Origin of the sequence: Pseudomonas sp. D47 (genome assembly GCF_045447305.1) — a bacterium.
GTDB lineage: Bacteria > Pseudomonadota > Gammaproteobacteria > Pseudomonadales > Pseudomonadaceae > Aquipseudomonas.
In genome coordinates this window covers 114,381-210,289 of sequence record NZ_JBJGXU010000003.1, presented here as the reverse complement: position 1 = coordinate 210,289, position 95,909 = coordinate 114,381, and the positions used below count along the sequence as shown (strand labels likewise).

The 95,909-nt window shown below is 58.6% G+C and carries 89 protein-coding genes, 1 pseudogene and 1 riboswitch (1 of these 91 only partly in view); of the genes and pseudogenes, 29 read left to right on the top strand and 61 right to left on the bottom strand.

The annotated features are described in order from the left end of the window. Positions 1 to 237 precede the first annotated feature (237 nt). The gene (locus ACI77I_RS04830) at positions 238 to 3,708 is read left to right on the top strand and encodes a PAS domain-containing hybrid sensor histidine kinase/response regulator (protein ID WP_094950300.1); all 3,471 of its coding nucleotides are present in this window, start codon (positions 238 to 240) and stop codon (positions 3,706 to 3,708) included. A gap of 61 nt (positions 3,709 to 3,769) precedes the next feature. On the opposite strand, the gene rmuC is transcribed toward ACI77I_RS04830, so the two are convergent. Continuing rightward, positions 3,770 to 5,134, bottom strand: a complete 1,365-nt coding sequence (gene rmuC / locus ACI77I_RS04825; protein WP_406997057.1) for a DNA recombination protein RmuC — start codon at positions 5,132 to 5,134, stop codon at positions 3,770 to 3,772. Between the two features lie 175 nt (positions 5,135 to 5,309). Next, positions 5,310 to 5,633, bottom strand: a complete 324-nt coding sequence (locus tag ACI77I_RS04820) for a sel1 repeat family protein (RefSeq protein WP_094950298.1) — start codon at positions 5,631 to 5,633, stop codon at positions 5,310 to 5,312. A gap of 457 nt (positions 5,634 to 6,090) precedes the next feature. Here ACI77I_RS04820 and ACI77I_RS04815 point away from each other — a divergent pair, with 457 nt between their 5' ends. From ACI77I_RS04815 to ACI77I_RS04800, 4 genes are all read left to right on the top strand, one after another. After that, a complete protein-coding gene (locus ACI77I_RS04815; protein ID WP_094950297.1) occupies positions 6,091 to 6,396 on the top strand; it encodes a hypothetical protein in 306 nt (101 codons plus the stop codon). Between the two features lie 443 nt (positions 6,397 to 6,839). Further along, entirely contained in the window at positions 6,840 to 7,064 is a 225-nt protein-coding gene (locus ACI77I_RS04810) for a hypothetical protein (RefSeq protein ID WP_071482924.1), read from the top strand. Positions 7,065 to 7,344: 280 nt separating this feature from the next. Then, positions 7,345 to 7,827 carry a hypothetical protein gene (locus ACI77I_RS04805; protein ID WP_242151651.1) on the top strand — a complete coding sequence of 161 codons (483 nt, stop codon included), beginning with the start codon at positions 7,345 to 7,347 and terminating at the stop codon, positions 7,825 to 7,827. A gap of 146 nt (positions 7,828 to 7,973) precedes the next feature. Continuing rightward, entirely contained in the window at positions 7,974 to 9,278 is a 1,305-nt protein-coding gene (locus ACI77I_RS04800; RefSeq protein ID WP_242151654.1) for an OmpP1/FadL family transporter, read from the top strand. 64 nt (positions 9,279 to 9,342) lie between these two features. On the opposite strand, the gene ACI77I_RS04795 is transcribed toward ACI77I_RS04800, so the two are convergent. From ACI77I_RS04795 to cobO, 13 genes are all read right to left on the bottom strand, one after another. Continuing rightward, on the bottom strand, positions 9,343 to 9,891 hold the full coding sequence (locus ACI77I_RS04795) for a glutathione peroxidase (protein WP_406997054.1): 549 nt from the start codon (positions 9,889 to 9,891) through the stop codon (positions 9,343 to 9,345). Between the two features lie 150 nt (positions 9,892 to 10,041). Then, on the bottom strand, positions 10,042 to 11,247 hold the full coding sequence (locus tag ACI77I_RS04790; protein ID WP_406997053.1) for an MFS transporter: 1,206 nt from the start codon (positions 11,245 to 11,247) through the stop codon (positions 10,042 to 10,044). 52 nt (positions 11,248 to 11,299) lie between these two features. Then, a complete protein-coding gene (locus tag ACI77I_RS04785; RefSeq protein ID WP_083357456.1) occupies positions 11,300 to 11,704 on the bottom strand; it encodes a MarR family winged helix-turn-helix transcriptional regulator in 405 nt (134 codons plus the stop codon). Between the two features lie 42 nt (positions 11,705 to 11,746). Beyond that, positions 11,747 to 12,475 carry an adenosylcobinamide-GDP ribazoletransferase gene (locus ACI77I_RS04780; protein WP_094950292.1) on the bottom strand — a complete coding sequence of 243 codons (729 nt, stop codon included), beginning with the start codon at positions 12,473 to 12,475 and terminating at the stop codon, positions 11,747 to 11,749. 2 nt (positions 12,476 to 12,477) lie between these two features. After that, positions 12,478 to 13,053: an alpha-ribazole phosphatase family protein gene (cobC, locus tag ACI77I_RS04775; RefSeq protein WP_263273724.1), complete on the bottom strand. Its 576-nt coding sequence runs from the start codon at positions 13,051 to 13,053 to the stop codon at positions 12,478 to 12,480. After that, a complete protein-coding gene (gene cobT, locus ACI77I_RS04770; RefSeq protein WP_406997052.1) occupies positions 13,050 to 14,105 on the bottom strand; it encodes a nicotinate-nucleotide--dimethylbenzimidazole phosphoribosyltransferase in 1,056 nt (351 codons plus the stop codon). The genes cobC and cobT overlap by 4 nt, the downstream gene beginning before the upstream one ends. Further along, entirely contained in the window at positions 14,102 to 14,623 is a 522-nt protein-coding gene (gene cobU / locus ACI77I_RS04765) for a bifunctional adenosylcobinamide kinase/adenosylcobinamide-phosphate guanylyltransferase (protein WP_406997051.1), read from the bottom strand. The genes cobT and cobU overlap by 4 nt, the downstream gene beginning before the upstream one ends. 574 nt (positions 14,624 to 15,197) lie before the next feature. Further along, on the bottom strand, positions 15,198 to 16,649 hold the full coding sequence (locus ACI77I_RS04760) for a cobyric acid synthase (protein WP_094950288.1): 1,452 nt from the start codon (positions 16,647 to 16,649) through the stop codon (positions 15,198 to 15,200). Further along, positions 16,646 to 17,635 (bottom strand): threonine-phosphate decarboxylase CobD, encoded by a 990-nt coding sequence (gene cobD / locus ACI77I_RS04755; protein WP_406997050.1) that lies wholly within the window; start codon positions 17,633 to 17,635, stop codon positions 16,646 to 16,648. Before cobD ends, ACI77I_RS04760 begins: the two co-directional genes overlap by 4 nt. Next, complete coding sequence (gene cbiB, locus ACI77I_RS04750; protein WP_094950286.1) at positions 17,628 to 18,536, bottom strand: adenosylcobinamide-phosphate synthase CbiB; 909 nt, start codon at positions 18,534 to 18,536, stop codon at positions 17,628 to 17,630. The genes cobD and cbiB overlap by 8 nt, the downstream gene beginning before the upstream one ends. Then, a complete protein-coding gene (gene bluB, locus ACI77I_RS04745) occupies positions 18,533 to 19,183 on the bottom strand; it encodes a 5,6-dimethylbenzimidazole synthase (protein ID WP_406997049.1) in 651 nt (216 codons plus the stop codon). The genes cbiB and bluB overlap by 4 nt, the downstream gene beginning before the upstream one ends. After that, positions 19,180 to 20,568 carry a cobyrinate a,c-diamide synthase gene (locus ACI77I_RS04740; RefSeq protein WP_406997048.1) on the bottom strand — a complete coding sequence of 463 codons (1,389 nt, stop codon included), beginning with the start codon at positions 20,566 to 20,568 and terminating at the stop codon, positions 19,180 to 19,182. The genes bluB and ACI77I_RS04740 overlap by 4 nt, the downstream gene beginning before the upstream one ends. Next, a complete protein-coding gene (cobO, locus tag ACI77I_RS04735) occupies positions 20,565 to 21,176 on the bottom strand; it encodes a cob(I)yrinic acid a,c-diamide adenosyltransferase (RefSeq protein ID WP_242151671.1) in 612 nt (203 codons plus the stop codon). The genes ACI77I_RS04740 and cobO overlap by 4 nt, the downstream gene beginning before the upstream one ends. 78 nt (positions 21,177 to 21,254) lie before the next feature. Continuing rightward, a riboswitch (cobalamin riboswitch) is annotated at positions 21,255 to 21,503 on the bottom strand. A gap of 99 nt (positions 21,504 to 21,602) precedes the next feature. Here cobO and ACI77I_RS04730 point away from each other — a divergent pair. Beyond that, positions 21,603 to 22,916 (top strand): sorbosone dehydrogenase family protein, encoded by a 1,314-nt coding sequence (locus tag ACI77I_RS04730; protein WP_094950282.1) that lies wholly within the window; start codon positions 21,603 to 21,605, stop codon positions 22,914 to 22,916. A 146-nt stretch (positions 22,917 to 23,062) separates the two neighbouring features. Here ACI77I_RS04730 and ACI77I_RS04725 read toward each other — a convergent pair whose 3' ends face one another. From ACI77I_RS04725 to ACI77I_RS04705, 5 genes are all read right to left on the bottom strand, one after another. Beyond that, positions 23,063 to 23,602: a C40 family peptidase gene (locus tag ACI77I_RS04725; RefSeq protein WP_094950281.1), complete on the bottom strand. Its 540-nt coding sequence runs from the start codon at positions 23,600 to 23,602 to the stop codon at positions 23,063 to 23,065. Between the two features lie 144 nt (positions 23,603 to 23,746). Then, positions 23,747 to 24,391, bottom strand: a complete 645-nt coding sequence (locus tag ACI77I_RS04720; protein ID WP_242151674.1) for a C40 family peptidase — start codon at positions 24,389 to 24,391, stop codon at positions 23,747 to 23,749. Between the two features lie 213 nt (positions 24,392 to 24,604). Beyond that, positions 24,605 to 25,309 (bottom strand): DnaA regulatory inactivator Hda, encoded by a 705-nt coding sequence (hda, locus tag ACI77I_RS04715; RefSeq protein WP_017134884.1) that lies wholly within the window; start codon positions 25,307 to 25,309, stop codon positions 24,605 to 24,607. Positions 25,310 to 25,512: 203 nt separating this feature from the next. After that, positions 25,513 to 26,586: an AI-2E family transporter gene (locus ACI77I_RS04710; protein WP_094950279.1), complete on the bottom strand. Its 1,074-nt coding sequence runs from the start codon at positions 26,584 to 26,586 to the stop codon at positions 25,513 to 25,515. A gap of 42 nt (positions 26,587 to 26,628) precedes the next feature. Then, positions 26,629 to 27,669, bottom strand: coding sequence for a DUF2066 domain-containing protein (locus ACI77I_RS04705; protein ID WP_406997047.1), 1,041 nt, complete (start codon positions 27,667 to 27,669; stop codon positions 26,629 to 26,631). 355 nt (positions 27,670 to 28,024) lie between these two features. Here ACI77I_RS04705 and purM point away from each other — a divergent pair, with 355 nt between their 5' ends. From purM to ACI77I_RS04685, 4 genes are all read left to right on the top strand, one after another. Beyond that, on the top strand, positions 28,025 to 29,083 hold the full coding sequence (gene purM, locus ACI77I_RS04700) for a phosphoribosylformylglycinamidine cyclo-ligase (protein WP_094950277.1): 1,059 nt from the start codon (positions 28,025 to 28,027) through the stop codon (positions 29,081 to 29,083). Between the two features lie 11 nt (positions 29,084 to 29,094). Next, positions 29,095 to 29,745: a phosphoribosylglycinamide formyltransferase gene (gene purN / locus ACI77I_RS04695; protein WP_094950301.1), complete on the top strand. Its 651-nt coding sequence runs from the start codon at positions 29,095 to 29,097 to the stop codon at positions 29,743 to 29,745. 8 nt (positions 29,746 to 29,753) lie between these two features. Beyond that, on the top strand, positions 29,754 to 30,467 hold the full coding sequence (locus ACI77I_RS04690; RefSeq protein ID WP_094950276.1) for a DUF3108 domain-containing protein: 714 nt from the start codon (positions 29,754 to 29,756) through the stop codon (positions 30,465 to 30,467). Positions 30,468 to 30,842: 375 nt separating this feature from the next. Further along, on the top strand, positions 30,843 to 31,031 hold the full coding sequence (locus ACI77I_RS04685; RefSeq protein WP_064453511.1) for a hypothetical protein: 189 nt from the start codon (positions 30,843 to 30,845) through the stop codon (positions 31,029 to 31,031). Between the two features lie 97 nt (positions 31,032 to 31,128). Here the strand turns inward: ACI77I_RS04685 and ACI77I_RS04680 are convergent, their stop codons facing one another. The 7 genes from ACI77I_RS04680 to ACI77I_RS04650 form a co-directional block, all read right to left on the bottom strand. Beyond that, positions 31,129 to 31,674 (bottom strand): DUF2058 domain-containing protein, encoded by a 546-nt coding sequence (locus ACI77I_RS04680; protein ID WP_003230516.1) that lies wholly within the window; start codon positions 31,672 to 31,674, stop codon positions 31,129 to 31,131. Between the two features lie 25 nt (positions 31,675 to 31,699). Then, on the bottom strand, positions 31,700 to 32,533 hold the full coding sequence (gene mazG / locus ACI77I_RS04675) for a nucleoside triphosphate pyrophosphohydrolase (protein WP_094950275.1): 834 nt from the start codon (positions 32,531 to 32,533) through the stop codon (positions 31,700 to 31,702). Between the two features lie 73 nt (positions 32,534 to 32,606). Next, positions 32,607 to 34,850 (bottom strand): GTP diphosphokinase, encoded by a 2,244-nt coding sequence (relA, locus tag ACI77I_RS04670; protein ID WP_094950274.1) that lies wholly within the window; start codon positions 34,848 to 34,850, stop codon positions 32,607 to 32,609. Between the two features lie 150 nt (positions 34,851 to 35,000). Continuing rightward, entirely contained in the window at positions 35,001 to 36,353 is a 1,353-nt protein-coding gene (gene rlmD / locus ACI77I_RS04665; protein ID WP_406997046.1) for a 23S rRNA (uracil(1939)-C(5))-methyltransferase RlmD, read from the bottom strand. Beyond that, on the bottom strand, positions 36,353 to 37,255 hold the full coding sequence (gene cysM / locus ACI77I_RS04660) for a cysteine synthase CysM (RefSeq protein ID WP_094950272.1): 903 nt from the start codon (positions 37,253 to 37,255) through the stop codon (positions 36,353 to 36,355). The genes rlmD and cysM overlap by 1 nt, the downstream gene beginning before the upstream one ends. A 217-nt stretch (positions 37,256 to 37,472) precedes the next feature. Further along, on the bottom strand, positions 37,473 to 38,078 hold the full coding sequence (locus ACI77I_RS04655; RefSeq protein ID WP_094950271.1) for a tRNA-uridine aminocarboxypropyltransferase: 606 nt from the start codon (positions 38,076 to 38,078) through the stop codon (positions 37,473 to 37,475). 6 nt (positions 38,079 to 38,084) lie between these two features. Then, positions 38,085 to 38,978, bottom strand: a complete 894-nt coding sequence (locus ACI77I_RS04650) for a LysR family transcriptional regulator (RefSeq protein ID WP_406979998.1) — start codon at positions 38,976 to 38,978, stop codon at positions 38,085 to 38,087. Positions 38,979 to 39,223: 245 nt separating this feature from the next. Between ACI77I_RS04650 and speB the strand changes: the two genes are divergently transcribed. The 4 genes from speB to ACI77I_RS04630 are packed head-to-tail and all read left to right on the top strand — an operon-like array spanning position 39,224 to position 43,547. Beyond that, on the top strand, positions 39,224 to 40,174 hold the full coding sequence (speB, locus tag ACI77I_RS04645) for an agmatinase (protein WP_083357426.1): 951 nt from the start codon (positions 39,224 to 39,226) through the stop codon (positions 40,172 to 40,174). Next, a complete protein-coding gene (locus ACI77I_RS04640; RefSeq protein ID WP_406997045.1) occupies positions 40,174 to 40,596 on the top strand; it encodes a YybH family protein in 423 nt (140 codons plus the stop codon). Before speB ends, ACI77I_RS04640 begins: the two co-directional genes overlap by 1 nt. Before the next feature lie 21 nt (positions 40,597 to 40,617). Continuing rightward, positions 40,618 to 42,129, top strand: a complete 1,512-nt coding sequence (locus ACI77I_RS04635; protein ID WP_242151693.1) for a cytosine permease — start codon at positions 40,618 to 40,620, stop codon at positions 42,127 to 42,129. A 35-nt stretch (positions 42,130 to 42,164) separates the two neighbouring features. Then, positions 42,165 to 43,547 (top strand): sodium:solute symporter, encoded by a 1,383-nt coding sequence (locus ACI77I_RS04630; protein WP_406997044.1) that lies wholly within the window; start codon positions 42,165 to 42,167, stop codon positions 43,545 to 43,547. 196 nt (positions 43,548 to 43,743) lie between these two features. Here the strand turns inward: ACI77I_RS04630 and ACI77I_RS04625 are convergent, their stop codons facing one another. Next, a complete protein-coding gene (locus ACI77I_RS04625; protein ID WP_256589246.1) occupies positions 43,744 to 43,866 on the bottom strand; it encodes a PA1414 family protein in 123 nt (40 codons plus the stop codon). Between the two features lie 142 nt (positions 43,867 to 44,008). After that, on the bottom strand, positions 44,009 to 44,902 hold the full coding sequence (ptrR, locus tag ACI77I_RS04620; RefSeq protein ID WP_406997043.1) for a putrescine utilization regulator PtrR: 894 nt from the start codon (positions 44,900 to 44,902) through the stop codon (positions 44,009 to 44,011). A 145-nt stretch (positions 44,903 to 45,047) separates the two neighbouring features. Here ptrR and ACI77I_RS04615 point away from each other — a divergent pair. Next, a pseudogene (locus tag ACI77I_RS04615) lies at positions 45,048 to 45,516 on the top strand (YbfB/YjiJ family MFS transporter). Here the strand turns inward: ACI77I_RS04615 and ACI77I_RS04610 are convergent. The 3 genes from ACI77I_RS04610 to ACI77I_RS04600 form a co-directional block, all read right to left on the bottom strand. Then, entirely contained in the window at positions 45,500 to 46,942 is a 1,443-nt protein-coding gene (locus ACI77I_RS04610) for an NCS1 family nucleobase:cation symporter-1 (RefSeq protein WP_406997042.1), read from the bottom strand. The pseudogene ACI77I_RS04615 and the gene ACI77I_RS04610 sit on opposite strands and share 17 nt — an antisense overlap. Before the next feature lie 197 nt (positions 46,943 to 47,139). Further along, the gene (locus ACI77I_RS04605) at positions 47,140 to 47,538 is read right to left on the bottom strand and encodes a DUF2177 family protein (protein WP_406997040.1); all 399 of its coding nucleotides are present in this window, start codon (positions 47,536 to 47,538) and stop codon (positions 47,140 to 47,142) included. A 52-nt stretch (positions 47,539 to 47,590) separates the two neighbouring features. Beyond that, complete coding sequence (locus tag ACI77I_RS04600) at positions 47,591 to 48,427, bottom strand: S1 RNA-binding domain-containing protein (RefSeq protein ID WP_094950263.1); 837 nt, start codon at positions 48,425 to 48,427, stop codon at positions 47,591 to 47,593. Positions 48,428 to 48,749: 322 nt separating this feature from the next. Here ACI77I_RS04600 and ACI77I_RS04595 point away from each other — a divergent pair, with 322 nt between their 5' ends. The 3 genes from ACI77I_RS04595 (at position 48,750) to ACI77I_RS04585 (ending at position 50,808) form a co-directional block, all read left to right on the top strand. Then, positions 48,750 to 48,929 carry a hypothetical protein gene (locus tag ACI77I_RS04595; protein ID WP_003193095.1) on the top strand — a complete coding sequence of 60 codons (180 nt, stop codon included), beginning with the start codon at positions 48,750 to 48,752 and terminating at the stop codon, positions 48,927 to 48,929. 220 nt (positions 48,930 to 49,149) lie between these two features. After that, positions 49,150 to 49,872, top strand: a complete 723-nt coding sequence (locus ACI77I_RS04590; protein WP_094950262.1) for a TorF family putative porin — start codon at positions 49,150 to 49,152, stop codon at positions 49,870 to 49,872. Positions 49,873 to 49,938: 66 nt separating this feature from the next. Beyond that, positions 49,939 to 50,808 carry a DUF6279 family lipoprotein gene (locus ACI77I_RS04585; RefSeq protein WP_094950261.1) on the top strand — a complete coding sequence of 290 codons (870 nt, stop codon included), beginning with the start codon at positions 49,939 to 49,941 and terminating at the stop codon, positions 50,806 to 50,808. 127 nt (positions 50,809 to 50,935) lie between these two features. Here the strand turns inward: ACI77I_RS04585 and ACI77I_RS04580 are convergent, their stop codons facing one another. After that, positions 50,936 to 51,325 carry a transcriptional regulator gene (locus ACI77I_RS04580; protein WP_094950260.1) on the bottom strand — a complete coding sequence of 130 codons (390 nt, stop codon included), beginning with the start codon at positions 51,323 to 51,325 and terminating at the stop codon, positions 50,936 to 50,938. A 155-nt stretch (positions 51,326 to 51,480) separates the two neighbouring features. On the opposite strand from ACI77I_RS04580, the gene ACI77I_RS04575 reads away from it, so the two are divergent. Beyond that, positions 51,481 to 51,756 (top strand): hypothetical protein, encoded by a 276-nt coding sequence (locus ACI77I_RS04575; protein ID WP_094950259.1) that lies wholly within the window; start codon positions 51,481 to 51,483, stop codon positions 51,754 to 51,756. 50 nt (positions 51,757 to 51,806) lie between these two features. On the opposite strand, the gene ACI77I_RS04570 is transcribed toward ACI77I_RS04575, so the two are convergent. After that, entirely contained in the window at positions 51,807 to 53,153 is a 1,347-nt protein-coding gene (locus ACI77I_RS04570) for a DEAD/DEAH box helicase (RefSeq protein WP_094950258.1), read from the bottom strand. 193 nt (positions 53,154 to 53,346) lie between these two features. Here ACI77I_RS04570 and ACI77I_RS04565 point away from each other — a divergent pair, with 193 nt between their 5' ends. After that, positions 53,347 to 54,645, top strand: coding sequence for a mechanosensitive ion channel family protein (locus tag ACI77I_RS04565; protein WP_263273735.1), 1,299 nt, complete (start codon positions 53,347 to 53,349; stop codon positions 54,643 to 54,645). A 108-nt stretch (positions 54,646 to 54,753) separates the two neighbouring features. Here the strand turns inward: ACI77I_RS04565 and ACI77I_RS04560 are convergent, their stop codons facing one another. From ACI77I_RS04560 to ACI77I_RS04550, 3 genes are all read right to left on the bottom strand, one after another. Next, entirely contained in the window at positions 54,754 to 55,620 is an 867-nt protein-coding gene (locus tag ACI77I_RS04560) for a carboxylate/amino acid/amine transporter (protein ID WP_094950256.1), read from the bottom strand. A 203-nt stretch (positions 55,621 to 55,823) separates the two neighbouring features. Continuing rightward, complete coding sequence (locus ACI77I_RS04555) at positions 55,824 to 56,423, bottom strand: FMN-dependent NADH-azoreductase (RefSeq protein ID WP_242151712.1); 600 nt, start codon at positions 56,421 to 56,423, stop codon at positions 55,824 to 55,826. 151 nt (positions 56,424 to 56,574) lie between these two features. Continuing rightward, positions 56,575 to 56,889 (bottom strand): 3-phosphoglycerate kinase, encoded by a 315-nt coding sequence (locus ACI77I_RS04550; RefSeq protein WP_406990938.1) that lies wholly within the window; start codon positions 56,887 to 56,889, stop codon positions 56,575 to 56,577. Positions 56,890 to 56,938: 49 nt separating this feature from the next. On the opposite strand from ACI77I_RS04550, the gene ACI77I_RS04545 reads away from it, so the two are divergent. The 5 genes from ACI77I_RS04545 to aqpZ all read left to right on the top strand — a co-directional run bounded on the left by ACI77I_RS04545 (position 56,939) and on the right by aqpZ (position 62,155). After that, positions 56,939 to 57,862: a LysR family transcriptional regulator gene (locus tag ACI77I_RS04545; protein WP_094950253.1), complete on the top strand. Its 924-nt coding sequence runs from the start codon at positions 56,939 to 56,941 to the stop codon at positions 57,860 to 57,862. A 14-nt stretch (positions 57,863 to 57,876) separates the two neighbouring features. Then, positions 57,877 to 58,680 (top strand): alpha/beta fold hydrolase, encoded by an 804-nt coding sequence (locus ACI77I_RS04540; protein WP_406997039.1) that lies wholly within the window; start codon positions 57,877 to 57,879, stop codon positions 58,678 to 58,680. A 3-nt stretch (positions 58,681 to 58,683) separates the two neighbouring features. Beyond that, complete coding sequence (locus tag ACI77I_RS04535; protein ID WP_094950251.1) at positions 58,684 to 59,247, top strand: peptidylprolyl isomerase; 564 nt, start codon at positions 58,684 to 58,686, stop codon at positions 59,245 to 59,247. Positions 59,248 to 59,341: 94 nt separating this feature from the next. Beyond that, complete coding sequence (locus ACI77I_RS04530; RefSeq protein ID WP_263273738.1) at positions 59,342 to 61,174, top strand: ABC transporter ATP-binding protein; 1,833 nt, start codon at positions 59,342 to 59,344, stop codon at positions 61,172 to 61,174. 279 nt (positions 61,175 to 61,453) lie between these two features. Further along, positions 61,454 to 62,155: an aquaporin Z gene (aqpZ, locus tag ACI77I_RS04525; protein WP_094950249.1), complete on the top strand. Its 702-nt coding sequence runs from the start codon at positions 61,454 to 61,456 to the stop codon at positions 62,153 to 62,155. A gap of 54 nt (positions 62,156 to 62,209) precedes the next feature. On the opposite strand, the gene ACI77I_RS04520 is transcribed toward aqpZ, so the two are convergent. From ACI77I_RS04520 to ACI77I_RS04510, 3 genes are all read right to left on the bottom strand, one after another. Then, entirely contained in the window at positions 62,210 to 62,458 is a 249-nt protein-coding gene (locus ACI77I_RS04520; protein ID WP_083357403.1) for a BrnA antitoxin family protein, read from the bottom strand. Next, positions 62,436 to 62,714, bottom strand: a complete 279-nt coding sequence (locus tag ACI77I_RS04515; protein ID WP_406997038.1) for a BrnT family toxin — start codon at positions 62,712 to 62,714, stop codon at positions 62,436 to 62,438. Before ACI77I_RS04515 ends, ACI77I_RS04520 begins: the two co-directional genes overlap by 23 nt. Positions 62,715 to 62,792: 78 nt before the next feature. Continuing rightward, on the bottom strand, positions 62,793 to 63,917 hold the full coding sequence (locus ACI77I_RS04510; protein ID WP_406997037.1) for a GNAT family N-acetyltransferase: 1,125 nt from the start codon (positions 63,915 to 63,917) through the stop codon (positions 62,793 to 62,795). 282 nt (positions 63,918 to 64,199) lie between these two features. Between ACI77I_RS04510 and ACI77I_RS04505 the strand changes: the two genes are divergently transcribed. Beyond that, a complete protein-coding gene (locus tag ACI77I_RS04505) occupies positions 64,200 to 65,522 on the top strand; it encodes a putative porin (protein WP_094950247.1) in 1,323 nt (440 codons plus the stop codon). A gap of 120 nt (positions 65,523 to 65,642) precedes the next feature. Here the strand turns inward: ACI77I_RS04505 and ACI77I_RS04500 are convergent, their stop codons facing one another. The 5 genes from ACI77I_RS04500 to aceK all read right to left on the bottom strand — a co-directional run bounded on the left by ACI77I_RS04500 (position 65,643) and on the right by aceK (position 73,791). After that, positions 65,643 to 65,876: an anti-sigma factor gene (locus ACI77I_RS04500; protein WP_094950246.1), complete on the bottom strand. Its 234-nt coding sequence runs from the start codon at positions 65,874 to 65,876 to the stop codon at positions 65,643 to 65,645. Continuing rightward, positions 65,870 to 66,484 (bottom strand): RNA polymerase sigma factor, encoded by a 615-nt coding sequence (locus ACI77I_RS04495; protein WP_094950245.1) that lies wholly within the window; start codon positions 66,482 to 66,484, stop codon positions 65,870 to 65,872. Before ACI77I_RS04495 ends, ACI77I_RS04500 begins: the two co-directional genes overlap by 7 nt. Positions 66,485 to 66,633: 149 nt before the next feature. Continuing rightward, a complete protein-coding gene (locus ACI77I_RS04490; RefSeq protein ID WP_094950244.1) occupies positions 66,634 to 67,755 on the bottom strand; it encodes a beta-ketoacyl-ACP synthase III in 1,122 nt (373 codons plus the stop codon). A 338-nt stretch (positions 67,756 to 68,093) separates the two neighbouring features. Beyond that, complete coding sequence (gene hrpA, locus ACI77I_RS04485) at positions 68,094 to 72,005, bottom strand: ATP-dependent RNA helicase HrpA (RefSeq protein WP_406997036.1); 3,912 nt, start codon at positions 72,003 to 72,005, stop codon at positions 68,094 to 68,096. Between the two features lie 70 nt (positions 72,006 to 72,075). After that, the gene (aceK, locus tag ACI77I_RS04480) at positions 72,076 to 73,791 is read right to left on the bottom strand and encodes a bifunctional isocitrate dehydrogenase kinase/phosphatase (RefSeq protein ID WP_263273742.1); all 1,716 of its coding nucleotides are present in this window, start codon (positions 73,789 to 73,791) and stop codon (positions 72,076 to 72,078) included. Between the two features lie 389 nt (positions 73,792 to 74,180). On the opposite strand from aceK, the gene ACI77I_RS04475 reads away from it, so the two are divergent. Next, the gene (locus tag ACI77I_RS04475; protein WP_406997035.1) at positions 74,181 to 75,806 is read left to right on the top strand and encodes a methyl-accepting chemotaxis protein; all 1,626 of its coding nucleotides are present in this window, start codon (positions 74,181 to 74,183) and stop codon (positions 75,804 to 75,806) included. Between the two features lie 64 nt (positions 75,807 to 75,870). After that, complete coding sequence (locus ACI77I_RS04470) at positions 75,871 to 76,767, top strand: DMT family transporter (protein ID WP_242151736.1); 897 nt, start codon at positions 75,871 to 75,873, stop codon at positions 76,765 to 76,767. Positions 76,768 to 76,827: 60 nt separating this feature from the next. Here ACI77I_RS04470 and rfbC read toward each other — a convergent pair whose 3' ends face one another. The 4 genes from rfbC to ACI77I_RS04450 form a co-directional block, all read right to left on the bottom strand. Continuing rightward, positions 76,828 to 77,373 carry a dTDP-4-dehydrorhamnose 3,5-epimerase gene (rfbC, locus tag ACI77I_RS04465; protein WP_094950239.1) on the bottom strand — a complete coding sequence of 182 codons (546 nt, stop codon included), beginning with the start codon at positions 77,371 to 77,373 and terminating at the stop codon, positions 76,828 to 76,830. Positions 77,374 to 77,469: 96 nt separating this feature from the next. Continuing rightward, positions 77,470 to 78,354: a glucose-1-phosphate thymidylyltransferase RfbA gene (rfbA, locus tag ACI77I_RS04460; protein ID WP_406997056.1), complete on the bottom strand. Its 885-nt coding sequence runs from the start codon at positions 78,352 to 78,354 to the stop codon at positions 77,470 to 77,472. Positions 78,355 to 78,356: 2 nt separating this feature from the next. Continuing rightward, positions 78,357 to 79,253, bottom strand: a complete 897-nt coding sequence (rfbD, locus tag ACI77I_RS04455) for a dTDP-4-dehydrorhamnose reductase (RefSeq protein ID WP_094950237.1) — start codon at positions 79,251 to 79,253, stop codon at positions 78,357 to 78,359. Between the two features lie 572 nt (positions 79,254 to 79,825). Next, the gene (locus tag ACI77I_RS04450) at positions 79,826 to 80,686 is read right to left on the bottom strand and encodes a DMT family transporter (protein ID WP_406997034.1); all 861 of its coding nucleotides are present in this window, start codon (positions 80,684 to 80,686) and stop codon (positions 79,826 to 79,828) included. 412 nt (positions 80,687 to 81,098) lie between these two features. On the opposite strand from ACI77I_RS04450, the gene ACI77I_RS04445 reads away from it, so the two are divergent. Then, a complete protein-coding gene (locus ACI77I_RS04445; RefSeq protein WP_406997033.1) occupies positions 81,099 to 81,887 on the top strand; it encodes a lysostaphin resistance A-like protein in 789 nt (262 codons plus the stop codon). Here ACI77I_RS04445 and ACI77I_RS04440 read toward each other — a convergent pair. The 12 genes from ACI77I_RS04440 to ACI77I_RS04385 all read right to left on the bottom strand — a co-directional run. Then, positions 81,861 to 83,102, bottom strand: a complete 1,242-nt coding sequence (locus ACI77I_RS04440; RefSeq protein WP_406997032.1) for a glycosyltransferase family 4 protein — start codon at positions 83,100 to 83,102, stop codon at positions 81,861 to 81,863. The genes ACI77I_RS04445 and ACI77I_RS04440 overlap by 27 nt on opposite strands. Beyond that, positions 83,099 to 84,121 (bottom strand): glycosyltransferase family 4 protein, encoded by a 1,023-nt coding sequence (locus ACI77I_RS04435; RefSeq protein ID WP_406997031.1) that lies wholly within the window; start codon positions 84,119 to 84,121, stop codon positions 83,099 to 83,101. The genes ACI77I_RS04440 and ACI77I_RS04435 overlap by 4 nt, the downstream gene beginning before the upstream one ends. Next, positions 84,118 to 85,149 carry a glycosyltransferase family 2 protein gene (locus tag ACI77I_RS04430; protein ID WP_406997029.1) on the bottom strand — a complete coding sequence of 344 codons (1,032 nt, stop codon included), beginning with the start codon at positions 85,147 to 85,149 and terminating at the stop codon, positions 84,118 to 84,120. The genes ACI77I_RS04435 and ACI77I_RS04430 overlap by 4 nt, the downstream gene beginning before the upstream one ends. Before the next feature lie 9 nt (positions 85,150 to 85,158). After that, positions 85,159 to 86,166 carry a lysylphosphatidylglycerol synthase transmembrane domain-containing protein gene (locus tag ACI77I_RS04425; protein ID WP_406997028.1) on the bottom strand — a complete coding sequence of 336 codons (1,008 nt, stop codon included), beginning with the start codon at positions 86,164 to 86,166 and terminating at the stop codon, positions 85,159 to 85,161. Between the two features lie 194 nt (positions 86,167 to 86,360). Continuing rightward, positions 86,361 to 88,799: a hypothetical protein gene (locus ACI77I_RS04420; RefSeq protein WP_406997027.1), complete on the bottom strand. Its 2,439-nt coding sequence runs from the start codon at positions 88,797 to 88,799 to the stop codon at positions 86,361 to 86,363. 30 nt (positions 88,800 to 88,829) lie between these two features. Next, positions 88,830 to 89,633, bottom strand: a complete 804-nt coding sequence (locus ACI77I_RS04415) for a glycosyltransferase family 2 protein (RefSeq protein ID WP_406997026.1) — start codon at positions 89,631 to 89,633, stop codon at positions 88,830 to 88,832. 51 nt (positions 89,634 to 89,684) lie between these two features. Beyond that, entirely contained in the window at positions 89,685 to 90,728 is a 1,044-nt protein-coding gene (locus ACI77I_RS04410; RefSeq protein ID WP_406997025.1) for an acyltransferase, read from the bottom strand. Positions 90,729 to 90,735: 7 nt separating this feature from the next. Further along, on the bottom strand, positions 90,736 to 92,115 hold the full coding sequence (locus ACI77I_RS04405; protein WP_406997024.1) for an ABC transporter ATP-binding protein: 1,380 nt from the start codon (positions 92,113 to 92,115) through the stop codon (positions 90,736 to 90,738). A gap of 8 nt (positions 92,116 to 92,123) precedes the next feature. Next, on the bottom strand, positions 92,124 to 92,921 hold the full coding sequence (locus ACI77I_RS04400) for an ABC transporter permease (protein ID WP_406997023.1): 798 nt from the start codon (positions 92,919 to 92,921) through the stop codon (positions 92,124 to 92,126). Further along, positions 92,918 to 94,141 (bottom strand): glycosyltransferase, encoded by a 1,224-nt coding sequence (locus tag ACI77I_RS04395; RefSeq protein WP_406997022.1) that lies wholly within the window; start codon positions 94,139 to 94,141, stop codon positions 92,918 to 92,920. Before ACI77I_RS04395 ends, ACI77I_RS04400 begins: the two co-directional genes overlap by 4 nt. Continuing rightward, positions 94,138 to 95,352, bottom strand: coding sequence for a glycosyltransferase family 4 protein (locus tag ACI77I_RS04390; protein ID WP_406997021.1), 1,215 nt, complete (start codon positions 95,350 to 95,352; stop codon positions 94,138 to 94,140). The genes ACI77I_RS04395 and ACI77I_RS04390 overlap by 4 nt, the downstream gene beginning before the upstream one ends. Next, positions 95,349 to 95,909 carry the 3' portion of a methyltransferase domain-containing protein gene (locus ACI77I_RS04385; protein WP_406997020.1) on the bottom strand. The gene runs 1,275 nt beyond the window's last position, so only the last 561 of its 1,836 coding nucleotides appear in the window; the start codon falls outside the window, past its right edge; the stop codon is at positions 95,349 to 95,351. Before ACI77I_RS04385 ends, ACI77I_RS04390 begins: the two co-directional genes overlap by 4 nt.

The window sequence follows — 95,909 nt, the reverse complement described above, 5'->3', positions numbered from 1 at the left end:
TGGCCGTAAGGGCGGAACCAATAGCCGCCGTTACCACAGCAACGGATATGTACTCATACCTACCTAAAAACCCCGTCAAAAGCTCAGCGCAACACAAAAATTTGCGTAGATACCCATGCGCATCGCAGGCAAGCCAGCTCCCACACGACCTTGGTCGACACTGACTAACCCCAAGCATCATGCGAGACTGTCTCACCGGGCCTGGAATGCCTGGGTGTTCTTATGCTCGGAGTTACCATGACGCTGTCCAGCGGGCTGATCGCCGCCGTTGCCCTGGCCTATATGGCCATTATGTTTGCCATCGCCTTTTACGGTGACCGCCGCCACGCGCCGTTGCCGCCGAAGGTGCGTGCGTGGGTGTACAGCCTGTCGCTGGCCGTCTACTGCACCAGCTGGACGTTCTTCGGCGCAGTAGGCCAGGCCGCCGAACAACTGTGGGCATTTTTACCGATCTATTTAGGACCGGTACTGCTGCTGGTGTTGGCACCTTGGGTGCTGCAGAAGATGATTCTGATCAGCAAGCAGGAAAACATCACCTCGATCGCCGACTTTATCGCCGCGCGCTACGGCAAATCCCAGTCCCTGGCGGTGGTGGTAGCGCTGATCTGCCTGGTCGGCGTGCTGCCCTACATCGCCCTGCAGCTCAAAGGCATCGTGCTGGGTGTGAACCTGCTGATCGGCTCCGGCCCCGACACCACCGGCACCCGCGCCCAGGACACCGCGCTGATCGTGTCGCTGGTGCTGGCGCTGTTCACCATCGTGTTCGGTACACGCAACCTCGACGCCACTGAACACCACCGCGGCATGGTGCTGGCGATTGCGTTTGAATCACTGGTCAAGCTGTTCGCCTTTCTCGCCGTCGGTGCGTTCGTGACCTACGGCCTGTACGACGGTTTCGGTGACCTGTTCAGCCAGGCGATGCTGGCGCCGCGCCTTGAGGAGTACTGGAAAGAAACCATCAACTGGCCGTCGATGGTGGTGCAAACCGGCGTGGCAATGATGGCGATTATCTGCCTGCCTCGCCAGTTTCACGTCACCGTAGTAGAAAACATCGACCCGCAGGATTTGCGCCTGGCCAAGTGGGTATTCCCGGCCTACCTGATCCTGGCCGCGCTGTTCGTCGTACCCATTGCCCTGGGCGGCAAAATGCTGCTGCCCGGTTCGGTATTGCCCGACTCTTACGTGATCAGCCTGCCCATGGCCCAATCGCATCCGGCCCTCGCCGTGCTGGCGTTTATCGGCGGCGCGTCGGCGGCAACCGGCATGGTGATCGTGGCCAGCATTGCCTTGTCGACCATGGTGTCCAACGACATGTTGCTGCCGTGGTTGCTGCGCCGCTCCGGCGCCGAGCGGCCGTTCGAAGTGTTCCGCCACTGGATGCTGTCGGTACGCCGGGTCAGCATTGTGATCATCCTGCTGCTGGCCTACGTGAGTTATCGGCTGCTCGGTTCCACCGCAAGCCTGGCGACCATCGGCCAGATTGCCTTCGCCGCCGTCACCCAACTAGCCCCGGCGATGCTCGGCGCACTGTACTGGAAGCAGGCCAACCGGCGGGGTGTATTTGCTGGGTTAGCGGCAGGCACCTTTTTGTGGTTCTACACCTTGGTCCTACCAGTGACCGCGAAAAGTCTTGGCTGGTCGCTCAGCCTTTTCCCCGGCCTGACGTGGATGCATTCACACCCCTTTGGCTTTTCCGTCACCTCGCTGACCCTGGGCACCGTGTTCTCGCTGGCGGGTAACTTCACGCTGTTCGTGTGGGTCTCGATGCTGTCGCGCACAAGGGTTTCCGAGCATTGGCAGGCCGGACGTTTTATCGGTCAAGAGACCAGCCAACGCGCCAGCGCGCGCTCAATGTTGTCGGTACAGATCAGCGACCTGCTCAGCCTGGCCGCACGCTTTGTCGGTGAAGAGCGCGCGCAGCAGAGCTTTATCCGCTTCGCCTATCGTCAGGGCAAAGGCTTTAACCCGAATCAGAATGCCGATAACGACTGGATCGCCCACACCGAACGCCTGCTGGCCGGTGTGCTCGGCGCTTCTTCGACGCGCGCTGTAGTAAAAGCCGCGATTGAAGGGCGGGAAATGCAGTTGGAGGACGTCGTACGCATCGCCGACGAAGCCTCCGAGGTGCTGCAGTTCAACCGCGCGCTGCTGCAAGGCGCGATTGAAAACATCACCCAGGGCATCAGCGTGGTCGACCAGTCGCTGAAACTGGTGGCCTGGAACCGGCGCTACCTGGAACTGTTCAACTACCCCGACGGCTTGATCAGCGTCGGCCGGCCGATTGCCGACATCATTCGCTACAACGCCGAGCGCGGCCTGTGCGGGCCGGGCGAAGCTGAAGTGCACGTGGCACGGCGCCTGCACTGGATGCGCCAGGGCCGCGCGCACACCTCCGAACGTTTGTTCCCGAATGGACGCGTGATCGAGCTGATCGGCAACCCGATGCCCGGCGGTGGGTTTGTCATGAGCTTCACCGATATCACCGCGTTCCGTGAAGCCGAGCAGGCGCTGACCGAGGCCAACGAGGGCCTTGAGCAACGGGTGACCGAGCGCACCCATGAACTGTCGCAACTGAATGTGGCGCTCACCGATGCCAAAGGCGTGGCCGAGTCCGCCAGCCAGTCGAAAACGCGCTTTCTGGCAGCGGTGAGCCATGACCTGATGCAACCGCTGAACGCGGCACGGCTGTTCTCCGCCGCCCTCTCCCACCAGAACGACGGCCTGTCTGCCGAAGCCCGCCAGTTGGTGCAGCACTTGGACAGTTCGCTGCGTTCCGCCGAAGACCTGATCAGCGACCTGCTGGATATCTCGCGCCTGGAAAACGGCAAGATCAACCCACAGCGCCAGCCCTTTGTGCTTAACGAGCTGTTCGACACCCTGGGCGCCGAATTCAAGGCTTTGGCCCACGAACAAGGCCTGCGTTTCCGCCTGCGTGGCAGCCGTTTACGGGTGGACAGTGACATCAAGTTGCTGCGGCGAGTCCTGCAGAACTTTCTGACCAACGCCTTCCGCTATGCCGACGGCCCAGTTCTACTTGGCGTACGCCGGCGCAAGGGTGAGCTGTGCCTGGAAGTGTGGGACCGCGGCCCGGGCATTCCACTGGATAAACAGCAGGTAATCTTCGAAGAGTTCAAGCGCCTCGACAGCCACCAGACCCGCGCCGAAAAAGGCCTGGGCCTGGGCCTGGCGATCGCCGATGGCTTGTGCCGAGTGCTGGGCCATCGCTTAAGCGTACGTTCGTGGCCGGGCAAAGGCAGCGTGTTCAGCGTGCGCGTGCCGTTGGCGCGTAACCAGGCCAGCCCAAAGGTCAAGCCGACGCTAGACAATGGGCTGCCATTGAGTGGCGCGCAGGTGCTGTGCGTAGACAATGAAGAGAGCATCCTGATCGGCATGCGCAGCTTGCTGACGCGCTGGGGCTGCGAGGTGTGGACCGCCACCGATCAGGCGCAGTGCGCAGCATTGCTGGCCGAAGGCATGCGCCCGCAACTGGCGCTGGTGGATTACCACCTGGACCATGGCGAAACGGGTACTGAGCTGATGGGCTGGCTGCGGGCGCAATTGGCCGAGCCGATTCCCGGGGTGGTGATCAGCGCCGATGGCCGGCCGGAAATGGTGGCCGAGGTGCACGCGGCGGGGTTGGACTATTTGGCCAAGCCGGTGAAACCTGCGGCGTTGCGGGCGCTGTTGAGTCGGCATTTGCCGCTGTAGGACGGCTGAGCACAATGCCCTGTGGGAGCTGGCTTGTCAGCTCCCACATTTTGGATTGCGTTTATTCCGGTAGATGCGCCACACCGTCTGAATCGGTCATGGCACGCTCAAGCAAATCCGCCGGCAGGCTTTTACTGGCGCGCGCACCCAGCAACTTTAATTGCTCGGTACGACTGACCAGATTTCCGCGTCCATCCGTCAGCTTGTTGCGTGCCGCGCTGTAAGCCTTATCCAGCTGTTGCAGACGGTTGCCCACCTCATCCAGGTCCTGGATAAACAGCACAAACTTGTCATACAGCCAACCGGCGCGCTCGGCGATTTCCCGCGCGTTCTGGCTCTGGCGCTCCTGCTTCCACAGGCTGTCGATCACCCGCAGGGTGGCCAGCAAGGTGGTGGGACTGACGATGACGATATGGCGGTCGAACGCTTCCTGGAACAGGTTCGGCTCAGCCTGCAACGCGGCGGAAAACGCCGCCTCTATCGGCACGAACAACAGTACGAAATCGAGGCTGTGCAAGCCTTCCAGGCGTTTGTAATCCTTACCGGCCAGGCCTTTGACGTGATTGCGCAGGGACAGCACATGCTGCTTGAGCGCCGCCTGGCCTATCACGTCATCATCCGCCGCCACGTATTGTTGATAGGCCGTGAGGCTGACCTTGGAGTCGACCACCACCTGTTTGTCGCCGGGCAACATGATCAACACGTCAGGCTGGAAGCGCTCGCCGTCCGGCCCTTTAAGGCTCACCTGAGTTTGGTACTCGCGGCCCTTCTCCAGCCCAGCATGTTCCAGCACGCGCTCAAGGATCAGTTCACCCCAGTTGCCCTGGGTTTTCTGGCCTTTGAGCGCGCGGGCGAGGTTGGTGGCTTCGTCCGACAGGCGCAGGTTCAGTTGCTGCAGGCGTTCAAGCTCCTTGGCCAGGGAAAAGCGTTCGCGCGCTTCGTTCTGGTAGCTTTCTTCAACGCGCTTTTCAAAGGACTGGATGCGTTCTTTGAGCGGGTCGAGCAACTGGCCCAGGCGTTCCTGGCTGGTTTCGGCAAAACGCTGTTCACGCTCGTCGAAGATCTTCCCGGCCAGCTCGGCGAATTGCGCGCGCAGCTCGTCCCGCGAGCCTTGCAGGTCGGCGAGGCGTTGTTGATGGCTTTCCTGCTGCTCACGCAGTTCGGCGCGCAGTGACGCCGACAGCGCATCAAGGCGGCGCAGCTCGGTTTCTTTGGCGCTGCGGTCGAGGTTCCAGGCGTGGGCGGCGTCGCGGGCGTTATCGCGGTCGATCTGCAGCAGTTCGACTTCACGGCGCACCGCGGCCAGGTCCGCTTGCTTGGCGGCGTTGGCCTGGCTCAGGTCACTGATTTCATCGCGGCTGGCATCCAGTTGCGCGGCCAAGCCCTCCTGGGCCAGTTGCGCGGTGGCCAGGCGCTCTTCCAGCAGCTCCCAACCGCTCATGCGCGCACTCAGCCGCCGCTGGATCTGCCAGCACACGGCCAATAACGGCACTGCAGCGCCAGCGAGGCCCAAGGCAATGCTGGTCCAGTCAAACACCATAGCCATTTCTGCCATCACCGAAAAAGAGCAAGGTTAACCAAGCATAGGGCTTGAGGACAGCTCAGTCTTCGACCTGCCCCAATTCGCGCTGGGCGCGGTGGTCGCCGGCACGGGCGGCCAGGCGCAACAGGTCGTGGCCGATACGGCGGTCGCGGGCGTTGCCGCACTCACGGCACATCAACTGGCCCAGGCGGCTCTGCGCGGCGACCACGCCTTCACGGGCCGGCTGCTTGAGTAAACGCCCGGCGAAATGCTTGATGTTGGTGTTGTGCCCCAGGTGCGGGCTGTCGAGCAGCCACAAGGCGACTTTTAAGGAGAAACGCTTGGGTGCGGTAACAGTTTGAGGGGTGTCGGTAACAGAAGGTGGTACTGAGCGAAACTTCATAAAGCACTGCGGGACAGAACGGAAGGCGCGCCACTCTACTCTTTTTTTCCTACAGGTAAAGCTGAAAAATCTCAGCACGCCCGTCCTAGAGCAAGCGCTTGGGACAATCCACAGAAGCTGTGGATAACTCAGTGGACAACCCGCCTTTAACTCGCGCAAAGCCCCATGGAACGGGGGCTGCAGTCAAACTGACGATTTTTTCACCAATAAAAAAAAGCGATATTTTTCATTGACTTAAATTTTCATCGCAGGCAAACAGCGCTGCTTCCAGGCGGTTGCCGGCGGGGTTACACACCTCGCAACTAATGTGCACAAGTACCCATCCACTGGTTATATCTCCGCCGTTTTTTACTTCAATGCGTCCGAAAAATGTTACCGGCGGTACAAACCGGGGGCCTTTTCAAAATTGCTTCGGCTCGCCACACTGCCTGACCTCCACGCAACCTTGTAAGGCTCGATGAAAGGAATTCTCTTATTCGCCATGTTGCTGCTGGCCATCTGTGCGATCTCATTGGGCATCAACGCAGCGCTGCCCTCACCCGACGGTGCACTGTTTGCCATCGCGATCCTGCTATCGGCAGCGTTTACCGCCGTGAGCCTGTGCATCGAACTGGGCGATGGCCGCATCAATGACATGCGCGACGTGATGAAGGTAATCGAAACCGGCCGCTCCTGGCGCCTGACCCTGGCGGCCTACGGGCTGGGCTGCTCACTGGTGGCGGCCGCGACGGTGCTGGTGTATCGCGGGCTGCTGGGCGGCTGATTGAAGTTTTTTGGTTAGCACACTTCCCTTGCGTGCTTCAATCCGTTACTATCCGCAACGTTAGTACCAAGCTGAAAGTCAATTCTGGTCGAACAACTCCCCTGAACAACACGGGATCGACCACCTCGATGGTTTCCAGGTATTTCTTGCGACGACACTGCCTTTGAACAAGCAAAGGGTGTCGCGAAGTTTCAATACTCTGACCGAACCAGCCTGCAAATTGATCAGGATCTTCACCCCGGGCCCAGAACCTTTGCCCATGTTGTGTTGCCTGCCCTCCTAAGTACCTACCTGCCAGCCCAAGCGCGCCTAACTTATTAGCGCTTCAAACTGGCTGCTTTGTTCCAGTCGGGTTCTTCGTTTGATCAATGGTGATCAGCGTCACTGGAACGTTTTAACGTTGCACGGTTCTTATCCGTGTCATTTGTAGGAACACCAATAATATGTCCACTCAAATCCACACTCAGGATGCCATTCGCACCCTCACTAACGCTTTTGCACCAATGAACTGCCTGATCATGGCCGCTCGCAAAGGCTGCTTCAGCTTCACCCTGGTCAACGAACACGGCATCGCTCGTCACAGCGAACGCCTGTACCCCGATCAATACTCCAGCGCAGAACCGCTGCAGGCCGTGATCGAGCGTACCCGTCAGGCATTGACTGCCTGATCGACCCGAGTCGCTGAAACACAAAAACCCTGCTTAAAACGCAGGGTTTTTTATTGCCTGAAATTCAGCATCGGAACACAAGTACTCAGTACGAATAGATATAAACGTTATAACTAAATGAAGAAGATGTTTTAAAAACAGTCCTTTACATCACAAATATGACACTACACTTCAACTCAAGCGGCATGATCCGCTTGCGACGAGCCTGAGATCCGATCCACTGCTGCCAAGCCCCCACCGTCTCAGGCATCGTCGACCACTTTCATGGACTGAGGCTTGTATGGGTATCGCCGCCAGCGAATTGTGTCGTTATGTGATCAGGCCGACGTTGATTTACCTCGGCCGCCATAACCCTGCAGCTGAAGCCCTGCTGTTGGGCATTGCCGCCAGCCAATCGGAACTCGGCTCGGCCCTGCATGACCGCCGCGGCCACGGCTTGTACAGCATCACCGAGCCACGCCACCGCGCCCTCTGGGACGATTACCTTGCGCGCGACCCCGAACGCGCCAGCCTGGTGCGCGGCCTGGCCAGCCAACACGCCTTCCTCAGCGCGCCCCAGCTGGAACTCACGGTTAACCTGCGTTACGCCACCGCCATCGCCTGGCTGCTGGTGGAGCAACACCGCCCTGCCCTGCCGCCACCGGGCGACGTATTAGGCATGGCGCGTATCTGGAAAGAAATATTTCACCCTCAAGGTCGGCTGCGGGATTTCACCCAAGCCTGGCAAACCTGTGTTTCACCCATGAATCAGGTCACTTGTTGATCAGGCGTTTTGCAAGATTCGGCTAAAAACGCTGATTTTGGTCTGATTGTCCTACAAAACCGCTCTATCTCCTACATTACAGCCTATAGCGCTAACTTAAATTTATTGATACTTTCCGCAGCGGTGATCACCACGGAGTTCTAATAATGAAAAAAGTAATGCTCAAGACCACACTTAGCCTCGCCGTTGCCATGGCTTCCTCCCAACTGTTCGCAAGCGGCTTCGCCCTCAACGAACAAGACGTCGCCGGTATGGGTACGGGTTTCGCAGGCCGGTCTTCTTCTGCCGAAAACGCCAGCACTGTCTTTGGTAACCCTGCCGGTATGGCTCGCCTCGAAGGCCAGCAAATCACCGGTGGCGTCGCCGCTATCGATGCATCGACCGACATCAAAGACGCCAGCGGCCGCTCACGCGGCAGTAACAAAGGGGACATGGTGCCGTTCACCGCTGTTCCTTTTGGTTTCTACACCAACAAACTTAACGACCAGTGGGCAGTCGGCTTCGGTGTTTACGCACCGTTCGGCCTGAAGACTGACTACGAACGTGGCTTCCAAGGCCGCGCATTCGGCAACAAGAGTGAAGTGGCTGTTATCACCTTCCAGCCGACTGTGAGCTACGCCTTCAACGACAAGGTGTCGATCGGTTTTGGTCCGACCATTAACCGCATTTCCGGCACCCTGGAGTCGCAACCAAGCCTCGCGGGGCTGCCGCTCCCAGGTCTGGCAGGCACCGGCGACAGCAAAATCAAAGTCAAAGGCGACGACACCGCGCTCGGCTTTAACGCCGGTATCCTGGTGCAAGCCACCGACACCACCCGTGTCGGCCTGACTTACCACTCGAAAGTGAAATACAAGCTCGAAGGCCACACCGACGTGACGCCAGGCGCCGGCGTTCCTGGCGGTTACCTGCGTGCCAACCGCTACGACGCTTCGCTGAAAGTCGACACCCCTGAATCCTGGGACGCTTCGGTTACTCAAGACCTGAGCGATGCCTGGAAGGTTTACGGTGGTGCGACCTGGACGCGCTGGAGCCGCCTGAAAGACATTACCGTCAACAACGAAGGTGTGACGGCAACGACCGGTGGTGCACTCGCACCGCGGATCGTCGGCCAGATCCAAGAGCCGCAAAACTGGCACGATACCTGGGCCTACGCCCTGGGTACCTCGTACCAAGTGACCAAGCAAGTGGTCCTGCGTACCGGCTTGACCTTCGACCAGTCGCCGACCAACAACACTGACCGTTCGCCGCGTATTCCTACCGGTGACCGGACTATCTTCAGTGTCGGCCTGGGCTACGCGGTGATGGATAACATGACCATCGACCTGGCTTACTCCTACCTCAAGGAAGAGCCGGTCAAGGTGAACAAACAGAACGCGCTGGGCCAGACCTATGCGTCCAAGTACGAAAACAGCGCCAACGGCTTCGGCCTGGGCATGACGTACAAGTTCTGATTCAAACCGTATAAAAAAGCCCCGCTCTCCTGCAAAGGAGGCGGGGCTTTTTAGTCGGCGATGATCAGGGTTTAGACGCAATCGCCTCTTCAACCGCCTTGATCAGCTCCGGGCTGTCCGGCTTGGTCAGGCTGGAGAAATTGGCGATCACCTTACCCTGGCGGTCGACCACGTACTTATAGAAATTCCACTTCGGCGCGTTGGTCTGCTGCGCCAGGACCTTGAACAAATGCACCGCATCCGGCCCCTTGACCTTCTGCGGCTCGGTCATGGTGAAGGTCACGCCGTAATTCACGTAACACACCTTGGCGGTCTCTTCGCCGGTCTTGGCCTCCTGCTTGAAGTCATCGGACGGCACGCCGATCACCTCCAACCCTTGTTCTTTATAGCGTTGATACAGGGCTTCGAGGCCTTTGAACTGTGGCGCGAAGCCACAGAAGCTGGCGGTATTGACGATCACCAGGGGGTTGCCGGCAAAGCGCTGGCACAGATCAATGAATTCCTTGGCCCGCAACTTGGGCAATTGGCCCTCCAGCAACGGCGGGCAGTTGGCAGCCATTGCTACACTGCCAGCAGCCATCAGGACGGGTACAGCGAGCCAGCGCATCAGCATGTCGAAAGTCCTTAATTCAGTTCAGACACAGAACTTAACAGATGGACATACCCAGTTGCATCAACGCGAGCCCACCCTGTTGCCAGCCCCACCAGGCCAGCCACAACAAAACCAGGCCTGCCGAAAGGGCCAGCCCGCGCAGCGTTACACTCATGCCGCCTCCATTTGCGTCAGGCGCGCCACTGGCCGCTCACGCACTGGCCAGTTCAGGGCCGCTGCAAGCAGGCTCAGCAGGATCGACACCTGCCAGATCAAATCGTAGTTGCCGGTTCGATCATAGACCACCCCGCCCAACCAGCCGCCGAGAAACGAACCGAGCTGGTGGAACAGGAACACAATCCCACCCAGCATCGAAAGGTTTCGCACGCCAAACAAGGTGGCGACGGTACCGTTGGTCAGCGGCACGGTGGACAGCCACAAAAAGCCCATCGCCATGCCGAACAGGTAGGCCGTGACTTCGGTCACCGGCGCCCACAAGAACAGCACGATCACCACCGCGCGCAGCAGATACAAGCCGGTGAGCAAGCGCGGCTTGGACATGCGCCCGCCGAGCCAGCCGGCGGTGTAGGTGCCAAACACGTTAAACAGCCCGATCAAGGCCAGCACCGTGGTGCCCACCGTGGCCGGCAGATGCTGGTCGACCAGATACGCCGGCAAGTGCACGCCGATAAACACCACCTGGAAACCGCAGACAAAAAAACCAATGGCCAGCAGCCAGAACCCAGAGTGGGAACAGGCCTCTTTCAACGCTTCGCGCAGGGTTTGCTGACCGGCCATCACCGGCAGCGGTTTGTCCTTGAGCATCGCCACCAGCGGCAGGATCAGCGCCACCATCAGGCCCAACGCCAGCAATGCAGCCGACCAGCCCAGCCAGCCGATCAGGCCCAAGGTGCCGGGCACCATGGCGAATTGGCCGAAGGAACCTGCGGCGCTCGCAACGCCCATGGCCATGCTGCGTTTTTCCGGCGGCACCGCGCGGCCGACCACCCCGAGAATCACCGAAAACGAGGTGCCCGACAGGCCGATCCCGATCAACAAGCCTGCACTGAGCGACAACGACCACGCCGAATCGGACATGCCCATCAACACCAGCCCCACGGCGTACAGCACACCGCCGACAAACACGGCTTTGGTCGCACCGAAACGATCGGCCAGGGCCCCGGTAAACGGCTGTGCCAGGCCCCAGATCAGGTTCTGCAGTGCAATGGCGAAGGCAAACGTCTCACGGCCCCAGCCGAATTCGCTGCTCATCGGCGCCAGAAACAGGCCAAAGCCGTGCCGCACACCCAAGGACAACGCCAGGATCAGCGCACTCCCCACAAGAACCCAGCCACTGGTGCGCCACATCGAGGTCATTCTTATTCTCCGTCGCGGGTATATACCCGCTTGTATTCGAATAAACTCGCGCTCAGGCGAGTTCGTCCAGCAAGGCCAACAAGGTTTCGCGCTTTTCGGCGCCTAACTGATCAATCAATTTCTGCTGCGCCGCTTCCCATGCCGGCAATGCGGCGGCCAGACGTTGCTCGCCGGCGACGGTCAGCACCACCAGGCGGTTGCGCAAGTCATCACCCTCGACCAACTGCACCAGGCCTTCGCCTTCCAATACCCGCAGGTTACGCCCCAAGGTACTGCGATCCAGGCCCATGGCTTCAGCCAGGCTGGAAATGCTCGGTTGATCCAGGCGTTGCAAGTTACACAGCAAAGAATACTGGGCGACGTTGATCCCGAAGCCGTCGAGAGCGCCGTCGTAGTGCCTGCTGACGCCACGGGCGGCGCGTCGCAGGTTGGTGCATAAACATTGGGAGGCAAGCATGGAAGGTGTATATACCCGCGATTATGGAAATGCAAGAAAGTGTTACAACGCCAAGCCGACCAACACCGCGACTTCCAACAGCTCCAACAGTGCGCCGGCCGTGTCGCCGGTGGTGCCGCCGAGCCGATTGACCATCAGTTGGCGCAGGCCGATAAAGCACAGGGCCGCGAGTAAAACAGCGATCCCGCCGCTGAAACCTCCGATCAGGATGCAGGCCAGGCCGCTGAGGATCAGCACCTGTTGGCCGACGATCCGCGGTAAATGATCTGACAACGCCTGCCCCAGACCTCCTGCACGCACATAGCGCGTGGTGAGGAACAGCGCCAGCATCGATGCACGTCCGATCAGTGGCGCGAGGATCAGCGCGGCACTGTTGTGTTGCTCGATCAAGGCCACCAATGCCGTGAACTTGAGCAGCAACACCAAGCCCAAGGTGACCACGGCAATCGGTCCGCTGCGCGGGTCTTTCATGATGGTCAGGGTGCGCTCACGATCGCCGAAACCACCGAGCCAGGCATCCGCGCTGTCGGCCAGGCCGTCCAGGTGCAAGCCTCCACTGAGCAGCACCCACGCCGTCAGTAACAGCGCGGCGTGCAGCAACAACGGGGCGCCCATCAACGCCGTGTTCAGGGCCCACAGCAGCAGCCCGAACAACAACCCGACCAGCGGATAAAACAGCAGCGAACGCCCCAGCTCCTGAGGCTGTGGCATGCCCGGCAGCCGAATCGGCAGGCTGCTGAGAAATTGCAGGGCGATCCAGAATGGCAGCATCGTCAGCGTCCTTCCTTCAACACGCCGTCGGCCGCCACCTGCAGGCTGAACAGCCCACCGTGGCCGACTTCGACATTCAGCAGTTGCTCGCGGGGCAAACCGCGCGCTTGCGCCAGCAGCAGACGCATGACGCCACCGTGGCTGATCAGCAACACGCGCTCGCCAGCATAAGCTTGATGCAAACGTGAGACAGCGCCGAGAACACGGTCGGAAAAGTCGCTGACACGCTCGCCTTCAGGCGGTGTGAAGCGATAGGGATCGGCCCAGAACAAGCCCAACCCTTCGGCATCGGTTTCCATCAGCGCGGCCGCGCTCTGCCCTTCCCAGGCGCCGAAGTGCAGCTCTTGCAGATCCTTTTCCAGACTCATGGGGAGCTTGAGCCGAGCACCTAACTCTTGGGCGAACAGCGCGCAGCGTTGCAGTGGCGAGCTGACCAACCGGTCCCACGGCCCCTGCTCCACCACAGCGGCGCGCATCTGCTCCCAGCCCTTGGCGGTGAGTGCGTCGTCCAGGCTGCCGCGCAGGCCACCGCCCAGCTCCGTTTCGCCGTGGCGCAGCAGGTCCAGGTGCAAGGTCATGCCGGGCGGTCCGCCACGGCGGCTTCGGCGAAGGTCGCCATCTGCCCGTGCAATGCGCACGCAAGGCGCAACAACGGCACCGCCAGCGCTGCACCGCTGCCCTCACCCAGGCGCAGGCCCAATTCCAGCAACGGTTGTGCGTCAAGGCGTTGCAGCACATGACGATGACCCGGCTCAGCGCCGCGATGGCCGAACACCAGCCACTCACGGCACGCTGGGTTCAAGCGGGTGGCAACCAACGCCGCAACCGTGCAGATAAACCCATCCACCAGCACCACGATGCCTTCCTGGGCGCAGGCCAGGTAGGCACCAACCAGCGCGGCAATTTCAAACCCGCCGAGGTTGAACAGGGTCTGCAACGCGTCGCCACGCTGCCCGGCATGCAACGCCAATGCGCGCTCGATGACGGCCACCTTGTGACTGACGCCTTGGGCATTTAAACCGGTGCCCGGACCGGTCAGGTCGCTGACCTGGCAGTCGAGCAACGCGCACGCCAAGGCGCTGGCAGCGGTGGTGTTGCCGATGCCCATCTCACCGCCGATAAACAACTGCGCGCCGCTCTCCAAGGCACGGCGCGCGCTGTCGCGACCGGCGTGCAGGGCCAAGCGACCCTGAGCCTCAGTCATCGCCGGGCCGTTGACGAAATTGGCCGTGCCCGCGCCGATGTTCAGGTGACGCACACCCGGCAGGTTCAGCGACGGCGTTACCGTCCCCAGGTCGACCACCTCCAGCTGCGCATCCAACTGCCGCGCCAATACGCTGATGGCCGCGCCGCCGGTGACAAAGTTGTGCAGCATCTGCCCGGTCACTTCCTGGGGAAACGCCGACACGCCTTCTGCGACCACACCATGATCACCGGCGAAAATCGCGATCCACACGTGGTCCACCAACGGCTTGACCTGGCCTTGCAAGCCGGCCAACTGCACCGCCACGGCTTCCAGCTGACCGAGAGAACCGGTCGGTTTGGTCAGTTGCTGTTGGCGAGCCAGCGCGTGTTCATGCGCCGAAGCGTCGACGGCCTTGCAGGGGTTGAGCCACCAAGTGTCAGTCATAACGCAGTACCTTTCAAAGTCAGGGGCAGGCCGGCGACGGTCAGGACAACACGCTGACAGCGCTCAGCCAAGGCTTGATGCAGCCAACCGGCTTCATCCACATAGCGGCGAGTCAATTCGCCCAGCGGCACGACACCCAGACCGGTCTCGTTGCTGACAAAAATGATTTCACCTGGCAACGAAGCCAGGGTTTCCAGCAGTTGGTCACGCTCAAGCGCCAGACGCGCCGGGTCTTCGAGCATCAGCAGATTGGTCAGCCACAGGGTCAGGCAATCCACCAACAGGCAGCGCTCGGCGGCGGCGTTTTCACGCAGAACGCGCGCCAATTCGATGGGTTCCTCGATCAAGCCCCAGTGATCGGGGCGACGCTGGCGATGCAGCGCGACGCGCTCGTTCATCTCACCGTCCAGCGGCTGGCTGGTGGCGATATAGGTAACGGGCAAAGCGCTCTCATTGGCGAGCTTTTCGGCGAGACGGCTCTTACCGGAACGGGCACCGCCGAGGATCAACTGATACATGGGAAGGCACCTTTATTGGCCGGCCGGTCGCTTGAAGTGGGCACCGTCAAATGTGGTGCATCAGTTGAATAGTGGCTGGCTGGCAGGCCGCCATCGCAGGCAAGCCAGCTCCCACAGAAAAGCAGATCTGCTTTTGATCTGGCCTTTGATCTGGCTGTTGATCTGGCTTTTGACTTTGATCTCAGTCGCCCCGTTAAACCACGCTGGCCGAACGCAGGCTTGAATCCGTGGGTAACCCGGCAGGACGCCGGGTTAGCCGCGCTGGGCCAAGGATGGCCCATCGCGGCGGCCCACGGATTCAAGCCTGCGTTCGGGCACACCGAGCCTAGGCGAGGTGCCGAGTGGTGGGGCGAAGACCTTTTGGTTACTTTTGGGTCTTTCCAAAAGTGACCCGCTGTAAGAGCGGAACCATAGGTCGCCGTTACCAAAGAAATGGATATGTACACCGACCCACCGCCTTCGCGAACAAGCCCGCTCCCACATTTAGGGCGTGGTGCATCAGTGCAATAGTGGTTGACTGGCAGACCGCCATCGCAGGCAAGCCCGCTCCCACCTAAAGTCCGTGTGTACACCGTCAAATCCCGCACAGCTTGCGCAATAAGCCGGTATCCAGATGGTTCTCCACCAAGTCCGCCAACCGCTCAATATCACGCTCGCGCAAAGCGTGGTAATCCACTTCCTGCACAGACTCCAAACCAGCCCAGCGCAATAGGGCGCTGCAAGCGGCCGGCGTCTCAAACAACCCATGCAGATAGGTGCCAAGAATCTGCCCGTCTTCACTCTGCGCGCCATCACTTCGGCCATCATCCAAAAACACCGCGGCACGCGACAAGCCACTGCCCGAGGTCACACCCGCATGGATCTCATAGCCACTGACCTCAGCATCCTCCAGCAACAACCGCCCACGCACATTGCGCAATTGCTTCTCTTGCTCCAGCGTCGTGCTGAACGCCAGCAACCCCAGCCCATCGCTGGACCCGGCCAGCCCTTCCAACCCCAGCGGGTCATGCACTTGCTCACCGAGCATCTGCAACCCACCGCAAATCCCCAACACCTTGCCGCCATAACGCAAATGCCGCGCCACGGCCGTGTCCCAGCCATTAGCGCGCAGGTACGCCAAATCGCTGCGCACACTTTTCGAACCCGGCAAGATAATCAGGTCAGCCGCCGGAATGGGCTGGCCCGGGCCGATAAACTGCAAATCCACCTGCGGATGCAGGCGCAACGGATCAAAATCCGTATGATTGCTGATACGCGGCAACACCGGCACCACCACGTTGAGCACCTGCGCGGCCTTGTCGATCTGGCGCTGGTCGATGCCGTCTTCGGCTTCCAGATGCAAGTCCATGACGTAAGGCAACACGCCCACCACTGGCTTGCCGGTGCGCGCTTCCAGCCAATCCAAACCTGGCTGCAACAGCGCAATATCGCCACGAAAGCGGTTGATGATGAAGCCCTTGACCCGCGCCTGCTCGGTCGGCGAAAGCAATTGCAGGGTGCCGACCAGATGGGCAAACACGCCACCGCGATTGATATCGGCGATCAGCAGCACCGGGCAATCCACCGCTTCGGCGAAGCCCATATTGGCGATGTCATTGGCGCGCAGGTTGATCTCTGCCGGGGAACCCGCGCCTTCCACCATCACCACCGGGTAGGCCTCGCTCAAACGCGCGTGGGAGGCCAGCACTGCCTGCATCGCAATGGCTTTATAGTCGTGATAGGCCACGGCGTTCATGCTGGTCACGGCGCGGCCATGGATGATCACCTGGGAGCCGGTGTCACTGTTGGGTTTGAGCAGCACCGGGTTCATGTCGGTGTGCGGCGCGAGGTTAGCGGCCTGGGCTTGCACGGCCTGGGCGCGGCCGATCTCGCCGCCTTCAGCCGTCACGGCGCTGTTGAGCGCCATGTTCTGCGGCTTGAACGGCGCCACCGCCACGCCCTGGCGCACCAGCCAGCGGCACAGCGCGGTCACCAGGGTACTTTTACCGGCGTCGGAGGTGGTGCCTTGCACCATCAGCGTACTCATGCGGCGTCCTTGTAGGCGGCCAGGGCCTCATCAAGTCGAAGCCAATCCGCCTCAGTGTCGGGCAGGCCGAAACGCAGGCTGCTGTCGTGGATAAACAGACGCAACAGAATGCCGCGCTGGGCCATGAATTCGTGCAGGCGTTCGGCGTGCGGCGTGATCAGCCATTGGAACAACGCGCAGCCGCCTTGGGGTTGAAAGCCGTGGCGCTCCAGCAGTTCAAATAGGCGCTGGCCGGCTTCGATGCAGCGATTACGCTGATGGGCATGCCCCGCCGTATCGCGCAGGCACACTTGGCCGAGCACCCGCGTCGGCCCGCTGACCGTCCACGGGCCGAGCTGTTCGGCCAACAATTTGAGCAGCTTGCGCTCCGCCAGCACAAAGCCCAGGCGCACACCGGCCAGGCCGAAGAATTTGCCGAACGAGCGCAACACAATCAGGCCGACTTGGTGGGTCTGGCTGGCCAGGCTCAAGTGCGGGGTGACGTCCATAAACGCTTCGTCCACCACCAGCCAGCCGCCGCGCTGGGCCAGTCGCGAGTGCCACTCCAGCAGGCGCTGCGGGGGCAGCCTCAGGCCAGTGGGGTTGTTGGGGTTGACCGCCACCAGCACATCGAGGCTGTCGAGAAAGAAGTCGACTTCCTGCTCCTGCACCTCGCGCACCACGTAACCGGCGCGACGCCAGGCTTCGGCGTGCTCGGCATAACACGGCGACAGCACGCCGACCTTGCCGGAACGACGCAAGCGCGGCAGCAATTGGATGGCTGCCTGGGAACCCGCCACCGGCAGCACGTGAGCAGCGCCGTAGTATTCGCTGGCGGCCTTCTCCAGGCCGTCATCGGTTTCCGGCAAGCGCGCCCAGGCCCGCAATGGGATCTCAGGGATCGGCCACGGCCAGGGCGCCAGGCCGCTGGACAGGTCGAGCCAATCCGCCTCGGCAATCCCGTACTGAATCACTGCCTTACGCAGCCGGCCACCGTGTTCAAGCATAGAATTGCGCCCCCGCGCAGAGGATCAACAGCCATAACCACACACCGCGCTGCACCAGTTGCCAGCCGCGGTCGATAGCGTCGGCATCCGCCGCCGGGCCTTCGCCCAGTTGCGGGCGCTGATGCAGCTCACCGTGATAAATCGCCGCGCCACCCAGTTCCACCCCCAATGCGCCCGCACCGGCGGCCATCACTGGCCCTGCGTTAGGGCTGTCCCACGTCGGGCCCTGGGTGCGCCAGCATTTGAGCGCTAGGCGGGTTTTGCCGAGTACGGCGTAGGTCAAAGCCACCAAGCGCGCGGGAATATAGTTGAGTACATCGTCGATCTTTGCCGCCGCCCAGCCGAAACGCTCAAAGCGCTCGTTGCGATAGCCCCACATGGCGTCGAGGGTGTTGCTCAGGCGATAGAGCACCACGCCCGGCACGCCAGCGACGACAAACCAGAACAGTGCTGCGAACACCGCATCGCTGCCGTTCTCCAGCACCGATTCGGTGGCGGCACGCGCGACTTCGGTGCTGTCCAGTTCGCTGGTCTGGCGGCTGACCAGGTAACTCACGCGCTTACGCGCTTCATCCAGGTCATCACTGCGCAACGCCTGGGCGACCGGGATCACATGTTCGCCAAGGCTGCGCATGCCCAGCGCCAGGTACAACGCCAGAATCTCCAACGCCCAGCCGATATACGGCGCCCATGACAACGCGGTGGCCAGCAGGGTCAGCGGCACCACCGCGACAAACCACGCGGTCACGCCGTGGCTGCGCCAGCCGCGGCCACCGCTGTTGAAACGCTGCTCGATGCGCCCGGCGAAGTTGCCGAACGCCACCAGCGGATGCCAGCGCTTGGGCTCGCCCAGCAGCGCATCCAGCGCCACGGCAGCGACACACAGCAAGGCCACACTCATTGACTCACTCCCCACACATTCTCATACAACATGTCACTCATCGGCCGTGGTTCGGTCCAGCCTTCGAGCTGCAACATCGGTGCCGGGTAGAACTCGGCGACCGGGCCCAGGCACAACACCGCCAGGGGTTTGGCACCGGGCGGCAAGCCCAGCAGGTCGGCCAGGGCTTGCGGTTCGAACAACGAGACCCAGCCCATGCCAAGGCCTTCGACACGAGCCGCCAGCCACAGATTCTGGATCGCGCAGGACAACGACGCCATGTCCATTTCCGGCAAGGTGCGACGGCCAAAGATATGGCGTTCGCGGTCATCCATCAGCGCCGCCACCAACACTTCGGCGCAGTCGTGGATGCCTTCAACCTTGAGCTTCATGAATTCATCGGAGCGCTCGCCCAGCGCCTCGGCGGTGCGCACGCGCTCTTCTTCCACCAGTTGCTGAATCTGCCCGCGCAATGGGCGGTCGCTGATGCGGATAAACCGCCAGGGCTGCATCAAGCCGACGCTGGGCGCCTGGTGCGCGGCCTGGAGCAGGCGGTGCAGCAAGTCGGGGGCCACGCTGCCACCTGTGAAGTGGCGCATGTCGCGGCGTTCGGCGATGGCGCGGTAGACGGCGTCGCGTTCGGCTTGGGGGTAGGCGTTGTCAGTCATGGCCCTATCGCGGGCAAGCCCGCTCCCACATTTTGATTTGCGAACGCTGTCGATGTGGGAGCTGGCTTGCCTGCGATAGCACTCTCAAGGCTCGGCGCAAACAAAGCAGCCACCGCCGTAGGGTTGGAGGGAAAGTAAAAGTGCACGTAGGAAGCCGTCATCCGCCCCTGTCGGTAAACCGCCTCAGCACCGCGCCCGCCGTTAGGGCTAAGCCCACGAGCAATTGGCTGCCACTCAGTACTGGTCAGGGAATGGTGATAGGTGTGACCGCGCAGTACGCCTTCCGGCAACTCGACGCTTTGCAGGGCCAGGGCTGCGAGTTTCTTTTGCATCACCGCATCACCTTGCAACAGGCCGACCAGTTCGGCACGGGTGCCGTCGACATCGGTGAGCGAGTCCAGTAAATAAAGCATGCCGCCACATTCGGCGAGCATGGGTTTACCGGCGGCGTGATGGGCGCGGATCGCGTCGAGCATCAGGGTGTTTTCCGACAGCGCCTGGTGGTGCAATTCCGGGTAACCACCGGGCAAATAGAGGCTGTCGGCGTCAGGTAATTCGCTATCGTGAATCGGCGAGAAGAAGCACAACTCGGCGCCCATCGCCCGCAGCAGGTCGAGGCTGGCGCCATAGGTGAAGGCAAAGGCTTCGTCACGGGCGACAGCGATGCGCACGCCAGCCAGCAAGGGCTCGGCTTCGATCACTTCAGGCGCGGCGAAGGTCACCGGTGGCGGCAAGGCGACTTCGCAACTGCTGCCCAGGGCTTGGGCGGCGGCGTCCAGGCGCACGTCGAGGTCATTCAATTCGCTGGCTTGCACCAGACCCAGGTGGCGGCTGGGCAATTCGATCCCGGTTTCCCGCGACAGCGCGCCGTACCAGCGCAGGCCTTCGGTGAGGCTGCCTTCGAGCAATTGTGCATGGCGCAGGGTGCCGACGCGGTTGGCCAGCACGCCGGCGAACGGCAGGTCGGGCTGATAGCGCGCCAAGCCCAAGGCCAGCGCACCAAAGGTCTGGGCCATGGCGGTGCCGTCGATCACCCCGAGCACCGGCACGCCAAAGTGCCGCGCCAGGTCAGCGCTGGAGGGCGTGCCGTCGAACAGGCCCATCACGCCTTCGATCAGGATCAGGTCGGCTTCGCCCGCCGCCTCCCACAGCAAACGGCGACTTTCCTGCTCACCGACCATCCACATGTCCAATTGATACACCGGCGCACCGCTGGCGCGTTCGTGGATCATCGGGTCAAGAAAGTCCGGCCCGCATTTGAACACGCGCACCTTGCGCCCCAGGTTGCGGTGCAAACGCGCCAGCGCGGCGGTGACGGTGGTTTTGCCTTGGCCGGACGCCGGTGCGGCGATCAGGACGGCCGGGCAATGACGGGGCTGATTCAAAGTTCGACGCCCTTCTGTGCCTTGATACCGGCCTGGAACGCGTGCTTGAGCATGCCCATTTCGGTGACGGTGTCGCCCATTTCGATCAGCTCAGGCTTAGCGCCACGGCCGGTGACCACCACGTGCTGCATCGGCGGGCGGGCTTGCAGGTCGCTGAGTACCTGGTCCAGATCAAGGTAGCCGTGCTTGAGGGCGATGTTCAGTTCATCCAGCACCACAAGGCCGATGGAAGGGTCTTGCAGCAGTTCGCGGGAAACTGCCCAGGCGGCTTCGGCGGCGGCGATGTCGCGCTGGCGGTCCTGGGTTTCCCAGGTGAAGCCTTCGCCCATCACGTGAAAGCGCACTTGCTCGGGGAAGCGGCGGAAGAACAGTTCCTCACCGGTGCTGTTGCGCCCCTTGATGAACTGCACCACGCCGCACTGCATGCCGTGGCCCATGGCGCGGGCGAGCATGCCAAACGCCGAACTGCTCTTGCCTTTGCCGTTGCCGGTCAATACCAGCAGCAAGCCGCATTCGCTCGGGGAATTGGCGATACGTTCATCGATCACGGCTTTTTTGCGCAGCATGCGCGCCAGGTGGCGTTCGTCGCGGTCGGGGGAATCGGTCATGACAGCTCTCCGTTGGGGCTGGACAAAAACGGCGGGCAGGAAAAAGAAATAACAGACAGCCAAGCATCGCCCACCGTGATGCTGTTGGATGTTTCAGGCCGGTCTCCGGACTCATGAGTGGCCTCCCTTTATAGAAAGCAGGCCAACGGTGCGCCTTCCCATATCACGTAGATACAGTGGCAAAAGGCACCGTTTTCACTCATTTACCGTTGCGGGGGCAGCGCCGGAATTGCGGCAGCACTGTGTAGAAGTGCGCTCACTCACCGGCTTCCCTGTTTCACTCTGTCGACCCACCGGTCACAGAGCACCTGGAACAAGCCGCGAAGGTTAGTGGGTTGGGGGTGGAGCGTCAATTAAAGCTGGCCTTGTACTGGAACGATCTGACCGGCAAACACCTCTACCCTTACAGGTATTAAGGAGAAAACCATGCATAAAACCAGACTCGCCCTACTGATCATGCTGGCAGGCACCCTCGCCGCCTGCGGTGAAAGCTCTACTCTGAAGGTCTCAGACGGCACCGGGCCCTCGCCTAAGCTGCCGGAGCCGAACAAAACCCTGATCCCCACCGTGAATATCGCCCCGGCGATTGGCTGGCCAGAGGGCGCGAAGCCGACAGCCGCAGCCGGTACTCAGGTCGCGGCATTTGCCGAAGGCCTGGACCACCCGCGCTGGCTGTATGTGTTGCCCAACGGTGATGTACTGGTGGCAGAAACCAACGCCCCGCCCAAGCCGGATGACTCCAAGGGCATTCGCGGCTGGGTGATGGAAAAGGTCATGGGCCGCGCCGGCGCCGGCGTGCCGAGCCCGAACCGCATCACGCTGCTGCGTGATGCCAACCACGACGGCGTCGCCGAAACGCGCACGGTGTTCCTGGAGAACCTCAACTCGCCGTTCGGCATGACCTTGGTCGGCAACGACTTGTATGTCGCCGACTCGGACAAGCTGTTGCGCTTTCCTTATCAGCCGGGCGAAACCGCAATCAAGGCCGCCGGCACCAAAGTGGTCGACTTGCCCGGCGGCAGCATTAACCACCACTGGACGAAAAACGTGGTGGCCAGCAAGGACGGCAGCAAGTTGTATGTGAGTGTCGGCTCCAACAGCAACGTCGGCGAGAACGGCTTGGCGGCGGAAGAAGGTCGCGCGGCGATCTGGGAAGTCGACCGCGCCACCGGCCAGCACCGCATTTTTGCCTCCGGCTTGCGTAACCCCAACGGCATGGCTTGGGAACCGCAGAGTGGCAAACTGTGGACGGCGGTGAATGAACGCGATGAAATCGGCAGCGACCTGGTGCCGGACTACATCACTTCGGTCAAGGACGGCGCGTTTTATGGCTGGCCGTTCAGTTACTACGGGCAGCATGTGGATATACGCGTTTCACCGCAGAATCTGGACCTGGTCGCCAAGGCCATCGCCCCGGACTATGCGGTGGGCCCGCACACTGCGTCTTTAGGCCTGACCTTCGCTGAGGGCAGCAAACTCCCGGCGCAGTTCAGCAACGGCGCGTTTATCGGCCAGCATGGTTCGTGGAACCGCAAGCCGCACAGTGGCTACAAGGTAATTTTCGTGCCGTTTGAGGGTGGTCAGCCTAAAGGGCAGCCGGTGGATGTGCTGACGGGGTTCCTCAACAGTGATGAGAAAGCCATGGGCCGGCCGGTGGGCGTGGTAATTGATCAGCAGGGGGATTTGCTGGTGGCCGATGATGTGGGGAATAAGGTGTGGCGGGTGTCGGCGGCTAAGTAAGACGCCATAAAACCAATGTGGGAGCGGGCTTTTGTGGGGGTTGGCTTGCCTGCGATGGCATCAACTCGGTTTAACGATAAGACCGAGGTGCCTGCATCGCGGGCAAGCCCGGCTCCCACAAAAGCCCTCCTCCCACATTTTGATTTCTAGGGGTTGCGCGCCAGATTCGCAGGCAATACACGCTTGGCGCTCAAATAAGCATTCTGCCAATAGGCCTTGGACAGGGTATCGAGCTTCACCGTACCGCCGGTTTGCGGTGCATGTACGAATCGCCCTTCGCCCACGTAGATACCCGCGTGGCTTACCTGTGAGCCGCCGCCGGTCGCGAAGAAGATCAGGTCACCGGTCTGCAGGTTGTTTTCGCTCACATCCTGGGCACGCATCACGATCAATTCACGGGTGGTGCGCGGCAGGCTGATGCCCGCAGCGTCACGGTAGACAAACCCGATTAAGCCGCTGCAATCAAACCCGGAGTCCGGCGTGTTACCGCCCCAACGATAAGGCGTGCCGACCAGGCCCAGCGCACGGAAGAGCACGTCTTCGGCTGCCGGCGAGAAATTTTGCGTGGAATAGTTGAACACCGGCTTAGGCTTGACCGCTACAGGCGCGGGCGGCGGTGGTCGGCTTGCGCAGGCGCTGAGAAGCGCGGCGCACACCAGAAGAATGAGGCGGGCTGAGGTCGACATGGGCAGAACAATCCTGGTCTGGATGCGGCTTTCGCTGCCGAGCGCTGAAAACCAGAACGCGCAAGCAAAGCTCGCGCGAACGGATTACAACAATGTCCAGGGATTCTAGCGCTTACACGTCAAACTTCAAGTATCACTTTAACTTTACTTACTAGCGGTAACCGTAGTCGGGGCCATGGCGAGTGCGCGCTTGGCTTCGATGAAGGTTTTGCTCCAGTAGCTGTCACCCAGGTTGTCGACTCGAACACCGCCACTGCGACGGCTGCTGGAGTGGATAAACTGGTTATCGCCCAAGTAGATACCGGCATGGCTCACACGACCACGGCCAGCCGTACTAAAGAAAAGCAGATCACCGGGCTTAAGGTTCTTGCGTGCGACCAACGGTGCATCCACGTTGATCATTTCGCGCGTGGAGCGAGGCAGATTCATGCCCGCTTCTTCACGGAACAGATAGCCGATGAAGCCGCTGCAGTCGAAACCGGCTTCGGAGGTGCCGCCGAAACGGTAACGGGTACCGATCAGGGACATGCCGCGTTCGAGGATGCTGTCGGCCAGAACTGGAAGCTGGTAAGGCTTGCTGCCGGCGAAGGCGGCGAGTTCTTTCTCAGTTGCCTGCTCTTCTTTATAGAGAGCTTCCTGATAGACAGTGGAAGACTGCGCTGCAACGAATTTTGCCTGAGACTGTTGTGCTGGTTTTTGCTGCTCAGCCACGTTTTGAGTGTGGGTGGCGCAACCAAACAACAGGGTAACGAGTGCGAGAGGCACGAGGGGTGCGAAGCGATTTAGCATGGGCACGACCGTGGCTGATGTGTAAAGAAGCCGAGACTATGCCCTCTATCACATCGATTTGCAAATTCAATCGTGATCTATGTGACTTCTTGTTTGGACTATGACATCTAAGCCCTTAATACCCTATACGCGCCTTTTGCGTGGCTAAAGCGGCCCAAACGCAGGTTTTCTGGCGCCTGAAATTTGCCGAAAGCCCCGTAATACAAGGGCTGGCTACCAGCCGAGGGTTTCCTTGAGGAAAGGAATGGTGAGCTTGCGCTGAGCCTGCAAAGAGGCCTGATCGAGTTGTTCGAGCAAATCGAACAACGCGCTCATGCTGCGGGTGCCACGGGTGAGGATAAAGTGCCCGACCTCATCGGTGAGGTGCAAGCCGCGACGGGATGCGCGCAATTGCAAGGCGCGCAGTTTGTCTTCGTCGGACAGCGGGCGCATCTGGAAGATCAGCGCCAGGGTCAGGCGCGACTTGAGGTCGGCCAGCTTCACTGGCAGCTCACGTGGCGAGGTGGACGCGGCGATCAACAGGCGCCGGCCGCTGTCACGCAAGCGATTGAACAGGTGAAACAGCGCCTCTTCCCAATCCGCCTTACCGGCAATCGCCTGAAGATCATCCAGGCACACCAACTCGTATTGCTCCAGGTGGTCGAAGATCCCGATACCCCGGTCCATCAACTCAGCCAATGGCAGGTACACCGCCGGCTCACCCATTTGCTCGAAGCGCAGGCACGCGGCCTGCAACAGGTGGGTACGCCCCACGCCGTGCTTGCCCCACAGGTAGATCAGGCTTTCAGTCCACCCGGCGTCGGCTTCGCAGAGCCGCTCGACATAGCCGAGTGCAGCGGCATTGGCGCCTGGGTAGTAATTGATAAAGGTGGCGTCGTCACGCAGACGCACACCCAAGGGCAGCTGAATCGGTTTCATGCTGACTGAACGGCTCCAAACGAACCGTTAGTGGCCTCTGTGTAAAGTTTGCAAAGTTTATACCCGTGACGCCGGGCGCACAATGCAGCAGACCACAAGCAAAATCAAAGGTTTGCGTTAACTTGGGGCGATTTGCGCAAATAGTTTGACACCACCTTCCAAAAACAACAAACCCGGCCTGGGCCGGGTTTGTGACGAAGCGGTTACAGATCGGGGTCTTCAGCCCCGGTATACACATCCGAATCTTTATACAAATCGTGCACATGACGCACCAGCACCATGATCACCGCCGCCACCGGCAGCGCCAGCAGGATGCCGGTGAAACCAAACAGCTCACCGCCCGCCAGGATCGCAAAGATCACCGCCACCGGGTGCAGGCCGATCCGGTCACCCACCAGCAGCGGCGTCAACACCATGCCTTCAAGGGCCTGGCCGACCATGAACACCGCGACAATCCCGAGCATCGGGTACAGGTCGCCGCCAAACTGGAACAACCCGGCCACCAGTGCCGCGCCAATGCCGATCACGAAGCCCATATAAGGCACGATAGCGGCCAGGCCGGCGATCAAGCCGATCAACAGGCCCAGCTCCAAGCCAATCGCCATCAGGCCGGCGGCGTAGATAATCCCCAGGGCCAGCATCACCAGCAACTGACCACGCACGAACGCGCCCAGTACCTCATGGCACTCTTCGGCCAGGGAAACGATGCGCTCTTCGCTGTTGCGCGGCAGCAGGCTGCGGATTTTGGCCATCATCAGGTCCCAGTCACGCAGCAGGTAGAACGCCACCACTGGGATCAGCACCAAGTTGGTCAACCAGCCAATCAACGCCAGGCTGGATGCCGTGGCCTGGCTGAGCACGACACCGACGATATCGGTGGTCTGACCCATGTGCTCACTGATCGCCGCCTTGACCTTGTCGAACTTCCAGAAGCCATCAGCCAGGCCCAACTTGGCCTGGGCCCACGGCATTGCCGTGTGCTGCAACCAATCGAGCATCTGCGGCGCCAGTTCATACAAGCGAAACAGCTGCTTGGCCAGCATCGGCACCAATACCAGTACCAATGCTGTGATGACCAACGTGAACAGCGCAAACACCGCCACCACACCCAAGGTCCGCGACAGGCCGGCTTTCTCCAGGCGATCCACCACCGGATCGAACAGATAGGCGAGCAGCAGCGCCACCAGGAACGGCGTCAGGATCGAATGCAGTAAGAACACAAAAACGCACAGCAGGACAATCCCGCCAAGCCACACCCAACGACGCGTATCCGCCATAAACCACTCCATTATTTGCTTCTATCTATAAAGGAAGAACAATTACCAGCGAAAACGCAGCTGTGCCTGAGGTTCAGGCGCAACAGCGGGCTGTGTAGCGTCCACCACCGGCTGCTGGGCCGGCACCTCACCCGCAGGCACTTCCTGCAACTTGGCCAGGCTCAACTGGGTACGCAACTGATCGGCACTGCCGTTGACGCGGTACACAATACGGTTGCCATCCACGCGCTGCGGCTGACCACCAAAAGGCTCGAGCAGATGGCCCAGTGCGGCGTAGCGCTCCAGGGTCATGCCCTGCACTTCGAGCAACTGCTCACTGCTCACACCGGGTTTGACGGCAAAACGTGGCGCCAACTTTTGGCTGACGGCGAGCAATACGGCATCGGCCACGGCGGCGGTGTCGGCACCTTGGGCGGTGCCCTGCTCACTCTTGTCGCCCAGCCACAGGCGCCATTTGGCCTGCCACTGGTTACCTTCCTGGCGCGCGTGCACGGCGAGCAATGCGTCGGCACCGTAGCGCTCAGAAGCTGCGCGCAGTGGCGTGGCGTCGGCGCTTTCCAGATTCGGTGCTGTGGCGACTACCTGTTCGTCCAGATCACCCAGCGGCAGGCGCCACGGCAAGCCACGGTGTTGCGCCGCCCGACGCAGCGCGCCGGCGACGGCTTGGCCATCACCGACCAGGCTGCTGCCTTCGGTGGAGTCGTTCAGCCACCAGCCGAGGATCGACGGCCGATTGCTGCCCCAGATCGACAAGCCCGCCTCACGCAGCGCGCGATCGGTGCTCACCGGGTCGAAATCCACTTGCAGGCTTTCCGGTGGGCCGGCGTCGTAGCCGTACTGGCTGATGATTTGTTGCGGGTCCTTGCGAATCGCCGCCAGGCCCGGGCCATCGGCGGCCTTGGCGTCTCCCGTCAGGCGGATCACCAGGGTTTGCACGGCGCGCTGGGTGGCTTGGTCGCGCTCCTGCGGCGACTGGCTGCTGACAGGTTCAAGCACTTGATACAGGCCATTGAGGGTTTCGGCATGACTCGCCAGGCTGACCAACGACAAGCAGCCTACAAAGAAGAATTTACACAGACGCATGGAAGATTCCCGAACAACAAATTTAGCGGCTGGAACAGACCGCGTGAACTCGGCTTAGCATGGCTGTGACCACAGCAGCCGGTAAAACATTCACAGGGTCTTGGTAAGTTTTCGCAACGTCATAACGGTAGCGGTTTAAAGGCTATACCTTAATACACGCCAAAGCAGACCCCATTAGCATTTTTTTAACCGGCTTTTTTAACCTATATGGCCCTGCCCGTCGGCCCGAGGATGGCCGCTGCCTCTCAAGCCTGATAAAATCGCGCGCCTTCGCAGACCGTCAACGGCTGGGCCTTTTATCAAAAGCGCCCGCCGCTCGGTCGTTACCCAGAAATCCCCCCTAAAGGCCTGGATCATGAGCAAGCAACCCTCCCTGAGCTACAAGGACGCCGGTGTAGACATCGACGCCGGTGAAGCATTGGTCGAACGCATCAAGAGCGTCGCCAAGCGCACTGCGCGCCCCGAAGTCATGGGCGGCCTGGGCGGTTTTGGCGCCCTCTGCGAAATCCCGGCCGGCTACAAACAGCCTGTACTGGTCTCCGGCACCGACGGCGTGGGCACCAAGCTGCGCCTGGCCTTGAACCTGAACAAGCACGACAGCATCGGCATCGACCTGGTTGCCATGTGCGTCAACGACCTGGTGGTGTGCGGCGCCGAGCCGCTGTTCTTCCTCGACTACTACGCCACCGGCAAACTCAACGTCGAAACCGCGACCCAGGTCGTGACTGGCATCGGCGCGGGCTGCGAACTGTCGGGTTGCTCTCTGGTCGGCGGCGAAACCGCTGAAATGCCAGGCATGTATGAAGGCGAAGACTACGACCTGGCCGGTTTCTGCGTCGGTGTTGTAGAGAAATCCGAAATCATCGACGGCTCCAAAGTCGCTGCCGGTGACGCCCTGCTCGCCCTGCCATCCTCCGGCCCGCACTCCAACGGCTACTCGCTGATCCGCAAGATCATCGAAGTGTCCGGCGCCGACATCGAGACCATCCAACTCGACGGCAAGCCGCTGACCGACCTGCTGATGGCCCCGACACGCATTTACGTCAAGCCACTGCTCAAGCTGATCAAGGACACTGGCGCGGTCAAAGCCATGGCCCACATCACCGGTGGCGGCCTGCTGGACAACATTCCGCGTGTTCTGCCAAAAGGCGCCCAGGCGATCGTCGACGTGGCCAGCTGGCAGCGCCCGGCAGTCTTCGACTGGCTGCAAGAGCAAGGCAACGTCAACGAAACCGAAATGCACCGCGTGCTGAACTGCGGCGTGGGCATGGTGATCTGCGTGGCTCAAGAGCACGTTGAAAGCGCACTGAACGTACTGCGCGAAGCAGGCGAGCAGCCGTGGGTCATCGGCCAGATCGCCACCGCTGCCGAAGGCGCGGCTCAAGTTGAACTGAAGAACCTTAAGGCACATTGATGCAAGAGCGGATGCCCGCTACATGTGATGTCGTGGTGCTGCTCTCCGGCACCGGCAGTAATTTGCAGGCCTTGATCGACAGCGCGCGCATCGGCGACAGCCCGGTGCGCATCGCTGCGGTGATCTCCAACCGCAGCGACGCCTACGGCCTGCAACGCGCCACGGACGCGGGTATCGCTACCCGCGCCCTGGATCACAAGGCTTTCGAAGGCCGCGAGGCCTTCGATAGCGCCTTGATCGAACTGATCGACGCCTTCAACCCCAAGCTCGTGGTCCTCGCCGGTTTCATGCGCATTCTCAGCGCTGATTTCGTGCGGCACTACCAAGGGCGCCTGCTGAATATCCACCCGTCCCTGTTGCCCAAATACAAAGGGTTACATACTCACCAACGCGCCCTCGAGGCCGGTGACACCGAGCACGGCTGCAGTGTGCACTTCGTCACCGAGGAACTCGATGGCGGGCCTCTGGTCGTACAGGCTGTGGTTCCGGTAGAGTCTGCAGACTCAGCGCAGACACTTGCGCAACGGGTTCACACCCAGGAACACAGGATTTACCCACTGGCTGTTCGCTGGTTTGCCGAGGGGCGATTGATTCTTGGCGAACAGGGTGCATTATTGGACGGTCAGTTACTCGCGGCCAGCGGCCACTTGATTCGAACCTAGGAGATTTTATGCGTCGCGCCTTGCTCTTCGCTTTTGCGCTGTTCGCCTTGCCCGCCGTGCAAGCAGCAGACCTTCACCCTTTCTCCGCCAGCTACACCGCCGACTGGAAACAGTTGCCCATGAGTGGTTCGGCCGAACGCAGCCTGACCAAAAATGACAATGGCTCCTGGACCTTGAACTTCAAGGCTTCCATGATGATCGCCAGCCTCACCGAGACCAGTGTGATCCTGTTCGACAAGGACGCCCTGCAACCGAAGAGCTACAGCTTCGAACGCGGCGGTCTGGGCAAGGCGAAAAAGATCAACCTGGACTTCGACCAGACGAGCAAAAAAGTAACTGGTTTCGAAAACAAAGACCCGGTCAACGTCACCCTCGAAAGTGGCATGCTCGACAAATCGACCTACCAGCTTGCCCTGCAGCGCGATGTTGCCGCCGGCAAGAAAAGCATGAGCTACCGCGTGGTTGAAGGCACCGATGTCGATACCTACGACTTCCGCGTGATCGGCCCGGAAAAGGTCCAGACCAAAGCCGGCGCTATCGATGCTATCAAGGTCGAGCGCGTGCGCGACCCGTCGCAGAGCAAGCGCATCACTCAGATGTGGTTTGCCAAGGACTGGGGCGGCATCCTGGTTGCCCTGCGTCAGGTGGAAACCGACGGCAAGGAATACAACATCATGCTGTTGGACGGCACCGTTGACGGCAAGGCTGTCAAAGGTAGCTGATGGGCTGATGAGCTGAAAAAGGAGCCTCGCTGAATGCGGGGCTTTTTTTCGCCTGCAGGTTTTGTGCTGGACGCTCTACCGCTATCGCAGGCAAGCCAGCTACTACATTGGAATGCATTTAACGGTGGGAGCTGGCTTGCCCGCGATGCCGTCAGCCCAGATAACCCAGCTTGAAACCCCACTCAAACATGAAACTTTTGTCATAAAACTCAGCAGCCTGCGACGCAATGTCACGGTTTACGGGGCCTGCGGCACTGTTGCGTTTTGTGCAATGAATTGTTGCGTGCAAAACCAGTTTACTTAGCAAGCTAACAAAACATATAAAAGAGGCCTGCGACGACTTGCCGCAGATCAACCAGAGATTGGAGCAAGCAGATGACTGTAAAAGTAACTGAACGCGACGATGCACACATGTCTCACGAAGCACTGGGCCATGGGATTCACATCTGGGATGTACATCAACAAGACCAACTGGTCGGCATGTTCCACGACGAGAGCGAAGCCCACAATTATAAAAACGAGCTCGAAACTCTTGAGATGAAGCGCCAGGCACAAAGCTCCTGAAACTCTGATATCGCGCAGGCATCCGGCCCCACACAGCAGCTGGATTACCTGCAAAAAAAACCCCGCCTTTTGAGCGGGGTTTTTCGTTTTTACCGTATTACCACATCAGGTCATCCGGGATCTGGTAGGCAGCGTACGGATCATCTTCATCCGGCACTTGGCTTTCAGTCAGGATGTTGAGCTGCACGATACGCTCCGGCGCACGCTCCTGGATCTTCAGCGCCGCTTCACGCGGGATCACCTCGTAACTGCCACCGTGGTGCACGATCGCCAGGGAGCCGTTGCTCAGTTTGTTACGCATCAACGTGTTGACCGACAGGCGTTTGACCTTCTTGTCGTCGACGAAGTTGTAGTAGTCCTCAGTCGTCAGCTTAGGCAGGCGCGAGGTCTCGATCAGTTGCTTGACCTGGGCCGTGCGGGCCTTGGCCTCGGCTTTTTCCTGCTGCTGGCGGTTCAGTTCCTGGTCACGCTTGACCTTCTCGGCGTGCGCCTCGGCAGCCAAACGCGCCTGGGTGTCATCAACTTCGGCTTGGCCTTTATGGACCAGGCGCTGCTGCTTCTGCTTCTCTTTGCCGACCTGCTTGGCCTGCTTTTGGTTGACCAAACCTGCTTTAAGCAACTGGTCGCGAAGGGAAAGGCTCATGGTGCTTACTCACTTAGGCAACTGCTCAACCGCAGCTGGACACATTCTTTTCCTGACGTTTGGCTTCGCCCCACAGGGCGTCCAACTCTTCGAGGGTGCAATCTTCTATGGATTGGTGCGTATCGCGCAATGCCTGTTCGATAAATCGGAAACGTCGTTCGAACTTGGCATTGGCGCCACGTAGCGCAGTCTCCGGGTCAACCTTGAGGTGACGCGCCAGGTTGACCGCCGCAAACAGCAGGTCACCGACTTCATCGGCAATCGCCACCGAGTCGTTATCGGCCATGGCTTCGAGCACTTCATCGAGCTCTTCGCGCACGTTATCCACCACCGGCAAGGCTGATGGCCAGTCGAAACCGACCTGGCTGGCGCGCTTTTGCAATTTGGCGGCACGGGACAGCGCCGGTAAAGCCGTGGGCACGTCATCCAGCAGGGACAATTGCTGCGGTGCGTCGGACTTTTCCGCGCGTTCCTCAGCTTTGATCTGCTCCCAACGCACCTTGACCTGCTCTTCGCTCAACTGAGGAACATCCAAGGGCGCATACAAATCGCCCGTAGGAAACACGTGAGGATGGCGGCGGATCAACTTGCGGGTAATGCTGTCGACCACCCCGGCGAACTCAAAACGGCCCTCCTCCCGCGCCAACTGGCTGTAATACACCACTTGGAACAACAGGTCGCCCAGCTCACCTTGCAGGTGATCAAAGTCGCCGCGTTCAATGGCATCAGCGACTTCGTAGGCTTCTTCCAGGGTGTGCGGGACGATGGTCGCGTAGGTTTGCTTGATGTCCCACGGGCACCCGTATTTGGGGTCGCGCAGGCGGTTCATCAGGTGCAGCAGGTCTTCAAGTGAATACATCAGTCAATCTCTGTTCGCTCCCACACAAGCCCGGCGCCCCCAGAAAGCAGTCCACACATATTTTCAGACCGCATCATGGTGTGCGATTACGCCGGGTTTCGATGATGTTCGGCAACTGGGAAATCCGCCCCAACAACCGCCCCAACGCGTCCAGCCCCGGAATCTCGATGGTCAGGGACATCAACGCGGTGTTGTCCTCTTTGTTCGAGCGGGTGTTGACCGCCAGCACGTTGATCCGCTCATTGAGCAGCACTTGCGACACGTCACGCAGCAAACCGGAACGGTCGTAGGCGCGAATGATGATGTCCACCGGGTAGGTGAGCACCGGCACCGGGCCCCAGCTGACCTGGATGATACGTTCCGGCTCGCGCCCGCCCAGTTGCAGCACCGAGGCGCAATCCTGGCGGTGAATGCTCACGCCACGGCCCTGGGTGATGTAACCGACGATGGCGTCGCCCGGCAACGGCTGGCAGCAGCCGGCCATTTGCGTCATCAGGTTGCCCACGCCCTGAATCTGGATATCGCCGCGCTTGCCCGGTTTGTAGCCGGTGGCTTTGCGTGGGATCAGCTCCAGCTGCTCGCTGCCGCGCTCCGGCTCGACCAGTTGCTGGGCCAGGTTGACCAGCTGCGCCAGGCGCAGGTCGCCGGCCCCCAGGGCTGCGAACATGTCCTCGGCGATCTTCATGTTGGCCTTTTCGGCCAGCTTGTCGAAGTCCACCTGCGGCAAGCCCAGGCGCGCCAATTCGCGCTCAAGCAAGGTTTTACCGGCGGCGACGTTCTGGTCGCGCGCCTGCAATTTGAACCAATGGACGATCTTCGCCCGTGCCCGCGACGTGGTGATGTAGCCCAGGTTCGGGTTCAGCCAGTCGCGGCTCGGCGTGCCGTGCTTGCTGGTGATGATCTCGACCTGTTCACCGGTCTGCAGGCTGTAGTTGAGCGGCACGATGCGCCCGTTGATCTTGGCGCCCCGGCAGTTGTGGCCGATTTCGGTGTGCACGCGGTAGGCAAAGTCCAGCGGCGTAGCGCCTTTGGGCAAGTCGATGGCGTGACCGTCGGGGGTGAAGATGTAGACGCGGTCCGGCTCGATATCCACGCGCAGCTGTTCGGCCAGGCCGCCGATGTCGCCGAGTTCTTCGTGCCACTCAAGCACTTGGCGCAGCCAGGAGATTTTCTCTTCGTACTGGTTGGACCCGGCCTTGACGTCGGTGCCCTTGTAACGCCAGTGCGCACACACCCCAAGCTCAGCCTCTTCGTGCATGGCGTGGGTGCGGATCTGCACTTCCAGCACCTTGCCCTCGGGGCCGATCACTGCGGTGTGCAGCGAGCGATAGCCGTTTTCCTTGGGGTTGGCGATGTAGTCGTCAAATTCCTTGGGAATGTGCCGCCACAAGGTGTGCACGATACCCAGCGCGGTGTAGCAGTCGCGCATTTCCGGCACCAGCACACGCACGGCGCGTACGTCGTAGATCTGGCTGAATGCCAGGCCTTTGCGCTGCATTTTGCGCCAGATGGAATAGATGTGTTTGGCCCGGCCGCTGATGTCGGCATCGACGCCGGTGGCCTGCAACTCGGAACGCAACTGCCCCATCACATCGGAGATAAAGCGCTCACGGTCAAGCCGCCGCTCGTGCAGCAGCGTGGCAATCTGTTTGTATTGATCGGGTTCGAGGTAGCGGAAGGACAAGTCCTCCAGCTCCCACTTGATATGGCCGATACCCAGGCGGTGCGCCAGCGGCGCGTAGATGTCGAACACCTCGCGGGCAACGCGGTTGCGCTTTTCGTCGTCGGCGGTTTTTACCGCACGGATCGCGCAGGTACGTTCGGCCAGCTTGATCAGCGCGACGCGCACGTCGTCGACCATCGCCACCAGCATCTTGCGCAGGTTCTCGACCTGGCCCTGGGTGCCCAGCACCATCGACTGGCGTGGGCTGAGGCTGGCGCTGATGGCGGCCATGCGCAGCACGCCGTCGATCAACTTAGCGACCACGGCGCCGAAACGCTGGCTGACCAGCGGCAACGCAATATGCCCTTCGCGCACGCCGCGATAGAGCACGGCGGCGATCAGCGAATCCTGGTCCAGCTTGAGATCGGCGAGGATCTCGGCGATTTCCAACCCGGTGCGAAAGCTTGATGTGCCCTCCGCCCACAGGTTCTTGGCCGCATTGTCTTGCTGTTCAGACTCACGAGCGAACTCGCAGGCTGCTTTCAAGGCTTCACGGTCCAGTGCCGGGTCGACACTGACGGCATGATCCAGCCATGCCTCGAGATTGATACTGCCGTCGGTGTTGATCGGCTGGTGTGCTCTCACCTGTACCATCTTGCTTACCTTCCCTACGACGCACCTTTGATGCGCCAAAAATCATCGCTGACCTGCTGCGTAACCCTAGCTCTGCAACCAAGGCTACGTGCAACTCCCTGACAGGTCACGGCCCAGGAGACTACAGGCCAGTCGGATTAAACGGGCATCCTAGCCCGCTTCAAATAACGCCATGGCCTCGACATGAGATGTCTGTGGAAACATGTCGAGGATCCCGGCACGTTTTAGCCGGTAGCCTTGCTTGACCAACTCAACCGTGTCCCGCGCCAGCGTGGCCGGGTTGCAGGACACATACACCAAACGCTTGGCTCCTAGCGTGGCGAGCTTACGCACAACCTCCAGGGCACCATCGCGGGGTGGGTCCAAGAGTACCGCAGAAAAGCCCTGTTTGGCCCATTCCGCGTCAGTCAAAGGCTGGGATAAATCGGCCTGAAAAAACTGCACATTATGCAAATTGTTGCTGACAGCGTTCTGCGCCGCGCGGTCCACCATGGTCTGTACACCTTCTACCGCGACCACTTCGCGCACGTGTTTGGCCAGCGGCAACGCAAAGTTACCCAGCCCGCAGAACAGGTCCAGCACCCGTTCCTCGGGCTGTGGCGCCAGCCATTCCAGGGCTTGGGCGACCATCGCGGCGTTGACGCCAGCGTTGACCTGCACAAAGTCCCCGGGCCGATAAGCCAGTTCCAGATCCCATTGTTCCAACCGATAACCCAACGCCGAGTTCGCCTCGACGGGCTCCGGCTGGCCCTCGCCATGCAGCCACAACTGCGCTTCATGGAAGGTGCAAAATTCTTGCAGGATCAGCAGGTCCGCCTCGGACAACGGCGCCATATGCCGCAGCAACACGGCGATGGATGAGCCGCTGAACAACTCCACATGCCCAAGCGCCTGCGGTTTGCTCAGGCGGCGCAGCATGTTCGGCAAGCGCTGCATGATCGGTTGCAAGGCCTGTACCAGCACCGGGCAATCATCGATGGCGACGATGTCCTGGCTGGCCACGGCGCGAAAACCCACCTCAAGCTTTTTCGCCTTGGCGTCCCAGCGCACAGCCACGCGGGCGCGACGACGGTAGGCGAATTCCGGCCCACTCAAAGGGGCGGCCCACGCTTGCGGTTCGACACCGGCCACACGCGACAGTTGTTCGGCGAGCATGCGCTGTTTCAGGGCGAGCTGTTCGTCATGGGGCAAGTGCTGCACGCTGCAGCCGCCGCAGCGGCCAAAATGCGCGCACGGCGCCGGGCGGCGCAGTTCGCTGGCCTTGAACACACGCTCGGTGCGCGCTTCAACCACTTTGCCGTGGGCGCCCAATACCCGCGCTTCGACTTCTTCGCCGGCCAGCGCACCGTTTACAAACCAGGTACGGCCTTCAAAGAACACGATGCCGCGGCCATCGTTGGCCAGGCGCTCGATGGTCAGGCGTTGTTTCTTGCCTACCGGAATCTGCGGGGCCCGGCTGCCGCCTGTCGGTTGGAAGCGCAGGCCTCTCTCGTGCTTGGCCATCAGTTGGGTTCGTCGAAGATGCCGGTCGACAGGTAACGGTCGCCTCGGTCACAGATGATCGCGACGATCACCGCGTTTTCCACTTCTTTGGACAACCGCAACATACCGGCCACGGCGCCGCCGGAGGACACGCCGCAGAAGATGCCTTCTTCGCGCGCCAGGCGGCGGGTGGTGTCTTCGGCTTCACGCTGGGCCATGTCGATGATGCGGTCCACGCGCGTGGCGTTGTAGATCTTCGGTAGGTACTCTTCGGGCCAACGGCGAATACCGGGAATCGCCGCGCCTTCCATCGGTTGCAGGCCGACGATCTGGATCGCCGGGTTCTGCTCCTTGAGGTAGCGCGAGTTGCCCATAATGGTGCCGGTCGTGCCCATGGAGCTGACGAAATGGGTGATGGTGCCTTGGGTCTGGCGCCAGATTTCCGGGCCTGTGCTGGTGTAGTGCGCCTCTGGGTTATCGCCATTGGCAAACTGGTCCAGCACCACGCCACGGCCTTCGGCGGCCATGCGCTCGGCGAGGTCGCGCGCGCCTTCCATGCCTTCTTCCTGGGTGACCAGCAACAGCTCGGCGCCATAGGCGGTCATTGCCGCCTTGCGTTCGGCGCTGCCGTTGTCGGGCATGATCAGCACCATCTTATAACCCTTGATTGCCGCGGCCATGGCCAGGGCGATCCCGGTGTTACCCGAGGTGGCTTCGATCAAGGTGTCGCCGGGCTTGATTTGCCCGCGCAGCTCGGCGCGGGTGATCATCGACAGCGCCGGGCGGTCCTTGACGGAGCCGGCCGGGTTGTTCCCTTCAAGCTTGAGCAGCAGAATATTGCTGGTTTCACCCGCCATGCGTTGCAAGCGGACCAGGGGCGTGTTGCCGACGCAATCGGCGATTGTAGGGTACTGCAAGGTCATGGCGTATTCGCAATCCAGACTGCGGGGGCGACCATCATACCGGGAAAGGCTGGCGGGCCATATCACGCAAAGTGTGGTGCTTATGGCTTACAGGAATAAGCGAGTGGCGTGTGGCCTGTGAGGACGCTATCGCGGGCAAGCCCGCCGCCACAGAGGACAGCGTGCAGATCAATGTGGGAGCTGGCTTGCCTGCAAAAGCCGCACCTCGGTAAACCGACTAACCCAATTGCCCGTCGCCATGATTCTTACGAAACACCTCGTCCCCCATCGCCGAAATCTGCCCGTCAATCAGTGCCTCGAACGGTTTAAGCAGCGCCTCAAAAGAGGTCGGCGCTTCCAGCACCTGCAACGCCTGCACAATTGCCTCTACCGTCGACAAAGCCCCTGGCCCCGGCGCTTTGCGCAACCGGTAGCGAGAAACGCCACCCTCGGCCAGGGTCACCCGGGGCAATGCGGCCAATAAAGGATTGAGGTGCAGCAATTTGCGCGCTTTGCGCCAGGTGCCGTCGGGCACCACCAACAACAGCGGTTGGTCGTCGGGCGCATACACCTGCAAAGGCTGGGCGTCATCAGCGGGAAACAGCAGGCGCGCTTGATAACCGGGCGGGTTTAACAAGGTCGCCAAATCGTCAAACACCTCACCCACCACCAACTGTGCATTGCTCAACCCCAACGCCGCCAACCGCGCGGTATTGAGCGCATGGTTGACCTCACTCGGGTGCTGCAGCAGCAACACACGGGTGCGGCTGTCGAGGCTGGGGATCAGCGGGCACAGGCAATGAGTGGCGGGCCGCTGGCAAGTTGGACATTGGGGTCTGGACATGTTTTTTCAGGCCTGGTTGAGCTGGGCTTTGAGTAAGTCGCGAAAGGTCTGGATCAGCGGCTCGCGGCTACGGCCACGGCGCATGATCATCGAGAACGGCGCCTGATAGCCGAAGGTCGCCGGCAGCAGCACACGCAAGTCGCCCTTGTCGGCCCAGGCTTGGGCGTAGTGCTCAGGCAGGTAGCCGATATAGGCGCCGGACAGCACCAGGATCAACTGCGCCTCCATACTTTCCACCGTGGCGGCGCTGTGTTTGAAGCCGTGGCGCGCCAGTTCTGCCTGGCTCCAGTAGCCACGCCCGACCATACGCTGCTGGGTGATCACTTGTTCGGGGATGCGCCGTTCGCTGAACAACGGATGCCGCGTGCTGCAATACAGCCAGTGTTGCTCGCGGTACAGCGGCATGTAGATCAACCCGCTCATGCGGTTGGAGAACGCGCCGATGGCCAGGTCCAGGCGGTTGTCCTGCACGCCCAATTGCAGCTCATAAGGGCTCATCACCGACAAATTCAAGTGCACAGCCGGGTGTTCCAGGCTATAGGCGCCGATCGCTTCGGCGAACGGCAGGGCCTTGTCGCTGACGGTGGAGTCGAGCACGCCGAGCTTGAGGGTGCCGCGCAACTCACCTTTTAACGCGGCGGCGTATTGCTCGAACCCTTCCAGCTCGCCTAATAGACGCAGGGTTTCCTGGTGGAACAGCTCGCCTTTGCTGGTCAGGCTGAACCCGCCGCGCCCGCGATGGCACAGCACCAGGCCCAAAGCTGCTTCCAGCTGGCTCATGTAGGTGCTGATGGCCGACGTCGACAAGTTGAGTTCGTGCTGGGCATTGGCGAACCCTTGGTGCCGCACGACGCTGACGAAGATGCGCAGGAGTTTCAGGTCGGGCAAGGCGTTGGCCATGGGTTCTCCAGATAACACAAAAACCTGTGGGAGCGGGCTTGCTCGCAAATACGGTGGATCAGCCGAACTATTTGTACCTGACACACCGTATTTGCGAGCAAGCCCGCTCCCACATTTGAACCGAGTTTACCTCAGGCATTAGTTTAGAAAAATCTGAACTAAGTATTTGCCCCTGCCGATTCTTCCCGTCCCGGGCTTTTCGCAGAATCGGCCTCTAATAAACAAAACAACGATGAGGCAATCCCGTGGACAAGATTTTTCACCAACCACTGGGCGGCAACGAAATGCCGCGCTTCGCCGGCATCGCCACCATGATGCGACTCCCCCACCTGCAGTCGGCCAAAGGCCTCGACGCCGCCTTTGTCGGTGTGCCCTTGGACATCGGCACCTCGCTGCGCGCCGGCACCCGCTTCGGGCCGCGTGAAATCCGCGCCGAGTCGGTGATGATCCGCCCCTACAACATGGCCACCGGCGCCGCGCCGTTCGACTCGCTGTCGGTTGCCGACATCGGCGACGTGGCAATCAATACCTTCAACCTGCTGGACGCTGTGCGCATCATCGAAGAAGCTTACGATGAGATCCTCGAGCACAACGTCGTCCCGATGACCCTTGGCGGCGACCACACCATCACCCTGCCGATCCTGCGGGCGATTCACAAGAAACACGGCAAGGTCGGGCTGGTGCACATTGATGCCCACGCCGACGTCAACGACCATATGTTCGGCGAGAAAATCGCCCACGGCACCACCTTCCGCCGCGCCGTGGAAGAAGGCTTGCTCGATTGCGACCGCGTGGTGCAGATCGGCCTGCGCGCCCAGGGCTACACCGCCGAAGACTTCAACTGGAGCCGCAAGCAGGGCTTTCGTGTGGTCCAGGCCGAAGAATGCTGGCACCACTCGCTGGCGCCATTGATGGCTGAAGTGCGTGAAAAAGTCGGCGGCGGTCCGGTGTATTTGAGCTTCGATATCGACGGTATCGACCCGGCCTGGGCGCCTGGCACCGGCACCCCGGAAATCGGCGGGCTGACCACCATCCAGGCGATCGAGATCATCCGTGGCTGCCAAGGCCTCGACCTGATTGGTTGCGATCTGGTAGAAGTTTCGCCGCCTTACGACACCACCGGCAACACCTCGCTGCTCGGCGCCAACCTGCTGTACGAGATGCTCTGCGTACTGCCCGGCGTGGCGCATCGCTGATGAGCACGCAAGCCGTGCTGCAAGCGGCGGCCGACCTGGTGTCGGCCTTCGCCCGCAATGACCGCGCCGCCTATTTCGGCGCGTTCACGGTGGATGCCAGCTTCGTGTTCTACACCCTCCCCCTGCCGCTGCTCAGTCGCGATGCCTACCAGGCGTTGTGGGACCGCTGGCGCCGGGACGAGGGGTTTGAGGTGCTGTCCTGCACTTCAAGCAACGCCTTTGTCAGCCTGCAGGGTGACGTGGCGATTTTTATGCATGACGTGGCCACCGAGCTGCGCATGAACGGGGAGCAATTTTTTAGCCAGGAACGCGAGACCATTGTCTTCACCCGACAAGGGTCAGACGCACAACAAAAACAAGGCCTGTGGCTGGCCTGTCACGAACATTTGTCCGCTATGCCGGAAGGGCTGCCGCCCCCTTAGCCAATGTGATCGGAGCTGATCATGAATAATAAAAACAACGATAAAAGTATTCGAAAGATAGAAACCAACGGGGTCGAGCAGATCCCGGACCACGAACGTACCGCCAGCCCCAAGGATCTGTTTCGACTGATCTTCGGCGGAGCCAATACCTTTGCCACCGCTGTGCTGGGCGCGTTTCCGGTGCTGTTCGGCTTGTCGTTCCAGGCCGGTGTCTGGGCGATTGTGTTGGGCGTGCTGGTGGGCGCGCTGATCCTGGCGCCGATGGGCCTGTTCGGGCCGATCAACGGCACTAACAACGCCGTGTCTTCCGGTGCACACTTTGGTGTGCACGGGCGGATTGTCGGCTCGTTTCTGTCGCTGCTGACGGCGATTGCCTTCTTCTCACTGTCGGTGTGGAGTTCAGGCGATGCGTTGGTCGGTGGTGCGAAACGCCTGATTGGTTTGCCAGAAACCGACCTGACGTTAGGCCTGGCCTACGGCCTGTTCGCCCTGCTGGTGCTCACCGTGTGCATCTATGGCTTTCGCTTCATGCTGTGGGTCAACCGCATTGCCGTGTGGGCGGCGAGCCTGCTGTTCCTGTTGGGGATCTTCGCGTTTGCGCCAGCCTTCGACAGCCACTTTGCCGGCACCGTCGCCATTGACCAGACCGGCTTCTGGGCCGCCTTCATCGGTGCGGCGCTGGTAGCCATGAGCAATCCGATTTCCTTCGGCGCGTTCCTGGGTGATTGGTCACGCTACATCCCACGTGAGACGCCGAAAATACGCATCATGCTGGCGGTGGTGCTGGCCCAGATCGCCACCTTGATTCCGTTCCTGTTCGGCCTGGCCACCGCGACCATCGTGGCGGTCAAGGCTCCGGACTACATCGCAGCCAACAACTATGTCGGCGGTTTGCTGGCAGTCGCGCCGAGCTGGTTCTTCCTGCCGGTGTGCCTGATCGCGGTGATCGGCGGCATGTCCACTGGCACCACGTCGCTGTATGGCACCGGGTTGGACATGTCCAGCGTGTTCCCGCGCCTGCTGTCGCGGGTCAAGGCCACGCTGCTGATTGGGGTGATGTCGATTGCCTTCATCTTTATCGGACGTTTCGCCGCCAACCTGGTGCAAAGCGTGTCGACCTTCGCCGTGCTGATCATCACCTGCACCACGCCGTGGATGGTGATGATGATCATCGGCCTGATCGTACGCCGAGGCTTTTACTGCCCGGATGATCTGCAAGTGTTCACCCGCGGTGAAACCGGCGGGCGCTACTGGTTCAGCCATGGCTGGAACTGGCGCGGCCTGGGCGCCTGGATCCCGAGTGCGCTGGTGGGCCTGTGCTTCGTCAACTTGCCGGGGCAGTTTGTCGGGCCACTGGGCAACTTGGCCGATGGCATCGATATCAGCCTGCCAGTGACGCTGGGGCTGGCCTCGGTGGTGTACCTGAGCTTGCTTCGCGTGTTCCCGGAACCGGCCGCCGTCTACGGCCCGGCCGACCCTCGCAGCCAGCGCACGGATGCGCGCATTAAACCGGCGCTGCAACAAGCCGCCTGATCGCCCATAAAAACGATAATCGGAGACCCGCCGTCATGGCTTTGGATTTATTCGTCGTACTCATCTACGCCGCCGGCATGCTCGTGCTCGGCTATTACGGCATGCGCCGCGCCAAGACCCACGAAGACTACCTGGTAGCCGGACGTAACCTGGGCCCGTCGCTGTACATGGGCACCATGGCCGCCACGGTACTGGGCGGTGCATCCACCGTCGGCACCGTGCGCCTGGGTTATGTGCACGGCATCTCCGGCTTCTGGTTGTGCGCCGCACTGGGCGCCGGGATCATCGCGCTGAACCTGTTCCTGGCCAAACCGCTGCTCAAGCTGAAGATCTTCACCGTCACCCAGGTCCTGGAAAAACGCTACAACCCCATGGCCCGCCAGGCGAGCGCGGTGATCATGCTGGCCTACGCGCTGATGATCGGCGTGACCTCGATCCTGGCCATCGGCACCGTACTGCAAGTACTGTTCGGCCTGCCATTTTGGGTCTCGGTGCTGCTGGGCGGTGGCGTGGTGGTGGTGTATTCGACCATCGGCGGCATGTGGTCACTGACCCTGACCGACATCGTGCAGTTCGTGATCAAGACCGTCGGCCTGATGTTCATCCTGCTGCCGATTTGCCTCTACCGCGTCGGCGGTTGGGACCAACTGGTGGCCAAGTTGCCAGCGTCGAATTTCAGCTTCACCGAAATCGGCTGGGACACGATCATCACCTACTTCATGATCTACTTCTTCGGCATCCTGATCGGCCAGGACATTTGGCAACGGGTGTTCACCGCCCGTGACGAAAAGGTTGCCCAGTACGCCGGCACCTTCGCCGGTTTCTACTGCATCCTTTACGGCCTGGCGTGCGCCTTGATCGGCATGGCGGCGCACGTGCTGCTACCGGACCTGGACAACGTCAACAATGCCTTCGCCGCCATCGTCAAAGCCTCGTTGCCGGACGGCATTCGCGGCCTGGTGATTGCCGCCGCACTGGCCGCGATGATGTCCACCGCCAGCGCCGGTTTGCTCGCCGCCTCCACCGTCTTGACCGAAGACCTGCTGCCGCGTTTGCGCGGGGGCAAGCAGTCGAGCCTGAACATCAACCGTCTGTTCACGATGCTCACCGGCATCGCCGTGCTGGGTATCGCATTGGTCGTGAACGATGTGATCAGCGCCCTGACCCTGGCTTACAACCTGTTGGTGGGCGGCATGCTGATCCCGCTGATGGGGGCGATTTTCTGGAAACGGGCGACCACGTCGGGCGCCATTACGTCGATGACCTTGGGCTTCGTGACCGCACTGGTGTTTATGTTCAAGGATGGCTTGGATGCGAACACGCCGATCTACTACAGCCTAGCGATTGGGCTGGTGAGCTTTGTAGTGGTGAGTGTGTTGTCGCCCCGGCCAGAGACGGTGGCGGCTCGGGCGATTTGAGCTATAAAAGAATCTAGAGCAGTTTCTTCAGCGGGTGCGACGTCGGATATCGCGGCCGTTTTTTTTGCCTGACACAAAAACAACTGTGGGAGCGGGCTTGCTCGCGAAAGCGGTGTGTCAGTCAATATTTCGTTAACTGACGCACCGTCTTCGCGAGCAAGCCCGCTCCCACATTAATTCTGCGGCGCTACCAGCTCTAGCGGCGACGCGGGCGGCGCTGCTCATCATCTGTGCGAATCGGCACAGGTTGCAGCGGAGGCTCGATCAAGCCGAGCGCGACTCCAACGTCATGGAGCCAGGTTTGAATTTTCTCTTTCATGGTTGCTCCCTTTGCGGGTAATGCGAGTTGGCGAGAGTTTTATCGCCCTTTCCTACAGTGATAGTAGCCCTAAGTCCTACGTAATGCTTGAACGAAACCACAACGAACTATTACTGAATTGATCCAAATGCTGACGGATCGTTCAAGCGATATAGCGCGCGTCCTGCAAGAACCCGGCGTTGCCTTCTTGCTGCAGCTCGATCCATGCATTGAGGTTAGCGCCGAGCATACCCTTTCGCCACATCAGCCAGGTCGTTGCAGTAGCAAAAGGCCCTGTAAGGGGATGAACGGACACGCTGTCCTTGCCCGGCAGGCTGTCGAGCATCGATTCGGACATTAATGCCACCCCGGAACCCGCGATCACGCAGGCAAGCATGCCCTGATAGGACTCAATCTCGATTGCCCGGCCCATGGCCACACGCTCATGGGAAAACCAGGTTTCCAGGCGTGTACGGTAGGCGCAACTGCGGCGGAAGGTGAACACCGAACGCCCCGCTACGTCCTGCGGCCCACGCACTGGTGGGTGATCGGCTTCACAGATCAGCACCAGGCGCTCTTCACACAGCGGCACGCCGTCCAACGTAGCGATGGTCAGCGGGCCGTCCACCAACGCCGCGTCCAAACGCCCGGTGATCAGGCCTTCCAGCAATTCACCGCTGGGCGCCGATTGCACCTGCAGGTTCACCCTCGGATACGCCTTGTGATAGCGCGCCAACAGCTTCGGCAAGTGAATCGCGGCGGTGCTGTACATGCTACCCAGCACAAAGTCGCCGGCCGGTTGCCCGCCTTGAACGGCGCCGTGGGCTTCGTCATGCAGCGCGATCAGGCGAGTGCTGTAGTCCAACAACACTTTGCCAGCAGGAGAAAGCTGTAACCGCTGGCGTTCGCGCACGAACAGTTCCACGTCAAGCTGCTCTTCCATCTGTTTGAGCCGGGTCGAGAGGTTGGACGGTACACGGTGCAGGCGCTCGGCCGCACGGGTAATGGAGCCCTCTTGCGCTACGGCTTGGAAAATCCGCAATTGACTGAACTCCATACCTTTCTCCAAAACTGAACAAGTTACTCACTATTATTCATTTTTACAGAAAGTCAATTCACTTTAGCCTGAAGGTCTTCGCGTCCTTGCAGGAAACCTGAACATGTCACCGCTGATTCGCTGACTCGCCAGCTCTATTGCCCTGATGATGACCATGGGCATTGGCAGCTTCGCCCTCACCCCGCAGATGCCGCAATTCAAGGGCGCCTGGCAGGCCGATCTGTTCTGGCCCTGTTTTGGTCTGGCTGCCGCTCTCGGGGTCGTGGTGGTGAGCGTGCGCCGTCATAGCCCGCCCCCCCCGTCGTGGGTTGATGAGCACTTTGTGGCTGCAAGCGGCCGGCGTGTTCGCCTGCTTGCTGGGCAATGGCTGGGGCCTGGCGCTGGGGTATTGCTGTGCGGGACGCCGTTTCTGGCGTGCATGATGCTGGTGATGCAGCGCCGGCCTGTTGACCGCCTGCTTTGCCATCGGCCAATTAAGTGGCCCGCTGCTGGCATCGATAAGCAGCCACCTTAGCGGCGGCCTGCAACCGGCGTTGGTGATCGCAGGTGCAGGCCTGGTGTTGGCAGGTGCGGTGTCACTGCGCCCTGGCGCTGCTGTCAGCCAGCAACCATAGGCGCTGGTACGCGAACCTGTTCTCGTCGCGAAAGAACCAGGAAAAACAGCCCTCCCAGGAAGCACCCGGTAAACCAGGAAAAGTTGGCCATGCCCTGCAACGCCGGGGTGAAGGTGATCGCAACGCCCATCAGCGTCGCCGGCACCAAGGCTTTGACGGCCGTCCAGTTCACGCCGCCGTCGAAGTAATAGCGCCCGCTTGGGCTGTCATCGAACAGCGCGTCCACATCGACCTGCTGTTTTTTGATCAGGTAGAAGTCCACCAATAGAATCCCGAACAGTGGCCCTATAAACGCCGCGAGGATGTCCAAGGTGTAGTGGATCATCAGCGGGTTATTGAACAGGTTCCACGGAGTGATGAAGATCGAAGCCACCGCCGCGATCATCCCTCCGGCCCGCCAGCTGATTTTGCTCGGCGCGACGTTGGCGAAGTCAAACGCAGGCGACACGAAGTTGGCGACAATGTTGATGCCGATGGTCGCCGTGACAAAGGCAAAGGCGCCGAGCAGTACGGCCATGCTGTTGTCGATTCGCGAGACGGTGGCAATCGGGTCATGCAGCATTTCGCCGAACACCGGCAAGGTGCCCGAAACGATCACCACCGTGACCAGCGAGAACGCCAGGAAATTCACCGGCAGCCCCCAGAAATTACCGCGACGCACATCCCGCATGCTGCGGCAGTAGCGGCTGAAATCGCCGAAATTCAGCGTAGGCCCGGAGAAGTACGAGACCACCAGCGCCGTTGCCACGATCACCTGGCCGAAAGCCTGCCAGCCCGACAAGGATTTTTCCGCCAGGGTAAAGCTGATGTTGGCCCAGCCGGCTTTCCACACAATCCAGCCGGCCAGGGCGAACATCACCGCATAGACCACCGGCCCCGCCCAGTCGATAAAACGCCGGATGGATTCCATGCCGGCCCAGAACACCGCAGCCTGCAACGCCCAAAGGCTTAAGAAACCAAACCAGCCCAGGTAGGACAGGCCGGCAAAATGCGGTTCTGCATACACCGCCATCTGTGGGAAGAAGCGCAGCACCACGATGATCAAGGCACTCGACGCCAGGTAGGTCTGAATCCCGTACCAGGCCACGGCGATCAGGCCGCGAATCACCGCCGGAATATTGGCCCCAAACACGCCAAAGGCCAGCCGGCAAATGACCGGATACGGCACCGCCGCTTGCTGACTCGGTTTGGCCACCAGATTGGCGATCAACTGCACGATGCAAATACCCGCAAGCAAGGCGATCAGCACCTGCCAACTGGCCAGCCCGAGGGCGAACAGGCTGGCGGCGAACACGTAGCCGCCGACACTGTGCACGTCGCTCATCCAGAAGGCGAAGATGTTGTACCAGTTCCAGTTTTGCGGCAGTGGGCCCAGGTCCTGGTTGTACAGGCGCGGGCTGTAGCCTTTGGGCAATTGTTCGGTCATCGCTGGCTCCTCGAAATACCGGCCTGCGCTTCCGTAACGGGATGCATACGGGAGGCGGCATGGTTTGTATACGAGGCTTTCAGCAGAATGCGTGCCAATGGCACACAATCCCTCTGGATCGGCGCTCCAAAGGGGTTTATGCAGGGCTAAATTCAGGCACTACGCTCAGCAACGGTGCACATAAATCCTGTACACAATCAGTGGTGCACCCGATCTGCACACAGGTAGCCAACCGTGCAGCACGCCGCTGTCAGGACGGTGCCCCACGCCATGTCCATGATGGCCAACCCAGCGGACCAGCCTTGCAGCGTGGCCCAGTTGCTCAGGTCATACGTGCCGTAGGCCACCAGCCCGAGCAAGGCACCCAGGCGTACGGCGCGTTGCCAACTGCCGCTTGGCAGGACCACGAACACCACGCAACCGATCACATACAGGAGATAGAACAACACCGCGGGCAACAGGCGGGGTTGGTCAAGCATCAATGGGCCGAGCAGGGATTTGTAGGTCGGGCCCATAAGGACACCGAGCCAGAGGCCGTCGAGCACCAGGAAGGCAAGCAAGGTGGCGAGGTAAGCGAACAGTGTTTTCTTGGTCATTTACGCAACCTCTGCAGGAGCCCAATTGCTCCTACAGAAGAGCAAACCGCACTCAGCTTAGTTCAATGCGATCCGCGTGAATCACAATCTGACCTTGCTTGTAGAGCGCGCCAATGGCCTTTTTGAAGTTGCCTTTGCTCACGCCGAACAAGTTGCTGATCACTGCCGGGTCGCTTTTGTCGCTGACCGGCAGGGTGCCGTTGTTTTCACGCAACTTGGCGAGGATCTTCGAGTTCAGGCTGGAGGCCGCTTCCTGCCCGACCGGTTGCAGGCTCAGGCTGATGTTGCCATCGGCGCGAATCTCTTTGATAAAGCCTTTCTCTTCCTTGCCCGGGCGCAGGAACTTGAACACTTCGTTCTTGTGGATCAGGCCCCAGTGCTTGTTGTTGATGATCGCCTTGAAGCCCATGTCCGTGGCTTCGGCCACCAGCAGGTCGACTTCCTGGCCCACCTGATAGTTGGCAGGCGTCTTGTCCAGGTAGCGGTCAAGACGTGCGGTGGCGGTGATGCGCTTGGTGTGCTTGTCGAGGTAGACGTGCACGACGCAATATTCACCGGCGGTCATCTGACGTTTTTCTTCCGAATACGGCAGCAACAGATCTTTTGGCAAACCCCAGTCGAGGAACACGCCAATGCTGTTGACTTCAACGACTTTCAAACTGGCGAATTCGCCGACTTGTACTTTCGGCTTCTCGGTCGTCGCGATAAGTTTGTCATCGCTGTCCAGATAAATGAAAACGTTAAGCCAATCTTCATCTTCACTGGGAATATCTTTAGGAATGTACCGATTAGGCAAGAGGATTTCGCCCTCTTGCGCACCGTCCAGGTACAAACCAAAGTTAGTGTGTTTAACCACTTGCAAGCTGTTGTAGCGCCCGACTAAAGCCATTTCCAAATACCCTCGTTACGTGGGCGGCATTCTACCCGAGTTGCGCCCCGCACGCGCGCGCACCTGAAAAATCACGGGCTGACGTGGTGTCCCGATGGCATCGCCCCGCTCGTCTGATCAGGTCACTGAATTTTGCCGCTGGCCAGTGGCGGCCATCTCCCGGGCTTTCTAGTTAAAACAGTAAGTTAGGGGTTATTTCAACGGTAAACTTCGGCTAATTGCGGCCACACCCATTATTCCAGGGGGATATTTGCCAAGCAATTGTCAAGTGTTTCCTGTACGATGCATGGCCAAGTTAATTTTCTACAGGTTAGTGGCCGCCATGCGCGTAAAAGCATCCAACAGCAAAGCAAAGCCAGCTCCAGCCGTTGAAACCAGCGAATCGATCAACAGCCAGATTGCTGCTTTCCTCAAGTCCGGCGGCGAAATCCAGCAAATTGCCAAGGGCGTGAGCGGCCAGACTTTCGGCCCGTCCAAGCAGATCAGCCTGGGCAAAAAGTAAAATTCGCGCAACACCCCCTGCGTTGCATCTAGTCCCTAAGCGTCTTGCCCTCAAGGCGCCAGGACTAGAGCCCGAAATACCCTCACTGCATCACACCATAGTGCGCTAATCGACGAACGGGCCTCACCTGCAGGTTTTCGCCGGTATGCTTGCACACGTCTAGCACGGGCATCTGCCCAATTTTCCCTGTCACTGCTCCTCGCTTTTCATGGAGTGAAGCTTGCTCAAGCCCTGCATTTTTCTGATAACTGCCCTTGCGGCAAGCCCCTTTGCGCAAGCGCAGATTTTTCAGCGTGAATTGGGCGATTTCGACCTGAAATTGGGCACTACGCCAAGCCGTAGCATGGCCCAGGGCCTTGTAAAGCCTACCGCTCCGGGCAGCGACTCATTCCACGGCGGCCTCGACCTGAGCCACGACAGCGGCCTGTATTTCGGCCAATTCTCACCGAACATGGGGCTTTCACCCGCCAATAACCTCGAAGTCGACTCCTACATGGGCTTCAAACGCCCTTTCGACAAGACCCTGGGTTATGAAGTGGGACTGATTCATTACAGCTACCCCAAGCTCAGCCCACTCAACAGCCAAGAGTTCTACGGCGGCTTGAACCTGTTGGGCAATCGCTTCGGCGCCTCCTTCAGCAACGACCCGGACCGCCAGGACAGCACCCTGTTTGCCGACCTTGGCGGCACGCAGCCTTTCGGCATCGGCGTCAGCATGAAGTACACCACGCACCAACTGGGCTCCCCGGCCTCGGTGGAAGGCGGTGCCATCAGCAGCTTCAGTGATTGGTCGATACAACTTTCCCGCGCGTGGAAGGGCGTCGACCTGGACCTGATCTACAGCGACTCCAGCCTCAGCGGCGGTGACTGCTCGGCCTACTCCGGACACAATTCGCAATGCGACGGTCTCTTGACCTTAAAGGCTGCGCGATCGTTTTATTGATGGGCTGAACTGTCGCCCACAGCACGAGTTCACATGCATTAACTCCCTTTGCGCAAGGACTCGCCCATGCTGCGTCGGCTCAAACTATTAATCGTATTGCTGAGCCTGAGCTTGCTGCTCAGCGGCTGCAGTCGCGTGGGCCTGGCCTACCGCAACCTGGATATCATCATCCCCTGGAGCCTCAACGACTACCTGGACATGCACGCCGGGCAGAAGAGCTGGTTCAACGACACACTCAAGGAACACCTGGCCTGGCACTGCACCACGCAATTGCCGGGCTATCTGGATTGGCTTGATCGCCTGCAACAGATGGTCGACAACAACCAGGTCACTGACGACGCGCTGCAAACGCGCACTGTGGAAGCCAAGCAGGCGATTGCCGAAGTCGCACGGGAAATCACGCCGTCGGCCATTCAATTGCTGCAAGGCCTGGATGATCAGCAGGTCAAGGACATGAGCGACGCCCTGGCCAAGGACCTGCGCAAGCGTCAGGACGAATACCTCAAGCCGCCCCTGGAGCAGCAAATCAAGGAACGCGCCCAACGCATGAGCAAACGCCTGGACGCTTGGATGGGCCCGCTCAGTGCCAGCCAGCAGAATCGGGTCACCGCCTGGTCCATTAGCCTCGGGGAGCAAAACGAGCAGTGGATCGGCAACCGCGCCCGTTGGCAGGCGCAGTTTATCGACGCGGTGCAGCAGCGTCAGAGCGCGGACTTCGCGCAGAAAATGCAGCAGTTACTGGTGGACCGTGAAAGCCTGTGGCCCGCGCAATACAAGGTCGCCTATGCCCAGACGGAAACGGCGGCACGCAGCCTGATTGTCGACCTGATGGCCGAAAGCACGGTGCAGCAGCGCATGAAGCTGACGCAGAAGATTGGCGGTGTGCGCAGCGACTTCAAGGCACTCAAATGCCTAAAGGCTGCCGGCAATACCTGATCTGCAAGTAAGCCAATATGGGAGCGGGCTTGCCCGCGATAGCGGTAGATCAGCCGGCAGATTGATTGCCTGACACTCCGCATCGCGAGCACGCCCGCTCCCACAGGGTCATACAGCGCCTATTAGATCAAGCAATCTGCGCCTTTGAGGCCACTTCATCAAACGTCGCCGGCTCCAGCGCATCCGGCTGGTCATCCAACACCTGGCGCGGGTGATCGTTGCCCGGGATGGAGCTGTCAATCAGCGCCAGCAGTTGCGCACCGCGAGCGGTCAAGATGAAGTTCTCACCGTTTCCGCCCTCTTCCTCGGGCCGCGATTCAATAAACCCACGCTTGAACAGCAGCGCTTCGTAATCCGCAGCGGTCTCTTTCAACGTATCCAGATTGCCAGTGGACTCGCCCGCGGTGGCCTTCTCGGCAGCTTCCTGCTCGGCATATTTACGCGGTGCAAAGCTGCCTTCGCCGTTCTGCACTTCATGCAGCAGACGTTCGATCAAATCCCAGTTGTAAGTCGTCATCCTGATTCCTCCTGCAGGCCGATGGAAAAGTAGCCTGTCTAGTGGTGTGACATGCCCCGTCACCGGGCGTTCAGCCGAATAGACCGGCGTCATTTCTCTGAACTTTCCAGACGTTCGCCACCTCAACTGAACACCACTGCCAAGGAGGACCGATCATGAAAACCCTGATGAACCTGGCCATTGCCGCCACGCTGCTGACTGCCCTGCCCGCCTGGGCGTGCACGCCGGAGGAGGCCACGGCGAAGCGCGAACAACTGGCACAGGAAGTGACCAAACTCACTGAGCAGAACCCGACCAAGGCCAAGGAAATGAATGCAGAGCTTCAGAAAATGGACATGGACACGACGGCCGCTGATTTACCCGATAAATGCCAGTTGATCGATCAGCGCCTTAAAGATCTCAAAAAAGCGGCTGCCGAGACAAAAAACTGAAGGCATAAAAAAACCGGACATCGTCCGGTTTTTTTCATACCCGCGCAGCCTTACTCGGCAGCTGGCGCTTCTGGCTTGCGACGCTTGAGCGGCGCCATGCCGTCCTTGCTGACGAGCGACAGGTTGTCGGTCTTCGGCCGGTTGGCAATCTTGCGCTTGGTCGGCGACTTGGCACCGGCCTTTTTCTTGTCGCCCTTGGCGTCGACCTTTTTCTTCTTCACGCCAACGGCCTTGCCCGACGCTTTGACCTTCTTCGGCCCGGTGTAGGTGCCTTTGACTTCCTTGATGGTGCGACGCTCGAACGACTGCTTCAGGTAGCGTTCGATGCTCGACATCAGGTTCCAATCACCGTGGCAGATCAGCGAGATCGCCAGGCCATCGTTGCCGGCGCGCCCGGTACGGCCGATACGGTGCACGTATTCGTCGCCGCTGCGAGGCATGTCGAAGTTGATCACCATGTCCAGGCCATCCACGTCCAGGCCGCGGGCGGCAACGTCGGTGGCAACCAGGATCTTCACGCCGCCGGCCTTAAGGCGGTCAATAGCTAGCTTGCGGTCCTTCTGGTCCTTCTCACCGTGCAGCACGAACGCTTTGTAGTCCTGTGCCACCAGACGACCGTAGATGCGGTCAGCTGCAGCCCGGGTGTTGGTGAACACGATGGCCTTTTGATAGGTCTCGTTGGCCAACAGCCAGTTAAGGATCTGTTCTTTGTGCACGTTGTGGTCGGCGGTGACGATTTGCTGACGCGTGGTGGCGTTCAGGTCGCTGACGTTGTTGACCTGCAGGTGCTCAGGGTTGTTCAGGATCTTGGCGACCATGTCGCGCAGGGTCGAGCCGCCGGTGGTGGCGGAGAACAGCATGGTTTGCTGGCGATTCACGCATTCAGCTACCAGACGCTGCACATCATCGGCAAAACCCATGTCGAGCATGCGGTCGGCTTCATCAAGCACCAGCACTTCGACTTCCTTGAGGTCGAGGTTGCCGGCGTTGAGTTGCTCGATCATGCGCCCTGGGGTGCCGATGAGAATATCCGGCACCTTGCGCAGCATCGCGGCCTGGACCTTGAAGTCTTCGCCGCCGGTGATCAGGCCGGACTTGATGAACGTGAACTGCGAGAAGCGCTCCACTTCTTTCAAGGTCTGCTGGGCCAGCTCGCGGGTCGGCAGTAGGATCAGGGTTTTGATGCTGACGCGGACTTTGGCCGGGCCAATCAGGCGGTGCAGAATCGGCAGGACGAAAGCGGCGGTTTTGCCACTCCCGGTTTGAGCCGTCACCCGCAGGTCACGCCCTTCGAGCGCGAGCGGGATGGCCGCTGCTTGCACAGGCGTAGGCTCGACAAATTTAAGCTCGGCCACGGCTTTGAGCAGGCGTTCGTGCAGGGCGAATTGGGAAAACACGGGTGCTACCTCGAAGAAATACAAAATATCAGCTGCATAGGGTAACGGTTTCGGGCGTCCAAACCGAGTTTCTTTACGCGAACGGCGCTAATCAGCTGCTTTTTTGTCAGGACATTTGTCTACAACGTCAACTTTGTCGCACTTAAATGCTCTAATCGGCCCGTGTTGTCTTACAGAAGAATCGGTTTCATCCATGGATATCAAACAGTTCTGGCTCAACGTCCAAGACCTTTGGGGCGCCCTCGATCAACACCCGCTGCTGCATGCAAGCTTAGGTTTGGTGGTATTGCTGGTGGTGGCCCTGCTGCTCGGACGGGTCGCACGCTACCTCATCCTCCACACCGTCAAATTGCTCGGCCGGCAACCGGCGCTGCACTGGCTCAATGACCTGCGGCACAACAAAGTCTTCCACCGCCTGGCGCAGATGGCCCCATCCCTGGTGATTCAGTTCGGCCTGTATTTGGTGCCAGAGCTGAGCAAGACCGCCACGCTGTTTATCAGTAATGTGGCCTTGGCGTTCACCATCCTGTTCATGACGCTGGCCGTGAGCGCCCTGCTCAATGCGCTGCTGGATATCTACGCGCGCACTGAACATGCCCGCACCCGCTCGATCAAGGGCTATGTGCAACTGGCGAAGATGGTGTTGTTCGTATTCGCCGCGATCATCATCGTCGCCACCCTGATCGACCGTTCGCCGCTGTTGCTGCTGTCGGGCCTGGGTGCCATGTCGGCGGTGATTCTGTTGGTGTACAAGGACACCCTGCTGTCGTTCGTCGCCAGCGTGCAACTGACCAGCAATGACATGCTGCGGGTCGGTGACTGGATCGAAATGCCCCAGGTCGGCGCCGACGGTGACGTGGTGGACATCACCCTGCACACGGTCAAGGTGCAGAACTTCGACAAGACCATCGTCTCCATTCCTACCTGGCGCTTGATGTCCGAGTCGTTCAAGAACTGGCGCGGCATGCAGGCGTCCGGTGGGCGTCGCATCAAACGCAGCCTGTACATCGACGCCAGTGGCGTGCGCTTCCTGCGCGACGACGAAGAAGTGCGCATGACCCAGGTGCACCTGCTCACCGACTATATCAGCCGCAAACAAGCCGAACTCAAGGCCTGGAACGAAGCCCAGGGCAACAGCGCGCAACTGTCGGCCAACCGCCGCCGCATGACCAACCTGGGCACCTTCCGCGCCTATGCCCTGGCCTATCTGAAAAGCCACCCAGACATCCAGCCGAACATGACCTGCATGGTGCGCCAGATGCAAACCACCGCCCAAGGCGTGCCGCTGGAGATCTACTGCTTCACGCGCACCACGGCGTGGGCCGATTACGAGCGCATTCAGGGGGATATTTTTGATTATTTGCTGGCGGTGCTGCCGGAGTTCGGCTTGAGCCTGTATCAGCAGCCGAGTGGCAATGACTTGCGGGCGGGGATGTTGCCGGCGGTGTTGGGGGCCAGTCATTTGCCGGCGCCCGAAAGCAGCGCTGTCTAACACCACCCTCCCCCTGTGGGAGCGGGCTTGCCCGCGATAGCGGAGTATCAGTCAGCCCATCAATGGCTGACCTACCGCTTTCGCGAGCAAGCCCGCGCCCGCAAGAGTTCAACGGCTGATCGCCTCCTTGCGCACGCCCAGCCGACTGATCCAAACCGCGCCCAAAATCACCAACCCGCCCAACGCCAGCCTCCCCAGCGGCTCGTGCTGGTTCCAGATCAGCAAGTTCAGCAACAACCCCACCGGCACATGCAGGTTGTTCATCACCGCCAAGGTGCCGCCGTTGACCAGGCAGGCGCCCTTGTTCCACCAGTACATGCCCAGCGCGGTGCTGACCAACCCGAGGAACACCAATACGCCCCATTGCAGTGGCGCTTGCGGCAGGAAGTCGGCCTTGCCGAACAGCACGAATGCCGGCAACACCACGATCAAGGCGCCCAGGTAGAAATAGCCGAAGCGCCGGTAATGCGGCAAATCACTCGGATAACGCGCCACCAGGTGCTTGTACATCACCTGCCCGGCCGCGTAGGTGAAGTTGGCCAGTTGCAGCAGCAAAAAGCCGCCGAGGAAGTGCGGGGTAATCTGGTCGAAGCGGATCACCGCCGCGCCGCCCACCGCCACCAGTGCAGCGATCAGCGCCCAAGGGTTGAAGCGTCGATTGAGCGCGTCTTCGATCAGGGTCACGTGCAACGGTGTGAGAATGGTGAACAGCAGCACTTCCGGCACGGTGAGCACACGAAAACTCAGGTACAGGCACACGTAGGTCACACCGAACTGCAGCGCGCCGATCACCAGCATGCCACGCATGAACCGTGGCTCTACCGAGCGCCAGCGCGTCAGCGGGATAAAGACCAGCCCGGCCAGCACCACGCGCACCAGCACGGCGAAGTAGCTGTCGACGTGACCGGCGAGGTATTCGCCGATCAAGCTGAAAGAAAATGCCTGAATCAGGGTGACAACCAGTAGATAGCCCATGCGCGCCTCATTTCGAATGGGCGCGACTTTAAGGGTTTTCGGTGTTTGACGAAACTCGAGGCAAAAAAAACCCGACCTCGCTAAAGCGGCAGTCGGGCAGGAGCACTCAGGAGCAACAAGTGCAAAGGGAGGTTCGATACGCGTACTTGAAGGGTTTGCGTGGGGCGATATAAACACCACGCGATTATGTGGCGATTAAACGATCAAGCAACCTGGGCCAGCAGCGCTTTCGCGTGATTGATGCCCTTCTCCTGGAAGTCCCCGCTCAGGTTCACCCCTTCGGCGTGAATGAAGGTGACATCGTGAATCCCGATAAACGCCATGACCTGACGCAGGTAGGGTTCCTGGTGATCAGAGGTCGCGCCGGTGTGTATACCGCCACGCGCGGTCAGCACGATAGCGCGCTTGCCGGTGAGCAACCCTTGAGGGCCGGTGGGTGTGTACTTGAAGGTCACACCGGCACGCAACACGTGGTCCAGCCACGCTTTGAGGGTGCTGGGGATGGCAAAGTTGTACATCGGCGCGGCCATCACCAGCACGTCGGCAGCCAGCAGTTCGTCAGTCAATTCGTTGGAGCGGTCCAAAGAAGCCTGTTCAATGCCGCTGCGCTGTTCGGCGGGCTTCATCCAGCCACCGAGCAGGTTGGCATCCAGGTGCGGGACCGGGTTAAGGGCCACGTCGCGCACGGTGATTTGATCCAGCGGATGGGCGGCCTGCCATTGGCTGATGAACTGTTGAGTCAGCTGGCGGGAGATCGAATCCTGCTGGCGGGCGCTGCTTTCAATGATCAGAACGTTGGACATGGCTAGGTAGGCTCCATCTGTAAGTGCTGTAAGACGATGGAGAAAAGATTAACCATGGCTCATTCGATAAAAAAGCGCAAAAAACTGCTACAACCCATCTAGAAATTTGTTTATAAGCGGAGTATTGCTGTAGGCATGCTCCGCTACCGCTTTATTTTGGGGCACACACCAGCGCGATACGCATCTTGATAATGGCGCGGCTGAACTTGACCGTGGTGTTGGTACTTTTGCCCGCTTGGACCGTGACCTTGCGAGTACGCGGCGATTCCGGGCCATTGCTGAAGGTTACCGAACACTGCGCGTCGTTGGTGCCGTAGTTGTTTAGTCGGATCGAACTGATGTCGCCGTCCACGTCGGAAGCGATGTAGTCCACTTTCACGCCGTCGATCTTTTTCGTCACGTCGATGGGGTAGGCAAACGCGCTCATCGGCAGCAGCGCCAGCAACACACAACAGAATTTTCTCATTCGGCAGTCTCCAATAAGGACCGCCAGCTTAGGACAAGAGGAGCTCATCTTGAAAGCGCCCCGCGTTACCCTCGATCAATGGCGCACGCTGCAAGCGGTAGTCGACCATGGCGGCTTCGCCCAGGCGGCTGAAGCGCTGCACCGCTCGCAGTCCTCGGTGAGTTACACCGTGGCGCGCATGCAAGACCAGCTCGGCGTGCCGCTGCTGCGCATCGACGGGCGCAAGGCGGTGCTCACCGACGCCGGTGAAGTGCTGTTGCGCCGCTCTCGGCAACTGGTGAAAAACGCCAGCCAACTGGAAGACCTCGCCCACCATATGGAACAGGGCTGGGAAGCCGAAGTGCGGCTGGTGGTGGACGCCGCCTACCCGAATGCGCGCCTGGTGCGTGCCCTCACCGCCTTTATGCCGCAAAGCCGTGGTTGCCGCGTGCGCCTGCGCGAAGAAGTGTTGTCGGGCGTAGAAGAGTTGTTGATTGATGGCATGGCCGACCTTGCCATCAGCGGCTTCATCATCCCCGGCTACCTGGGCACGGAAATGAGCGACGTGGAGTTTATCGCCGTGGCCCATCCCGACCATTCGCTGCATCGCCTCAACCGCGAGCTGAGCTTCCAGGACTTGGAAAGCCAGATGCAGGTGGTGATCCGCGACTCCGGCCGCCAGCAGCCGCGGGACGTGGGCTGGCTGGGCGCCGAACAGCGCTGGACCGTCGGCAGCCTGCCCACCGCCGCGACCTTCGTCAGCAGCGGCCTGGGCTTTGCCTGGTTGCCCCGGCACATGATCGAACGCGAACTCAACGAAGGTCTGCTCAAGCAGCTACCCTTGGAAAAGGGCGGCAGCCGCAACCCAACGTTCTACCTGTACGCGAACAAGGACAAACCCCTGGGCCCAGCCACGCAGATCCTCGTGGAATTGCTGCGCACCTTTGACACCGCTCCCTTGGACGCGCCTTTCGCCGCCCCCGAGCAAGCCTGAAACGGAGTTCATGCATGGCCTGGTTCGACCATGAAGGCTGCAACCTGCATTACGAGGAATACGGCCACGGTATTCCGCTGATCCTGATCCATGGCCTGGGCTCCAGTAGCCAGGATTGGGAGTTGCAGATCCCGGTGCTGGCCCGTCACTACCGCCTGATCGTGGTGGATGTACGCGGCCATGGGCGCTCGGACAAACCCCGCGAGCGCTACAGCATCCAGGGCTTCACCTTCGACCTGCTGGCCCTGATCGAACACCTGAACCTGCCGCCCGCCCATGTGGTGGGCTTGTCCATGGGCGGCATGATCGCCTTTCAGTTGGCGGTGGATGAGCCCGACCTGGTCAAGAGTCTGTGCATCGTCAACAGCGCGCCCGAGGTCAAGGTGCGCAGTGCCGATGACTATTGGCAGTGGGCCAAGCGCTGGAGCCTGGCGCGATTGCTCAGCCTGGCCAGCATCGGCAAGGCGTTGGGCGAGCGATTGTTCCCCAAACCGCATCAGGCCGACCTGCGTCGCAAGATGGCAGAACGCTGGGCAAAAAATGACAAACGTGCTTATCTCGCCAGCTTCGACGCGATTGTAGGCTGGGGCGTGCAGGAACAACTTTCCAGGATTACCTGTCCTACGCTGGTCATCAGCGCCGACCACGACTACACGCCCGTGGCGCAGAAAGAAAACTATGTAAAACTGCTGCCCGATGCGCGGCTGGTGGTGATCGAAGATTCCCGCCATGCCACGCCCTTGGATCAACCCGAAGTCTTTAACGCTACCTTGCTCGATTTTCTAAAGACAGTCGAAACCACTACCCAGGATCACTGACCTATGTTGAAAAAAATCGCCTTCTTTGCCGGTTCTGTTTTGTTCGCTGCCAACCTGATGGCCGCCGAGCCCGTCAAGGCGCCTCACGTACTGATCACCACCACCAACGGCGACATTGAAATCGAACTGGACCCGGTCAAGGCGCCGATCAGCACCAAGAACTTCCTGGCCTATGTCGACAAAGGTTTCTACACCAACACGATTTTCCACCGCGTCATTCCGGGCTTCATGGTCCAGGGCGGCGGGTTCAACGCGCAGATGTCGCAGAAGCCAACCGAAGCACCGATCAAGAACGAAGCCAGCAACGGCCTGCATAACGTGCGTGGCACCCTGTCGATGGCACGCACCAATGACCCGAACTCGGCCACCAGCCAGTTCTTCATCAACGTCGCCGACAATGCTTTCCTCGACCCAGGCCGTGACGCCGGTTATGCCGTGTTCGCCAAAGTAGTCAAAGGCATGGACGTGGTCGACGTCATCGTCAACTCGCAAACCACCACCAAGCAGGGCATGCAGAACGTGCCTATCGATCCTGTTCTGATCAAGTCGGCCAAGCGCATCGACTGAGGTCTGCAGGGCGTTCTTCAGGTAGCCCCGCGCGGCGCCCACAAGGCACCGCGCGCATTTGAACAGGAGAGCCCGCCAGGCGGGCGTCAACCTAATGCTCTATCGTCGTTTTGAACAACTGATCGATATTTTCCGCGCCGCCCCCAGCGACGCCCCTCCCGACAAAGTCCTGCCCTTCTACCTCTACTACCTGCGCCAGGTGTGGCCAAGCTTTGCCGCCTTGCTGGTGGTGGGCCTGATCGGTGCGTTGATCGAAGTGGCGTTGTTCAGCTACCTGAGCCGCATCATCGACCTGGCACAAGGCACGCCGCCCGCCAACTTTTTCCAGATTCACAGCACCGAGCTGATCTGGATGGCCGTGGTGGCCCTGCTGCTGCGCCCAATTTTCAACGGCCTGCATGACTTGTTGGTGCACCAGACCATCAACCCCGGCATGACCAGCCTGATTCGCTGGCAGAACCACAGCTACGTGCTCAAGCAGAGCCTAAATTTCTTCCAGAACGATTTCGCCGGGCGTATCGCCCAGCGCATCATGCAAACCGGCAACTCACTGCGTGACTCGGCGGTGGCGACGGCGGAAGCCATCTGGCACGTGTCGATCTACGCCATCAGCGCCCTGGTTTTGTTTGCCGAGGCCGACTGGCGCCTGATGATCCCGCTGATCACCTGGATCATCTTCTACAGCCTGGCCCTGCGCTACTTCGTGCCAAGGGTGAAAGAACGTTCGGTGATCTCCTCCGAAGCGCGTTCCAAGCTGATGGGCCGCATCGTCGACGGCTACACCAACATCACCACCTTGAAGCTGTTCGCCCATACGCAGAATGAGCAGGAATACGCCAAGGAAGCGATCATCGAGCAGACCGAAAAAACCCAACTGGCCGCCCGCGTGCTGACCAGCATGGACGTGACGATTGCCATCTTGAACGGCCTGCTGATCGTCACCACCACCGGCCTGGCGTTGTGGTTGTGGACCCAGTCGCTGATCTCCGTGGGCGCGATTGCCCTGGCCACCGGCCTGGTGATTCGCATCGTCAACATGTCCGGCTGGATCATGTGGGTGGTCAACGGCATTTTCGAAAACATCGGCATCGTGCAAGACGGCCTGAAAACCATCGCTGCGCCGCTGGCGGTCACCGACCGCGAGAATGCCCCGCGCCTGAACGTGCCGCATGGCGAAGTGCGCTTCGAGCAGGTGGATTTTCACTACGGCAAGAAAAGCGGGATCATTGGCGGCTTGAACCTGAACATCAAGGCCGGGGAAAAGATCGGCCTGATCGGCCCGTCCGGCGCGGGCAAGTCGACCCTGGTCAACCTGCTGTTGCGCCTGTATGACCTGCAAGGCGGACGCATCCTGATCGATGGCCAGAACATCGCCGAGGTTGCCCAGGAAAGCCTGCGCGCACAGATCGGCATGATCACCCAGGACACCTCGCTGCTGCACCGTTCGATCCGTGACAACCTGCTGTACGGCAAGCCGGATGCCACCGACGAGGAACTCACCGCCGCCATCCGCAAGGCACGCGCCGATGAGTTCATTCCGTTGCTGTCGGACGCCGAAGGGCGTACCGGGCTGGATGCCCATGTGGGTGAGCGCGGGGTAAAACTGTCCGGCGGACAACGCCAGCGCATCGCCATCGCGCGGGTGCTGCTCAAGGACGCGCCGATCCTGATCATGGACGAGGCCACCTCGGCGCTGGACTCGGAAGTGGAAGCGGCGATCCAGGAAAGCCTGGAAACGCTGATGCAGGGCAAGACGGTGATTGCGATCGCGCACCGGTTGTCGACGATTGCGCGGATGGACCGATTGGTGGTGCTGGAGAAAGGGCAAATCGCCGAGACCGGCAACCACGCCGAGTTGCTGGCCCATGGAGGGTTGTATGCAAGGTTGTGGCAACACCAGACCGGGGGTTTTGTCGGCATCGATTAAAAGTACACCGATGAACAATGTGGGAGCTGGCTTGCCTGCGATGAAGGTGCATCAGTCGACATCATTGTCGCTCAATAACCGCAATCGCAGGCAAGCCAGCTCCCACACTCAATCAGCGCCAGATTCCCTATTCATGGGCCCTGGCGCTTTTTTATGGCCTGGACTTGCTTACAAAGCCTGCTTCAATCAAAGCAGTGCCCAGAGGGGCGCTGAAGTAAATCTGCAGGGAGCATCACTGGTTTACTGATTGGGTAGAGCGATCTATCAAGGACGTGCTGCATGTCTTTGTTCAAACGTTCAGTCACAGAGGGGTTAGGTACGTTTTGGCTGGTGTTGGGCGGTTGCGGGAGTGCGGTGTTGGCCGCAGCGTTTCCCGCCGTCGGGATAGGCCTGCTGGGTGTAGCCTTGGCATTCGGGCTCACGGTGTTGACCATGGCGTTCGCCATCGGGCATATCAGCGGCTGCCATCTCAACCCGGCAGTGTCAGTGGGGCTGGTCGTGGGCGGGCGGTTTCCAGCCAAGGAGTTACCGGCTTACATCATCGCGCAGGTGATCGGCGGCACCGTCGCCGCTGCGCTGTTGTACTTCATTGCCAGCGGCAAACCGGGGTTCGAACTGGCGTCGGGCCTGGCTTCCAATGGCTATGGCGAGCATTCGCCCGGCGGTTACTCACTGGCAGCAGGGTTTGTCTGTGAACTGGTGATGACGGCGATGTTCGTGCTGATCATCCTCGGCGCCACCGACCGTCGTGCCCCGCCGGGCCTGGCGCCCATCGCCATTGGCCTGGCCTTGACCCTGATCCACTTGATCTCCATTCCCGTGACCAACACTTCGGTCAACCCGGCGCGCAGTACCGGCCCGGCACTGATCGTCGGCGGGTGGGCGCTTCAGCAGTTATGGCTGTTCTGGCTCGCGCCGATCCTTGGCGCGGTAATCGGCGGCGTGGCCTATCGATGGCTGGGCAAGGAGGAACCGGCCTGAGGCAAACGGGTTCAGCCCTGCCGATAAGGCAGGGCTGAGTTAAATAAGCTGTCGTCAGCCTTGATGGGCCTGCATGTACTGGCGCAATAGCTGGTTTATGCGCGTCTGGTAGCCAGTACCCTGACCTTTGAACCACTCCAGAACATCAGCATCCAGTCTAATAGTAACCGCCTGCTTCACCGGCACACGTAGCTCCGCACGCCGGAAAAACTCGGCGTCCAGCTCAGGAATATCGCTGGTATCGATTTCTTCATCACTCATCTTGGCCAGGCGCTCCCAATCAGTTTTCGATGTTTGCGTCATAGTATTTGGCCTCCTTCTTGGTTGCTTTTCGGGCAGAGATGATTCGGATCACATCACCACACCGTTCGGTGTATACGACCACACCCATTAACAGTTTTATCCAGCCAATACTGATCCAACACTCTTCGCCATAATCTGCCCGATCATCGCGTAAGGCCAGCATTGGATGCCGAAAGATATCTGGAACGTCATTAAAATCGATGCCGTGCTTGGCAATATTGGCTTTATTTTTGGAGTCATCCCACTCAAAAAGCATGGCACATCCTGTATGTACTTTTGTACATACAGCATAAAAGATTTCGTCACTTTTGGGTGGGCTCGCCAGACCGATGGTTCAGCCCTGGCGATAAGGCAGGGCTGCCCTCGCCTCTTCGGCATACGCCAGAATCCCCACGCGCTCGCGCTCCAGGAAGTCCTCTACGGCACTCTTTAACCCTGGATGGCGCAGGTAATGCCATGAACGAGTAATCACCGGCTCAAACCCACGAATCAATTTGTGCTCGCCCTGGGCGCCGGCGTCGAAGCGTTGCAGGCCATGGGCGATGGCGTAGTCCATGCCTTGGTAGAAGCAGGTTTCGAAATGCAGGCGGTCGAACTCCGCCAGGCAGCCCCAATAACGTCCGTAGAAGCTATCGCCACCGATCAGGCTGAAGGCCATGGCCACCGGGCGTGTGCCTTGTTTAGCCAGCACCACGCGGATCGCCTCGGGCATGCGCTCGGCCAGCAGGCTGAAAAAGGTGCGGGTCAGGTAGGGTGACTGGCGGCGCACGGCGTAGGTGTTGGCGTAGCAGGCGTAGACAAAATCCCACTGCGCTTCACTCAGCTCATGGCCTTGCAGCCATTCGAACTCGATGCCCTGCCCCGCCACTTGTTCGCGCTCTTTGCGCATCTGTTTGCGCTTGCGTGAGCTCAAGGCGTCGAGAAAGTCCTGAAAGTCGCGATAACCGCAGTTCTGCCAATGAAACTGGCAGCCCAAGCGCTGCAGCCAGCCCGCTTGCTCCGCCAGCGCCGCATCGGCCAAAGGGTCAGTGAAATTGATATGAGCGCTGGAGAGCCCTTCGATTTCCAGGTAGCCCGGCAAGCTGTTCAGCAACTCGAAACCGTCCTCAACCGTTCTCGCCAGCAAGCGCGGCCCACTGACCGGGCTGAACGGCACCGCCGTCAGCAACTTGGGGTAGTAATCGATACCGGCGCGCTCACAGGCATCCGCCCAGCCGTGATCAAACACGTACTCGCCGTAGGAATGCCATTTGCGATAACTGGGCAACGCCGCCACCAGACGATCGCCTTCCCAATGCAGCAAATGCTCCGGCTGCCAACCCGAGTGCGGGCCCAGGCTGGCGCTGTCTTCCAGCGCGCTCAGGAACGCATGCCGCACAAACGGTTGGGCCTGCGGCACGAGGGCGTCCCATACCTCGGGGGCGATTTCGGACAGGTTATCCAGGCGTTGCAACGGCATCGGCATCCTCACTACTTCGGGGCGTGAAAGCCTGGCGAGTATCGCTTATCGACGGGCTTTACACATCTTCAAATCGCGGGACAAGGGCTAAAACCAATAGTTCCGTTTCTAAATATTTTGTCATCTAGATGACATCACTTAGCCACTCTTTCGTCATAAGTGATCGCGATACTGACGCTTGTTTTTAGAGCGCCAGGTTCTACCAGGCAGCTATTTTCCGTCCGTCATCGGTCGGTTGTGTCCTGGATGGTTTGCCATCCCTCCTCACTTTCGGAGATTGATATGCGTCTTGCTTCCACTAAAACTGCGGCGCTCCTGTGTGGCGGCCTGTTGCTGGCCCTGAGCGTTCCGGCCAGCGCCGCAGTCGACGCTAAGTTGCTCGACATGCTCAAGGCCAACGGCCAGATCACCGCTGCGCAGTACACCGAACTGCAAGCGGAATTGGCCAAGGACCAGAAAGAAAAGCAGATCGCACGGCAAGCTCAACAAGAGACCAACGAGCAGATCGCGGCCACCGCGAAAAAAACCAATGACTTGAGCGTGTTCGACCAGAAGCTGGCCTGGGCTGCCAAGACCCAGTTCAAGGGTGACGTACGCTTCCGTCAGGAAACCGTGAAGATCCAGGGCGAATCCAACAACGGCGGCCGTGACAAAGACCGTCAGCGCATCCGGGCCCGCCTGGGTGCCTACACCGAGATCAACTCGCAAGTCGACACCGGCATTCGTATCGCCACCGGCAGCAGCGACGACGCGCGCTCCACCAACCAGGACCAGGACAACTACTTCGACAAGAAGTCGATCTGGCTGGACCTCGGCTACATCGACTACCACCCGGACCAAATCAAAAACCTGCACGTGATCGGCGGCAAGATGCTCCAGCCGTGGGTCAACATGGGCGACGTGATCTGGGATAGCGACATCAACCCGGAAGGTCTGGCCCTGACCTACAAATACCCACTGGGTAGCAGCGCGGAGCTGTTTGGTAGCCTGGGTAACTACAACCTCAAGGACAACGTTGACGGCGACGGCGTGCAATTTCGCCACGACCTGCGCCTGACGTCCGGCCAGTTGGGCACGCGTTTCTCGGTGACCGACAACCTGAAAATGACCCTGGGCGGCAGTGTCTACGCCTACCAGAACGACAAAGACAGCCGCTGCACAACCACCACCACGCCTTGCGCATTGGCGGTTAACGGCAACTCGGCCGACAACCAATTCCGCCTGTATGAAGGGTTTGCCCAGGCTGACATCGGTGGCCTGGCGGTACCGCTGGCGTTCTACGGCCAGTACGTGAAAAACAACGATGCTGTGACCGACCAGGACACGGCCTGGTTGATCGGTGCCAAGTCCAAAGTGTTTGGCTTCAACCTCGACTACAACTACCGCGATATCCAGCGTAACGCTGTGGTTGGCGCCTTCACTGACTCGGACTTCGCCAACGGCACCACCGGTTCGCGCGGTCATAAGATGAAGGTCAGCTACGACATCGACAAGAACTTCGCCCTCGGCGCCACGTACTTCCTGACCAAGGCTGACTACGCCAGCCGCACGCAGCGTGATGCCAACACCAACACCCTGCAGTTGGATGCCGAAGCCAAGTTCTAAATGTGCATGCAATAAGCCTTGGGCCAGGACGGCCCGAGGTCGTTTTTAACAGCCTTGCGTGGGTGGTTCGATCCCCATCATCCGTTCGACTCCCCCACGCGAGCCTGCCCTTCGCAGACTTTACTGATCCTTCAACCGCTCGGCTGCCAACCGTGTAGCCAAATCATCAGCGTCGCTTACCGGTTCCTCCGGCATGAGCTTCAATGTCGCCTGCATCAGGCGCATCTGACGGATAAATCGCCGGCAGTTAGGGCAAAACATCAGGTGATGACGCACCAGCAGGCGCTCACGAAAGGTCAATTGCCCGTCGAGGTAATCACTGGAACGCGCCACTTGCTCTTTACAGGTCAACATTCGCCCGTTTCCTCAAAATGCTCCACCGTCGCGAAGACTTTAAGCCGTGCTCGATGCAACAGCACACGAACATTGGAGAGCGAGAGCGTCAGAAGATTACAGATCTCTTCCAACTCCAATCCTTGGCGTTCACGCAACACCAGCACGCTGCTTTGCAACTCCGACAAACTCAGCAACGTATGCTCCAGGCATTTGCGCAATTCATCTTCGGTCAGCAAGGCTTCCGGGGTGTCTTGGTGCCAGGCGTACGGCGCGACGGCCCAATGGCCATCGTCGGGCACGAAGCGGTCATCGCCAATGGTGCCGTGGGGTGAGGGCAAATCGTCGAGCAATACTTCCCGGCGATTGCGTTTATAGCGGCCCTTGGCAGAGTTGGCGGTGATAGTCAGCAGCCAGGTCTTGAGGCTGGAGCGCCCTTCGAACTTGGCCAAGTTGCGCACCACCGACAGCCAGGCGTCCTGCACCACTTCGTCGGCGTGGCGCTGGCCGACGATGGCATAGGCCACCGCGCGCATGGCGCTCTGGTAGGTGGTAACCAATTCTTTATAAGCCCGCTGCTCGCCCTTGAGCAGCCGTTCGAGCAGGTGCGCGTCGTCCGCTACTGCCATTCAGAACCTCGATTTCAAAATGCAAACCCAATCAATGTGGCAAACCGACTCCTATGGGAGCTGGCTTGCCTGCGATGCAGGCACCTCGGTAGTTATGATGCGCCGAGGTGATGCTATCGCAGGCAAGCCAGCGCCCACATTGACCGCGTTTAGCGTTTGCGCAGGATTACGCTGCCGATTGAGTAACCCGCACCGAACGAACTGAGCACCGCCACAGAGCCCTTGGGCAGATCGTCCTGGTAGGTGTGGAACGCAATCACCGAGCCCGCCGAGCTGGTGTTGGCGTAGGTGTCGAGAATCACCGGAGCCTCTTCCACCGAGGCTTCGCGGCCGAGCAGTTTTTTCACGATCAGGTGGTTCATGCTCAGGTTGGCCTGGTGCAGCCAGAAGCGCTTCACATCGGCCACATTCAACTGATTTTCTTCCAGGTGCACACCGATCAGTTCGGCAACCATCGGGCAAACATCACGGAATACCTTGCGGCCTTCCTGCACGAACAGTTTGTCCGGCGCGCCGATGCCCTCTTCCGCCGCGCGGTTGAGGAAGCCGAAGTTGTTGCGGATGGTGTTGGAGAACTTGGTCAGCAGCTTGGTGCTCACCACATCGAACTGGTGCTCGGAGGTCGCCAGGTCAGCGCGCTCAAGAATCACCGCCGTGGCCGCATCACCGAAGATGAAGTGGCTGTCACGGTCGCGGAAATTCAGGTGGCCGGTGCAGACTTCCGGGTTGACCATCAGGATCGCCCGCGCCTGGCCCAGCTTGATGCTGTTGGCGGCGTTCTGGATACCGAAGGTCGCCGACGAGCAGGCCACGTTCATGTCAAAACCGAAACCTTCGATGCCCAGGGCTTCCTGGACTTCAATGGCGATGGCCGGGTAGGCGCGCTGCAGGTTGGAGCAGGCGACGATCACGCCATCGATGTCGGCGGCGGTCTTGCCGGCGCGCTGCAGGGCTTGTTCGGCAGCACCGATGGCCATCTGGCAGAGTACCGACCATTCATCATTGCTGCGCTCGGGCAGGCGCGGGGCCATGCGCTGCGGGTCGAGAATGCCGTCTTTGTCCATGACAAAACGGCTCTTGATGCCCGACGCCTTTTCAATAAAGGCCGCACTGGACTCGGTCAGTGCCTGCACGTCACCGCGCTCAATGGCGGCGGCGTTATCGGTATTGAACTGCTGCACATAGGCATTGAAAGACTGCACCAGCTCTTCGTTGGAAATGCTGTTGGCCGGGGTGTACAGGCCAGTGCCGCTGATGACGACGTTATGCACGGTCGTTCCTCTAAATCTGTCAGGCAGAAGATATTGGTACCGTCGTACCAAACTTTAAGTCGTTCGATTCCGTCCAGCGGGCATCAAACTGGCAACGCTTTATTCCATCGCACCGTGGTTGCAACAGCCCTTCACGGCGATCCCGGCATTTATAACCGCGAAGTTTGCCACAACCCCAAGGATTTGGCGCCATTTCCCGGATAAACCCCGTACACCTGTGGGAGCTGGCTTGCCTGCGATGCAGGCACCGCGGTGTATCAGTCAAACCACTGTGATGCCATCGCGGGCAAGCCAGCTCCCACATTGGATGGGGTTTGTCTGGGGAGCCAAGCACCACGTCAGGCCTCCACCAGGCTCCACTGCTTGCTCAATCGCTTGTCAGAAATCGGCACTTTGGTGCCCAATTGCTGGCCAAACAGTGACACGCGATATTCCTCCAGCCACCAGCGATACAGCTCCAACTGCGGGTCGCGCTTGCCTTCCTGGGTATGTTTGTTCAGGCGGTTCTGATACTGCGCCCACAGGCCGCTCAGCTCGGTGCTCCACACCCGATCTTTTTGCACCTGGCTTGGCAGTTTCTCCAGGCGCAACTCGATGGCCTTGAGGAAACGCGGCAGTTCCTTGAACCACTGCGCCGGGGTTTCGCGCACAAAACCCGGGTACACCAAATGACTCAGCTGCTGCTTGATGTCATTCAAGGCCACGGCCTGGGCCAGATCGATCTTACCTTTGAAGCGTTTTTGCAAGCCATGCCACAGCTTCAGTACTTCCAGGGTCAAGCGTGCCAGGCGTTCGGCGTGCTCGGTCCAGCTGCCGCGCTTACGTTCGGCCAAAGCGGCCAGACCCGCACCGTCACGCGGCAAGCTGGCTTCGCCTTCCAGCACGCAGGTGTCCAGGCTGGCTAGCAGAATGTCTTCGACCAGCGCATCGATGCGCCCCAATTCGCGGTACATCAGGCCCAGCTCAGTCAGGCCGGGCAATTTGCCGCGCAGGAATTTCGCCGGTTCGGCCAATTGCTGCATCAGCAGACGCTGCAAGGCGCGGCGGTGCTGGAACTCGGCCTCGGCGGCCGTCGAGAACCGCCCTTCCTTGACCGTGCCATTCTCTTCGACCAGCGCCGGGTAGACCGTCATCGACAGGCCGGCGATCTTTTGCTGGGTCTTCTCGGCCACCGCCGCAAACACCTTAGCCTCCACCGGCTGCTGGCTTTTCGCGGTCTGCGGTACGGCCAATGCGGCCTGGCTGGCCTCGGCAAAACGTGCCGTCAGCTCGGCCAGGTCACGGCCTTCGCCGAGGAACTTGCCCTGACCGTCGACCACTTCCAGGTTCATCTTCAGGTGGTTTTCCACCTGCTGCGCCGCTTCCGCCCAGGCTTCATCGCTGACCCGCGCGCCGGTCATGCGCAACAGTTCGCGCCCCAGCGCCTGGGGCAGCGAGCCCTGGCCGAATTCGATGCGTTGCAGCGCCGCCTTGATGAAATCCGGCACCGGTACAAAGTTTTTGCGCAACGCTTTAGGCAGGTTGCGCACCAGCGCGATGCACTTGGCCTCGATCACACCCGGCACCAGCCATTCCAGGCGCTCCGGCGGCAATGCCGGCAGCAGTGGCGCCGGCACGCGCAGGGTCACGCCGTCGCGCGGGTGGTTGGGTTCGAAGTGGTAACTCAAGGCCAGGGCCAAATCGCCCAAGTGCAAGGTGTCCGGGTAATGCGCGGCGGTGACTTCGCTGGCCTCGCGGGCCAGCACGTCTTCCTCGCGCATGATCAGCAGTTGCGGGTCTTTCTGGCTGTTGACCTTGTACCAGCTGTCGAACGTGGCGGTCTGGTGGATCTCTGCCGGCAGGCGCGCATCGTAGAAGGCGTACAGGGTTTCTTCGTCCGCCAGGATGTCGCGGCGGCGCGCCTTGGCTTCCAGTTCGTCGAGCTGCTCCAGCAGTTGCTGGTTGGCCGTCAGGCACTTGGCCCGGGACTGAATCTCGCCACGCACCAAGCCTTCGCGGATAAACAGCTCGCGGGACACCACCGGGTCAATCGGCCCGTAATGCACAGGGCGGCGCCCGACCACAATCAACCCGAACAGGGTGATCTGCTCAAACGCCACCACTTGGCCGCGCTTCTTTTCCCAGTGCGGTTCGAAATGGTTTTTCTTGATCAGGTGCCCAGCCAGCGGCTCGATCCAGTCGGCATCAATCTTCGCCACCATGCGCGCATACAGCTTGGTGGTTTCCACCAGTTCGGCGGCCATCAGCCATTGCGGGCGCTTTTTGCCGATGCCCGAGGACGGATGAATCCAGAAGCGCCGCTGCCGCGCGCCAAGGTAATCACCGTCTTCGGTTTTCTGCCCGATCTGACTGAGCAGGCCGGACAACACGGCCTTGTGCAGCTTGGCAAAGTCCGCCGGCTCTTTATTGACGGTCAACTGCATGTCGCGGCAAATCAGGCTCAACTGGCGATGCGAGTCGCGCCACTCGCGCAGCCGCAAGTAATTCAGGAAGTTCTTACGACACCAGTTACGCAACGGGCTGGCCGTCAGTTCCTGGCGCTGCTCTTCAAAACCGCGCCATAGGTTAACCAAACCGGCGAAGTCGGAATCCACATCCTTCCACTGGGCGTGAGCCTGATCGGCTGCCTGCTGACGCTCGGGCGGGCGCTCGCGCGGGTCTTGGATCGACATCGCGCTGGCGACGATCAGCACTTCCTGCAAACTGCCGAGCTTGGCGGCTTCGAGCAGCATGCGGCCCATGCGCGGGTCCACCGGCAGGCGCGCCAGCTGGCGGCCCAACGGCGTGAGCTGGCTGTTGCGGTCCACCGCCGAGAGCTCTTGCAGCAAGTTGAAACCGTCGCTGATGGCTTTGCCGTCCGGCGGTTCGATAAACGGGAAATCGGTGATCTCACCCAGACGCAGGTGCAGCATCTGCAGGATCACGGCGGCAAGGTTGGTGCGCAGGATTTCCGGGTCGGTAAATTCCGGGCGGCCGATAAAGTCTTCTTCGCTGTACAAGCGGATGCAAATGCCCGGTTCGACCCGCCCGCACCGACCTTTACGCTGGTTGGCGCTGGCCTGGGAAATCGCCTCGATCGGCAGGCGCTGCACCTTGGCGCGGTAGCTGTAGCGGCTGATGCGCGCAGTGCCGCTGTCGATCACATAACGAATGCCCGGCACGGTCAGCGAGGTTTCCGCGACGTTGGTCGCCAGCACCACGCGACGGCCTGGGTGGGACTGGAAAATACGCTGCTGTTCGGCCGGTGACAGGCGCGCGTACAGCGGCAGAATTTCAGTGTGCCTGAGCTGGGCCTTGCGCAGCATTTCGGCGGCGTCGCGAATCTCGCGCTCACCCGGCAAGAACACCAGCACATCGCCGGGGCTGCGGCGTTCGCTGCGCTCGTAAGCGGCGATTTCATCGAGGGTGGCGAGGATCGCCTGGTCGACGGTCAAGTCGTCTTCGACGCGGTTGCCCTCCTCGTCCTGCTCCAGGGTCAGCGGGCGATACCACGTGTCCACCGGGAACGTGCGGCCCGAGACCTCGACAATCGGCGCATCGTCGAAGTGCTTGGAAAAACGCTCCAGGTCGATGGTCGCCGAGGTGATGATGACTTTCAGGTCCGGGCGACGCGGCAGCAGGGTTTTCAAGTAGCCGAGCAGGAAGTCGATGTTCAGGCTGCGTTCGTGGGCTTCGTCGACGATGATCGTGTCGTAGCGTTCCAGGTAACGGTCGTTCTGGGTTTCCGCCAGCAGGATGCCGTCGGTCATCAACTTGATCAGGGTATTGGAATCACTCTGGTCTTCGAAACGCACCTGATAGCCGACCAATGCGCCCAACGGCGTGGCCAGTTCTTCGGCGACGCGGCTGGCGACGCTGCGCGCGGCAATTCGGCGCGGCTGGGTGTGGCCGATCAGGCCGTACTGGCCACGGCCGATTTCCAGGCAGATTTTCGGCAGCTGGGTGGTTTTACCCGAGCCGGTTTCGCCGGCAAGGATCAGCACCTGATGCTTGAGCAACGCTTCTTTGATCTCGTCGCGCTTGGCGGCAATCGGCAGGCTGTCGTCATAGCGGATCACCGGCAGGCTGGCACGCCGCGCCGTGACCTGGGCGCAGGACGCCTGCATGCGCGTAACCCACTGCGCCAGCTTCTCCTCATCGGGCTTCTTGCGCAGCTCGAGCAACTGGCGCCGCAAGCGGTGGCGGTCGGCGAGCATGGCGTGATCGAGGTTTTTCAGCAGTGGGTCGATAGCGGGCGCTTGGTCAGTCATCAGGTACGTATGGGTCGTCTATTTATGCAGGGGGCGGATTGTCGCAGAAAACCGCCAACGCGCGCGCCCCTCATTCGTTATCGCGGTCTTTGCGCCGGTACGGGAACACGTCGATGACCTTGCCGGCGCGAATCGCTTCCTGCAGGCCTTTCCAGTAGTTCGCGTCGTACAGCTCACCATGCAGCTCATTGAACAGCTTGCGCTGGCCGGCGTCGGCAAACAGGAACGGCGGGAATTCTTCGGGGAACACATCCAGCGGGCCGATGGAATACCAGGGCTCCGACGCCATTTCATCCTCCGGCGTGCGCGGTGCGGGGATGTGGCGGAAGTTGGCCTCGGTGAGAAAGCAGATTTCGTCATAGTCGTAGAACACCACGCGGCCGTGGCGGGTGACGCCGAAGTTCTTCAGCAACATGTCGCCTGGGAAGATATTCGCCGCCGCCAGTTGCTTGATGGCCAGGCCGTAGTCGTCCAGGGCTTCGCGCACCTGAGCGTCGTTGGCGTTCTCGAGGTAGAGGTTGAGCGGGGTCATGCGCCGCTCGGTCCAGCAGTGGCGGATCAGCACCGTGTCACCTTCCACTTCGACGGTGCCGGCAGCGACTTCCAGCAGCTCGGCCAGGCACTCGGGTTCAAACTTGCTCAAGGGGAAGCGGAAGTCGGCGAACTCCTGGGTGTCGGCCATGCGCCCTACGCGGTCGACACTTTTGACCAGGCGATACTTCTCGATCACCGTGGCGCGGTTGACGTTTTTCGACGGCGAAAAACGGTCCTTGATGATCTTGAACACCGTGTTGAAGCCCGGCAGCGTGAACACGCTCATGACCATGCCGCGTACGCCGGGCGCCATGATGAACTGATCATCGGTGGTCGCCAGGTGGTTGATTAGCGCGCGGTAGAACTCCGACTTGCCGTGCTTGTAGAAGCCGATGGACGTGTAGAGCTCAGCGATGTGCTTGCCCGGCAGGATGCGCTTGAGAAAGCCAATGAACTCCGCCGGCACCGGCACGTCGACCATGAAATAGGAACGGGTGAACGAGAAGATGATCGACACATCGGCTTCGTCAGTGATCAGCGCATCGATCTGGATGCCGCGCCCTTCACGGTGCAGCAGCGGAATCACCAAGGGCCATTGTTCGTCGCGGGTGTAGATGCGCCCTACCAGATAGGCACCTTTATTGCGGTAGAGCACCGAGGAAAACAGCTCGACGTTGAGGTCCGGGTCTTTGCACACCCAGTCGGGCAGGTTCTCGCGCAGTTGGGTTTCGAGGCGGCGCAGGTCGGCCGCCAGGTCGGCGTAGGGCTCGCTGAACGCGTAATCGGCGAAGACCTGCGCCAGCATCGCTGCGAGGTCGCCGGCTGGTTTATAGGTGCGGGTTTGCGCCGCCCGCGCGCGGCGCAGGCTCGGCCGGGTGGTGTGGATGAACATGCAGCCGTCGCTGATCAAATCATGGCTGAACAGGCCGCAGAAGATCGAGTTGTACCAGGTCTCGGAGAGTTCATCGTCGAAGCGCAGGTCAATCAGGCTTATATAGGCGCTCTTGACCACCGGCCACATGTCGATCTCCAGCAACGCAGCCTCATCGAAGCTGGCCTGGAGGCGCGCCGTCACTTCAGCGACTTTTTCCTCATACAAGTTGATGCGCGCCGCCGAAGCCGCCTGCCCCTGCTGCCACTGGGCCTTTTCGAACCGTTCACGGGCGCCGTCGGTGATCTGGCGGAAGTGCTCACGGTAATCGTCGAAGCCGTCGAGGATCATGCGGGCGATAGCGAGGGCGGATTGCGACATGCGGGAAACCTCTAGCGGGCATCTGGAAGCCCTGAGCTTAGCCAGTGAACGGGGGCAGGAGAAGGAGGATTTTTCGGGTCACTTTGTACAAGTTTGTACATATCGCAGATTTATTTTCAGATTCCATAATTCGACCGTACGGTCAATAAACACAGCAACACGTCGCACTGCCATCACTTACAGGCCCGCAACCGCGTGGCCTGGCGCTTTACGCCGAAAAAACCTGCGAAACCGACCTTTCACAACATGTGCAACCGAATTGATACAGCGTAGGGGAAACCCTGATTACCACCTTAGTGGCACTTTGATATACAGCGCGCCCTCTCCCATCCTAACAAGGTCTGAAGACCGATCCGGGAACAGGTTCTAATCGCCTAAGGAGCATTGAGATGTCATTGAGGAATATGCCGATCGGACTGCGTGCCAGTCTGAGTTTTGCGGTTTTGGCCAGTATGTTGGTCGTTGTCGGATTGTTTGGCCTGGGGCAGATGGCCAAGTTGCGCGAAAGCGCGCTGGTTATCGAGGAATCGTGGATGCCGAGCATCGAGAATATCCACGACGCCGCAGCCTCTGTGGCCAGTATTCGCCTGGAAGCCTTGCGCCTGGCGAGCACCGACGAGTCGCGGATTCGCGACAACAGCAAAAACCTGATCAGCCGCCAGAGCAACGAGCTGCAAACGCTGCTGACCCATCACGAAGGCCTGAACAGTGGCGAGACAGAAGCCGACCTGCTGAAAAAGCTCAAAGGCGACGTAGCCACCTACCTCACGATCGTTGGCCAGATGGTTGCCCTGGTGGACAAGGATCAGCAGCAAGACGCCATCGACCTGCTCACCAGCCGCCTTGCGCCACAAGGTAGCGTCCTCAACAAGCGCTTGGAGGACATGATCACCTTCAATCAAAAAGGCGTGGAAGACGCAGCCAGCTCAGCCGCACAGATGTATTCCCGCGCGCAATGGGTGGTCGGCCTGATCATCGCTTGCGCGTTGATCGCCACCTTACTACTGGCCTGGCTGCTGACCCGCAGCATCACAACCCCCATCGGCCAGGCCCTGGCCGTAGCGCGCACGATCGCCGGTGGCGACTTGAGCCAACCGATCAAGGTGCACGGCAGCGACGAAGCGGCGCAATTGCTCAGCGCCCTGGCCACCATGCAAGCGCAGTTGCAGACCACTGTCCGCGGCATCAGCGAGTCAGCGCAGCAACTGGCCTGCGCCACCGAAGAGATGAGCTCGGTGATGGAACAGAGCACCCGTGGCCTGCAAGCGCAGAACGATGAAATCGAACAAGCCGCGACTGCCGTGACCGAAATGAGCGCAGCGGTGGACGAAGTGGCGGGCAATGCGGTGTCCAGCGCCGAGGCGTCCAAGGCATCCGACGAAGACAGCAAGCACGGCCACTATCAGATCAGCGAAACCATCAGCTCGATCCAGAACCTGGTGGACGAAGTGCTCGGCGCCTCGAACAAAGCCGAAGGCCTGGCGGTGCAGGCCCAGGACATCAGCAAGGTACTGGAAGTGATCCGCGGCATCGCCGGGCAAACCAACCTGTTGGCCCTCAACGCCGCCATCGAAGCTGCGCGAGCAGGCGAAGCCGGGCGTGGGTTTGCGGTGGTGGCCGATGAGGTGCGTTCGCTGGCGCAACGTACTCAGGACTCCACCGAAGAAATCGAGCAGATGATCACCGGCATCCAACAAGGCACCCAAGACACCGTCGACGCCCTCAACAGCAGCGCCGAACATGCCGGCCAAACCCTGCAACGCGCCAACAGCGCGGGCAGCGCCCTGGAGAAAATCACCGCCGCCATCTCGCAGATCAGCGAGCGCAACCTGGTGATCGCCAGTGCCGCCGAGCAACAGGCACTGGTGGCGCGTGACGTCGACCGCAGCCTGGTCAACATCCGCGACCTGTCCACCCAAACCGCCGCCGGCGCCACCCAGACCTCAGCGGCCAGCCAGGAACTCTCGCGCCTGGCCGTGGACCTCAACGGCATGGTGACGCGGTTTGTCCTGTAATTAGCAATTGTGTCGAACAGGCCTCTGCGCAACACTCGCCGCCTTATTGATGTAGGAGTATTCCGTGAGACCTGTCGACACCCTGTACCTACTGGGGCTGGCTGCCATCTGGGGCGCAAGCTTCCTGTTCATGCGCATCATCGCGCCAGAAATCGGCAGCGTACCGACGGCGTTTTTCCGCGTGTCGATCGCCGCCGCCGGTTTGCTGGTGATCCTGACCGCAATGCGCGTGAACTGGGACTTCCAGGGCAAATTCAAGACCGTACTGCTGCTGGGCGTGATCAACTCCGGCATCCCCGCGACCATGTACTCGGTGGCAGCCCAAGTACTGCCGGCGGGTTACTCAGCCATCTTCAACGCCACCACGCCGCTGATGGGCGTGCTGATCGGCGGGCTGTTTTTCAGTGAGCGCCTGACGCCGTCGAAAATCGCCGGGGTGAGCCTGGGCCTGTTCGGCGTGGGCGTACTGACTCGCGCCGGACCAGTGGCGTTTGACCTGCAACTGTTGATGGGCGCGCTGGCCTGCTTGCTGGCGACCACCTGCTATGGCTTTGCCGGGTTCCTGGCGCGGCGTTGGCTGGATCAACGCGGCGGGCTGGACAGCCGACTCGCGGCGCTGGGCAGCATGCTCGGCGCCACCTTGTTTCTGCTGCCCTTCTTCGCCTATAGCGCCATCAGCCATCCGCCAGCGAGCTGGGGTGGCTGGCAGGTGTGGGCGTCTTTGCTGGGATTGGGATTGGTGTGTACGGCGTTTGCCTACATCCTGTACTTCCGCTTGCTGTCGTCGATTGGGCCGGTGAAGTCGATGACGGTGACGTTTATGATTCCGCCGTTTGGGGTGCTGTGGGGGGCGTTGCTGTTGGATGAGCCGTTGTCGATGGCGCATGTGTATGGCGGGGTGTTGATTGCGGGGGCGTTGTGGTTGGTGTTGCGGCCTGGGAAATTGGCTAAAGCGTTGTAGGAGATCGTGCCCACACTAGGACAGGTGTGGGCACGCTGAAGTGCCTGACAGGAAGGTCAACTAGGCGAAGGTTTCAGCATCAGCAAAACGGGTGGCATTGGTATCTTTGGCCGACAGCGTAGGCGGCTCGGAAATCGGCCAATCGATAGCCACGTCGGCGTCATTCCACGCAAGACTGCGCTCATGCTCTGGCGCCCAGTAATCGGTGGTTTTGTACAAAAACTCAGCACTTTCAGACAGCACTACGAAGCCGTGAGCGAACCCCTCGGGTATCCAAAGCTGGGCTCGGTTGCTCTCGCTGAGGTAGGTGCCCGCCCACTGGCCGAATGTGGGCGAGCTTTTACGCAGGTCCACTGCCACGTCAAAGACTTCTCCGCGTATCACACGCACTAGCTTTCCTTGGGCCTGCTTGATCTGATAATGCAGGCCGCGCAGCACGCCTTTTGCAGATTTTGAGTGGTTATCCTGTACGAAATGGACAGGTTTTCCGACAGCCTCCTCGAAAACCTTCTGATTGAAACTTTCGTAGAAAAACCCGCGCTCGTCCCCGAATACTTTCGGTTCAAACAGAATAACGTCCGGGATAACGAGGGAAGTGGCTCTCATCTTTACGGTGTCTCCAACATGTTATCGGGCCAGCTTGGCGGCGCCACGGCTCGACCTTAAGGCAACAACTGGGGATGCCGCGTTCCACTCAGGCCATCAAAAAACCTTGTCACTCAGCAAACGCTTGAGATATTGGCCATAGCCATTCTTGGAAAGCGGCACCGCAAGTTTCTCCAACTGTTCGGCGTCAATCCACTTCTGGCGAAACGCAATTTCTTCAGGGCAGGCCACTTTAAGCCCCTGACGATGCTCAAGCGTTGCAATGAAGTGGCTGGCCTGTAGCAGTGAGTCATGCGTGCCTGTATCCAGCCATGCGTAGCCACGCCCCATGATCTCAACCGACAACTTGCCCCGCTCCATGTAGAGACGGTTGAGGTCGGTAATCTCGAGTTCGCCACGCGGCGATGGCTTGATGCTTTTAGCCATTTCAACCACGTCCTGGTCGTAGAAATACAGACCGGTAACCGCGTAGTTTGACTTGGGTTGCAGCGGCTTCTCTTCCAGGCTGATCGCTTTGCCCTGGGTATCGAATTCTACAACGCCATAGCGCTCCGGATCGGTCACGTGATACGCGAAGACACTGGCGCCGTCCTGACGCAGCATTGCACTCTTGAGCAGCTCATTAAAATCATGACCGTGATAGATGTTGTCACCCAGCACCAGTGCAGATAGGTCATTACCGATGAAGTCCTCACCGATGATGAACGCCTGCGCAAGGCCATCCGGAGATGCCTGTACAGCGTAGGAAATGTTCAAACCCCAGTTGCTGCCATCGCCCAAAAGTTGCTCGAAACGCGGGGTGTCCTGTGGCGTGGAAATGATCAAAATGTCGCGAATACCCGCCAGCATCAACGTGGTCAGCGGGTAGTAGATCATCGGCTTGTCGTAAACCGGTAGCAACTGTTTGGAAATAGCCAAGGTTGCAGGGTGCAGGCGCGTGCCCGAACCGCCGGCCAAAATAATTCCTTTGCGTTTTAGCATAGTCATTTCTCTAGAATTTCTTTAAGCATCCGTGCCACACCGTCCTGCCATTCAGGCAAGCGCAGCGAGAAGGCATTCTGCAGTTTTTGAGTATTGAGTCGAGAGTTGCCAGGACGTTTGGCAGGCGTGGGATAAGCGGCCGTGGTTATCGCGCCGACGGATGCCGAAGGGACTTTGAGCACCACGCCTGCCGCCTGCGCCTGTTCGAGCACGAAGCAGGCATAGCGGTGCCAAGTGGTCTCACCGGCTGCCGCAAGATGGTAGATGCCTTGCAATTGAGGGTTCAAACGTATCGCACGGATAGCATGTGCGGTGACGTCCGCCAGCAGGTCCGCCCCGGTGGGGGCGCCGAATTGGTCGTCGATCACATTCAGGCTGTCACGTTCTGCTGCCAGGCGCAGCATGGTCTTGGCGAAGTTATTACCGCGCGCCGCATACACCCAACTGGTGCGCAAGATCAGGTGCGCGCAACCGGAAGCCTGGATCGCCTGCTCACCTTGCAGTTTGGTCGCGCCATAGACACTCAGCGGGCCCACTGGGTCGCTTTCCTGCCACGGCGTATCACCCTGGCCGTCAAACACATAGTCCGTGGAGTAATGCACCAGCAAGGCATTCAGCTTTCGGGCTTCTGTCGCCAGCACCGCGGGGGCTTCAGCATTCACGCGCAGCGCCTGATCCGGCGCATTTTCGGCCTTGTCGACGGCGGTGTAAGCCGCTGCGTTGACGATGACCTCAGGCGCAAACCGCTGCACGGTAGCTGCCAACCCTTGCAGATCGTTCAAGTCACCGCAGTAGTCCCGGCTTTTGGAGTCCAACGCCAGAACTTGACCCAAAGGGGCCAGACTACGTTGGAGTTCCCAGCCTACTTGGCCATTTTTGCCAAGCAGCAAGATTCTCATACCGAACGCTCGGAGTAGTGCTTCGCTACCCGGCCCAATGCCACGTTTGCACCGATAAAGCCTGCACCGCCGGTTACTAAGATAGTCATTGAGTTAAATCTTTTCAGTGATGTCGCAAGGATGGGCCCGAAGTTTCCCATCAACGTCTGCCGATTCACACCGGCCAACCGAAACCCTAGCACTCGTCTGATAAAACCGCCTCGCCAATTAACAGGCAAGCAACACGCTGAATGAGCGCGCTTGAAACGCGAAGAGGTCGGCGAAACGGGGGGAAATTAGGCGTTGCACCAACGAAACCGCCACATTGAGTACGACGACAGTATAGAGACGGATTTTAAACAAATACGGCCTGCAACCACGACTTTGTCACTAGAGAGAAACCCTCGACCGAAGCCAGCAGCATTGCTCAGCCCACCGCCTCCTGCAGACGTACCGATTACCCCATATAAAATAATAACTTACATTCTAAAGGCCGGAATTATTACAGCATTGCCCTACAGGTACAACATGACCCTCTGATGACCAAGGGGGCGTTTCGGCGTGCGATCTACCGCCCCCTTGGTGCTCACCTTCTAGTGTTTACGGAAAACAAACGCCAAACCGATGATGATCAAAACCATCCCCAGCACACTCAATACCGCGAGCCGATTGCCAAAGATCAGATAGTCCATCACGGCCGTCACCGCTGGCACCAGGTAAAACAAACTGGTGACATTCACCAGATTGCCTCGGGCGATCAGGCGGTACAGCAGCAACGTCGCCAGCAATGACACCACCAGCCCCATCCACAGCACCGGCAGGTAAAAGCCGGCACTGTGCTCAAAGTGAAAGGGTTGGAACGGTACAAATACCGAGCACAGCAGCAACCCAGCCAGGTACTGCACCGGCAGCGTACCCAAAGGATTGTCGGTGATGCGCTTCTGCATGATGGAACCGAAGGTCATGCTCACCAGCGCCAGCAGCCCAAACAGCATCCCCGCAAGGGACATCCCCGCCAGGCCAATGCCTTGGTAGACCACCATGATCAACCCCGCCAACCCGAGCCCCAGGCCGAACATCCGGCGCCAGGAGCGCTGGCGCTCCATCAGCACCACCGTGAGGATCGGCTGCACGCCCATGATGGTTGCCATCACACCGGGAGTCACTTTCCGGTCCAGGGCCAGCAGATAGAAAATCTGATACGCCCCCAACAACACCAACCCGGTCGCCGCCGCATAGAACATGGGCTTGCCGGGACGTGGCAGTTTCAACTTCAGGATCGGCACCAGGATCACTAGGCCCGCCAGGGCAATAGCAAAACGAATCAACAGAAAGGCGAAGGGCGAAGCATGGGCCAAGCCCAATTTGGAGAAAATCGCCCCGCTGCTCCACAGCAAGACAAACAGGCTCGTCGAGGCCGCCGCGGCCACGGATTGTTTCGAAAAAACAGACATGGATACCACCTGTAATCAGGCAAAAAAGCCAATTCAGCCAAGGCTGAAACTCAGTAGGTTTTTCAGGCGGGCACAGGGGAACAGCTATTCGCTGATCAGCCCGGAATGCCAACACCCGGCGGTGATACGACTGCGTACACCGGCGTGCTACTGACAGGTGGGGGGTATTGACCGATCTGCGCAGGCTGCTGATTCCCACACGGCACGACCACAGCGTTGACCGCTGAATCGACTACCGCTATGCATTGGGAAGCTGGCATGGGCTGATCTTGTGTGAAGGGATGTAGAGGCGATGACTATAACCAGCCGTCGACCGGTTTTGCAATCGACTCAATTCGCGCGGAGGAGTTTTTACTTTGAGACAAAGACACGGTCGTTATAATGCCGACCAGTTTTTATCCAAGGATTTCACATGCTCGCTCTACCCTGGCTGTACCTGGCGCTTCTCTCCATTGGCTATGTACTGGCCTTGACCTATGGGCAACTCGGCGCGCTGGCGGCGGTGTCGGTCGCCCTGCTGCTGATCGCCGGATACGCCGTGCGCCAGCAACGTACACCTTGGGCGCGTTACGTCGGTCACGGGCTGTTCATCGTACTGGCCCTGGGCCTGGCGATGCACTGGCTGCCGGGTTTCTACAACGGGCGCGGGATAGCTCCGCAGCGCCTCACGCCTGACGCAGTGCCGTTCTCGATGTACCTGAACCAGGATAAACCGCTGATAGGCTTTTGGCTCTTGCTGGCCTGCCCGTGGATTGTGGCCCGGCGTTCGCTGCGTGTGACGATTTGCGTTGCTACGTTGGCCTTGACCCTGACGGCGATTGCAGTGCTAGGTGGCGCAGCGTTACTGGGGATTATCAGTTGGGCACCCAAATGGCCGGAACAGGTGTGGCTGTGGGTACTGAACAACCTGCTGCTTGTGACACTGGTGGAGGAAGCGCTGTTTCGTGGCTATATCCAGGGAGGTATGAGCCAACGCTTCAAACACCTGCCCTACGGGGAGAGCCTCGCGCTGCTGCTGGCCTCGCTTTTGTTCGGCTTTATGCACATTGGCGCAGGCTGGCAGTGGACACTTCTGGCGAGCATTGCGGGCACCGGCTATGGCCTTGCTTATCGCTTTGGGGGCCTGGGTGCGGCAATTGCTACCCACTTTGGTTTAAATCTGATCCACGTTGTCTTATTCACCTACCCGATGCTTAGCTGAAGAACGCTTCAAATCTTGAAAATGCTCTATCAGCTCAGCGGTCCTTGCCGGCAGGTGATAGTGCTTCAGGAAGAACTCCCGTCCACACTTCCCCATTGCCTCAAGACGCGATGGGGCACTGTTGTATAGCTCCAGAACGGCATCCGCAAGACGCCCGGAATCTTCCGCCGGGGAGTTTAAACCCGCCTGTGCATCCATAATAACCTGCGCCGTTTCCCCGTTACAGCTGGCAATAATAGGCTTGCCAGCTGCCAGATAACCCTGGACCTTACTTGGAATCGTCGCGGAAAGGACAGCATCACCTTTCAGCGTTACCAGCAACACCGACGAGACCGTATAGATATCAGAGACTTCCTCAGGGGATATACGCCCCAACAACTCTACGTTTGTAACACCCAGGTCTTGAATTTTTTGAACAACAGAATCTTCCGCACTACCACTTCCAACGATAAAAAACTTAATACCCTCGTGCTCACGTAAAAGATAAGCGGCTTCGACGATAGTGGTACATGACTGAGCAGAACCTAGATTACCCGCAAACACTACCGAAAAATGACGGAAAATCTCGTGTAACTTAGAGGACACAGGGGGCGCTGCACGGGATAATTCTTTAGATGAATTAGGCAGTAGCCTGATCTTGCTCCACTTTTTCGTGAGTCTTTGTACCGATGAGCGAAACCCCTCTGACTGAATGAGAATGGAATCAGAAAACCTGTAGATATAGCGTACAAAATACTCGACCAGCTTTAGAATCACTTTGCTCTTAACAAACCCTGTAGCAAGTAAGGTCTCAGGCCAAATATCCTGCACCCAAACTGCCAGCGCGGCACGTTTGATGAATGAAACATATACAGCCGGAAGTGCTTGAAGCAAAGGCGATGGAGCATAGACAAAAACCACATCAAACTTTTTCCCGCGTAACACCCAGGGGGCGAACAGGTAGCCCGATACTATAAATGACAGATAATTCAGCGCCATGCCCTTTCCCGAATTCTTACCTCGAGCGCGCAAAGGCAACCTGATGATTTCTACACCCTCATGGTGTTCAGTGTGAATCCCCATCGCGCGATATCCGGGAAAGATTTTTCCTTCGGGGTAGTTTGGCTTACCGGTCAGAACGGTAACGTCTACGCCCTGAGCCCGCAGTTCTTCTACCACATGATTGATATGAAAATTTTCCGGCCAAAAATATTGCGTCCACACTAAAACTTTCATTGTAATACTTCTCTTAAAAATACCTCTGGACCAAATATGGCTTGAGGCGAACTTACAATACCAAGATGACGTTTGACAGCACGCGCGATAGACGTGGGTGAGTGAGGATCAAAAGTCTCCACAGGGTCAACAATATCTCTGACGTAGTCAAGCTCAGCGGCGATGATGGGCAGGCCCGCTCGAGAAGCCTCGATCAGAGGCAAACCCAATGACTCGGTAAAAGAGGGGTAGATCAAAGCCCTTGCTTGAGCGTAAAGACTGCCAACCTCTGTTGGTGTTAGTGGGCCGAGGTTACTGACGTTTAACCCCCAGCGCTCTTTCAAGTCTGAAAGCTGCGCAGCTAAGGGTGAATCCAGGGAGAGGGTCAGGGCCAGACTGGGGCGTATGCCCTGCTCTGCCAACTGTGACCACCCGCGCAATAGCGCTTGATGATTTTTATGAGGATCTGCGCTAGCAACATAAACAAAATCAAAGCGGCGCTCTCTATCAGTGACAACAGCAGAGCGCCTGGAGTTCGCAATATAGGGACAAATCACAATGTTGGCATTAGGCCCCAAATGCGCGCGGGTTTGTTCCGCCATCGAAGGGCTTTGCACGATAAATTTATTGACCCGGTGCGCCAGGTTTTTAATCAAAAAACGTTCCACCGTTAGGCGTAGCCGGGCTCTCAACGAATAATTATGCAGGCGAGCGGTGGAAATCAGCAGTCTGTTCTGCAGGAAAACCGTTATCTCGCCTTGGCAGCGAAATAATGGAACCAAGCCGTTGAAACAAAGCACCACATCGCCTTTGGCGACACGCTGCTGAAGCCTGAACTCGGCAGCAAGCCTGGAAAAAAGCGAGGGCCGGATTAAGTGTCGCTCAGCGGATGACGGGGGTATCAGGTGTGCAGCTCGAGTATCCAGTTGCTCGAAATCCACGCAACTATCCGCCGCAGAATAAAGCGCTTGGAGAAGTGTTAACCCACCACCGACATGAATACCAGGCGCATGTAAAAATAGTTTTCTTGGCGTGTTCAAAGAACCTTAAAACCTCTCTGGATTCCGCGCAGACGACTATAGGCACGGCGCACTCTCTGCTTCGTGCGCGAGGACAATAATCTCAGTATGGTTTGCCTTAGAAAATAGGCGCAGCCAGCATGGCAGGTTACTGTAAGTATGCGAAGAGAGGAAACGCCGTAACGCTTGGCCACACCCGCACAATGCTGTCCCGCGTCTATAAATCCACGCCCCCACAAGCGTGAGGCCAACATCAAATAACTGCTACCCACTTCATTTGAAGACTCCCCAGGCACCTCCAAATATGAAAGTTTCTTCACAAAAGCCAGGTATAAATCACTCGACTCCTTAAAGGCCAGTTCGACTTTGCTACGCGTATCCTGGCCAGCGTGGCTACGAGCACGAATAAGAACGGAGGGCATATGAATAAATGCATAATGTTCTGCCGCACGAAACCATAAATCATAATCCTGCGTCGTGCGTAAGCCCTCGCTGAACATTCCAACTTCCGCAAAAACACCTCGTGGTATCAGCAAACTGCAGCCATGCAAGGCGCTACGCGCGGTCAGCCAATAGCGAAAGTACTCAGGCGGCACCCCTGGCATAAAAACGGAAATATCATCTGTTTTCGCCTCGTCGGTAAAAATTGAATAGTCAGAATAGATAACGGTTCGAGCAGTTTCATATCTGCTCAAAAAACTGATTTGCTGGGTGATTTTTTCAGAGTTGTAAAGGTCATCATGGCTTAACCAGGAAAAATACTCTCCTGTCATTTCACGTATCGCAAAGTTCAATGCTGATGCGACACCACCATTTCTCTTTTTTAAGTAACGGATGCGATCACCAAACGAAAGGGCGACACGCTCAGTCGCACCTTCATCATCACTACCGTCGTTTACAACAATGACCTCTATCTTCGAGTATGTTTGCCCCAGCGCACTCTCTATCGCTCCGCCTAAAAAAGCCGACCCGTTGAAAACCGGAATAACGATTGTCACCAACGGCGAAAAATCATCAACCGGTAACTCCATCTCAGGAATCGAAAGCATCATAAACTCCTACGCGAGTTTTTCAGCACTCAAATTTTGTGTTTTTTCACGATGTTTCTTTGTGCTGTAAAGCAAAGTCGCAACCATTCCAGGAATATTGACCACCAGCATGCCTACGCGAAAACAGAAGTAAATCGTCGCAAATGGAGCAACCCTATTAGCTAACTCGACGCACACCTTAGAAAACACAGACTCACCGACACCCAAACCACCCGGCGTTATAGGAATAACCGAGAATAAGTTCCCGAACACCCCTGCAATGGCAGTCACTTCCGCATTCGCGGCGAACGGGAACATTGACGCTATTATCACCATTCCAATAATCACAATGCCCGTCGCAGCCAATGAGGCGACCCAACAAAGTAGCAACGTTGGCCAGGCACGGAAATACATGAGCAGCGTCAACCCGAACGGCTGAAGATGATGTCGAATTTTTATCGGTAACCGTTCAATAAGGGAGAACCTCAACGCAACGAAAACACCCAAGACTAGCAGTATCAAGCCCACAAAGGACAGTAATACCAAAACTCTAAGTAAACCGATATATTGATGAAACTCTGAATCAGGAGACACGGCAGCCGGTAGAAAAATTGAAACCAGCATTGCGACAGACACCAAGCCCAACATCGCAAACACTCGGTCTGTGACGATTGAAATAAGTGCTGTCGACCGGCCACTTTCCAATAGCCGAAAGATCTGTACACCCTTAACTGCGTCACCGCCCGCCGCCCCGGGTAGCCATGTGGAAAAAAAGCTCCCCATCAACTGCAGATTAAGCACCGTACTCAGTGGAATTATATTCCGCGTCGCCTTAAGCAATAGCCACCAGCGAAAGCCACTAATCAAAATCCCTAAAAATAGGCAAATCAAGGCAGGAACAACAAGATCAATGTGATCGAACACAACGGTTATTGAACCAAAGTCCAACTGACCACTGTTCAGAAGCGCCACGACTAACGCGCACGCAAGTAACAGTTTTATAATCAAAAAAACGTGGCTCTTTTTTATATAACGCATAATCACCTACTCTTTAGCCTGTTTTTTTGAAATGCGTTTTGGATCGTTGTTTTAAGCTCATATCATGCGCCGAAGCTATCAATGCCGTCCATTCGCGATCCTAATGCCATCTTACCCGCCATCGTGCATCCCTTCGTCGAAAAACAGAATAGCATTCATAGGCTGGCTTCCATTCCAGCCTAATACACGCTTCGTCAGCGAAAAGCGGCCAAGCGCTGACGGAGTAACTCATCAGTCCGCTTACTGCGTATCCCCAGTAAAATTAACAACAATAGGATCAACAATGAGCACCCCAGTGCCCATGACAAGCTTTTGGGTTGGTACTCCATCGTGATCGTGTAATGGCCGGGAGGAACAATGATGCCACGGAATGTGTTTTCGACCCTGATGATCGGCGCTTTCTGGCCATTCAACAGCGCGCTCCAGTTGGAGTGCCAGTTATCCGAAAGGAAGACCAATGACTCTTCAGTCACATCACCACTGAGTACCACTTCGCCATTGCGGTAAGTCTCTATGGACGCTGGCACCAACGTATTCCTGAAGCCGGGTGGCAGCTTCGCGCTGGTATTATTCGGTCGCTCCGCCATGCTGACCGAAAAAGCCCTCGGCAGCACCTTGGCGTTTTCCATGACAACCGTGCTTAGACTTACGTAAGCCTCGACGAACCCCACACGCTTCAACTCTTCCTTGTACGCCGCATAAGCTACAGGCAACAGTACATATTTAACTCCTAACAAGTCGACAGCCTCCCAATTGATGGAGTTTGCATTCGGCTGGTCTTGAATCAAGATGAAATTTGGAAAAGTTCCTCGCGGTGCAGAGATAGCGTCATACCCAACCCGCTGAGAGGCAGCCAAGTTGAAGGTTGAATAGAAGAAGTCATTGAATGCCGGCAGGCTACCTTGGTTCATGGTCGACACTTCTTGAATCTGATAAGCAGAGCCTAGCTCAGGATCCAGACCACCTTGACCAAAGTTTAAGGTTCGGTAGTGACCGATATTATCTTTTACAAACTGTATGGCGACTGGCATTTTTTCAAATACATCGCTTCTTTCAAAGCGACTCATTTTTCCCCATCCCAACAGCTCAATAAACAAAGTAACCAGCACCACCAGAAGCACTGCACTCGAACACTCGGCCGTGCGCGACACATATTTTAGAGCTAGTACAACGATACTCGTCAACATGACCGTGGCAGCGATGAAACACAAGGAACCTATTTTATACTCCAACGCAGGCGCGTGGAGCCCAAATAGATTGAACAGATAGACCAGGGATGCAACGAGAATCGCCATAAACATTATATACGGCAGCAGATAGAAATCGCGCTGCTGTAAGTTATTGATGCCAAAACCCACCAGCACCACCATGGCTAGCATGATCACAGGCCACCAATACTGGCTTCCGATATTCCCAACGATAGGTAAATATGAAAATAACCAGTGAATCCATACCGGATCAAACAGACGCACCACGATAAACAAGCCGCCCAGCGCGCAGAGCGATACCAGCCACTTGAAGTGCTTCAGGCGTGGCGAAAATGCACAACTGGCCAAGGCGATGGCAACGACCCCACTGTGAAAAACGCTATTGCCGGTAATGGAGCCGACGTCGCCCCAGGAGACCGCTGCTGGCTCCATGGCGTTATACGATTCAAACAGATGACTCGGGGTATAAAAGGACGCCAATGCATTGGGGAAACGCAGACTCCAGAATATCCTTTTCGAGTAATCGTCCAGCGTCCCAAGACTTTTCAAGTTTTCCAGGAAGGGAAAGTACAACGGTGCCAGCAACAGGCCTGACGCCAACACGCTTGTCGCCAGAACAGCCAGAACAAAAAAGCCCTGCTTGATCGAATACTTACCCGTATTGATGGACGCTACCAGGCAGCCAGCAACTATTAGCCCTATCGCCAGCAACCCAGTGATAGTGGTCGGCATGAACGTGCATGAAAAGAACAACGCAAACGCCAGTACCGCCATACTCCAAGTCAATACCGAGAGACGATCAATCAGGATCAACGCGGTGTACAGACAAACTGGGATATAGAGGTAGCTTTGAGTAACGTTTGAACCAAGGTTCGCCGTGATATAACCATTGAGCAAGTAGAACGTCGCGGCGCTCGCAGCAGCGATAGACGAAAGCCCAAACACTTCCCGGACGGTGCGATAGATGAAGAACACCCCAAAATACAGGGCGATCATAATCGTAATATTGAAGCTGAGAGAGCTGCCGCCGAATAACGCACTTACGACCGTCAACGCAGAGAACTTCTGATCAACAAGCGCCTCAGGGCCCAACGCACCGGCGGCGGAATAAGGGTTCCAGTAAGGCGACTCACCGCTTCTCAGGGTGTGCGCCATAAACTGGATCATAGGGTCAGCCTGATAAGTCGCCCCGCCGTTATCGTTGTAGCCCCCCCACCACTCCGTACCCATTGGAATGGGGTAGACCGACCTTTGCTGTAGCCCCGTCATGGCACCTGTCAATTGATCCGTCAGACGCAGACTAGCACCATTGAACAGGACATCAGGGAAAGCGGCCACGATGAGCAGCAAAGCGACCAGACAGGCTTCTAACAGAGGCCGCTTCGGATACGATCGTGACGCTTGATCACAAAATAAGTTAGACACGGCAGTTCCAAAAATACTTGTTAAAGAAAATTAGAACCAATAGACCAACTTAGTTTTGTGTAAAAACGCACGAATCAGGCAATAACCAAAACCCAGCCCCTCTTTATGAAAGATAAACTTTGAAACGCCCCGCTCACGGACACCTTGTGCACCCGCGATGTATTTTACTTCGCCACCCATCAAGATCGACTTAAAGGTGATTTCCGGGCTGATGCTGAATCTGTTTTGGCTCAGGCCGACCCCCAGAGTTTCTCTTCTACGAAACATCTTGAAGGCGTAAGTCGAGTCAGGAATATACTGACCCAGTGCCAGCTTGACGCCGATACGGAAGAAAAACTGGAAAAACTTATATTTAAACGGAATGGTACCATCATCGCCCGATTGAATATAACGAGAGCACTGGGCCAAAATAGCACCTTTTTCCATCTCTTCATAAAGTGCTGGAATCAGGTGGATAGGATCTACCGCATCGGCTGAGACGAAAATGCAGTAACGGCCAATCCCGTGAGCGGCACCATATCGAACGACTGCCCCGTAGCCGCGACGATGAAGAGAGCGGCTGATAACGCGAACAGGCAAGTGATCTCGGTTTTGTTCGCTCCATGCAGAGGCCAGGCTATAGGTCTCATCATCGCTTTTGTCATCAACGACGATAATTTCGGTGGTGAATTCCTTGCCGCTTACCGCTTCTTTGACGCTGTCGAGAATCCCAACGATATTTTCTGCCTCATTCAGGCAGGGAATAACGATGGTCAAATCGATAGGATCTTCTTTTCGCGTGGGTACGCCGGCCGTCACGTCTTCGTGTGGTGCTGGATTAGTCTCAATGCTCATATATTTCCCCTTTTCCTAAAAATGCTGCTTCAGTACATTTTTTGTTTTTTGTTAACCAACCAGCCTGGACGAATAAGGAACCAGACGGCTCAACGCGGCGATAATCAAACTAACTATAAATGCACTGAGCGATAAACTGATGATGCTGGCGAAGGCTGACATTGTTGACAGCGATAAGGTAAAGCCAAACATGCCGCCCTTGATAAGTTCAATGACCAGCAGATGCATAAAGTACACAGGGAACACAAGGCCCGACAAAAACGCCACAGGCTTTGCAAGCTCAGGCGAAAGGCGGATTTTCCCAATTAGCATGAAGGCCGCAACCGCCGCAATCATGACATTAGGGCTGAAATATTCCAGCGCGGTTTCAACCGGCGTCGGTGATTTGGAGTTCAAGTACCAGCTGACTAAAAATGTCGTGACGCTTGCCAGGACAAAAACAATGCCGCTATACCACGAGGACAGCTTCTTAACCGCCTCGGCGTGCGCCAGGTAGTAGCCGAGCAGGAAATAACCTGGCCAGTGCAAGAAGTCAGTTAGTACCAGGTGGTTGAGTATCGGCTCATGATCATAAATCCTTACCGCATTCGCCAGAAACCAGATCCCGAAGAAGTAAGCGGCAAAATGCTTACTGGAAAGGATCGCTGCCGAAAGAGGCTGGAGAATGGGCAAAACGATATAGATCCCTATGATCATATAAACGAACCACAGGTGATACATAACCGGGCCGTTAAAGGCCTGTAGCAGCGCCGATGGTATGCTCAACGGCAGCCCCTGCCAGTAGCAAATCCAGAAAACGTGCAGAACGCTCCAAAACGCCAGAGGCACTGCGACTTTCATGATCCGGGACGCTACGCCTCTAAAAGCACCAGACGTCTCTCTCCCCAAGAGAAGTGCGCCAGAAAGCATCGCAAACAACGGGACCGCCACTCGCGCAATGGAGTCAAGATCGTTGGCGGTTAGAAAGTCCCCAAGGCCTATGTTTCTATAGTTATAGAATATCGGCGCTGAAACATGAATGATAATAACCCCTAGCATCGCAATCAGGCGACATGAGTCTGCCCAAGCCAATCGCCCCATCTGTTGTTGTGTCATAGCAGTGCTAAACCCTGGAAGTAAGTATTATTTTGTCCAACGGTGCTCCAACAATCACACCGTCAATGCTTGAAGCAGCTACTTTAAACAGAACAGCATCATGCATCCAATGTAACTGTACGTGCTCCTGCAAGGTTCCATTGGCAATAGCCGCAACAATCGAGTAATCCCCGATGGCCAAAATAGGTAACTTGAAGTGAAAGGCAGCTTCAATACGTTTGCCTGCCTCCACTCTTACGGGAGATTTCTTGTACGAGTGATAGGTGTTGCCACCGATCAACGGTTGACCCAAACGGTCCTTTATCGTGAACCCCAAGATCGGAAGATCGATGTCATGATTAGCTCTCGCCAGGACCCTGACTACCACCTGCGCGCCGCCCTCACTGGCGATCAAGGGACGGCCGGACTCATTGGTAAAGCTGACTTTCAGAATCTCCGCGCCCCCGGTTCCAAATGCTGACGACTGCTCATTGAAACCGAAGCACTCGATTTCTTGATCGCCTTTGGCAATTGACCCATCCGCAATGGACACCACCTGCTGCTCGATAACGTCATCTTCGAACTCTTGCTCGGTCGCCGCACCGGAATCGTCTGTCGTCACCGCCGCATCGGCAACAGTGGCAATTTCAGCCCCCGTGTGTTGCATGTATTGCTGAGCGAAGTAGTTTTCACATACTTCCTTGGCGCTACCGGCCTCACGAACAGCACCTCCCTCCAGCCATATAGCGTGATCACAGAATGCAGTGACCGCTGCCAGATCATGACTAACGAAGAGTATGGTGCCCTTCTCCTGGAACTGCCGAAGGAACCGCATGCATTTCTGTGCAAAGAAAGCATCCCCCACGGACAAGGCTTCATCGATAATCAGAATATCGGCATCAACGTGCGCAATCACTGAAAAAGCCAGACGTGCCTGCATGCCACTTGAATAGGCTTTGACCGGCTGGTCGATAAAATCCGCCAGCTCCGAAAAATCGACGATTTTCTGGAACCGCTCCTCAATGCATGACTTCTTCAGCTCGAACAGACTGGCATAGAGGTAGATATTTTCCCGGCCACTGAACTCGGGATTAAAGCCTGAACCCAATTCAAGAACTGCCGCAACTTTGCCATTAACTTTTATTGAGCCCTTGGTCGGCGTCAATGTGCCCGTCAACAACTGAAGCAGGGTACTTTTGCCCGCACCGTTGCGACCAATTACGCCGACGGACTGCCCTTTAAGTACCTCGAAGCTCACTTCTTTCAACGCAAGAAAATCACGGTAGTAGTTGCGCTTCCACCCAAAGAAAATTTGCTTCAGACGATCATGCGGTGCGTCATAGATATGGTAGGCCTTCTCCAGATCTGAAACTTCGATGACGGGGAGCGCTTTGATTTCGCTGTTCATTTCAACACTCATAAAACGTCCGAGAAGCCATGTCTGACCGACCTGAAGAAGCGAAGCCCCAGCGAACACACGAACAAGCTCACCGCGGTGTAGATCAACAGGCCCCGAAAGTCAGGAATAACCCCATTGATCAATACCAGTCGACTTTGTTCTACGATGAACGTGAGCGGGTTGAGCAGAATAATGTTGCTGGCCCACGCCGGCAGCTTGTCCAGCGGATACAGCACAGGAGAGAAAAACATCAATGCTTGCGTGACTACCACGGTCAGTTGGGCGATGTCCCTCAAGAAAACGCCCAATGCGCTTAGGAACCAGGTGATACCTAACAGACAAAGCACCATTGGGGCGATGACAAATGGCAGGAAGACGATGGTCCATTGCAGGCTGCCGTTTACCGCCAGCGCTATCGCCATCCAGGCAACGATACTCAGCAACAATTGGAAGACGGCTGAGCCGATAGGTACCCACACTAACAACTCAACCGGAAAGACGACTTTCTTCACAAAGTTGGGGTTCTGCGTAATCAGGTTCGGTGCACGGTTTACGCACTCGGCAAAGAAATTGAATACGATCAAACCCGGAAACAGCATCAGCGCGAATCCGGTTATCCCATCGACCCCCGGCCAGCGCGACGGGAGGAAATAACCGAACACCACGGCATACATCGCCAAGGTCAGCAGCGGCGTAATCAAGGGCCATAACACACCCAGCAGTGCGCCTTTAAAGCGCATATCGATATCACGCTTAATTAACTGCTTAATCAGGTCAAAATGGCGTACATGCGCGGTCAGGATATGTTGATTCATATAGCCAGCCCCGCCGCTGCCTTCGTATGGTCACCCAAAAACTCGAGCAACGACGTCTTCATTCGCTCTAGGGTGAAATCCCTCATGAAGCACGAATGCCCATTCGCTGCGTATCGCCCATAGGTCTCCTCATCCTGGATAACCTTTTCCAGGCACGCAATGATCGTGCCCGTGTCCAAGGATTGGCAGAGGTAACCTGCGTCGTTAGCCTCAACATATTTGGCAGGTGACGCATAGGCAGGCGCATGGCAGAACACCGGCCGCCCTGCTGCAAAATAGGTGACCAGTTTGGACGGGAAGCTGTTACTCGACTCTTCTCGGTATTCCTCGGAAAACCAATAAGGCATGTACAGCAGATCCGAATCCGCCAATAAGCTGATGGTTTCTTCCTGGCTTCTCCATCCCAGATACTCAAAGTTTGATGGGCTCTGAGTAAATGCACTGAACCCCCCACCCATTACCCGGACACGTATGCGCCGGCCGGCAACCGTCCAGTTACACCCATTAAGCGCATATTGAAGACATTGCCATTCTGTCTGCGCATAAAACTGTCCGGCCATCGCGATAATGAACTCGTCGCGCACATGAGGACGCGCTGCGGGTTCAGTGGCCAACTCACGGGGCAGGCCCGCAATCACGGGAACGTTGGCGACGTTGTATTTGGCCGTGTAGTTCTCAGACATCGCCCAGGATGCGGTTGCGCAAGACGTACTGTGCTTAAGAACGTCGTCGAATTCCTTTTGAAGGCGGCGACGTGTAAACCCGTCAATGCGGTTCGCCTGCAACCACCAGCCAAAGGGATCCCACACTTGGGTCAGCAAAGGAACATTCAGCTTTTGCGTCAACTGACGCGCGAGCCGAACCATGGTCTGCCCCTGCAGCACGACCCACACCGCGTCTACCCGCTGGGACTTAGCGAACTCAACGATTTTAGGCAGCAGGTCGTTACGCACGCGGCTGGCCTGAAGCAGCTCATAGGGAAACGCCGACAACACACCGGCTCTACGCGGCAGAACCCTTACCGACGCCTCCCGCGGTTTCGTCAATAGCAACTGCGGGACGTCGTCGAGTTCAGCCGGTATTTCCGGCTGCAGTGCAGGGTTGACCACAGCACAGATCGCAAGCTGGTCCTTGGGCAGAAAACTGACCAAGCGATCAAGCACCAGCCCCGCAGTGAAGTTCCGGCATGGCGGAATATCGGTTAAGAGCAATAACTTCATTTAGCCGCGACCGTTTTGTAAACGTCAGCCAAGCGTTGTGCGTACAGCTCGTCACCGTAATGCTTTTCTGCAATTTCGCGGCCTTTGCGTCCACGCTCAAGTCGCTCTTGCGGGTTATCGATCAAATGCTGAAGGGCTTCATACAGCGCCGCCCCATCGTGCATGGGAACGGAAATACCGACGTCGGGAGCGAAGGTAACTTCAGGCAAGGAAGTGCCATCAAACACCACGACCGGTTTACCGCAGGCAAGCGCTTCGATGGCCATAACGCCAAACGCTTCGACGATGGAGGGCATCAGAAAAATATCCGAAGCCACAAACGCGTCGCGCGCCTCTTCCTCGTTATTGGTCCAGCCCAATTCGACCAACTGGAAACGATCAGAGAACCGCTCCATCAACCCTTTGCTATTGAGCGTGAGCAGGCAAATCGGTTGATCCGTTTTGATGCGTTCCAGCGCCTCGATGATATAAGGCAAGCCCTTGAACTGATTGTCGACTGCGCGGAAGCAGATAACCAAAGCGTCGTCAGGAATGCCAAAGCGTTTACGCGCATCCGGCGAAGCCGTCGGTGAAAAAAAGTTCAGATCCAAGCCGAAAGGTACATGGTGGATGTCAACGTCCTCGAACAACGGAGACGCTTCGACCATGTCACGCATCCACTGCGAAGCCACAATCACATCAAACTTGGATTTTTTGTAAGAGCGCTTTTTGTAATTGAACAAAAACCGCGTGGTATCCCTGAGCAATGGGAAGTGAATATTCAAGTCCGGGCAACTACCGCAGCCGGTCTTCCAACGCTCACATTCAAAGGGATAGATGCAGTGCCCGGTCATCGCCCAAGGATCGTGCAAGGTCCATACAGTGGGCTTGCGCCGGGTGATTTCCGGAAGATGGGAAAGACTCATGTACCCCGAATGAATAATGTGCAAGTGGACGACATCCGCCTCTTTAAAAGCGGGCATCTTCATCATCTGCTTTGCATGCGGGTAGAACATAGACTGCGTTGAGGTAAGACGCTCAAAGCGGTTTACGATCCGATTAATTTTTCGAGTCTTATCGCCCTCAAACGTCAAAACGTCCGGGTTCTGGCTATCTTTCTCCCAAACGAGGTGCTGGGATTCAATATCATGCTTCTTTAATAAAGGGGTGATGGACAGTCCGTTAAAGCGCCGTCCTGGCGACTCGTAGCCATTAACTTGCAGAATTTTCATTTACGGAGCGAACCTAGTTTTAGGGCTACTTTCGAAATAAGACTATTGGAAATCAACGTTTCGCGATGGACCAAAGCAACTTCCATCTCAGCCAGTTCTTTTTCTCGGACTGCAAGCTGCGCTTGCGCTTCTACAGTACCCACTTCACTTTGTCGAACATGACTTTCCCGAACAGACAAAGCATTACTCTGTTGAGCAATGTTCGCCTCATGCTCCACTGTACTTAACTCACGGGCCGTGAGCTGAGCTTCCCTCTCGGAAATACCCGCTTCGCGCCGATGAATGTCTTGCTCGCTGATGGACATCTCCTGATTACGTCGAACCAGGTCCTCATGAATACCATTCAGGTTATTCTCATGACTCAGCAACTGCGCTTCTTTCTCGGCAACCGCGGCTTCACGCCGTACCAGATCCTCCTGAATACCGTTCAGGTTGTTCTCGTGACTCAGCAGTTGTGTCTCTTTCTCTACCACCGCAGCTTCACGCCGAACCAATTCCTGCTGAACGCCGTTCAGGTTGTTCTCGTGATTCAGCAACTGCGCTTCTTTCTCTACAAC

Bases quoted from the DNA above. Each gene is read 5' to 3' on its own strand.
- ACI77I_RS04820 (WP_094950298.1), bottom strand. From the start codon at position 5,633: ATGAAGTTTCGCTCAGTACCACCTTCTGTTACCGACACCCCTCAAACT.
- ACI77I_RS04705 (WP_406997047.1), bottom strand. From the start codon at position 27,669: ATGCGTCTGTGTAAATTCTTCTTTGTAGGCTGCTTGTCGTTGGTCAGC.
- ACI77I_RS04720 (WP_242151674.1), bottom strand. From the start codon at position 24,391: ATGCTAAATCGCTTCGCACCCCTCGTGCCTCTCGCACTCGTTACCCTG.
- ACI77I_RS04560 (WP_094950256.1), bottom strand. From the start codon at position 55,620: ATGGGCTATCTACTGGTTGTCACCCTGATTCAGGCATTTTCTTTCAGC.
- ACI77I_RS04725 (WP_094950281.1), bottom strand. From the start codon at position 23,602: ATGTCGACCTCAGCCCGCCTCATTCTTCTGGTGTGCGCCGCGCTTCTC.
- cobU (WP_406997051.1), bottom strand. From the start codon at position 14,623: ATGTATCAGTTGATCCTCGGCGGTGCCCGTTCCGGTAAGAGCCGTCTC.
- ACI77I_RS04410 (WP_406997025.1), bottom strand. From the start codon at position 90,728: ATGACACAACAACAGATGGGGCGATTGGCTTGGGCAGACTCATGTCGC.
- mazG (WP_094950275.1), bottom strand. From the start codon at position 32,533: ATGTATTCACTTGAAGACCTGCTGCACCTGATGAACCGCCTGCGCGAC.
- ACI77I_RS04605 (WP_406997040.1), bottom strand. From the start codon at position 47,538: ATGACCAAGAAAACACTGTTCGCTTACCTCGCCACCTTGCTTGCCTTC.
- ACI77I_RS04450 (WP_406997034.1), bottom strand. From the start codon at position 80,686: ATGTCTGTTTTTTCGAAACAATCCGTGGCCGCGGCGGCCTCGACGAGC.
- cobC (WP_263273724.1), bottom strand. From the start codon at position 13,053: ATGACCTTGCACCTGGACCTGCTGCGCCACGGCGAAACGGAGCTGGGC.
- ACI77I_RS04580 (WP_094950260.1), bottom strand. From the start codon at position 51,325: ATGACGACTTACAACTGGGATTTGATCGAACGTCTGCTGCATGAAGTG.
- ACI77I_RS04585 (WP_094950261.1), top strand. From the start codon at position 49,939: ATGCTGCGTCGGCTCAAACTATTAATCGTATTGCTGAGCCTGAGCTTG.
- ACI77I_RS04785 (WP_083357456.1), bottom strand. From the start codon at position 11,704: ATGCTTGCCTCCCAATGTTTATGCACCAACCTGCGACGCGCCGCCCGT.
- hrpA (WP_406997036.1), bottom strand. From the start codon at position 72,005: ATGACTGACCAAGCGCCCGCTATCGACCCACTGCTGAAAAACCTCGAT.
- aceK (WP_263273742.1), bottom strand. From the start codon at position 73,791: ATGTCGCAATCCGCCCTCGCTATCGCCCGCATGATCCTCGACGGCTTC.
- ACI77I_RS04405 (WP_406997024.1), bottom strand. From the start codon at position 92,115: ATGAACAGCGAAATCAAAGCGCTCCCCGTCATCGAAGTTTCAGATCTG.
- ACI77I_RS04595 (WP_003193095.1), top strand. From the start codon at position 48,750: ATGCGCGTAAAAGCATCCAACAGCAAAGCAAAGCCAGCTCCAGCCGTT.
- ACI77I_RS04430 (WP_406997029.1), bottom strand. From the start codon at position 85,149: ATGCTTTCGATTCCTGAGATGGAGTTACCGGTTGATGATTTTTCGCCG.
- ACI77I_RS04795 (WP_406997054.1), bottom strand. From the start codon at position 9,891: ATGCTGATGCGCTGGCTCGCTGTACCCGTCCTGATGGCTGCTGGCAGT.
- relA (WP_094950274.1), bottom strand. From the start codon at position 34,850: ATGGTACAGGTGAGAGCACACCAGCCGATCAACACCGACGGCAGTATC.
- ACI77I_RS04640 (WP_406997045.1), top strand. From the start codon at position 40,174: ATGAGCACGCAAGCCGTGCTGCAAGCGGCGGCCGACCTGGTGTCGGCC.
- ACI77I_RS04690 (WP_094950276.1), top strand. From the start codon at position 29,754: ATGCGTCGCGCCTTGCTCTTCGCTTTTGCGCTGTTCGCCTTGCCCGCC.
- ACI77I_RS04500 (WP_094950246.1), bottom strand. From the start codon at position 65,876: ATGTTGACCTGTAAAGAGCAAGTGGCGCGTTCCAGTGATTACCTCGAC.
- ACI77I_RS04760 (WP_094950288.1), bottom strand. From the start codon at position 16,649: ATGAGTACGCTGATGGTGCAAGGCACCACCTCCGACGCCGGTAAAAGT.
- ACI77I_RS04440 (WP_406997032.1), bottom strand. From the start codon at position 83,102: ATGAAAGTTTTAGTGTGGACGCAATATTTTTGGCCGGAAAATTTTCAT.
- ACI77I_RS04495 (WP_094950245.1), bottom strand. From the start codon at position 66,484: ATGGCAGTAGCGGACGACGCGCACCTGCTCGAACGGCTGCTCAAGGGC.
- rfbA (WP_406997056.1), bottom strand. From the start codon at position 78,354: ATGCTAAAACGCAAAGGAATTATTTTGGCCGGCGGTTCGGGCACGCGC.
- ACI77I_RS04535 (WP_094950251.1), top strand. From the start codon at position 58,684: ATGTTGAAAAAAATCGCCTTCTTTGCCGGTTCTGTTTTGTTCGCTGCC.
- ACI77I_RS04650 (WP_406979998.1), bottom strand. From the start codon at position 38,978: ATGGCCAACGCCTTGCCCGACCTGAAACTCCTGCGCATCTTCGTCAGC.
- ACI77I_RS04655 (WP_094950271.1), bottom strand. From the start codon at position 38,078: ATGTCCAGACCCCAATGTCCAACTTGCCAGCGGCCCGCCACTCATTGC.
- ACI77I_RS04555 (WP_242151712.1), bottom strand. From the start codon at position 56,423: ATGTCCAACGTTCTGATCATTGAAAGCAGCGCCCGCCAGCAGGATTCG.
- ACI77I_RS04520 (WP_083357403.1), bottom strand. From the start codon at position 62,458: ATGACGCAAACATCGAAAACTGATTGGGAGCGCCTGGCCAAGATGAGT.
- rfbC (WP_094950239.1), bottom strand. From the start codon at position 77,373: ATGAGAGCCACTTCCCTCGTTATCCCGGACGTTATTCTGTTTGAACCG.
- ACI77I_RS04610 (WP_406997042.1), bottom strand. From the start codon at position 46,942: ATGACCGAACAATTGCCCAAAGGCTACAGCCCGCGCCTGTACAACCAG.
- ACI77I_RS04680 (WP_003230516.1), bottom strand. From the start codon at position 31,674: ATGAGCCTTTCCCTTCGCGACCAGTTGCTTAAAGCAGGTTTGGTCAAC.
- ACI77I_RS04805 (WP_242151651.1), top strand. From the start codon at position 7,345: ATGGGTATCGCCGCCAGCGAATTGTGTCGTTATGTGATCAGGCCGACG.
- ACI77I_RS04800 (WP_242151654.1), top strand. From the start codon at position 7,974: ATGAAAAAAGTAATGCTCAAGACCACACTTAGCCTCGCCGTTGCCATG.
- ptrR (WP_406997043.1), bottom strand. From the start codon at position 44,902: ATGGAGTTCAGTCAATTGCGGATTTTCCAAGCCGTAGCGCAAGAGGGC.
- ACI77I_RS04630 (WP_406997044.1), top strand. From the start codon at position 42,165: ATGGCTTTGGATTTATTCGTCGTACTCATCTACGCCGCCGGCATGCTC.
- ACI77I_RS04400 (WP_406997023.1), bottom strand. From the start codon at position 92,921: ATGAATCAACATATCCTGACCGCGCATGTACGCCATTTTGACCTGATT.
- ACI77I_RS04635 (WP_242151693.1), top strand. From the start codon at position 40,618: ATGAATAATAAAAACAACGATAAAAGTATTCGAAAGATAGAAACCAAC.
- ACI77I_RS04625 (WP_256589246.1), bottom strand. From the start codon at position 43,866: ATGAAAGAGAAAATTCAAACCTGGCTCCATGACGTTGGAGTCGCGCTC.
- ACI77I_RS04505 (WP_094950247.1), top strand. From the start codon at position 64,200: ATGCGTCTTGCTTCCACTAAAACTGCGGCGCTCCTGTGTGGCGGCCTG.
- aqpZ (WP_094950249.1), top strand. From the start codon at position 61,454: ATGTCTTTGTTCAAACGTTCAGTCACAGAGGGGTTAGGTACGTTTTGG.
- ACI77I_RS04445 (WP_406997033.1), top strand. From the start codon at position 81,099: ATGCTCGCTCTACCCTGGCTGTACCTGGCGCTTCTCTCCATTGGCTAT.
- ACI77I_RS04425 (WP_406997028.1), bottom strand. From the start codon at position 86,166: ATGCGTTATATAAAAAAGAGCCACGTTTTTTTGATTATAAAACTGTTA.
- hda (WP_017134884.1), bottom strand. From the start codon at position 25,309: ATGAAACCGATTCAGCTGCCCTTGGGTGTGCGTCTGCGTGACGACGCC.
- ACI77I_RS04390 (WP_406997021.1), bottom strand. From the start codon at position 95,352: ATGAAAATTCTGCAAGTTAATGGCTACGAGTCGCCAGGACGGCGCTTT.
- ACI77I_RS04515 (WP_406997038.1), bottom strand. From the start codon at position 62,714: ATGCTTTTTGAGTGGGATGACTCCAAAAATAAAGCCAATATTGCCAAG.
- ACI77I_RS04810 (WP_071482924.1), top strand. From the start codon at position 6,840: ATGTCCACTCAAATCCACACTCAGGATGCCATTCGCACCCTCACTAAC.
- ACI77I_RS04710 (WP_094950279.1), bottom strand. From the start codon at position 26,586: ATGGCGGATACGCGTCGTTGGGTGTGGCTTGGCGGGATTGTCCTGCTG.
- rlmD (WP_406997046.1), bottom strand. From the start codon at position 36,353: ATGGCCAAGCACGAGAGAGGCCTGCGCTTCCAACCGACAGGCGGCAGC.
- ACI77I_RS04815 (WP_094950297.1), top strand. From the start codon at position 6,091: ATGAAAGGAATTCTCTTATTCGCCATGTTGCTGCTGGCCATCTGTGCG.
- bluB (WP_406997049.1), bottom strand. From the start codon at position 19,183: ATGACTGACAACGCCTACCCCCAAGCCGAACGCGACGCCGTCTACCGC.
- ACI77I_RS04395 (WP_406997022.1), bottom strand. From the start codon at position 94,141: ATGAAGTTATTGCTCTTAACCGATATTCCGCCATGCCGGAACTTCACT.
- cobT (WP_406997052.1), bottom strand. From the start codon at position 14,105: ATGACTGACACTTGGTGGCTCAACCCCTGCAAGGCCGTCGACGCTTCG.
- purN (WP_094950301.1), top strand. From the start codon at position 29,095: ATGCCCGCTACATGTGATGTCGTGGTGCTGCTCTCCGGCACCGGCAGT.
- ACI77I_RS04830 (WP_094950300.1), top strand. From the start codon at position 238: ATGACGCTGTCCAGCGGGCTGATCGCCGCCGTTGCCCTGGCCTATATG.
- cobD (WP_406997050.1), bottom strand. From the start codon at position 17,635: ATGCTTGAACACGGTGGCCGGCTGCGTAAGGCAGTGATTCAGTACGGG.
- ACI77I_RS04565 (WP_263273735.1), top strand. From the start codon at position 53,347: ATGGATATCAAACAGTTCTGGCTCAACGTCCAAGACCTTTGGGGCGCC.
- cbiB (WP_094950286.1), bottom strand. From the start codon at position 18,536: ATGAGTGTGGCCTTGCTGTGTGTCGCTGCCGTGGCGCTGGATGCGCTG.
- purM (WP_094950277.1), top strand. From the start codon at position 28,025: ATGAGCAAGCAACCCTCCCTGAGCTACAAGGACGCCGGTGTAGACATC.
- ACI77I_RS04475 (WP_406997035.1), top strand. From the start codon at position 74,181: ATGTCATTGAGGAATATGCCGATCGGACTGCGTGCCAGTCTGAGTTTT.
- ACI77I_RS04540 (WP_406997039.1), top strand. From the start codon at position 57,877: ATGGCCTGGTTCGACCATGAAGGCTGCAACCTGCATTACGAGGAATAC.
- ACI77I_RS04600 (WP_094950263.1), bottom strand. From the start codon at position 48,427: ATGGCTTTAGTCGGGCGCTACAACAGCTTGCAAGTGGTTAAACACACT.
- cysM (WP_094950272.1), bottom strand. From the start codon at position 37,255: ATGACCTTGCAGTACCCTACAATCGCCGATTGCGTCGGCAACACGCCC.
- rfbD (WP_094950237.1), bottom strand. From the start codon at position 79,253: ATGAGAATCTTGCTGCTTGGCAAAAATGGCCAAGTAGGCTGGGAACTC.
- ACI77I_RS04780 (WP_094950292.1), bottom strand. From the start codon at position 12,475: ATGCTGCCATTCTGGATCGCCCTGCAATTTCTCAGCAGCCTGCCGATT.
- cobO (WP_242151671.1), bottom strand. From the start codon at position 21,176: ATGACCGATTCCCCCGACCGCGACGAACGCCACCTGGCGCGCATGCTG.
- ACI77I_RS04575 (WP_094950259.1), top strand. From the start codon at position 51,481: ATGAAAACCCTGATGAACCTGGCCATTGCCGCCACGCTGCTGACTGCC.
- ACI77I_RS04530 (WP_263273738.1), top strand. From the start codon at position 59,342: ATGCTCTATCGTCGTTTTGAACAACTGATCGATATTTTCCGCGCCGCC.
- ACI77I_RS04730 (WP_094950282.1), top strand. From the start codon at position 21,603: ATGCATAAAACCAGACTCGCCCTACTGATCATGCTGGCAGGCACCCTC.
- ACI77I_RS04550 (WP_406990938.1), bottom strand. From the start codon at position 56,889: ATGAGAAAATTCTGTTGTGTGTTGCTGGCGCTGCTGCCGATGAGCGCG.
- ACI77I_RS04415 (WP_406997026.1), bottom strand. From the start codon at position 89,633: ATGAGCATTGAGACTAATCCAGCACCACACGAAGACGTGACGGCCGGC.
- ACI77I_RS04685 (WP_064453511.1), top strand. From the start codon at position 30,843: ATGACTGTAAAAGTAACTGAACGCGACGATGCACACATGTCTCACGAA.
- ACI77I_RS04510 (WP_406997037.1), bottom strand. From the start codon at position 63,917: ATGCCGTTGCAACGCCTGGATAACCTGTCCGAAATCGCCCCCGAGGTA.
- ACI77I_RS04790 (WP_406997053.1), bottom strand. From the start codon at position 11,247: ATGACCTCGATGTGGCGCACCAGTGGCTGGGTTCTTGTGGGGAGTGCG.